The 82,182-nt window shown below is 67.4% G+C and carries 60 protein-coding genes (1 of these 60 running past the window's edge); 24 read left to right on the top strand and 36 right to left on the bottom strand.

The features are described from left to right. Positions 1–33: 33 nt before the first annotated feature. The 3 genes from DB354_RS21835 to DB354_RS21825 all read right to left on the bottom strand — a co-directional run bounded on the left by DB354_RS21835 (position 34) and on the right by DB354_RS21825 (position 4,564). Complete coding sequence (locus DB354_RS21835; protein WP_107837748.1) at positions 34–2,388, bottom strand: TonB-dependent receptor plug domain-containing protein; 2,355 nt, start codon at positions 2,386–2,388, stop codon at positions 34–36. An 89-nt stretch (positions 2,389–2,477) separates the two neighbouring features. After that, positions 2,478–3,266: a DeoR/GlpR family DNA-binding transcription regulator gene (locus DB354_RS21830; protein ID WP_158277661.1), complete on the bottom strand. Its 789-nt coding sequence runs from the start codon at positions 3,264–3,266 to the stop codon at positions 2,478–2,480. Between the two features lie 341 nt (positions 3,267–3,607). Then, positions 3,608–4,564 carry an alpha/beta hydrolase gene (locus DB354_RS21825; RefSeq protein ID WP_107837746.1) on the bottom strand — a complete coding sequence of 319 codons (957 nt, stop codon included), beginning with the start codon at positions 4,562–4,564 and terminating at the stop codon, positions 3,608–3,610. 258 nt (positions 4,565–4,822) lie between these two features. Here DB354_RS21825 and DB354_RS21820 point away from each other — a divergent pair, with 258 nt between their 5' ends. Both DB354_RS21820 and DB354_RS21815 read left to right on the top strand, forming a co-directional pair. Next, positions 4,823–5,104: a hypothetical protein gene (locus DB354_RS21820; RefSeq protein WP_107837745.1), complete on the top strand. Its 282-nt coding sequence runs from the start codon at positions 4,823–4,825 to the stop codon at positions 5,102–5,104. Between the two features lie 463 nt (positions 5,105–5,567). Next, complete coding sequence (locus DB354_RS21815) at positions 5,568–8,108, top strand: glycoside hydrolase family 3 C-terminal domain-containing protein (RefSeq protein WP_199226905.1); 2,541 nt, start codon at positions 5,568–5,570, stop codon at positions 8,106–8,108. 404 nt (positions 8,109–8,512) lie between these two features. On the opposite strand, the gene DB354_RS22135 is transcribed toward DB354_RS21815, so the two are convergent. From DB354_RS22135 to DB354_RS22790, 3 genes are all read right to left on the bottom strand, one after another. Next, positions 8,513–8,812 (bottom strand): hypothetical protein, encoded by a 300-nt coding sequence (locus tag DB354_RS22135; protein ID WP_146180370.1) that lies wholly within the window; start codon positions 8,810–8,812, stop codon positions 8,513–8,515. Between the two features lie 278 nt (positions 8,813–9,090). Beyond that, positions 9,091–10,224, bottom strand: a complete 1,134-nt coding sequence (locus DB354_RS21810) for a glycoside hydrolase family protein (RefSeq protein WP_107837744.1) — start codon at positions 10,222–10,224, stop codon at positions 9,091–9,093. 168 nt (positions 10,225–10,392) lie between these two features. Then, positions 10,393–11,271: a hypothetical protein gene (locus tag DB354_RS22790; protein ID WP_233256726.1), complete on the bottom strand. Its 879-nt coding sequence runs from the start codon at positions 11,269–11,271 to the stop codon at positions 10,393–10,395. A 137-nt stretch (positions 11,272–11,408) separates the two neighbouring features. On the opposite strand from DB354_RS22790, the gene DB354_RS21800 reads away from it, so the two are divergent. After that, the gene (locus DB354_RS21800; protein WP_107837742.1) at positions 11,409–11,942 is read left to right on the top strand and encodes a plasmid pRiA4b ORF-3 family protein; all 534 of its coding nucleotides are present in this window, start codon (positions 11,409–11,411) and stop codon (positions 11,940–11,942) included. Positions 11,943–12,060: 118 nt separating this feature from the next. On the opposite strand, the gene yjjJ is transcribed toward DB354_RS21800, so the two are convergent. The 6 genes from yjjJ to DB354_RS21765 form a co-directional block, all read right to left on the bottom strand. Then, entirely contained in the window at positions 12,061–13,437 is a 1,377-nt protein-coding gene (yjjJ, locus tag DB354_RS21795; protein WP_107837741.1) for a type II toxin-antitoxin system HipA family toxin YjjJ, read from the bottom strand. 283 nt (positions 13,438–13,720) lie between these two features. Beyond that, the gene (gene ligD / locus DB354_RS21790) at positions 13,721–14,815 is read right to left on the bottom strand and encodes a non-homologous end-joining DNA ligase (protein ID WP_233256725.1); all 1,095 of its coding nucleotides are present in this window, start codon (positions 14,813–14,815) and stop codon (positions 13,721–13,723) included. 177 nt (positions 14,816–14,992) lie between these two features. Next, a complete protein-coding gene (locus tag DB354_RS21785) occupies positions 14,993–16,159 on the bottom strand; it encodes an acyltransferase (RefSeq protein WP_107837739.1) in 1,167 nt (388 codons plus the stop codon). A gap of 585 nt (positions 16,160–16,744) precedes the next feature. Next, positions 16,745–19,297, bottom strand: a complete 2,553-nt coding sequence (locus DB354_RS21775; RefSeq protein ID WP_158277660.1) for a TonB-dependent receptor — start codon at positions 19,295–19,297, stop codon at positions 16,745–16,747. Between the two features lie 174 nt (positions 19,298–19,471). Then, positions 19,472–20,515 (bottom strand): FecR domain-containing protein, encoded by a 1,044-nt coding sequence (locus tag DB354_RS21770; protein ID WP_107837736.1) that lies wholly within the window; start codon positions 20,513–20,515, stop codon positions 19,472–19,474. Further along, on the bottom strand, positions 20,512–21,051 hold the full coding sequence (locus DB354_RS21765; RefSeq protein WP_107837735.1) for an RNA polymerase sigma factor: 540 nt from the start codon (positions 21,049–21,051) through the stop codon (positions 20,512–20,514). Before DB354_RS21765 ends, DB354_RS21770 begins: the two co-directional genes overlap by 4 nt. A gap of 437 nt (positions 21,052–21,488) precedes the next feature. On the opposite strand from DB354_RS21765, the gene DB354_RS21760 reads away from it, so the two are divergent. From DB354_RS21760 to DB354_RS21750, 3 genes are all read left to right on the top strand, one after another. Further along, positions 21,489–23,399 carry a glycosyltransferase family 9 protein gene (locus DB354_RS21760; protein ID WP_158277659.1) on the top strand — a complete coding sequence of 637 codons (1,911 nt, stop codon included), beginning with the start codon at positions 21,489–21,491 and terminating at the stop codon, positions 23,397–23,399. A gap of 88 nt (positions 23,400–23,487) precedes the next feature. Next, positions 23,488–24,462 (top strand): ABC transporter ATP-binding protein, encoded by a 975-nt coding sequence (locus tag DB354_RS21755; RefSeq protein ID WP_107837733.1) that lies wholly within the window; start codon positions 23,488–23,490, stop codon positions 24,460–24,462. A 24-nt stretch (positions 24,463–24,486) separates the two neighbouring features. Beyond that, positions 24,487–25,494, top strand: coding sequence for an oligopeptide/dipeptide ABC transporter ATP-binding protein (locus DB354_RS21750; protein ID WP_107837732.1), 1,008 nt, complete (start codon positions 24,487–24,489; stop codon positions 25,492–25,494). 43 nt (positions 25,495–25,537) lie between these two features. On the opposite strand, the gene DB354_RS21745 is transcribed toward DB354_RS21750, so the two are convergent. Further along, complete coding sequence (locus tag DB354_RS21745; protein ID WP_107837731.1) at positions 25,538–26,899, bottom strand: TonB family protein; 1,362 nt, start codon at positions 26,897–26,899, stop codon at positions 25,538–25,540. A gap of 194 nt (positions 26,900–27,093) precedes the next feature. Between DB354_RS21745 and DB354_RS21740 the strand changes: the two genes are divergently transcribed. Together DB354_RS21740 and DB354_RS21735 are read left to right on the top strand one after the other, a co-directional pair. Next, positions 27,094–27,915, top strand: coding sequence for a ParB/Srx family N-terminal domain-containing protein (locus DB354_RS21740; protein WP_107837730.1), 822 nt, complete (start codon positions 27,094–27,096; stop codon positions 27,913–27,915). A gap of 311 nt (positions 27,916–28,226) precedes the next feature. Further along, positions 28,227–28,814 (top strand): hypothetical protein, encoded by a 588-nt coding sequence (locus DB354_RS21735; protein ID WP_107837729.1) that lies wholly within the window; start codon positions 28,227–28,229, stop codon positions 28,812–28,814. A gap of 119 nt (positions 28,815–28,933) precedes the next feature. Here DB354_RS21735 and DB354_RS21730 read toward each other — a convergent pair whose 3' ends face one another. Next, entirely contained in the window at positions 28,934–29,887 is a 954-nt protein-coding gene (locus DB354_RS21730) for a hypothetical protein (protein ID WP_107837728.1), read from the bottom strand. Positions 29,888–30,050: 163 nt separating this feature from the next. Between DB354_RS21730 and DB354_RS21725 the strand changes: the two genes are divergently transcribed. After that, complete coding sequence (locus tag DB354_RS21725) at positions 30,051–30,392, top strand: GrlR family regulatory protein (protein WP_107837727.1); 342 nt, start codon at positions 30,051–30,053, stop codon at positions 30,390–30,392. 33 nt (positions 30,393–30,425) lie between these two features. Here the strand turns inward: DB354_RS21725 and DB354_RS21720 are convergent, their stop codons facing one another. Both DB354_RS21720 and menC read right to left on the bottom strand, forming a co-directional pair. Continuing rightward, entirely contained in the window at positions 30,426–31,577 is a 1,152-nt protein-coding gene (locus DB354_RS21720) for an AMP-binding protein (protein WP_107837726.1), read from the bottom strand. Continuing rightward, positions 31,559–32,650: an o-succinylbenzoate synthase gene (gene menC, locus DB354_RS21715; RefSeq protein WP_233256724.1), complete on the bottom strand. Its 1,092-nt coding sequence runs from the start codon at positions 32,648–32,650 to the stop codon at positions 31,559–31,561. The genes DB354_RS21720 and menC overlap by 19 nt, the downstream gene beginning before the upstream one ends. A 60-nt stretch (positions 32,651–32,710) precedes the next feature. On the opposite strand from menC, the gene DB354_RS21710 reads away from it, so the two are divergent. From DB354_RS21710 to lspA, 8 genes are all read left to right on the top strand, one after another. Next, a complete protein-coding gene (locus DB354_RS21710; protein ID WP_107837725.1) occupies positions 32,711–34,300 on the top strand; it encodes an IMP dehydrogenase in 1,590 nt (529 codons plus the stop codon). Positions 34,301–34,437: 137 nt separating this feature from the next. Beyond that, positions 34,438–35,160, top strand: a complete 723-nt coding sequence (locus DB354_RS21705) for a hypothetical protein (RefSeq protein WP_107837724.1) — start codon at positions 34,438–34,440, stop codon at positions 35,158–35,160. A 269-nt stretch (positions 35,161–35,429) separates the two neighbouring features. Beyond that, a complete protein-coding gene (gene hemF, locus DB354_RS21700) occupies positions 35,430–36,365 on the top strand; it encodes an oxygen-dependent coproporphyrinogen oxidase (protein ID WP_107837723.1) in 936 nt (311 codons plus the stop codon). Positions 36,366–36,625: 260 nt separating this feature from the next. Next, positions 36,626–37,666, top strand: a complete 1,041-nt coding sequence (gene hemE, locus DB354_RS21695; RefSeq protein WP_107837722.1) for a uroporphyrinogen decarboxylase — start codon at positions 36,626–36,628, stop codon at positions 37,664–37,666. 150 nt (positions 37,667–37,816) lie between these two features. Then, complete coding sequence (hemG, locus tag DB354_RS21690) at positions 37,817–39,223, top strand: protoporphyrinogen oxidase (protein WP_233256723.1); 1,407 nt, start codon at positions 37,817–37,819, stop codon at positions 39,221–39,223. A 230-nt stretch (positions 39,224–39,453) separates the two neighbouring features. Beyond that, positions 39,454–42,330 carry an isoleucine--tRNA ligase gene (ileS, locus tag DB354_RS21685; RefSeq protein ID WP_107837721.1) on the top strand — a complete coding sequence of 959 codons (2,877 nt, stop codon included), beginning with the start codon at positions 39,454–39,456 and terminating at the stop codon, positions 42,328–42,330. 158 nt (positions 42,331–42,488) lie between these two features. Next, positions 42,489–43,232, top strand: a complete 744-nt coding sequence (locus DB354_RS21680; protein WP_107837720.1) for a TraR/DksA C4-type zinc finger protein — start codon at positions 42,489–42,491, stop codon at positions 43,230–43,232. Positions 43,233–43,269: 37 nt separating this feature from the next. Continuing rightward, positions 43,270–43,857, top strand: coding sequence for a signal peptidase II (lspA, locus tag DB354_RS21675; protein ID WP_107837719.1), 588 nt, complete (start codon positions 43,270–43,272; stop codon positions 43,855–43,857). 63 nt (positions 43,858–43,920) lie between these two features. Here lspA and DB354_RS21670 read toward each other — a convergent pair whose 3' ends face one another. From DB354_RS21670 to DB354_RS21645, 6 genes are all read right to left on the bottom strand, one after another. Further along, complete coding sequence (locus DB354_RS21670; protein ID WP_107837718.1) at positions 43,921–44,793, bottom strand: YicC/YloC family endoribonuclease; 873 nt, start codon at positions 44,791–44,793, stop codon at positions 43,921–43,923. A gap of 84 nt (positions 44,794–44,877) precedes the next feature. After that, positions 44,878–46,104 carry a tryptophan synthase subunit beta gene (gene trpB / locus DB354_RS21665; protein WP_107837717.1) on the bottom strand — a complete coding sequence of 409 codons (1,227 nt, stop codon included), beginning with the start codon at positions 46,102–46,104 and terminating at the stop codon, positions 44,878–44,880. A gap of 38 nt (positions 46,105–46,142) precedes the next feature. Then, the gene (locus DB354_RS21660; RefSeq protein ID WP_107837716.1) at positions 46,143–47,588 is read right to left on the bottom strand and encodes a GAF domain-containing SpoIIE family protein phosphatase; all 1,446 of its coding nucleotides are present in this window, start codon (positions 47,586–47,588) and stop codon (positions 46,143–46,145) included. A gap of 225 nt (positions 47,589–47,813) precedes the next feature. After that, positions 47,814–48,323, bottom strand: coding sequence for an STAS domain-containing protein (locus tag DB354_RS21655; protein ID WP_107837715.1), 510 nt, complete (start codon positions 48,321–48,323; stop codon positions 47,814–47,816). Positions 48,324–48,458: 135 nt separating this feature from the next. Then, a complete protein-coding gene (locus tag DB354_RS21650; protein ID WP_107837714.1) occupies positions 48,459–51,311 on the bottom strand; it encodes an aconitate hydratase in 2,853 nt (950 codons plus the stop codon). A 96-nt stretch (positions 51,312–51,407) separates the two neighbouring features. Beyond that, positions 51,408–51,881 carry a redoxin domain-containing protein gene (locus DB354_RS21645; protein ID WP_107837713.1) on the bottom strand — a complete coding sequence of 158 codons (474 nt, stop codon included), beginning with the start codon at positions 51,879–51,881 and terminating at the stop codon, positions 51,408–51,410. A gap of 510 nt (positions 51,882–52,391) precedes the next feature. On the opposite strand from DB354_RS21645, the gene tyrS reads away from it, so the two are divergent. Beyond that, positions 52,392–53,675: a tyrosine--tRNA ligase gene (gene tyrS, locus DB354_RS21640; protein WP_107837712.1), complete on the top strand. Its 1,284-nt coding sequence runs from the start codon at positions 52,392–52,394 to the stop codon at positions 53,673–53,675. Here tyrS and DB354_RS21635 read toward each other — a convergent pair. The 6 genes from DB354_RS21635 to DB354_RS21610 all read right to left on the bottom strand — a co-directional run bounded on the left by DB354_RS21635 (position 53,672) and on the right by DB354_RS21610 (position 60,549). Next, complete coding sequence (locus tag DB354_RS21635) at positions 53,672–54,463, bottom strand: hypothetical protein (RefSeq protein WP_107837711.1); 792 nt, start codon at positions 54,461–54,463, stop codon at positions 53,672–53,674. The two genes, tyrS and DB354_RS21635, sit on opposite strands and share 4 nt — an antisense overlap. After that, positions 54,460–55,209 (bottom strand): hypothetical protein, encoded by a 750-nt coding sequence (locus tag DB354_RS21630; protein ID WP_146180367.1) that lies wholly within the window; start codon positions 55,207–55,209, stop codon positions 54,460–54,462. Before DB354_RS21630 ends, DB354_RS21635 begins: the two co-directional genes overlap by 4 nt. A gap of 360 nt (positions 55,210–55,569) precedes the next feature. Then, positions 55,570–57,198, bottom strand: a complete 1,629-nt coding sequence (locus DB354_RS21625; RefSeq protein ID WP_107837709.1) for a tetratricopeptide repeat protein — start codon at positions 57,196–57,198, stop codon at positions 55,570–55,572. A 260-nt stretch (positions 57,199–57,458) separates the two neighbouring features. Next, the gene (locus DB354_RS21620) at positions 57,459–58,448 is read right to left on the bottom strand and encodes a glucose-6-phosphate dehydrogenase assembly protein OpcA (protein ID WP_107837708.1); all 990 of its coding nucleotides are present in this window, start codon (positions 58,446–58,448) and stop codon (positions 57,459–57,461) included. Positions 58,449–58,457: 9 nt separating this feature from the next. After that, positions 58,458–59,999, bottom strand: a complete 1,542-nt coding sequence (gene zwf, locus DB354_RS21615) for a glucose-6-phosphate dehydrogenase (protein ID WP_107837707.1) — start codon at positions 59,997–59,999, stop codon at positions 58,458–58,460. Positions 60,000–60,102: 103 nt separating this feature from the next. Continuing rightward, positions 60,103–60,549 (bottom strand): YraN family protein, encoded by a 447-nt coding sequence (locus DB354_RS21610; protein WP_107837791.1) that lies wholly within the window; start codon positions 60,547–60,549, stop codon positions 60,103–60,105. A gap of 107 nt (positions 60,550–60,656) precedes the next feature. Here DB354_RS21610 and DB354_RS21605 point away from each other — a divergent pair, with 107 nt between their 5' ends. Beyond that, positions 60,657–62,840 carry an ATPase, T2SS/T4P/T4SS family gene (locus tag DB354_RS21605; RefSeq protein WP_107837706.1) on the top strand — a complete coding sequence of 728 codons (2,184 nt, stop codon included), beginning with the start codon at positions 60,657–60,659 and terminating at the stop codon, positions 62,838–62,840. 42 nt (positions 62,841–62,882) lie between these two features. On the opposite strand, the gene smc is transcribed toward DB354_RS21605, so the two are convergent. Next, positions 62,883–66,881: a chromosome segregation protein SMC gene (gene smc, locus DB354_RS21600; RefSeq protein WP_107837705.1), complete on the bottom strand. Its 3,999-nt coding sequence runs from the start codon at positions 66,879–66,881 to the stop codon at positions 62,883–62,885. Between the two features lie 493 nt (positions 66,882–67,374). Between smc and DB354_RS21595 the strand changes: the two genes are divergently transcribed. Together DB354_RS21595 and aceA are read left to right on the top strand one after the other, a co-directional pair. Further along, on the top strand, positions 67,375–69,057 hold the full coding sequence (locus DB354_RS21595; RefSeq protein ID WP_107837704.1) for a malate synthase: 1,683 nt from the start codon (positions 67,375–67,377) through the stop codon (positions 69,055–69,057). 302 nt (positions 69,058–69,359) lie between these two features. Next, entirely contained in the window at positions 69,360–70,631 is a 1,272-nt protein-coding gene (gene aceA, locus DB354_RS21590) for an isocitrate lyase (protein ID WP_107837703.1), read from the top strand. Positions 70,632–70,706: 75 nt separating this feature from the next. On the opposite strand, the gene DB354_RS21585 is transcribed toward aceA, so the two are convergent. Further along, positions 70,707–71,657, bottom strand: coding sequence for an alpha/beta fold hydrolase (locus tag DB354_RS21585; protein WP_199226903.1), 951 nt, complete (start codon positions 71,655–71,657; stop codon positions 70,707–70,709). Between the two features lie 217 nt (positions 71,658–71,874). On the opposite strand from DB354_RS21585, the gene DB354_RS22860 reads away from it, so the two are divergent. The 3 genes from DB354_RS22860 to DB354_RS21570 all read left to right on the top strand — a co-directional run bounded on the left by DB354_RS22860 (position 71,875) and on the right by DB354_RS21570 (position 75,735). Further along, on the top strand, positions 71,875–73,320 hold the full coding sequence (locus DB354_RS22860; protein ID WP_107837702.1) for a sigma-70 family RNA polymerase sigma factor: 1,446 nt from the start codon (positions 71,875–71,877) through the stop codon (positions 73,318–73,320). After that, positions 73,317–74,120, top strand: a complete 804-nt coding sequence (locus DB354_RS21575; RefSeq protein WP_107837701.1) for a hypothetical protein — start codon at positions 73,317–73,319, stop codon at positions 74,118–74,120. Before DB354_RS22860 ends, DB354_RS21575 begins: the two co-directional genes overlap by 4 nt. Positions 74,121–74,487: 367 nt before the next feature. Beyond that, positions 74,488–75,735, top strand: coding sequence for a hypothetical protein (locus DB354_RS21570; RefSeq protein WP_146180365.1), 1,248 nt, complete (start codon positions 74,488–74,490; stop codon positions 75,733–75,735). Positions 75,736–75,892: 157 nt separating this feature from the next. On the opposite strand, the gene DB354_RS21565 is transcribed toward DB354_RS21570, so the two are convergent. The 6 genes in view from DB354_RS21565 to DB354_RS21540 are tightly spaced (at most 2 nt apart) and all read right to left on the bottom strand, a layout consistent with a single transcriptional unit that may run on beyond the window. Further along, a complete protein-coding gene (locus tag DB354_RS21565; protein ID WP_107837699.1) occupies positions 75,893–76,777 on the bottom strand; it encodes an alpha/beta fold hydrolase in 885 nt (294 codons plus the stop codon). Next, on the bottom strand, positions 76,777–77,655 hold the full coding sequence (locus DB354_RS21560) for an SDR family oxidoreductase (RefSeq protein WP_107837698.1): 879 nt from the start codon (positions 77,653–77,655) through the stop codon (positions 76,777–76,779). Before DB354_RS21560 ends, DB354_RS21565 begins: the two co-directional genes overlap by 1 nt. Further along, positions 77,643–77,855 carry a hypothetical protein gene (locus DB354_RS21555; protein WP_107837697.1) on the bottom strand — a complete coding sequence of 71 codons (213 nt, stop codon included), beginning with the start codon at positions 77,853–77,855 and terminating at the stop codon, positions 77,643–77,645. The genes DB354_RS21560 and DB354_RS21555 overlap by 13 nt, the downstream gene beginning before the upstream one ends. Beyond that, positions 77,852–78,382, bottom strand: coding sequence for a DUF4442 domain-containing protein (locus DB354_RS21550; protein ID WP_107837696.1), 531 nt, complete (start codon positions 78,380–78,382; stop codon positions 77,852–77,854). Before DB354_RS21550 ends, DB354_RS21555 begins: the two co-directional genes overlap by 4 nt. Beyond that, on the bottom strand, positions 78,379–80,325 hold the full coding sequence (locus DB354_RS21545) for an acyl-CoA dehydrogenase (RefSeq protein WP_107837695.1): 1,947 nt from the start codon (positions 80,323–80,325) through the stop codon (positions 78,379–78,381). The genes DB354_RS21550 and DB354_RS21545 overlap by 4 nt, the downstream gene beginning before the upstream one ends. A gap of 2 nt (positions 80,326–80,327) precedes the next feature. Further along, positions 80,328–82,182, bottom strand: the 3' portion of a protein-coding gene (locus DB354_RS21540) for a 3-hydroxyacyl-CoA dehydrogenase NAD-binding domain-containing protein (protein ID WP_107837694.1). 320 nt of this gene lie beyond the right edge of the window; 1,855 of the gene's 2,175 nt are visible here — the last part of the coding sequence; its start codon lies off the right edge, out of view; it ends in the stop codon at positions 80,328–80,330.

Here is an 82,182-nt window from a genome sequence, read left to right as displayed (position 1 = left end):
CAATGCAGTAGAAGACCGACCCCAATTTGCCACCTAAACGAAGTTCCTACTGCATGGCTCCGGCTTATAGTCCCCGATGGCCCATTGCTCGTCCCACGACTTATCGTGCGTTTTTGCATCCGGCAGGAGGCGCGCGGCGACTCCCGCCTTCGTATACACTTCGTCCCGGCGCACGCCGAACGTCGTCACGAGCCTTCCGTCGAAGAAGTGGCTCTGCAACACCGCCCCCTGGGTCTTCTGGATTTTCAGCGAGTTCTGGGCGCCGCCGGTGCCATTCACGCTGGCCGCGAGACCGAGCTCCGTGGGTTCGTTAAAGGCCTGGCCGGCGGCGAAGTTGCCCCACGTGTAGTTGTACTTGCCTCCTAGCACGCCGGCGTAGGGGGCATAGTCCACGTTGCTGCCGTTGGCGTCACCCACGAGATAGAACCGGAAGCTGCGCGACCCGGTGGGTGAGGCCTGGTCCTGCGGCAGCGTATCCCCGGGCAGGGCGGTGGTGGTGGCGCGGGGAGTTCCGGCTGGCAGCCACGCGTGGTCGTCGAGCATGGCTAACTGGTAATAGAAGGATCGCGTGATGTTCCGCTTTCCCTCCCCGTAGCCATTGAGCTGGTGCAGGCCCAGCCAGCGCAGCCAGTTTTTCTCCTGCGTGAGATCCAGTTTGTAGGCCAATTGGGCACGGAAGGTGTTGTTAAGGAGCGGCTGGTCGATGACGTTCGTCTCCGTCATGCCAAAATAGGGCCGCAGGAAGTACGGATTGGGTGTACCGTCCAGCCGGCGCTGGTTGGGATCGACGTACAGGTAGGTGGAGCCGGACGAACCCGTGGGGAAATCGTGATAGTACTTGGGCGAGTCCTCCCGAAACCAGCCGATCTGCCCCGCCAGCATCTGCCGCGGCGTGTCGAAGAAGACCTGGTCCACCGTCACCAGCGAGGTGCGCACGTTCTCGTCGAGGTAGTTCATCGCCGCGGCGTTGATCGACGACCAGTCGTAGATGCCCTTGCTGTTAACCGCCGCATCCGAGGTCCACAACGGCTGGGTCCGGCGGATGGTGTTCGGCGAAAGCAGGGCATAGTTGAATCCCGCCTGGTTGTTGGTCGCGTTGGTGCGCAGCAGGGCATCGTCCGAGGTGGTGCCCCGGGGCGCCGTCCAAAAGCCGACGCCCGTCGGCTCGATGTAGAGAAGCGACGTACCCCGGCCCGTAGTTTGGAAGCCGCTGCTGAACACCGCCGCGCCGTTGATGGTCGGGATGCCGCCGCCGAGCGCGGAGGTGGGGGCGCCTGTCCGCGTCACCGGCGAGCCATTGATATAGGCGGTATTGGTCCGGGGATCCCACGTCGGCGCCCCGACCTCGACCCATGGCGTGATCGCATCGCGCGGCGTGATGCTGTTCGGGCGTACCCCGTATTGGTGGAAATACTGGAAGGTGGCATTGACCGTCGTGAACTTGAACGGCCGGTATTTGACCATGCCGTTGTAGCGCTCCGTCTGCACGCCCGCCGGCTGCCGGTTATACTCGGAATTCTGGAACACCTGACTCACCCGGAGTGCCAGCTTGTTCTTGATCAAGACGCGGTTCACATCGACCGATTCCCGCGTGCTGAGTGCGCTGTCGAGATCGCCGTACGTGTCGACGCGCAACTGCACCTGCGTCCGGTCGCGCGACAGGTTCGCCGTCGCCGGAACGGTGTTGGTCGTACCGGAGGCGTTGCCCAGGCCAAACAGGTTGGAGTTCGGGCCGCGGCTGATCTCGACGGCGTCCGAGCTGATTGGATCGACCGGCACGCGTCGGCTGGTCTCGAAACCGCCGTACGCAATATTGGCACTCGTGAGGCCGCGCACACGGTTAGCGGTATTCGGGCTTGCCTGCAGGTTGTCCTGCGGCTGCGAACTCTGGGTGAAGGCGAAATCCGTGAAGTTGCCGGAGCCCTCCGTGCTGGCCTCGTACGCAAAGATATCGTTGATATCGAGCATCGCGAAGTCGGCCATCTGTTCCTTCGTCACGACGGAAATGGAGGCGCCGAGATCATCAAGCTTCGAGTTGACTCGCGTGCCCGACATCGTGTTGGCGGCATAGTACCCGCGCCGGGCTTCCACGACCTGGAAGGGGTTGAGCTCGATCGGCTCGTCCTCGGCACCGTCCCGCGCCGGACTCGGCGGGGCCCGCACTGGCTCCACCGGGCGCCGGGCCGAACGTTCGGCCGCGTTGCCTGGGCCTGCGTCGGACGCGGCGTCATTCGCCCCGGTCGCGGGATCGGCCGGCGCCGGCTGTGCGTACACGCAGGAGACGAGGGTTGCGATCAACGTCAGCAAGGCCGCCCAGCGGGATCTGGGGTGGAGGGGGGCGCGCAGCCGAACCGGGGTCGCGGCGGGAACGAGTGTTTTCGGGATCATGGTGTGGGAAAGGCCCCGAACTCGGCATGGCAACGCCCAGGCGCAACGGAGGCATCGCGCCGGAATCAGGAGTCTGAACGGTGTGGGCCCTACGCGACCGGGAGTGGCACGGTCACTATCTTTGCCCCGAGACGGGAAAATCGCTTCAGCAACGCCGGCGGAGCCCCCGCGTCGGTGATCAGGAGATCGACGTCGGCCAGAGATCCGGAACGGCCGAGCGCCGTGTGGCCGAACTTTGTGTGGTCGGCCAGGATGCAACTCTGAGCGGCAACCCGCCGCATGGCCTTGTCCACCCGTGCCAGTCGCAGGTCGGAGTTGTAAATGGATCCATCCTCGCCGATCGCATCCGCCCCCTGGAAGGCGATGTCCACCGCGAACATTTCGAGACAGTGTTCCGTCACCGGGCCGGTGAGGTCAGGGCTCCCCTCGCGCAGGATGCCGCCCAGCAGCACCACCTCCACCCCTTGGGCATGCTGCAGCTCCGACGCAACCGCCAGGCTGGGCGTCACCACGGTCAGGCGCTCGCCATCCTTGAGCAGCGAGGCGAGTTCGAGCGAGGTGGTTCCGTTGTCCAGGATAAGCCGCTGGCCTGGGACAACGAGCTTACGCGCTTCCACGGCGATCGCGCACTTCTCGGCGCGGTTTCGTTCCCGACGTTCCCGGTAGTCAAACTCGAACATCATCCGCTCCGTCAGCACTGCCCCGCCATGCGTGCGCTGGATCTGGGCCTTGCGCTCCAGCGCGTCGAGATCCCGGCGGATGGTCATCTCGCTGACCGCAAACTCCGCCGCCAGCTCGGAGATTGACACTCCGAGCTGCTGCGAAAACCGATTGCGGATGAGCGCCTGCCTGGCCGCGGAGGGGAGCTTTTTCGCCATGTGGTTCATGTTTTCTGACATGTTATAAGTTGTCAAGTTTTGATCATTATTAACGTTAATTAACATCCAGGCTGGCAGCTGCGATGTCGCGACGCGACCGACAAATCACGCCTTGCCCGCTAGAAAAGGAATTGCGCACGCAATTTCAATGGGCCCATGGACGCGGGACTCCATTCGGCACCCCACATACCATGCCACTCGCCGCTGCTGGTCCTCCCGGGTTGCTATCACCGTGAACACCTGCCGGCCCGCTCCGTGTCGGGATGACGCATGCACCGACGAACACGGCAGCCGTTGCCTCAGTGACAGCCCCGGTCCTCCTCTGCCCACCGTGCGCCCGGCTACTTGGCCGGCTTCGGCACGAGGAATTTGTTCACGTCGAGCCAGTGGACGAACGTTCCGAACCAGCCGTTGCTGGTGCGGTCCGGGTAGCCGAGTCCGAAGCCGTGGCCACCGTTCTGGTACAGGTGAAACTCCACCGGACGCTTGGCTTCGTACCAGGACTTGATCAGTCCGAACTCCCCGCGGAACAGAAAATCATCGCTGGCGATGACCGCGAACAGCGGCGGCGCATCCTTGGGCACCTCGACGCTTCCCATGCCGCCATAGATCGGCCCGATGAAAGCCAGCTTCATCGTCGTCGAGTGGAGCGCGCAGTGCATCGTGAGGCCCGCGCCCGCCGAAAACCCAATCATGCCCAGCCGCTGCGGATCGACGTGCCATTCCCCGGCTCGTTTCAGGATGAGCGCGTACGCCGCCTCCGCGTCCGCGAGCTGACGGGACAGATCCAGGATGGGCGAACGCGGCCGTTCCTTGCTCGAGGTGGCGCCGGACGCGGCCGGCGGCGCGAAGAACCGGTCCATGCCGGCCCGGAACTCGTCGAGCGACTCCGGCGTCGGCACGAGCCGGTACTTGAGCACGAAGGCGGCGATGCCGCGGTCCGCCAGGGCGCGGGCCACTTTCCACCCTTCGTTGTTCATCGAGAGCCACCGGAAGCCTCCGCCAGGCGCCACGATCACGGCGGCGCCCGTCGCCTTCGCCGGATCCGGGAGGAAGGGCGTGAGCGTGGCGCTCGAGACATTGCGCGCCATCGGTTCGCCCCACTGGCGAAACCAGCTCTCCGCCGCGGGCTGGTTCTCGACCCCGCCAGTTTCGAGGGCAATGGCCGCGGGTTCGGCGGGGGCTTCCAGCGGATAGATCTTTCCGTCCTGCGCCACGGCGTCGGCAGCGGAGAAACCGAGCACGGAGGCGAGTCCGACAATCTGGGTAAGTTTCAGGAATGTATCACGCGTGGTCATGGCGATGGCTTCAAGGGAGGGGTGAGGGGCGGATTCTCCAAGGCCTCGGCTCGGCGGAGGGGTTCAAGCGCGTTGCCGATCAGCTCCATCATTCACCTAACGCCTCACGGCGCGCGTCCCTCCTTGCTCCAACTGTTGAACACCGGGAACAGGCAGATTGCGGCCTCGCCCCAGGGGCCCTGTCCACCGCTGCCAACCAGTGTGCCCTCGCCTTCGGATGAGCCGTGCGCCAGGATCGCGACCCCAGCCCCGCCGTTTATGCATGCGATCAAAGTTGGACTCCTCCTGGTTGCGCTCCTCGCGGTCATGCGAGTGGCGAGTTGGCTCGTGGGGTGGTTGATCGCCCGCCTCACCCGGCGCTCGGGCTTCGGCGTCGCCGGTGCGGCCAATGGCCTCTGCTTCTGCCTCTTCGTCGGCATTCTCGTCGTGAACCTCATGCCCGGCGAGCCCTTCGACTACGCCGCCACCGTCTTCGCCGCCGTCGTCTACGCCGCCTGTCTGGTCTCCGATCGCTACTGGACCCCCTGGGCGCGCCGGTAGCTCGGAGGTAGTCGATCGGAGCCGTCAACGCCGTGCGCGGCAAACACCCCGTCCGTCGGGAAGCCCTATACCCCTGTAGATTCCACAATCTTGACCGGGATTTCCTGAGGCTCGCCTCAGATCGCAGGCGCGGGAGGCGCTCCGGACGGTGCAGCCGGCAAGACTCACCCGCAGCTTACGGTTTATGTCCCTTCTCCACCTTCGGAGACACCGCGCGGCCTTCGGAGCCTTCGAGCCACACAGCACTGTATTCCTTGGAGAGTACGCTCTTCACAAGTTAGGTTTTCCCGGCTTCGAGCCTCACTGTAACGTCGCCCTCGACGTGATACATCGGGTCCACAAATAGAGCATCTTGGCACTTCCGTCTGAGCGAGTTCCGGCATTTCGTGGGCGGAACCCCATGAACGTGATGAAGCTGTCGACTACCCCTGGTCTTGTTGGCGTTGCTGCCGCTGTGCTCGTCATGGCTGCGTCGGCCTTCGGCGCTGAGCCGAAGCCGGCTTACCTCGACCCCGCCCAGCCCCTCGAGGCACGCGCCCGCGACCTCGTCGGCCGCATGACGCTCGAGGAAAAGGCCTCCATGATGGAGAACTCCACGCCTGGCGTCCCCCGGCTCGGCATCCCGAAGTATGACTGGTGGAGCGAGGCCCTCCACGGCGTCGCCAACGCCGACATCGCGACCGTGTTCCCCCAGGCCATCGGACTCGCCGCCATGTGGGATGAGCCGCTCCACCGCGAAATTGCCCACGTGATCGGGGTCGAGGGGCGCGCCAAGTTCAACAGCTACGTCGGCACCGACAAGGAGGGCGCCCTGTTCCGCGGGCTCACGTTCTGGTCGCCCAACATCAATATTTTCCGCGACCCGCGCTGGGGCCGCGGCCAGGAAACCTACGGCGAAGATCCGTTCCTCACCGCCCGACTCGGCGTCGCCTTCGTCCGGGGACTCCAGGGCGACCACCCAACCTATCTCCAGGCCGCAGCCTGCGCCAAACACTTCGCCGTTCACAGCGGCCCCGAGTCGCTCCGCCACATCATGGACGTCGCGCCCCCCGAGGCGGACCTCTACGAGACCTACTTCCCCGCGTTCGAGGCACTGGTGCGCGAAGCGCACGTCGAGGTCGTCATGACGGCCTACAACTCCCTCAACGGTACGCCGTGCTCCATCAACCCGCTGCTCTACTCCCAGCTCAACCAGTGGGGTTTCAACGGCCACGTGACTTCCGACTGCGGCTCCGTCGGCGATCTCATTCACTCCTTCCGCCGCGCCGCCAACGCCGCCGAGGCCGAGGCCCTCGTCCTCAAGGCCGGCATGAACGTCACCTGCGGTTCCGAGGCGCCGGGCATCGTCACCGCCGTCAAGTCCGGCCTCCTCGCCGAGGCCCAGGTCGACCGTCAGATCACGCCGCTCCTCCGCACGATGCTGCGACTCGGCTTCTTTGATCCCCGCGACCGCGTGCCGTTCCATGCGATCACGCCGTCGCAAAACGACACCCGCGAGCACGCCGCCCTCGCCCTCCGCGCCGCCCGTGAATCCATCGTCCTGCTCCAGAACGACGGCACGCTCCCGCTGCGCAAAGCCGCTCTCCGTCGCCTCGCCGTCATCGGCCCCAACGCCAGCTCCGTGCCCGTCCTCCTCGGCAACTACAACGGCACGCCCTCCGCCCCCGTCACCGTTCTCGCCGGCCTCAAGGCCGCGCTCGGCCCCACCGTCCAGGTCGACTACGCCCACGGCTGCGACTACGCCGCCATCCCACCCGCGCTCCGGCCCCTCGCCACCGGCTGGTACAAGGGCGAGTATTTCGCGAACCTCGACCTCGCCGGCCCACCCGCCGCCACGCGCACCGAGCGCCCCATCCGGCTCCACACCGCCGCCCCTGCCTCCGGCTCCGAGAAGCTCCCGAAGAAGCTCCCGCCCGGCGGCTTCTCCGCACGCTGGACCGGCGACATCCAGACCACCCTCGCCGGCGATTACGGTTTCGAGGTCGCCGGCACCGGCGGGTTCCGCCTGAAGGTCAACGGCGCCACGCTGATCGACGCCTGGACCCCGACGCCCGGGAACGGCACGCGCCGGCTCAATGTCCACGCCGCGCTGCCCGACAACACCGCGGTGCCGTTCACCCTCGAATATAATCTCGCGGACGGCCCCGCCGACCTCTCCTTCCAATGGAGTTCGCCGCCCGCCGACGCCGTCGTGGCCGAGGCCGTGGCGCTCGCCGCGAAGGCCGACGCGATCATCTTTGTCGGCGGCATCAGCGCGCAGCTCGAGGGCGAGGAGATGCAGGTGCCCTACGAGGGTTTCCTCGGCGGTGACCGCGAAGCGATCGAGCTCCCGGCCGTGCAGCAGCAGTTGCTCGAGAAGCTGCAGGCTCTCCACAAGCCGATTGTCCTGGTGAACATGTCCGGCAGCGCCGTCGCCCTCCCCTGGGCCGCGGATCACGTCAACGCGATCGTGCAGTCCTTCTACCCTGGCCAGGCCGGCGGCACCGCCATCGCCGAGGTCCTGCTGGGCGACACCAACCCGGCGGGCCGGCTGCCGGTCACATTCTACCGGTCGACGGAGGATCTGCCGCCGTTTGCCGAATACCGGATGGAGAACCGCACGTACCGCTACTTCCGCGGCACGCCGCTGTATCCGTTCGGCCATGGTCTGAGCTACACGAAGTTCAGCTACGCGAACCTCCGTTTCGTCCCCGCGCCCGACCATTCCCTAACCGTCACGGTCGATGTCACCAACTCTGGCCCCCGCGACGGCGACGAGGTTGTCCAACTCTACGCGACGCCGCCCACGGAGTCGCACCCGCGCGAGCGCCACGCCCTCTGCGGTTTCCGCCGCGTGCCTCTCGCCAAGGGCGAGACGCGCACCGTCTCGTTCACCGTGCCCGCCACCGCCCTCCGCCGCTGGAGCACCGAGCAGCACGCCTACGCCACGCCTTCCGGCAACTGGACCCTCCGCGTCGGCGCCTCCTCCGCCGACCTGCGCCAATCCGCCAGCGTGAAGCTGTAGCGGACATCGACGGTCGAGACTTGGCAGAGTTGCAGGTCGGACCCGGCTGAGTTGCGGGTTGGACCTGGCGGAGTTCCAGGTTGGAAGGTTGAAGGTTCGCAGGTTTTGGACCGCCGAAGGGGCGAAAGGGCGCGAGAGAATGGAGGATTGGGCGGCACATCTCGCGGAGGTCTTCGCCCCGCGGCGCCCTTTGTGGGCGCGCGATTTGTTCGCGGCGGTGCGCGAGTCGCGCCCCTTTTCCGCCCCTTCTTGTGACGGCGGTCGGCAGGATTTCGCCCCTTTGGGGCGCGGGAATCGCACGGCGATTTGCGAGCAGCGGCAAGATTTGGGCGTGGGTTTTGCGCACGGACGTCCACGGACCTGTCCCGGATGTGATCAGATGCGCCCCTTTCCCGCCCCTGATCCTACAACTCCCGGTGCGTTTCCGTCTTCGTGGCGGCGAAAACCCCGGACACATAGGGACCGAGGGCTGCAATTATTACTGCCTGTCGATCGGGCACTAACCGAATAATGTCCAGATACTCGAACATAATGTCCGGATACTTTCGCATCATGTCCGGATCTTTTGTTTTCGCCGGTGCGCGAAAACAAAAGCAGTGGGGCGGTTCTTCTGCGGGATGCGTGAAGGAGGAGGCGGCGAAAGTGAGCGGATGCGTGAAGGAACTTTCGGCGAGGACGCCGGGAATTTCGGCGGATATCTTCAAGATGTTCGATCCGCGTTGCTCGCGCGCGTCTTCTCGTTCGCGAGCGCCTCGAGTTCCTTGAGGACATTTTCGACCCGGCCGGTTGTCTTGGACATCGGGATACAATCACGTTTCCAGCCCCGGTTTTCCAATCGCCGCACAATATTTCCCGGTTCCACGCCACAGGGATCACATACCCAACCGCCGCCGAGCTCGGCTGTTTGCGTTCCCTTGCGCGGGGACCGTTCCATCCGCCCCGCGCGGCCAGGCGGCAACAGCGGTCGCGCGCCCCCCCCAACCTAAGACTTGGCCTCCGATGCCTTCGCAGGCGTCGCCATCGCCGCCGGCTCGGCGGGCAGTTCGGGAGCGTTCGCCAGATCGCGGTCGAGCGCCGCTCCGTCGAAGGGAATCACGATGATCTTGTTCCCATGCCGGTCATTTCCCATCTCCTGATCCTTCGGCACATCGAGCACCGCGAGCGTCACGGCCACCACGTGGCCGCCTTCGATCACGACCGCAGGACGCTCCAGTTTGTCCCAGCGGTTCACGGTCCCATCCGTGTAGCGCACGAAGTCGACGCGGGGATCGTACGCCACGCCGCGCAACGTCCAACCGGTGATGCCGTCCTTCGAGGTGAGATGAAACGCCCGCCGCTGGCTCCAGCTGTTCACCACGATGTGAAAGCGACCGCCGCTGTACCAAACACAGGGGTCTTCCAGATCGCGCTGCTCCAGACCCGCCACCTTGGGATAGATGCTCGGTCCCTGCGCCTCGTACGGGCCAAGAACGCCGGTCTCGCTGATCAGGATCTGTCCCGACCGCGGCACGATCTGAAAACGTCCATCGGGTCGCAGCATCACGCTGTAGTTCGAGGCCCGTTTCCGTACATCGCCGTGCGTCACAATCTGCCCGAGGTGCGTCCACGGACCGTCCAGCGAAGCCGACACAAACACATCCCCCTGACGCGTCTCGCTGACGACGACCGCATACCGGCCGTCGGGCAGCCTCAGCGCCGTCACGTTGTGTCCCTTGCCCCGCTGGTCAGTCGGCCACATCAGACCGCGGTCGACATACGGCCCGAGCAGACCGTCACTGATGGCGCTGATCCCGACCGAGTCCTTCCAGCCGTTGTGCCCGCGAGCTTCGTCCCAGCGTGATGCGAACAGCCGGTACTTGCCGTCCTCCCCGCGCAGGATCTGACCGTCCCAGTAGCAGTAGCGGTTGGCGGTGTCCTCCAAGCCATTGTGCGGATCACGCGGCAGCACGCCGGGCGCGCCCCAGAGTTCCGAGGTCAAAGGTCCCTGCATCGGAATCGGCCGGAAGTAGTCGATGAACGATTTGGTCTTTCCGGCCGGTGTCGCGGTCGCCGCGTGCACGCCCTGGGCAAGGCACACCCCAAGACCGATCACGCGTAGCGAGAGGCGGGGGTTCATGCCGCCGATCCAAGCACCGCCGCGCACCGGCGCAATCGGTTCCTCGCGTACCGATGCCAAGCCGTATGAGCGCCCAGACTCGGCCACGCGTACCCCGTTCGCGTCGTGAGGCATCTCACTGCTCTTGACCGGGCAATACGGGCAATATGAGCGAGCAGCTATTGCCAGCTAGCGATCCTGCCGCTCGCGGCGGTTCGCGCGGCGCGCACGCACCTCGTCAGCCACCGCCTCGAGCCGCCTGCTCTCCTCTGCGGGATGGGCTGCTTTCTCGCTCAATCGCTGCCGTATCCCAGTCGCGGCCAGCGCGGCCAGCAGACTCCCCTCACCCGACGCGAGAGCTATGAACCGGTAGGACCGTGCCAGCGTGGAGGCCAGTTCCACGGCACTCCGCTCCCCATGGGCCATTATCAAGAACGATTGCTCGATCCCGGTCCGTTTCTCGATGATTCGAACTTCGGTGAGGTGGGACCGCACAAAGATGATGGCGTCGACGCTGGCCCCCTCGCAGAACCGCACTTGTTTCGCCGCACTGGTATCGAGCCCCTTCAAAATGAGCAGAACCATATCGGTTCTGGTGCGCTTGATGCCGCGGAACGGAATTTCCCACACGGAAAACGGCTCGGTAAACAGTGCCTGCTTCCGCAGCTCCCATAACGGCGGAACCGGGCCGTCCAGCACCGCGGCAGCTTCGCGCCGGAACTGCACGGCATTGGGATCGTCGGCGACCACGGGCGGGCAGACAGTGAGTGCCGGTTCAATATCCGATACTCCTGTCACGGACACAAAGAGTGATTCGTCGTGGCGCACGAGTTCGCCCGAGTACTCCGCAGGAACATCGAAATTAGCGTATCCCACATTGATCGGCCTAACCTGATCGACTCGCGCCAGGGAAAACCTGCTTGGCCGCAACCGAACGCCCGGTGCCGTCATGATAGGGTCGAGGCGGTGCTGCCAGACAAGTCCTGCCCCGAGCGCGCAAACAGCAGCAAAGATGCACGTGATGACGGCGATTCGCACTCCGCCCGTGTACCCAAACGTGAGCGACATTCAACCCCGGCCTTCCGCCCGCGCCACGGCGTTTCCGGCCAAGAGTTGACGCCCCGCGCGTCTCGCCCTCACGTGTGCGACCGTTTACTCCCCCCGCGATGGCAACTCCGCGCTCCGCCTAGACTCACTCGGACTTCCTGCTCCAGATTCGCCTCCGCGACACCGACGTTGCGCGGACGGTCCTCGTCCCCGGCGCGATTAAGCTGCCCAAGCTTCATCGCGTGATTCAGGCCGCCATGGGCTGGCGCAACTGTCACCTGCACATGTTTCGGTCCAAACTCGGCAACTTCGCACCGCCTGCCCCCGAGGGGGAAGAGGCTTCCGGTTGCCTCGATGAGACCCGCATGCCGCTCGACGCCCTCATCGAGGGCGAGGGTGACCAACTGACATACGTCTACGACTTCGGCGAGTACTGGGTGCATGAACTACGCGTGGACCGGATCACCGCGCCCCCGGACCGCCGGCAACGCGCCGAATGCGTGGACGGCAAGATGGCGTGTCCACCCGAGGACGTCGGCGGCATACCGGGCTACCAGACGCTTTGTGCGGCCATGACCAAGTCGAATTCCGCAGAGTATCGCCAATTCGTCGAATGGCTCGGCGGACCGTTCGCCCCCGAGGCGTTCGACCTCGAACGGGCAAGAGCTCAGCTCGCCCGGATTGCCGTCTAGCGCCTAAGCTCGCCCGAGTCTGACGGAGGCATGGCGCGACGATTGGGCCTGCTCGTCTGTGCCAATATCGTCAGCGGACGACCGCGACCGTCATCCGATGGCCCGCACCAACACCCGGTCACACCGCCCATTCCGCGCGCAGCTTCGCGACCGTCTCGGCGGCTCGTTGGGCGATCTCGGCAAACTCACGCGAGATCCGCGCATCGCCCGCGACTTCCTGCCAGAACGTCCCGGCCCAACCCGCCGCCACACTCCAGTCCCCGACTTGGCGCGCCACCGGAGGCAACGGCGCAAAATCGCGCGCCACAATCTCACCACCGGCCACCGGTGCCCAGAGCATGGGCAACATGTCGTACGCCGGCGCCAGCCGCAGCGGCAGCGTGTCGTCCAGGTAGAACCCCAGGTTACCGGGGTGCATGTCGCTGTTTCCGATCAGCTCACCAAACGCCCGGCGCCGCCGCACCGCGGTCGCCGCGTCCGCCGTCACCACGTCCTCCGCGCGAAAGTGCTCCGTGGCCGCAACCCAGTCCGTCGTGTCGATCGCTCCCTCTGTTCCTTGGAGCGCCGCCAACGAAATGACGCCGCGACGCCCCGCCGCGCCGATCCGATCGAACCGCGGCACCTCCAGATAGCGGCGGCCCTCGAGGTCGACACACATGACGCCTGGAACCGATTCGCCATGCTCCGCCAGCACCCGCGCCGCAATCGCCTCGGCCGCCAGGAGGTCGGCCCACCGGCGCCCCGCCGGCGTATCCATCGGCGGCGAAAATTTCACGAGCACCGCCCGCGCCCCGGCGTCGTCCGCCACCCAGGTGAGAAACTTCGGCCGTTCACCCGCCGCCGACGATCCCGGTATCCCGCCAGTCAACGCCGCCATGACCAGCGCCGGATATTCGCTGCGCGCCGTCACCGAGGGCGGGTTCATTCGCCGTGCGAGCGTCCGACGCGTCGGTTGATCTCCCACGACAAGATTCCCCGTTAGGTCGTCGCCCTCCGACTGGAGGTACACGAGCACCTCGTCATCGCTCCAACGGGTCGGGTCCTCGGGCAACGAGAGCACCGCAGACACCCGCCGCGCGATCGCCCGTCCGACAAAGCCCTGCGGACGTAAATCACTCAGAAAAAACGGGAATCCCTCCGCCCAGCCGTCCGCATCCGCAACGATCCGAGACCACCCCGGTGCGAATCGCGTCCAACGAATCCGCCAGCCACCGTAGAAGGACTCCAACACGCCAAGCTCCCGAGCCGCCCCGTCTGCGCCCACCTCATGGAGAGGCCACGAATCGCCCGTTGCCCTGATCGTCCGGCGCACCGCGTAGCGCGCGCGCCTCGCGCCTCCCAATTGCTCGATCGTTCGTCCTGCCCGTGTGATCAGCCGCGAGATCTGGGAACGATCAACGCCCAACGCCACCGCCAGCTCGGCAGCCGTTTGCGGCCCCTGCGCCTGCAAACGCAAGGTCAGCAACTCAATTGTAGCGGTAGGCGTACGAGCCATCAAAAGCCGGTATTAACTCACAGATTAAGACGAGCGCAATATATTTATATCATATTATTCGTTAATGACTTACAAATCATCATATGGCAATAACTCAAAGATTATTCACAGATACTAAGCAGACACACTGTGCTATGGCTCGCCCCGGGCCGGAGCTCGGTTCGCTCCACACCGCCCCCGGTGTCTCAGGCAAAACCTCCGCAAGCACCCCACTCCGCCTTGCGCCTTCTGAACCGCCTTCTTGCAGCAGGACACCCTTTCACTCCTCCGGCATTCGCCCTCGTCACCCCTGCCTCCCTCCCCCGACCTTTGAACCCGACCGCACGGCCGGCGTATCCGATCGTCTGGCACGGATCCGGGGCCCCCGAGTCGGCGCTATTGCCGGCCCGCCGGATTTGGCCCTTCGCCCACGCGCCGGCCGGCGCGTCAAGCGGCGCCGGGACGGCGGACGTTGCGTCACCGCCACGTTCGGCTCGGCGCCCGACGGCGGCAGGTTCTGACGCAGCGTCAGCACCGGCGCGAACAGGTCGCCGCGCTTCCGCACGCGCTGGAGGACGTCCGCCGGCGCGAAGAACAGCGCGTCCGTCTTTCCGGCCGTCGCCGCGCGCTTCAGTTCCTCCCAGGTCACCGGCGCGGACACGAAGGGTTCGTCGCGTTTCCCGCGCACCGAGTACGGGCCGACCGTGGTCTTCTTCTCGTGGTTCTGACTCCAATCGATGAGCACCTTCCGCACCCGCAGCGCCTTGGACATGTTGCTCACGACGAGGTCGGGGTGGGCCGCCGCCAACCGTTCCGCCAGCGCCTTCGCGAAGGGCGTCGCCCTCGCGTAGGTCACGGGCGTATTCAGCGGCACGTACAGTTGCAGGCCCTTCGAGCCGGTCACCTTCGGGAACGCCTGCAGTCCAAACGTCGCCAACGCCTCGCGTACGTGCCAGCCGACTTCGATGCAGGTCAGCAGGTCCGCGCCCTCGCCCGGATCGAGGTCGAACGCAAGGTGCGTCGGCCGCGTGATGCCCTGCGCCCGGTGGAGAAAGGGATGGAGTTCGATCGCGGCGTCGTTCGCCACCCACGCGAGCGCCTCGGCATCCTGGATCATGAGGTAGTTCACCACCCCACCCTCGGTGCGCGGCACCTGCGTGCGCTCGATCCAGCCGGGGGTGTAGCCCGCCGCGTTCTTCTCGTAGAATCGCTCCCCATGCACGCCGTCCGGCATCCGGATCCGCGTCACGGGCCGGTCTCGGAAATGCGGGAGCAGCGCCGGGGCGATCTCGAGGTAGTACTTCACCAAGTCGCCCTTGGTGAAGTCGTTCCCCGGGAAGAACACCTTCTCCAGGTTCTTGAAATTCACCCGCGCGCCGTTGGTCGTTTGCTTTGCCATGCGCCTCATGGACCCACCCCGCCCTCATTCGTTCTCGGCTCGTCCGGCGCCGCCAATCAGATGTCAGATGTCGGATGTCAGATGTCGGAAGCCGACGGTGCGGTCACGATCCGGCCTCCGGCCGGCATTCTTTCAGCACTTTCTTGGACGCGTTCAGCCCTTCAGCCGTTCAGTCCTTCAGCCTTTTCTTCCTTCAGCCTTGGCGCGGCGCGCGCCGCCGCGCGCCGCGAGCCAGGCGCGCACCGGCAGGTCGTAGAGTCGCAGGCAGACGTGGGCGATGACGATGCTCGCTGCCAGCACCAGCAGGCACAGCGGCCAGGCTTCACTGAGCGTCAGCTTCGCCTCCACCACCCACGCGGTGAAAACGTAGATCAGCGGGTAGTGCGTGATGTAGAGCGGATACGAAAGATCGCCGAGGAACCGGCACGCCCGGCCCGCGATCCCTTCGGTCCTGTCCCCGCACGCACCGAGGTAGACGATCAGCGGAAACACCCCGATGATCACGAAGGAGTCGTACACCCCATTCAGCCAAAGGTATTCCTTACCGCCCACCCGCGGCCATGAGAGCACCACGACCAGCAACAGGCTCGCGGTCAGGAACGCGTGCGGGATGCGGCCAGGACGCGCCACCCGGGACAACAACAGCCCACCCAGGAACGGGAACAGCAGCCGCGTAAAGCCGATCCGCAGCTGGTGGGGCGACAATGCCCAGCCGCCGATCACGTCGCCATGCCGGCTCGTCACCGCCAGGTGCACGAGTGCCACGCCGGCGAGCACAGTCAGGATCGACAGAACCATTTTCGACGCCCGGCGCAGGAACAGCGCGTACAACACGTTGGCGATGTACTCGAAGAACAGCGACCACGCCGGCCCGTCCAGCGGATGCATTTCCTGCCAGCCGCGAATGTCCCACGCACGCGGCACCGGGAGGAGCGTGCAGCCAATGAGCATCACAAGCAGCAACTGCCAGACCGGCACCTGGTCGATCTTCGGGAAGAGCGGGCCGGCCGAGAAATAGAACGCAATCGCGCCGATGATCATGCCCATGATGATCATCGGGTGCAGCCGGATCAGCCGCCGCCGGGCGAAATCACCGAGCGTCATCCGCGACCACCGGTCGTCGTACGCGTACCCGATCACGAAACCGGACAGCATGAAGAAGAAGTCCACCGCCAGATAGCCGTGGTTCATCAACTGCTTCAGATGACTCCCACCCGCGAACGCCTCGAAGATATGGAAACCGACCACCATCAGCGCCCCCACTCCGCGCAGGCCGTCGAGCACCTCGTAGTGGCGTTTCGAATCAGAGAACACGGAAGCAGCAGGGACGGCAGCTGGGCGCATCAGCAAAGTGAAAGATGGAGCGAACGCTAAAGGGAGAGCTGAAGTAAAAGTGAGACGGAAATGGCTGCCACCGGCGAAAGAAGCTGCGCCGCGCGGTGCGAGTAGCTGGCGTGTGCCTACGCGGGAAAGCTCGCCGCACGGCACGCCGTTTCGCGCGATCGCCGGAGTTCCGCCACGCCATCGTCAATGCAGGCCCGGTGCGCGAGCGTCTTCAGGTCAGCGATACCCCGGCTTCGCCGCTCCCCGGCCACCACGAGTCCGCGTTCCCGCAGGAGCGGCGCCCAAAGAAGACAGGCCGCGAGGGCGAGACCGGTGAGGCCGAAGCCTCCCCGTCCCGCGCCCTCGCGGCCACCCAACTACCAACTGCTGACTTGCTACTATAACCCAAATCGGGTCGCGCCTTCAGGGCGCCTCCAACTTCGCCTCGGCTACGGCGGAAAGGACGGCGCGACAGGCAGCCCGATGTTGGCCTCCAACTCCCGGGCTCCCCGCCAGCCGCTTCCGACCACTGACGTCTGACATCTGGCCTCTGACGTCTGGTCTCGGGCTTCAGCCTTTCAGCCCTTCAGTCCTTCAGCCTTTTCTTCACCACGTGTACGTTGCGGAGAAGCGAACGTTGCGGCCGGCGCCGAGGAAGACGCGCTGCGGCAGGTATCCGCCGGCGATGTACTTCTTGTCCGTGAGATTGTTCACGTTCACCTGGAAGCGGTACTTCTTCCACGTGTAGAACAACCCGGCGTCCATCAACGTGCGCGGCGCGACGGTGTAGAGGATCGAGCCGTTCGCCATCACGTATTCATTCTGATAGTTCGCATCGACGCTCACCCCCAGCCCGCGGAACAGGCCCTTCTTGAAGTCGTAGCGAACCAACCCGCTCAATGTGGTCGGGGCCACGGTCTCGATCTGCTTGCCGGCGCCGTCCACCGCATCGGTGTACGAGTACGTCGCGATCAAGCTGAGGTTGTCGGTCGGGCGCCAGAACAGGTCCGACTCCCAGCCCTGATATTTGCCCCCGGAGAGCAGCTCCTGGTAGCTCGTGCCGACGATCGAGCGCGTGCGGTTCGTCAACTCCGTGTCGAAATGCGCGATTGACCAAGAGAGCCGGCCGTCGGGCAGGCTGAACTTCACGCCGTATTCGTCCGAAACCGACATCCGCGGTGGGGCGGCGCCGCCGTCGACGTACGACCCGTCGGGCTGCAGCGCGCCGAGGCGCACGAACTGGGCGTCAAAGTTCTCGTTGTAGCCGTAGTAGAGCGACGCCCAGGTCACGGGCTTCACCACGACGCCGTACTGCTTTGTGTCCTTGATCGAACTCTGTTTCGTCCACGTGCCGGTGGCCGCGGCGTAGTTGTCGATGTTGACCCAGTTGCGGGTGATCCCGCCCGTGGCGATGAGCCGGTCGCTAAACGCCTTCAGCGTGTGCATCGCATACGCCTGCGCGCTGCGCTGCATCGAGCGTGGCACCCACGGCAGCGCCACGACGGGCGTCGGCACGATGGGGGTCTGCGCGCGGTACAGGTTGGCGGGCGCGACCTGGACGTTCGCGCTGCTGGCCTCCTGCCCCGGCCCCTCCTGAAGCAGGTCAAAGCCGAAGATCGTGGTGTTGGCCGTGGGGCCGACGCCGTACTGCAGCACGTTGTCGCTGTAGAGCCGGTACCGGTAGTCCTGCTGCGCGTTGGCCGCCCAGCGCCGCGGGATCGTGCCGTCGGACTGCACCAGCGGCGAGCCGTTCGGCCGGGTGACGGTCCGCAGGTAGTCGGTATACATGTACTGCGCGTTGAGCGAGGTGCGCAGGATCGGGCTCAGCTTCACCCCCGAACGGAAATCCAGCCGGTTGCGCCGCGTGAACTGGTACTCGTTCGGATCGCTCGTCGTGCGCTCCGTCGGCACGTTGAAGAGCTTGTGCTCGAGCCGCAGCTCCGCGGGATTCGAGAGATCGATCGGCACGCCGACGTACTGCGTCTGCTTGTTCCAGTAGTACCCGTACTTCAGCGTCGCATACGCGTCCTCGCTGAACTTGTAGGTGACCGCCGGCGAGAACACATAGCGCTTGGTGGACACGTTTTCGAAAAACGCATCGTCGTCCTGGACGGCGATCACGGCGCGGTAGAGCAACTGCTTGTTCGTCCCCGGCACTGGACCGGTGGAATCCACCTCGACACGATTCGCATCGAACAGCCCTGTCTGCACGCGCACGTAACCGTGCGCCACGGGACGCGGATCCTTCGTCACCCGGTTGACAGTGCCGCCGGCGGAGCCGCCGCGGGCAAAAAGAATCGCGGAGGGGCCTTTCAGCACCTCGATCCGCTCGATCTCGGCGAGGTCCTGGGTGCCCTCGCCCGTCACCCGGAAGCCGTCGGTCGACACCGTCGGACCCGTGCCGCGGATCTTGAACGCCCCCGAGTCCTGCCCAGGCATCGCGGCATCGCTGACGCCACTCACGAAGCGCAGGGCGTCGGACAGGTCGAACGCGCCCACGTCATCGAGAAGCTGGCGGGTGATGACGACCACGGAGCTGGGAATATCGGTGATGCTCAGCGCCGCGCGGCTCGCGCTCAACGAGTTCGAGCCGATGTAGCCGGTGTCCTTGCTGGCATCCACGGTGAACGTGGGCAGGACCACTCTTTCCTCTTCGGCGGGGCGCCCGTCCGGCGCGGTTTGGGCCTGCATGGCCGAGGAGAAGCCGGCGGCGATCAGGCCGGCGGCAAATCTGACGAGGTTGGACGACTTCATTCCTGTAGGTTTCCTGGGTTTAGCGGTCGGGGTGGAACCGCCGTCCGGGCCTCCGGTGGCCGGAGCCACGAGCACTGCGATCGCCCCGGTGGTGGGCTCCTCCCGCGCGATGAGTCGCGTTTGCGCGAGCATCTGCTGGAGGGCCGCCAGGGGCGCGTAGGTGCCGTTCACCGCGTGCGTCCGTACGCCGCGGATGTCCTCGGAGGAGACGAGCAGTTGCACGCCCGCCTGGGCCGAGAATTCCCGCAACGTCACCGCGGCCTCGCCGGCGGCCACGTGGAAGCGGCGGCCGGCACCCTCCCCCGCGTGGACGCGCTCCGGGACCAGCGCGAGCAGCAGCGCCATCAGACAGCCGATGGCGCGCGAACGCAGGGACCTGAGGAGCGGGTGCAGGAGGGAAGACATGCCTGGGAACGAGCGGAAGCTCGGTGGCCCGGGAAGGCGCACGCCCAGAACAACGAGCAGCGCGCGCAGAACTACTAACCACGTCCAAAAGAATCGCCCCGGCCGCGTATTCGCCGCGCCAGCACCACCGGCCTCGTTCGGGCGCGAAGTCATGCGCACACGCCGTTTCCCCCGTCAGCGCGGGGCGAGCTGGATGGCGTCGCCCTGGCGCACGACCGTCACCCCGAAACTGTGCTGCAGCAGCGCGACGAGCGCCTCGTAGCCGTCGGTGCGGAACGTGCCGCTGAACGGGCGCGCCGCGAGCTGCGCGTCGGTGACCACCAGCTTCACGCGGTTGTAGCGGTTGAACTCCGCCACGACCTCGCCCAGCGGCGTGTCGTCAAATTCGAGGCGGCGCTCCTGCCACGCGAGCGCCCGGCGGAGCTGTTCGCCGGAAACCCGCTGCACCTGCACCGCCACGGGCTCCGCGGCGGCCGGCGGTGGCGCGGAGATGACCGCCCGGTCGCCCACCGCGAGATACGCCGGCTCGCCCGTGCCCGCCGCGGGCGGAAGCAGCGGCTGCCGTTTCACCGCGTCGCACACCTGCACCAGCCCCTCGCTCACCAGGACCTCCACCCGAGCATCGCGCGCCCGCACGTTGAAGGCGGTGCCGACGGCACGGACTTCGACGCGACCGGCGGAGACGATGAACGGATGCGCGCGGTCCTTGCGGACCGCGAAGTCGATCTCGCCGCGGACGATCCGCACGCGCCGCTCGTTTCCACGCATGTCGACGTCGATCGCCGAGTCGGTGTTGAGCTGCGCCACCGAACCGTCGGGCAGGTCGATCTTCTGAAACGCCCCCACCGGGGTTTCGGCGAAGTGCTGCGGACCGCGCCACTCCCAGATTCCCAGCGCCAGGAGCGCCAAACCGGCGGCCGCGGCCAGGGAGACCAGCGGGAGCCGCGCGAACCGCCGGCGCCGCCGCGGGGCGAGCGTGTCCGGATCCGGCGCTGCGCCCGGGCGCAGCAGCGTCGCGAGCTGATCGAAATCGCGCCAGGTCTGCTGCAGTTCCTCGAACACCGCGGCATGCTCCGGGCTCTCCTGCAGCCAGCGGACGAAGGCCTCCGTCTCCGCCGCGGTCATGCCCCGGTCGCGGAGGCTGAGCCACACCGCGGCGGTGGCCTCCACCGCCTCGCGCCCCGTCAGGCCATGCTGATCGTCGTTGGCGGGGTTCATGGCTGGGGAGCGCCGACCCCGCGTTGCCGCAGGTGGTCACGCAGGCGCACGACGCCAATGGCGATCTGCGCGTTGACGGTGTTCTCCGAAAGCCCGAGCGAGGTCGCGATCTCGCGATGCGAGAGTCCGTGCAGCTTGCGGAGGGTGAGAATCTGGCGGCAGCGCGTGGGCAGCGCCTGGATGGCCTCGGCCAAGAGCGCCAGCTCCTGGTTGCGCGCGGCGGCCTCGGCGACGTCGGGGCGGTCCTCGAGCACCGGCAGGACCTCGATCTCGGCGACGCAGTCGATCACGGCGATCCGCCGCCGGCGGAAGAAGTCGATCGCGGCATTGCGCGCGGTCGCGAAGACGTACGCCTTGCTGATCTCGGCCGCCGAGTGCTCGCGCGCCTGCAGCAGACGCGCATAGGTTTCCTGCACCAGGTCCTCGATGTCAGGATACGCGGAGAACTTGGACCGCAGGTAGGCGCGGAGCGCAGGCTCGTGAGGTTGGATTTCCTCGGCGAACCATTGGGAAGTCTGTGCGTCGACCGGGGGCACGAAAGGGGGAAAAGCCGGAACGAAAGGGGTGACCTTGGCGGAGCCTGCCGTCCGGCTTCGATGAGTCGAGCCACATAACCGCCAAAAATCGTCGGCGGTCCACTAGTAGTTTTCCCACGGTCGCCCGTTTAGCGGCGATTGGCACGGCGGCGCGCGGGTCTGACGCAGGCGTGATCGCGGATAGCGAGGGGAGAACGAGAAAGCGGATGAGAAAGAGAACGACGACAGGCGGACAGACAGACGGGAGAACGAGAACGAGAAAGATTCGTCCACCTGCGAACCTGCAACTCTCCAACGTGCAACCGGCGCTCCAACGCCGCCTACCCACCTGCAACTCTCCAACCTTAACGGGCGCACCAGCGCCGCCTTACTCCCCGGCTGAGAATGGGATTGTCTCCCCCCGGGGCCGGCGAATCGAATCCCCCGCTTCCTCCAAGGTGCTTCTGCTTATCCTCAAAGTCCTGGGCTGGCTCATCGCGCGCGCGCCGGAGTTTCTTCTCCGCGCGACGGCCGTCGTGCTTGGCGACGTCATTTTCTTCGCGCTTCGACACCGGCTCATCCTCTCCAATCTCCACCACGCGTTCCCCGAGAAGCCCGCGACCTGGCACACGCGCATCGGCCGCGAGAGCTGCCGCCGCATGGTCGAAACCGGACTCCTCTCGCTCGCGACGCCCTTCATTTCCGAAGCCCGCATGCGGCACATCCTACTGGCCTCGCCGACACTCGAGACCGCCATGCGCGCCCGCCTCGCCAACCCCGCCGGGATCGTTTTCGCCGCGCCGCACATCGCGTACTGGGAGACGGAGACCGCGCTCGCCCTCCTCATCCCGCCCGAGTGCTTCCCCGAGTTCGGCATCATCTACCGGCCCCTCGACAACGCCGCCGCCGACGCCTTCGTGAAGCGCTCCCGCGAGCAGTACGGCATGCGCCTGCTTTCGCGCCGCGAGGGTTTCGCCGAGGCCCTCAAGATTCTGCGCCGCCAGGGCGCCGTCGGCGTGCTCTTCGACCAGAACGCCGGCATGCAGGGCGCGCTCACCCTCCTCTTCGACCGCGTCTGCTCCACCAGCGAGCTGTCCGGCCTGATGACCGAGAAGTTCAACGCGCGGCTCTACGGCATCTTCCCGCGGCGCGTCGGCTTCTGGCAGATCCAGATCTGCGTCGATCCGATCCCCCACGCCGGCACGAGCGCCGCCGTCACACTCGCCACCAATCGCTGGCTCGAGCAGTTGCTGCGCGGCGACGAGAACGTCTGCGCTTCCTGGCTCTGGGCCCACGCGCGCTGGCGCAACCAGGACATCCCCACGCGCCGGCTCCGCCTGGAGGCCAAACGCAACCTGCTGGCCGACGACCTGGCCGCCCGCGGCCTCACCCAGCCTCCGCGCCGCACCCGCATCTGGATCCGGCTGCCCAACTGGCTCGGCGACGTGGTCATGGCCCTCCCGCTGCTGCGCGCCCTGCGCGCGTCGCGGCCCGATGCCGAGATCACGCTGGTCGCCCGCGCGCAATTTCTCCCGCTGCTCCAGACCTGGGGTGTCGCGGACCGGCTCCACGCGGTCCCGCCCGAGGGCGGGCTGCGCTACTGGCGCCACTTCTGGCAACTCCGTCGCGAGTACATCGACGTCTGGATCCTCTTCACCAACTCGTTTCGCGGTGACCTCGAGGCGAAGCTCAGCGGCACGCGCCAGCGGTTCGGCATCCTGCGGTCCGGCAAGCGACGCCCGTTTCTCAGCCACGCCTACCGTGTGCCACCGGATTTCGACGAGAGCCGTCGCCACCAGCTCGAGCTCTGGGAAGATTTTCTCGGCCACTTTGGCCTCGCCGTCCCCGCCGACCGCACCCCTCTGGCCGCGGCGGCCACCACGTCCGTGGCTCCGCGCGGCCCGATCGGGCTCCTCCCGGGCTCGGAGAACAACCCCGAGAAGCGCTGGCCCGTCGCCCACTGGCGCGCCGTGATCGAGGCCCTGCCGCAGGAGAACTTCGTCATCTTCGGCACGCCCAAGGACGCCCCGATCGCCGAGGCCGTCGCCGCCGGTTTTGCCCCCGACCGCGTGCGCAACCGCGCCGGCAAGACCGACCTGACCACCTTCGCCGCTGGACTCGCGGGCTGCCGGCTCCTCATCACCAACGACAGCGGCGGCATGCACCTCGCCAATGCCCTCGGCGTTCCCCTCCTCGGGCTCTTCGGCCCGACCAATCCGGTGCGCACCGGCCCGGTCTTTGCAGGTCAGGCATGCATCCTGCAACCGCCCGGTTGCCCCGCCACCGGCGGCGGCCGGCTCGCCGACCTCGCTCCGGCGCGCGTTCTCGAGGCGCTCGCCCAAGCCACGCCGGCACCAAGTTCACAGTGACAAACGCCCGCTGACCCGATCCTCTCACGCGCCCTCCGTATCGCCCGCCACGCCAACGCCTCCGCCTCTCGCTCCCGCCCCGGCCACCATGCCGCTCCTCGCCGTCAACGACCTCCGCACCTACTTTCACACGCGCAGTGGGCTCTACCGCGCGGTGGACGGCGTGAGCTTCTCGATCGAACGCGGCGAAACCCTCGGCATCGTCGGCGAATCAGGCTCCGGCAAATCGGTTACCTGCTACTCGGTCATGGGCCTGGTGCCGCAGCCCCCCGGCCGCATCGAAAGCGGCACCGCGATGTTTGACGGCGTGGATCTCCTGCACTGCACACCGGCGCAATCGCGCGCGATCCGGGGCAAGCGCGTGGCCATGATCTTCCAGGACCCGATGACCTCCCTGAACCCGTACCTGCGGGTCTCCGAGCAGCTCATCGAGCCGTTACTCATCCACGAAAAGGTCTCCCGTCGCGAGGCGCTCGCGCGCGGACTGGAGGCGCTGGAAGCGGTCGGGATCAACGACGCCGCCAGCCGGATTCACCTTTACCCGCACGAGTTCTCCGGCGGCATGCGCCAGCGCGTGATGATTGCGATGGCGCTGATCACCCGCCCCGAGTTGCTCATCGCCGACGAGCCCACCACGGCGCTCGATGTGACGGTGCAGGCCCAGATCCTCGAGCTCATCAAGAAGCTGCAGCACGACTTCGGCATGGCGGTGATTTTCATCACCCACGACCTCGGCGTCGTCTCCGGGCTCTGCGATCGCGTGCAGGTGATGTACGCCGGCCGGATCGTCGAATCCGCCGACGTGCGCCCGCTCTTCTATTCGCCGCGCCATCCGTACACGCGCGCCCTCCAGCGCTCGATCCCCTCGCTCCAGCCCAAGGGCGCGGAGCTTTACACCATCCGCGGCATGCCGCCCGACATCTCCAAACCACTCCCCGGCTGCCCTTTCGCCCCGCGTTGCGAGTTTGCCGCAGAGAAGTGCACCACCACCGCGGTGCAACTGCGCGACTGCGCCCCGGGCCATGCGCACGCCTGCCTCCGCGCTCAACTGGGCGAAATCTGAATCTGACCGCGCCGCCCCGCCGCCATGGCTGAACCGATCCTCGAGCTCATCGACCTGAAGACGCACTTTCCCGTCACCCAGGGCTTTCTGTTCAAGCGCCAGCTGGGGACCGTGAAGGCCGTCGACGGCGTCACACTCTCCCTGCAGCGCGGCGAAGTGCTGGGCCTCGTCGGCGAATCCGGCTGCGGCAAGTCCACGCTCGCCCGCACCATCGTGCAGCTGATCCCGCCCACCAGCGGCACGGTCATCCTCGAGGGGCGCAACCTGTCCGCCGCGACGGACCCGCTGGAGGTGCGCCGCCTGCGTCGCGACTTCCAGATGGTGTTCCAGGACCCGTACGCGTCGCTCAACCCACGCATGACGGTGTTCGACACCCTCTCGGAACCGCTGCGCGTGCACCGCGTCGTCCCCGCGGCGCGCATCGCCGACCGCGTCGCCGAGTTGATGGAACTCGTCGGGCTCGCGCCGCGTTTCGCGCAGAAGTATCCGCACGAGTTTTCCGGCGGCCAGCGCCAGCGCATCGCGATCGCCCGCGCCCTCGCGCTCGAGCCCAGGATCATCATCGCCGACGAACCGGTCTCGGCCCTCGACGTCTCCATCCAGGCCCAGATCCTCAACCTGCTCTCGCAGCTCTGCCGGAAGATGAACCTGTCGCTCATCTTCATCGCGCACGACCTCTCGGTGGTGAAACACATCTCCGACCGCGTCGCCGTCATGTACCTCGGCAAGGTCGTGGAACTCGGGCCGGCCGTGGACGTCATCGAGCGGCCGCTCCATCCGTACACCCGCGCGCTCATCAGCGCGATTCCGCGCCCCGACCCCGACGGCGAGCGCGCCCGCCGCCGGCTCGTGCTGCCCGGCGACCCGCCGTCGCCCATCAATCCGCCCATCGGTTGTCCGTTTCACCCGCGTTGTCCCTACGCGCAGGAGAAATGCCAGGCCGTGCTGCCGCCGCTGATACCGGTGGACGTCGCCCGCACCGCCGCCTGCATCCGGATCGGCGAGATCCCGCCGCCGACCGCCGCGGAGTGAGGCGCGGTGGTGACGGCAGGGCGCGGTGACGCGTCGGACGCCGCTAGAAACGCATCGGCACCTGCACCTTGACCTCGGTCGGCTGTCCGCCACGCCGCGGCGCCTTGAAGACCCACTGGCTCAGCGCGGTTGCGGCCGCCCAGCCGTACTCCTCCTGCGAGGCGGAAATGATGCGCGGCATCCGGCCGCGTCCGTCGCGGTCGATGACGAACTCGACCACCGCCTCCCCCTTTTCCGATTCGGGCCGCGTAGACGGCGCCTGCGGCGGCACGCGATAGATCGGCGTCAGCGGCTCATCGAGGCCGCGACCGCCTTTGAGACTGTTGGCACGCTCGAGCTGCACCAGCCGCGTGAGCCACTCAGGACCCTCGGGCGTGCCCGTCGCGGCGACGGCCTTGAACGTGTGCGTCGCGAGCAGCGGCGCATCCACGCGCCGACCGCGCACGGCTGCCGGCTCGAAAACCCACGTCTCGACCGCCGCCATCAGGGCCGCGCCAAACGCGGGATCGGTCGCCTCGCGCACCTTCACGTTGGTCACGGCGCCTGACGCCAGGACGGTGAACTCGACTTTGGCCGAGCCGCCTTCGCCCTTGATCAGCAGCGCATGCGGCCAGACCGGATCGGCCATCGCGAGGAGGGCCGGCGCCGCCGGCGGCTCGGCGCCATCGGGCGCCGTGATGCCGTTCACCGCGAGCGTCTTCTCCCGATTGGGCGCCGCCGGATCGATGTAGGCAACGTCGCCCACCAGTTCGGTCGCCGGCGTCACATCGCCCTGCCGCGCCGGTGAAAAGGTCCACTTCGCCGACGACTCCAGCGCTGGCAGGATGAAATCAGCGTGTGACGCGCGGAGGACGCGCAGCCCCTGCGGCTTGCCCTCAGGCGTGACGATGCAGCCGAAGATCACTGTGCCCGGGAGGCCACGGCCCACGAGCGCCTTCGGGTACTCGCCAAGCGGGCCATCCTCGAGCTTCGCCGCCGTGCGTTTCACCAGCTCGGGCTGCAGGTTGCTCGGCGGCAGCAGCCCAGGCTTCGGGTTCTTCCCCCGCACGTGCTCGAACGGCACGTCGAGGCACATCGCCGCATACTGTCCGTTGTCCACGCCCGGCGTGTAGGTCCATTGCTTTGCCGCCGCCAGCGCTGCCTCGCCAAACGCGGGCACCGAGGCCTTGAGCACGCGGGCCGACGTGATTGCGCCAGAGGCGTCCACGACCACGCGGATGACGGCGTTCGCCTTCTCCACGGAGGTATCGGCAAATGTCGCCGGCACCCAGGTTTTCACCAGCGGGATCGATTCGGCCAGCGGGGCCGCCGGAGCAGCCGCCGCAGGGGCCGGGGCGTCGGCGGCGAGCAGCCGCGACGCGAACAGTAAAGCAGAACAGCACAACAGACGTGGTAGCGCGTGCATGGAGAGGAGACGTGCAAGCTGCCTGCACCAATCCGGCGCGTCACGCCGAATTCCCTCCTGTACGCAAAACGGGTTTGCCGGCGTCCAGCGTGCGGGAAGCAGGTGGCGCGAACGGTTTCCGTCACGCGACGCAGCGCGCGCATTTTGCGCTTTGCGGCGCCGCAATTTTGCGCGCAGAAACGCCGGCTCTTTTCATGCCGATACAGCCGACCGAACTTTCACTCGAATCCATCAACATCCAAGGGGGCACGCAGGCCCGGGTTCGTACCAACGACGACGCCATCGAGAGCTACGCCGACGAAATGAGCCAGGGGACGGTGTTCCCGCCGATCACCGTGTACTTTGACGGCGCCACCCACTGGCTGGCCGACGGATTTCACCGTTATCTCGCCGCCAAGCGCATCGGCCGCGATACGATCCTCGCCGAGGTAAACGCGGGGGGCCGCACCGACGCGCTGCGGCACGCATTGGGCGCGAACGCCACGAACGGCGTCTATCGCACCAACGACGACAAGCGGAACGCCGTGGAAATCGCCCTCGAGGAGTGGCCCGACCTGGCCAATCCCGTGCTCGCCGAGATCTGCCGCGTCTCGCCGGAACTCGTCCGCCGCCGGCGCACCGAACTCACCCAGTCGGGCAGGTTGCAGCGCGCGGAGCGCGTCACTGGCCGCGACGGCAAGGAATACCCGGCGCAGATCGAGCGTCAGCCGCGCGGCAAGACGGAGGAATCCTCGCGTGATCGCGATGGCGGTGGTGGCGGCGGCGGTTTCAGCAAGGGCAAGGGCGATGGTGGCGCGCTCGGCGGCACGTCCATCGAGCTCGAGCAGGAAGCCCGCGCGATGATCCGCAAAGGCGAGATCAACCCCTTTGAACTGCGCGGCATGGCCACGGCCAACGCCCTCGATTACGCCGACGCGGTGATCACGTTGCTGCAGACGATGAAGCCCGACGATCCCCGTCGGAAGGAAGGTCTGTCGAAGATCCGCAACTGGATCGACAAGGCCCTCGCCGGCTGAGCCCCGCGCGAGCGACCGGCCCCCCCGGCGGGGCATCGCTCGCCAGCGGGTTCTCGTTCTCGTTCTCGTTCTCGTTCTCATGAGGTCGCACCACCCGGCCGAGCGCGCGCCGGCACCTGGTCGGCGAGAACGTGCATGATTTCGAGGTGAGAACGGTTTCAGCCGGCGGCGATCGCGGCGAGATTGCCGCCGATCGCCCCGCCCTCTCCGCCGCCGCTGCCCCGCGGTAAATTTCAGCGTGGCGGCGGCCCGGCATTTGCGGCAAGGTCGCCGGCCGTTCCCCCTAACCCTGCCGCCACGCCGTCCCTCCCATGAAGCCGCTTTCCCTCCTGGCTGCATTCCTCCTGCTCCGCGCCGTGTCCACCGCCGAAGTCGCCCCGTTTGCGATGCCGCCCACGCGCCCGACGCCGAACGTTGCGACGCCGGCCCCCGGCGCGGTCTCGCCTGAAGCGGTTGCGGACAATCCGGAGCTCGCGCGACTTTTCCGCGAAGATCAGGACGACCGGCAGGCGGGGCAGGTCATTGATTGGTCAAAGGTGATCCCGCGGGATGCCGCGCGCGTGAAGCGAGCGAAAGAACTCTACAACCGCGGCCTGCTCCGCACCGGCGGCGACTACTTCCATGCTGCGATGGTCCTCCAGCGCGCCGACGCCGCGGACGACTTTCTCCTCGCGCACGAGCTGTGCATCGTCGCCCTGCTGAAGGGCGAAAAGCGCGCGCGCTGGCTCGCCGCCGCGAGCGAGGACCGCTTCCTCCTCAAGATCGGCCGCCCCCAGCGCTTCGGCACGCAATACCGCGGTCGCGGTGACGCCGCCGCCGAACCGGCCACCGGGCCCGCTGCCGTCAGCGACGCCCTCCGGCGCGAGTTCAACGTCACGCCGGCACCGGCAGGAAAGTAGGTCAGGTCGCCGGGCGTGACCGGCTACTCTCTTTCTCGCGCCGGGCGTCAGCGGCGCCCGGCCGGGGTTTGAGAGTACGAGAACGAGAAAGAGAACGAGAACGACTCAAGGCTGCCCCCTCACTCCGGCCGTGTATCCGTCGTCCCACTCTCACTCTCACTTTCACTCTCACTTTTCTTGGCCTTCATCCGGGCCCACACCTCCGCCTGCAGCAGGAGGCATTCGTTTTCGATCTCGCGGCGATCCTGCTCGGTGAGGTTCGCCAGCACCGCCGGTGAAAAGGCGGGCAGTTGCTTCGGCTCGTCGTAGATCCACCACTGATTCTTCAGGCTCACGGCAATGACCACATGTCCCGTGGTCGCGGCCTCCACCCGGCGGCGTTCAAACTCGGCGCGGTCTTCGCCAGTCAGGCTTGCGCCGTCGGGGTCGAGCCGCACCGGCCACGCCCCGTATTGCAGCTGGGCGACGGCGCGGCGACGCTCGATCATTCCGCCAATCTCCTCGCGGGCGCGTTCGCGCGATACTGGCGTCGCTGCCGTCCCCAGGTCGCGCTCCGGTGGCCGCGCGTACTGCAGCGTCTTCGGTAGCTGCGGCTCCAGCCGGAGCAGCTGCCGCTCGGTCTCGGCAATCTGCGCGTCAAATTCCTGTAGTTGACGCTCCTGCCGCGCCCGCACGCTGGCCAGATGAGCGGCCCCGGCCGCGTCGCCCTCCTTCGTCACGAGCCACGCGTTGCCATCGATCGTCTTCTTCAGCTCGTCCCGCAGCGGCACGAGCCGGTGGCGTTTGGCGCCATACCCAATTGCCAGTACTTCCGCGAACGAGCGGCCATTGATCTTCTGCCGCACCACCGCGTCGATGGCCTCCGAACCGGTCGCCTCCCGATCGACCATCACGCCCAGCCGGATCTCCTGCAGCATCGCGTCGAACTCCCGCCACTCATCCGCCGTGTGCCGGCCGGAGTTGACCCGGCGCCACTCGGCCAGGCCCCGGCTGGTCTGGGCTTGGACCGGCGGCGGGGGCGCGGCTGCGCGTTTGCAGGCGGTTGGCGCGAGCACCACCAGACCCGCGATCAAGACTGTGGATACACGTGATCGCACCCCCGAAGCGTAGCGGCCGTCTCATGTCGCGCAACCCCGCATCCGAAGCCGGTTCCACGTCAAATCGGCATTGCCGCCGGCCTCATGACTCCCTTTGTTGACCCAACCCCAAACTCCGCCGGCTCCAGCTCCGTCGCTCATGAATCCTGGTATTTACCACGTCAAATTCACCTCCTCCCGTCACACGTACGGCGAAGGCCTCGCGGTCTTCCGGAACGGCACGATCAATGGCGGTGACCTTGGGTACTACTATCTCGGCCGCTTCGAAGTGACGCCGGCCGGCGTCACGGCGCAGCTCAAGATTCGAAAGTGGAATCCCCCGATCGATTCCGTGTTCGGGAACCTCGCCGAGTTTGATCTCGAATTGAAGGGCACCATGGCCGCGGACCACACCACCTTCTCCGTCACCGGCAGCACGCCGCAGCGCCCGGGCGCCTCGATCACCGTCACCGGCCAGCGGCTCTCCGACACGCTGGACTAGCCGAGTCGTGCCGTCGGCCGGTCGCGCCGGCGCTCACGTTTCACCGCCGCGCATCTGCTGCGTGGCCGCCGCCGCGAGCGCGGCTCGATTCACCTTCCCCTGCGCGTTGCGCGGCCAATCCGCGAGCGCGACGAAGTCCTTCGGGCGCTGGTACGGCGCCAGTTCCTGGGCCGCCCGCGCGAGGTCCGGTGCGGCGTCCGCCGCCGGGTAGCACGCGACCACCCGCTCACCCCACTCCGGGTCCGGCAACCCAATCACCGCCACGTCGGAGAACTGCCCGCTCGCCCGCAGCGCCGCCTCGACGATCGAGGGCTGCACTTTCTTGCCGCCGGTGATGATCACCGCGTCGCTGCGGCCCAGCAGGTGGAGGCGCCCCTGCTCGTCCAACCGCCCGAGATCCTGGGTGACGAACTCCGCTTCACGCCGCCAGGAGGGAAAATAGCCGTGAAAGAGCGACTCGCCGCCGAGCACCACGTGGCCGTCCCCATCGATGCGCACGGAGGCATGCGGCATCACCGTGCCGACGCTGCGGTCGCCCGCGAGAAACTCCTTGGGCCGCTGCGCCACCACCATCGCGGCCGTTTCGGTCATCCCATAACTCTGCGCCATGGGCACCCCGGCCCGCGCCGCCGCGTCCGCGAGCGCCGGCCACACCGGTCCGCCGCCGAGCAGCACGAGGTTGAAGCGCCGAAGCCAGGCCGTCGCTGACTCCGAAAGCAGGAGGCGCTGCAGCTGCGTGGGCACGAGCGAGATCACCCACGGACCCGCCGCGACCGGCCGGGGAAACTCACCGGCCTCGAGCGCCTTCCATTCCCAGGGCAGATATTCGCCGTCGGTCATGCCGCAGCGCACCCGCGCCATCAGCCCGCTCACGTGCCACGGGGGCAGCACGCCAACGGTGTTCACCTGCTCGAGGTCGAAGTGATCGCAGAAACCGCGCACGGCCGCGCCGAGCGTCTGCTCGTCGTGGCGCGCCAGCTTCATCCCGCCGCCTGACCCGCCGGTGCGCACGCAGAGCCAGCCTTCGTCCTCGCGGGCCGTCCTCGCCTCCGCCTCAGCCATCAACGCCTCGGCCGCGGTCCGCTCCGCCGGGCTCCAGGTGGGATCGCGCAGGAACACGAAGCTGCCGTGCCGTTCGGCACAGCCCGTGGCGCGCAGCAATGCGTTCAGCGCAGCACGTTCCATGACGCCTCCGGATCAAGCCGCGCCACGTCCTGCTCCCGGATAAACGGAGCCGCGACCGGCCCGTCGAAGCGCGCGTCCGCAAAGAGCGGCCACACGCCGAACCCGAGCGCCTTCCGCTCGCCGCTCCACGCGAACGCCACGCGCAGCGCGCCGCGCGCGCCCACCGCCGTTTCGAGCGCGGACGAAAACACGACCGTCGCGCCCGCCGCGCGCAATCGCGCGAGCGCCGGCTCCACTTCGCCGAGCAGCGTTGGCTTCACCACAAACCAGCCCGGCCAGCCGAGCGCGAGCCAACGCTCGACGTCGCCCGCGCCCACGACCGACTCATCCAGCGCGATCGGCGTGGGGAAGTCATGCGCCAGGCCGAGCAGCAGATCGTCGCCGCGGCGTAACGCCGCCTCGCCCGCCGACGCCGGCACATGATGCGGCTGTTCGACAAACTCGATCGGCCGCTCCGCGCAGCGCTCGAGCCACCGCTCGGCCAGCCGTCGCTCCCACGCGCCATTCGCGTCGAGCCGCAGCTTCGCGCCCGCCGGCAACGCGGCACAGAGTTCATCGAGCACGCCGAGTTCCTCGCCCGCATCGCCGACGCCGACCTTCCATTTGAAGACGCGAAAGCCGCCTTCGATCCGCGCGCGCAGCGCGTCCACTGCGGGGCGCCCGGCCGGCAGCAGCGCCGCAACACTCCGATAGGCGTTCTCACCCGCTGCGTTCGCCGCCGGCGTCGCCGCGCCCGAGGTCGCGAGCTCCGCCCGCGCCATGGCCAGCGCCGCCCGCGTGCAGCCCAGCGCCACCGGCACCGCCTCCAGCTGCGCCAGCGTCGGCCACTCGCCGAGCGCGCGCAGCGTCTCCTCCGCCACCTCCATCGTCTCCGTGCCGAATGCCGGGATCGGCGCCACTTCCCCCCACCCCACCCGGCCGTCCTCGGCTGTCAGCCGCAGCACGAGGCCGGCGCGTTCCGTCCACACCGCATGCGCCGTGCGCACGCGCACGCGGAGCGGCAGCCGGTAGCGGCGATACTCGAGGTGAATCGGCATCACGTTGATCAGCACGCGTCCCGCGAGCCGCAGCAAGTTCCAAAAAGTTTCCCGTTGCAGTTGGCCGCCCCCCACGTACTTCGTTCATGGCAACCTATGATCAAGGTTGCATCGACTCCCTCCACCAGTCCGGCCGCCACCGACGCGGATTTTTATCTGCCGGCCGACGAGTTCTTCCCCGCCAACCGCCCGATGGCGTTGACGTTCGATGACGTCTCCCTGGCGACGTTGTACTCGGAGATCCTGCCGAAGGATGCGGACACCGCCACCTCGCTGAGCGCGGCGGTGCGGCTGCAGATTCCGATCATCTCCGCGGACATGGACACCGTGACCGAGTCGCGCATGGCCATCGCGATGGCCCTGAATGGCGGCCTCGGCCTGATCCATTACAACATGGCGCCCAAGGACCAGGTAAAGGAGGTCGCCCGCGTGAAACGCCACATCCACGGGCTGATCCAGGACCCGATCACCGCGCAGCCGGACCAGCTCATCGGGGCGGTGCTCGACAAGATCGAGAGCAAGCGCTTCGCGTTCTCGACCTTCCCGGTCGTCGATGCCAACGGCCTCCTCGTGGGCCTGCTCTCGGGCAATGTCGTCAAGGAGCGCTACAAGACCAAGAAGGTCGCCGAGATCATGACGCCCCGCGCGCACCTGATCACTGCCGACGCCGAGGCGGTCGCGCAGGATCCAATCAAGGTCGCGGACGCCTTCTTCAATGAACACGTCGGCATCAACAAGATGCTCGTGGTCGACGCAACGGGCCGGCTGCGCGGGCTGATCACCGCCTCCGACGTCGAACGCATCACCTCCGAATCCAAGTCCCGCCGGAAGCCCTCGCGCGACGCGCAATTCCGCCTGCTGGTCGGCGCGGCGCTCTCGCCTGTCCGCAAACCCGATGGCTCGCTTGATCGCGACAAGATCATTGAGCACGTCGGTCATCTGGTCGCCGAGCACGTCGACTGCGTCGCGGTCTCGACCGCCCACGGCCACTCGAAAGGGGTCGGCGAAGTTGTCCGTGTGGTCCGTGAGGCCTTCAAGGACCTCACGATCATCGCCGGCAATGTCACCACCGCGTCCGGCGTCGCGTACCTTGCCGAAGCCGGCGCGAACGCGATCAAGATTGGCCAGGGACCGGGCTCGATCTGCACCACCCGCATCGTGGCAGGCGTAGGTATCCCTCAGCTCACGGCGCTGTACGTCGCCAGCCGCGCGGCCCAGGCCGCCGGCGTGAAGATCATTGCCGACGGCGGCATCACCAAGTCGGGCGACATCGTGAAGGCGCTGACGCTCGCCGATGCCGTGATGTGTGGCGGCCTGCTCGCCGGTTGCCGCGAGGCCCCGGGCGAGATCCTCGAGATCAACGGCAAGGTCTATAAGCAGTACCGCGGCATGGGCACGCTGGCGGCGATGAAGGCCGGCAGCGCCGCCCGTTACGGCCACGACAAGAACGACACCACGCGCAAGATCGCAGCCGAAGGCATTGAGGCGCTCAAGGAAGTCAGCGGCTCGATCGACGACGTCCTGGCCAACCTCATCGGCGGCATCCAGAGCGGCATGGGCTACCTCGGCGCCGCCACGCTGCCCGACCTGCGGGAAAAGGCGCGCTACACGCGCGTCAGCCCCGCCGGCCAGAAGGAGGCCGCGCCGCACGACGTGATCGAGGTTTCCACGCGCGCCAACGCGTAAGTCACCGGGAGCCGACGGCCGGTGCTCTTGCCGGTCGTTGGCGCCGCCCCGCCCGGGTCCGGCCGGGGCCTTGACGACTTTGATAGCGTTCACGTTGGACAGCGGGAAAGCCGACTGATGCCCTCGCTGTCCGCCTGATGCACGAATCGACCACCCTTACCACCATAGCCGCGCTGGGTTTCACCGTGGCGTTCTTCCACGCCGCGATCCCGACGCACTGGCTGCCGTTCGTGCTGGTGGGGCGCGCACGGCGGTGGGGCCGAGGCAAGACGATCCTGGTGACCGTGGCGGCGGGCCTGGGCCACGTGGCGCTGACGAGCCTCATCGGTCTCGGGATCGCGTGGCTCGGTTTCGAACTCAGCGCGACGCTCGGCGAAGTGTTTCACTACATCGCGGCCGGCGTGCTCGCCGTGATGGGCGGATTCTATCTGTGGCGGCAATGGCGCGGCATGGGCATCTGCCATCATCATCCGCCGGGAAGCCAGCACCGCCCCGACCCGCACTGCGGCGAGGAACATGACGACCACACGCACTGGGATGAGGAGCTGAAGGACAGCCACCTGGTTTCGCAACGCGCGGGCGACACCGCGGCGGTGGGCGGATTGTTCCTGATGCTGACGGTTTCCCCCTGCGAGGCGTTCCTCCCGGTCTACCTCTCGGGCGTCCAGTTCGGGTGGCGCGGCTTCGTGGTGCTGAGCGTCATTCTCGCGCTGGCGGCGCTCGCCGGCATGACGCTGTTCACCTGGCTGGCGCTGTTCGGCTTCGACCGCATTCGCATCCAGCGCTTCGAGCGCCACGAAGCCGGCCTGCTCGGCATCCTCTTCCTCGCGCTCGCCGTCCTGGTCGTCGCCTTGGAGTGAGGCGCCCCCCGCTCTCTTGCTCATTCTCTTCCTCTTGCTCTTGCTCTCCTCCGTTCCGCCGCGGCTGCTCTCCGTCTGCGCGAAGCGGTCGGAGGTAGTGCCTCAGTACGCGCGCCAGCAAGAGAAAGAGTAGGAGTAAGAGTAAGGCGTCGGAGCAAGATGCCCGACTGACTCACGGATTGGTGAGAACGAGAAAGAGAACGAGAGGGATATTCAGTGCAGCGACTTGCCTTCCACTTTCACTCTCACTCTCACTTTCACTCCCACCGATGACTGGCCAACCCACACCCCACGATGTGCGCGGCTACCTGCTCGCGCTCCAGGACTCGATTTGCGCGGCCCTCGAGGCCGAGGACGGCGACGGCCGTTTTGCGACGGACGACTGGACGCGCGACGCAAGCGCCGCCGGAGCGCTCGGCGGCGGCGGGCGCACGAGGATTCTCACCGAGGGGGGCGTGTTCGAGAAGGCGGGCATCGGCTTCTCCCATGTGCGCGGCGCGGCGTTGCCGCCCTCGGCCACAGGGCACCGGCCGGAACTCGCCGGCCAACCCTGGGAGGCGATGGGCGTTTCGTTGGTGATCCACCCCCGCAACCCGTATGTGCCCACGAGCCACGCCAACGTGCGCTTCTTCTGCGCGGGCGCACCGGGCGAGGAGGCCACGTGGTGGTTCGGCGGCGGATTCGACCTGACGCCGTACTACGGCTTCGAGGAGGACTGCGTCCACTGGCACCGCACGGCGCAGGCGGCGGTCGCGCCGTTCGGCGACACGCTCTACCCGCGCTTCAAGGCGTGGTGCGACCGGTACTTCTTTCTCAAGCATCGCCAGGAGCCGCGGGGGATCGGCGGGCTCTTCTTCGACGACTTCAACGAGCTCGGCTTCGCCCAGTCCTTCGCGCTCCTCCGCGCGGTGGGCGACGCCTACGTGCGCGCGTACCAGCCGATCGTCGCACGCCGCAAGGGCCTCGCCTTTGGCGACCGCGAACGCCGATTCCAGCTGTACCGGCGCGGACGCTACGTGGAATTCAACCTGGTCTGGGACCGTGGCACGCTCTTCGGCCTGCAGAGCGGCGGCCGGGCGGAGTCGATCCTCATGTCACTTCCCCCACTCGTGCGCTGGGACTACGACTGGCATCCCGAGGCAGGTTCGCCCGAGACCCGGCTGTACGACGTCTTCCTCAAGCCTCGCGACTGGGCCGCGGGCTGAGACTCGCCCGGCTCGGGCCTCGAGCCGACTTCGAGGTTCGAAAGTCGCAGGTTGGAATGTTGCATGTTCGGTTTGCATGGGCGGAGTGGCGGAGTCGTGACGTGACAGGGGTAACATGGCGTTCGCCGACTCTGACCGACTTGTCCTCGCCTTGGTGGCGCGGGCGCCCGATCGCGCCTTGCGCTGCGCGGGAGGATGCATGAACTCGCTGCGTCTCGCCTGCGCCCGCCGCCGGTGGGACGTCACCGCTCCCACCCACCATGAATTCCCGTGATCGTTTCCTTGCCGCCTGCGCCTGCCAGCCGCTCGATCGCCCGCCGATCTGGGTGATGCGCCAGGCCGGCCGCTATCTGCCGGAGTACCGGCAGTTGAAGGCGAAGTCGTCGTTCCTGGAAATGGTCCGCACGCCGGCGCTCGCGACGGAAGTCACGCTGCAGCCGCTCCGCCGGTTCGCCCTCGATGCGGCGATCCTGTTCTCGGACATTCTCGTGATCCCCGAAGCGCTCGGGCAGCCCTATCGGTTTCGCGACGAAGGCGGCATCGCGATGGACTACCGCCTGGAGACGCGGGCCCAGATCGACGCGCTGGCGCCCGCGGACGCGGTGCCGGGACGGCTCCGCTACGTCGCCGACGCGCTCACGCTCATCAAGAAGGAACTGGCGGGCTCGCGCGCACTGCTCGGATTCGGCGGTTCGCCGTGGACGCTCGCGACCTACATGGTCGAAGGCGGGAGCTCCGACGAGTTCGAGCGGATCAAACTCCTTTTCTACACCGACCGCGGCACGTTCGACGCCCTGCTCGAGCGCATCACGAGCGCGCTGATTGCCTACTTCAAGATGCAGATCGAGGCCGGGGCCGACGCCATCCAGATCTTCGACTCGTGGGGCGGGATCATCGCCGGTGCGGATTACGAGGCTGCCTCGCTCCGCTGGATCCGCCACATCGTCAGCGCGCTGCCGAAGGACTTCCCGGTGATCCTCTACGCGAAAGGTACGGCCCCGCAGATCAGCGACCAGGCGTTCACCGGCATCCGCGTGCTGAGCGTCGACTGGACCAACGACCTCGCGATGGTGCGCCGCGTGCTCCCCGCCAATGTCGCCCTCCAGGGCAATCTCGATCCTGTGCTGCTCAACACCACACCGGAAATCGTGCGGCACGAGGCCGGCCGGCTGCTCGAATCGATGGATGGGACCGTCGGGCACATCTTCAATCTCGGCCACGGCATCATGCCGCAGGCCAAGATCGAATGCATGCAGGCGCTGCTCGACACCGTGACCGGCTGGAAACCCCGCGCGGCCTGAGCAGACCCGGGACGGCAGGATCTCTTGGGCCAGCGCGACCGGGCGTGCCCGCGCTGGCGGACGCCACGCTTTCCACCCGCGCAATCCCCGAGCAAGGCGTCGCAAGGGTTGCGCAGCCGGGAGCGATCGGCCACGGTACCCTCTCCCATCGTGAGCGCCTCCCCCTCTTCCACGTCCCCGGCCGCCAAGTCTGTCGCCATCCTCGGCGCCGGCATTACCGGGCTTGCTGCGGCGCACCGGCTGGCGACGCGCGGCTACCGCATCCGGGTGTTTGAAGCGTCGGACCACGTCGGCGGCTCGATCCGCACCGAGCGCTCCGACGGCTGGCTCGTTGAAGGCGGCCCCAACACGCTGCTGGGCGGCGATCCCGCGCTGAACGAACTCATCGCCGAGGCCGGTCTCGCGGACGAGCGGGTGGAAGCCAACGCCACGGCGCGCAACCGGTTCATCGTGCGCGGCGGTCGTCCCCTCGCCGCCCCGCTGTCCCCCCCGGCCGCCATCACCACGCCCCTCCTTTCGTTCGCGGGCAAGATGCGGATCTTCGGCGACCTGTTCGCGCGGCGCCGCGTGCGCACGTCCGACATCAGCCTCGAGGAGTTTATCGCCGCCCATTTTGGCCAGGAGCTCGTCGACTACGCGCTCAACCCCTTCGTGAGTGGCGTGTACGCGGGCACGCCGAAGAAACTCTCCGCCCGCCACTCGTTCCCGCAGCTCTGGGAACTCGAGCAGCAGCACGGCTCGATCATCCGCGGCCAGATGGCGGCGGCAAAGGCGCGCAAGGCTAGCGGCCAGCCCCGCCCGAAGCGCGGAATCTTTTCGTTCCGGCAGGGCCTCGCCGCGCTGCCCCAAGCGCTCGCCGCCAGCCTGCCGGTCGGCACCCTCACGCTGAACGCGCGCGTCGAAGCCCTCGTGCCCGGCCCGGCCTGGAGCGTCGTGTGGCGCGGCACCGAGCCTGGCGCCCCGACGCAAACCGACACCTTCGACCTCGTCCTCTCCGCCCTGCCGGCCGCCGGCCTCGCGCAGCTCCGGTTCGGTACGCTCGGCGAACGCCCGCTGGCGTCGCTCGACGCGATCGATCATCCGCCCGTCTCCTCGTTGTTCCTCGGCTACCGCCGCGATCAGGTCACGCACGCGCTCGACGGCTTCGGCGTGCTGGTGCCGGAGATCGAGCACCGTTCCGTGCTCGGCATTCTCTTCTCCTCGAGCTTGTTCCCGGGCCGCGCGCCGGACGGACACGTGGCGCTCACCGTCATGGCCGGCGGCATGCGCCAGCCCGAGATCGCCCGGCTGCCGGAGGAGAAGCTGCTCGCCACCGTCGACCGCGATCTGCGGGAACTGCTTGGCGTCAAAGGCGAGCCGGTGTTCCGGCGGCACAACTTCTGGCCACGGGCGATCCCGCAATATAATCTCGGATACGAGCGCCACCTGGAAACCATGGCTGCCGCCGAGCGCAATCATCCGGGCTTTTTCATCGGCGGCCAGGTACGCGACGGCATCGCCGTTCCCGCCTGCATCGCCGCCGGCGAGAAGCTCGCCCAGCGCGTCCTCCGGGCCTGATCCCGGCCCCGCCCGACACCGTTTGGCTCGCGCGTCTTTTGGGCCCACGATCGCCCCTCCGGACGACCGACGCCGGCCCCCGCTTCGGACGCAAAATCGGCCCCGGTTCCGGGCTGCGGCGGGTCGTTGCAGGAGCGTGGGTTGTGCAATCCAAACCCAGGGAAAATTCCGCCTGCCTCTCCCCTTGACTCTCCTCGGTGCGGACCTAGCCTCGCGCACTTTTCGTTGGCATGGCCCAAGACCTGAAAGACACGCTGCAGCTGCCAAGAACTGACTTCCCCATGCGCGCCGGGCTGGCCCAACGCGAGCCGGGGCGAGTCGCTCATTGGGAGAAAACCGGACTCTATAACGCAATCCAGCGGAAGAACTCCGCCGGCCCCGTCTTCGTGCTTCACGACGGACCGCCGTTCACCAATGGCGACGTCCACATTGGCACCGCGCTGAACAAGGTGCTGAAGGACACGGTGATGCGGTACAAGTCGATGCGCGGCTTCCGCACGCCCTACGTCCCCGGTTGGGACTGCCATGGCCTGCCGATCGAGCAGAAGGTTTCCCGCGAGATCCAGGAAAAGAAGCTCCAGCTCACCACGGCCGAGATGCGCGCGCGTTGCGACGCCTTCTCCGAAGGCTGGATTGCCAAGCAGACCGGCCAGTTCAAGCGGTTGGGCGTGCTCGGCGAGTGGGACGCGTCTTACAAGACCAAGGCGCCCGCCTACGAGGCCGACATCATCCGCACGTTCGCCGCCTTCATCGAGCGCGGGTTGGTCTACCGGAGCAAGAAGCCGGTGTACTGGAGCATCCCGTTCGAGACCGCGCTCGCCGAGGCGGAGATCGAGTACAAGGACCACGTTTCCCCGTCCATCTGGGTCCGGTTCGCGGTGCCCGCCGCCGAGGCCACCAAGTTCGGCCTGCCCGCCGACAAGCCACTGGCCGTCGTGATCTGGACGACCACGCCCTGGACGATTCCCGCCAATCTCGCGATCGCGGTGCATCCGGATGTTGAGTACGTCGTCGCCGACCTCGGCGGCGAACGCCTCCTCGTCGCCGAGCCGCTGCTCGGTTCCGTGCTTCAGGCGGCCAAGTTCGCCGGCACCCCCGCAATCGTGCATCGCGCCCGCGGCGCCACCCTCGAGCACCTCGCCCCGCGCCACCCCTTCATCGACCGCGCGTCGCCGGTCGTCCTGGCCGATTACGTCACGACCGACAGCGGCACCGGCTGCGTGCACACCGCGCCCGGCCACGGTGCGGAAGACTATCTCACCGGCCTCAAGTACAAGCTGGAGGTCTACTGCCCCGTCGGTGACGACGGCCGGTACGTGGACGACGGCCGCGTGCCCGCCGACCTCGTCGGTCTCAGCACGCTGGAGAGCGTCGAGGACCTCGCCGCCAAGCGCACCTCGCCCGCCAACATCGCGGTGCTGAAGAAGCTCGCGGCCGCCGGCGCGCTGCTCGCCAAGGAGCGGTTCCCGCACAGCTACCCGCATTGCTGGCGCTCGAAGACCCCGATCATTTTCCGCGCCGTCGACCAGTGGTTCGTCTCGCTGGACAAGGATCGCATCCGCACCAAGGCCCTCGCCGAGGTCGAGCAGATCGCGGCCAATCACGGCTGGATTCCCGCCTGGGGCGAAGCCCGCATCCGCGGCGCCGTTGAGTCGCGTCCCGACTGGTGCATCAGCCGTCAGCGCTCCTGGGGCGTGCCGATCCCGGCGTTCTACGACGCCCGGAAGCAGGCTTACCTCGATGCCGGGGTCGCCCGCGCCGTGGCCGACAAGATCGCCACCGCCGGCACCAACCTCTGGTACAATTCCACCGCCGCCCAGCTTCTCGAGGGCGTGACGCTTCCGGCCGGCTGGCCCGCCGCCAGCGAGCTCACCTGCGGGCGCGACACGCTCGACGTGTGGATCGACTCCGGCTCGTCCCACGCCGCGGTGCTGCGCCGCGCGCACGGCGGCACGCACTGGCCCGCCGACCTCTACCTGGAGGGTTCCGACCAGCATCGCGGGTGGTTCCAATCCTCGCTCTGGACGAGCGTCATTGCCTTCAACTCCGCTCCGTACAAGGCGGTGCTCACCCACGGCTTCATCGTCGGCAAGGACGGCAAGAAGATCTCCAAGTCCGGCCAGTACGAGAAGCCGCCGACCTCCGACAACTACGTCAACCAGTACGGCGCCGACGTGATCCGGCTCTGGATTGCCTCGCAGGATTTTCGCGAGGACATCCGCGTGTCGGATCTCGACAAGGATCTGAAGAATCCGAGCAGCATCCTGAACGTGGTCGCCGAGAGCTACCGGCTTTTCCGCAACACGTTCCGGTACCAGCTCTCGACCCTGTTCGATTTCGACCCGGCGCAGGACCTCGTGCCCGTCGCACAAATGGACACGCTGGACCGTTGGGCGCTGCACCAGACCGCGCAGTTGATCCGCGAGTGCACCGCGGCCTACGAAGCCTACGAGTTCCACCGCGTCTACCAGCTCTGCAACCAGTTCTGCTCGGTGACGCTGTCGGCGACCTACCACGACGTCCTGAAGGACCGGTTGTACACGCTGGGCACGCGCGCCCCGCTCCGGCGGTCTTCGCAGACCGCGATCTACCATATCTTCCGTTCGCTCGCGCGGCTGCTCGCGCCGGTGCTCACCTTCACCTGCGACGAGGCCTGGAGCTACGCGACCGCCAAGGTCGAGTACACCAACGACTCCATCCACCTGCAGTCCTGGCCGGAGGCGCCGGCGGAGTGGACCGATGCGGCGCTCGAGGCCGAGATGGCCGCCCTGCTCCGCATCCGCACGCAGGTGAACGAGGCGATCGAGCCCCAGCGCGCCGCTGGCAAGCTGGGCAAGTCCCTCGACGCCGCGGTGGAGATCACGCCCCCCGCCGGCGATCCCACCACCGCCGCCCTCGAGCGCCATCGCGCATTTCTCCCCGAACTTTTCATCGTGTCGCATGTCGGGCTGGGTTCGGCTTCGGGAGCCCAGTTCAACGTTTCGGTTCGTCCATGCGCCGAGCATGGCTTCGTTCGCTGCCCACGCTGCTGGCGCTGGGTGCCAACGGTCGAAACCACGCCCCACGGGGCGATCTGCCCACGTTGCGCCGAAGCGCTTAAGTCGTAGATTGCACCGTCCCAAAACTCCCCATGGCCACCAAAACCAAGGCTCACGCCAAGAAACCCGTCCCGAAACCCGCCCCTCACAAACCCAGCCATAAACCGGCGAAGGTTGAGGTGAAGCATCCGGTTCCGGCGGCCCAACCCGCAACCCGTTCCCAGACCATGGAAAAACCTTCAAAGAAATCCGCCCTGCGCGACAGCATCCTCAAGCGGAAAACCGCTTCGAAGCCGATCGCCTTCAGCCTCGACGAAGCCCGCGCCATCGCCCAGACGGTCTCCACCAAGACCGAATCGCCCTTCCCCAAAACCGCCAAGAACGCGCCGGCCAAACCGGCGGCGAATCTCGAAAAGGCGGCCAAGCCGCAGCACATCAAGGCCGCGTCGCTCGCCGATATCCTCGGCTTCAATCCCAAGAAGGGAAAGCCCACCGAGACGCTCGACGAGAAGGACGTGCCCGAGAAGTTCCGCCGGTACTACCGCCTCCTCCTCGACCTGCGCTCCAGCCTCACCGAGGGCATCGAACGCCACTCGGAGGAAACCCTGAAGCGCTCCTCCAAGGACGACGCGGGTGACCTTTCCGCCTACGGCCAGCACATGGCCGACGCCGGCACCGACACCTTCGACCGCGACTTCGCCCTCAGCATGGTCGCCAGCGAGCAGGAGGCCCTCTCCGAGATCGATGCGGCCATCAAGCGCATCCGCGAAGGCACCTACGGGATCTGCGAAATCACCGCCAAGCCCATCTCCAAGGAACGCCTCCTGGCCGTGCCTTTCACCCGCTACTCCGCCGAGGCCCAGAAGGAGATCGAGCGCAACCGTCACCGCACCCGCACCCAGCCCGGTCTGTTTGCCGAAATGGGCGAGGAAGGCGGCAAGATGGCGGACGACGAGGGCGGCGAGGACTGATCCGGTTCCAGCCATGCTCCACGGCTGACGGCCGCGCATGTCCGACACACCTCCCAGCCCACCGCCGGTCACGGCGGCCACCCCGCCGGTTGCGCCCGCGCGCCGGCCCCTGCCGCAACGGCTGCTGCGCTACCGGCAGCTTTGGCTGCTCGCGCTCACGGTATACGCGCTCGACCAGCTCACGAAGCTCTGGATCGTCGCCCGGCTCCCGTTCCCCACCTACGGCGAGGCCTCCGGCGCAATCCCGGTGATCCCCGGCTTCTTCAACCTCGTCCACGTCGGCAACACCGGCGCGGCTTGGAGCATGTTCTCCGGCCGCAGCGTGATGCTGGCGACCCTCGCGGTCGGGACCCTCGCCGCAATCTTCCTCTGGCGCCGCGCGCTCGGACTCCACCAGCGCGCCGCGCAGATCGCCTTCGGCCTCCTCTGCGGCGGCATCGCCGGCAACCTCACCGACCGGCTGGTCTATCGCCACGTGATCGATTTCATCGATCTGCACTTCGGCGACTACGTTTACCCGACGTTCAACGTCGCGGACTCCGGCATTTGCATCGGCGTGATCGTTTACCTGTGGATCTCGCTGCGTACCCCGCAGCCCGCCGCACCGACCCCGCCGACGCCGTAGGGCGCCGCGCTCGCCTCCCGCGGCCAGCTGCACTCCGCGCGCCGGACCGGCGGACCTCCTCGCCTACTCCACGTTGGCCATCTGCTCGCGGATCCGCTCGAGCTCGTTCTTCAGCTCAATGACGGACCGCGCGATCGTCAGATCGTTGGCCTTGCTGCCGATCGTGTTCACCTCCCGGCCAATCTCCTGCAGGAGAAACTCGGCCTTGCGGCCGATCTCGCCATCGGACTTCAGCAGCGCCGTGAACTGTTCAAAATGGCTCCGCAGGCGCGTGATCTCCTCGCTGACGTCACAGCGGTCGGCGAACAGCGCGATCTCCCGCAGCACGCGCTCGTCATTCAGGTCGAGCTCCAGCCCGGCCTCGCGCAGCCGCTTCATCAGCTGTTCGCGGTAGTGCGAGGGCACCTGGGGCGCCCGCGCGGCGATCGCCTCGACATATCGGTGCAGCGTCTGCGCCCGCTTGATGAAATCGACGAACAGCGACTCGCCCTCCTTCGCGCGCATCGCGGCAAACGCCCGTAGCGCGGCCGTGACCGTGGCACTCACCACAGCCTGCGCCCGCTCCGCCGGAGGCAACAGGTCCTCGCGCTTTTGCGCATTGGCTACCTCCCAGAGGAGCTCCGCAGTCGGCTCGAATTTCACGCCTGACTGCGCTGCAAAACGTTCCAGCCGCTCCAGGGCTTCCGCGGCCGCATCCTCGTCCCACGCGGTCGCAGCCGCCGACTTCTCACCCGTCATCTCGATGCTGACGTGGACCTTGCCGCGCGCGGCAAATTTGCGCACGAGTTCGGCGACCACCGGCTCCAACGCCTCCCACTCCTCGGGAGCCGCGATGGTAAGGTCGAGGGTCTTGCGGTTAACGGAGCTGACTTGGACCGTCAGCGTGTGCTCCTCTAGTGCGGCCGTGGCCCGGCCGTAGCCTGTCATGCTGCGCATGAGAGGGATGTAACAGGTATCAACCAACCCGTGGCAAGGCTGCCGACCGATTTGGTCGTCGCACCACCCGCGCAGCTTGGGGAATCACAGCGTCACGCCCAGAATCTTGGCGACCTGGTTCACGTCCTTGTCCCCGCGTCCGGAGAGGTTGATCACGATGATCTGGTCCTTCCGCATCTCTTTCGCGCGCTTGAGGCCGTGGACCAGGGCATGGGTGCTCTCGAGCGCCGGGATGATGCCTTCGAGGCGTGAACAAAGCTGGAACGTCTCGATCACCTCGTCGTCGCAGGCGTACGCGTACTGCACGCGGTTCCGATCGCGGTAATAGGCGTGCTCGGGGCCGATCGCCGCGTAGTCCAGGCCCGCGCTCACCGAATGCGTCAGCTCGATCTGCCCATCGGGGTTCTGGAGAATGTAGGTTTTGCTGCCCTGGAGCACGCCGAGTTTGCCGCCCTCGAAGCGGGCCGCGTGTTCGCCGCGCTTGATGCCGCGGCCTCCCGCCTCGACTCCGACCAGGCGGACCGAGGGTTCGTCGAGGAACTCGAAGAAGAAGCCGATCGCATTCGAGCCACCGCCCACGCAGGCCACCATCTCGTCGGGCAGGCGCTGCTCCCGCGCCAGGATCTGCTCGCGCACCTCCTGGCCGATCACCCGGTGAAAATCGCGGACCATCATCGGGTACGGGTGCGCGCCGAGCGCCGAACCGAGGATGTAGTGGGTGCTGCGGACGTTGGTCACCCAGTCGCGCATCGCCTCGTTGATCGCCTCCTTGAGCGTCTTCTGGCCGGCCTCCACCCCGCGCACCTCGGCGCCCATCAGCCGCATGCGGAAGACGTTCAGGGCCTGGCGTTCCATGTCCACCGCGCCCATGTACACGACACACTCGAGACCAAACTTGGCGCACACCGCCGCCGTCGCGACGCCGTGCTGGCCGGCCCCGGTCTCGGCGATGATCCGCTTCTTGCCCATGCGGCGCGCCAGCAGGGCCTGGGCGAGCGCGTTGTTGATCTTGTGCGCCCCCGTGTGCAGCAGGTCCTCGCGCTTGAGGTAAATCTTCGCCCCGCCCGCATACTCGGTCAGCCGCTCCGCGAAATAGAGCTCGGTGGGGCGTCCCGCGAACTCCTTCAGGTGGTGCCGCAACTCCCGCTGGAACTCCGGATCCTGCCGCGCCGCCGCGTACACGTCCCCGAGTTCCTGCAGCGCCGTCATCAGGGTCTCCGGCACAAACACGCCGCCATAGCGGCCAAAGTGACCGCCCGCGTCAGGCAGGCTGAAACGATCGGAGGGGGAGGACGAGGAAACGGCGGACATGCGAGCGCACGGTAAGGCCTGCGATCGATGGCGCCACTTCAAACTCTTCGAACTGTGACGAGCGTAAAATCGTCCCGCTGTGGCGTGCCGCCGGTGAAGCGTTCGGCCGCCGCCAGGACCGCGTCGTTGACCGCCCGCGGGGGCAGCGCAAAGGCCGCCACGACCATGTCGGCCAACCGCGCGCCCGAGAACTCCTTGCCGTCCTCATTGGGCGCTTCCGTCAGCCCGTCGGTGTAGAGCACGCACACGCTCCCCGGCTCAAAACGCTCGGTGTGGTCGGCCATCGTCTCGGCGAACATCGCGTCCGGCACCATGCCCACCGCCATGCCCTCGCCCGCCCCGAACTCCGCCCGCACGCGACCGGCCGCCGGATCGCGCCGCACGAGCAGCGGGCACTCGTGGCCCGCCCGCGCATACGTCAGCTCGTTGCGGCGCACATCGATGATCGCGTACAGCAGCGTGATGTAGAGCTGGCCGTGGCAGTCGCCGCCCATGGTGCGGTTCAACTCCACCAGCGCGGCACCGGGCGACGTGTGGCGCGGCGCGATCTGGCGCAGGTGCGTCCGGCAAATCGCCATCAGCAGCGAGGCCGGTATCCCTTTCCCGGAGACGTCACCCACGACCACGCCGAGCCGCTCCGGTGAGAGCGCGAAGACGTCGTAGAAGTCGCCGCCCACCTTCTGGGCCGACTTGTACCGGGCGTTGAGCTCCACGCCGTCGAAGCGCAGCTCCTCCCGCGGCAGCAGCATCTGCTGGATGCTGCTCGCGAGCGAAAGATCGAGGTCGAGCTGCCGCCGCTCCATCTGCAGGTGGAGGAACTCGGCGTTGTGCAGCGCGAGCGCCGCCTGCTCCGCGAGCGACTCCATCAGGTGAAACTCCGCCGGCGTGAACCGGCGGCCGCCCGCCGGGTTGGTCACGGCGAGGACGCCGAAGAACTGCCGGCGAAACACCAGCGGCACCACGATCACCGAACGTACCCGCAGCGCCGGGTCGTCGTGCTTGACCATGCGCGCATCGGCCTCGGCGTCGGCGAGCAGCTCGCCGCGCCGGTTCCGGGCGACGCGCCCGACGATCCCCTCCTCCACCGGGAACTCCTCCGCCTTCAACACGTGCTCGAGAAACTTGGCGCGCGTCGTCAACGCCGCCTTCACCTCGTCGGTCAGCGGCCGGTGCGGCGGAAACAGGCCCTCCACTGCCACGCTGCGCATGGTGTTCCGCGACGTGCGCACGAAGAAGCAGCCGCTCAGCGCGCCGGTGCAGATGATCGCCGCGTGGACGATCCGCTGCTGCAGCTCCTGCCGCGACAGCCCTGCGCCCAGCGCCTGCGTCATGAAATGCATGAAGTCCAGCAACCGCTGGCGGTCCTCGCGCAGCCGGCGCGCCGCCACCGCTGCGGCGTCGGCGGACCGCCGCGCCCGTCGCAGGCTAAGCGCGACCGCGAGCAGCAATGCCAGCAGGATGACGGTGAGGACGGGATGGGACATGGCGAAGCGGGCGCGGAACCGGCCTCGGCGCCAGCGCTCGAAAGCTTACGAGGCCAAGGAGGTACCGCAGCCGGCACGTTGGGGCGGATCGCCTACAGGGCAAAGCCAAATGCCGCGCGGACCCAGCGGCCGGAGATCGGAAGCCAGAAGCCTGAACTCAGAGGTCAGAGGCCTGAAGCCAGAAGCCGGATTTTAGAAATCAGAGGCCGGCCGCCGTTCGCGCCGTCACTGCTGTGCGACGCGCGAGCGCAGGAACGTCAGCACATCCTGAAACTTGGAGCGGTTTTCCTCATCGACGCTGATGAGATGCTCGTGCGCCTCGAGGACCTGGCGCGCCGTTTCAATCTCGCTGCGGGTCTTGCAGGCGAGCGGCGTGTTGCAGTTCTCCAGCGGCGGGACCGCCTCGCCGGAGTCCAGCGTGAGCAGGCGGTGCAGGCCAAGATTCCGAATCAGCTCGAGGTTGCGCGGGCCGGGCCGCGCCACGACCAGACTGCCCGCCGGCGACGTCTTGCGCAGCTCGATGGCGGCGCCCGCCAGCATGCCGAGAAACGTGCTGTCCATGCTCGCGCACGCCCGGAAATCGATCACGAAGCGGTTCTTTCCCCGCTGCAGCATCTCCAGGATAAAATCCCGCAGGCATCCGCTGTTCTGGAAGCTCGCGCGCCCGTCGATGCGCACGACCACCGGGTCGGAGTACGCATCCACCAGATACACGGGTTTGCCAGCGTCGGTCATGGGAAAATTTCCGGTTCTACGTCTGGAATGTTGCTGTTTCAGGAGGCGGGGCAAGTGCGCTCATTACTCAATCGCCCCGCCCGCCGGCCCGCTTTAATGTCAACCGGATGCGGAAACTGCCTATCCCCCTGGCCGTCAGGCGCGACCCAGGATCTGGCGCAAGACGTACGGCAGGATACCGCCGTGCTGGAAGTACTCGATTTCAATGGGCGTATCGATGCGGCACCGGACCGCGACCATGTCAATCCGCCCATCCTTCCGCGTGATGCGGAGCGTCAGATCCTGCTGCGGCTTCAACGCGGGGCTGAGGCCCAGCACATCGTAGGTCTCCGCGCCGTCGAGCCCGAGGGTCTGCGCCGTGGTGCCCTCCTTGAACTGCAGCGGCAGCACGCCCATGCCGACAAGGTTGGAACGGTGGATACGCTCGAAGCTCTGCGCGACGACCACCTTCACGCCGAGGAGGTTCGTGCCCTTCGCGGCCCAGTCCCGGGACGAACCCGTGCCGTATTCCTGCCCCGCGACCACGATCAGCGGCGTGCGATTGGCCAGGTGCCGCGCCGAGGCGTCGAAGATCGCCATCTTCTCGCCCGTCGGCTGGAAGACGGTGTTCCCGCCCTCCTCGCCCCCGAGCATGAGATTCTTGATGCGCACATTGGCGAACGTGCCGCGCACCATCACGCGATCGTTGCCACGCCGGGAACCGTACGAGTTGAACTCCTCGAACGGCACGCCGTGCTCCGTGAGGTAGCGGCCGGCCGGCGAGCTCTTCTTGATCGCTCCCGCCGGTGAGATGTGGTCGGTCGTCACCGAGTCGCCGAAAATGCCGAGCGCCCGCGCGCCCTTGATTTCCTCGATGACGCCGGGGCTCATCGAGAAATGGGTGAAGAACGGCGGCTCCTGGATGTACGTCGAGTTCGGGTCGAAGGCGTACACATCGCCCACCGACGCCGGGATCTCGTTCCACTTCGGATTCTGCGCCGCGAAATCGGTGTACAGCCGGCGGAACACCTCCGGCTTCAGCGCCGCCTGCAATTGATCGCGCACCTCCTGCAGGGTCGGCCAGATTTCCTTGAGGTAGACGTCACGGCCATCGCGGCCGCGGCCGATCGGCTCCTGGCTCAGGTCGATGTCGACCCGGCCGGCCAGCGCGAACGCCACCACGAGCGGCGGCGACATCAGGAAGTTCGCCTTGATGTTCTGGTGCACGCGGGCCTCGAAGTTGCGGTTGCCCGACAGCACCGACGCCGCGACCAGGTCGTTCTTCGTCACCGCCTCCTCGATCGCGGGGTGCAACGGACCGGAGTTGCCGATGCAGGTCGTGCAACCGTAGCCGACGGTCTGGAAACCCAGCTGGTCGAGGTACGGCTGCAGCCCGGTCTTGTTGAGATAGTCGGTCACCACGCGCGAGCCCGGGGCCAGCGACGATTTTACGACCGGATTCACGCGCAGGCCGCGCTCCACCGCCTTCTTTGCCAACAGCCCGGCCGCCAGCATCACGCTCGGATTCGAGGTGTTGGTGCAACTGGTGATGGCCGCGATCAGCACGCTGCCGTGGCCGACCTCGCCGTCGATGCGCGCCGATTTCAGCGACACCGGATCGGGCGTTGGACGGTTGTTCGCCATCTCGCGCTCGGTCGTCACGCTGGTGTTCTTCACCTCGGCCGCCGCGCCCGGGACGCTTTCCTGGCTGCCGCCGCCCGAGGACGGACGCGTCCAGCCGGCGCCTTCCACGTGAATGCTGCGCTCCAGCTCGGTGGACTGCTTGCCGAAACCGTTCTCGGCGATGGGACGTGAAAACGCGCTGCGGAACTCCTGCCCGAGCTTCGGCAGCTCGATGCGATCCTGCGGGCGCTTGGGACCGGCCACGCTCGGCACGACGCTGCCAAGGTCCAGCTCGAGCTCGACCGAGTAGTCGATCGCGCCGCGGGGCGGCACGCCCCACAGGCCCTGGGCGCGATAGTACGCCTCATAAAGGGCGACCTGCTTCTCATCACGGCCCGTGGCGCGGAGATAGTTGCTGCACTCGGCATCGATCGGGAAGAACCCCATCGTCGCGCCGTACTCGGGCGCCATGTTGGCGATCGTGGCCCGATCCACCACCGGCAGCGCCTGCGCGCCGGGCCCGAAAAATTCGACGAATTTCCCGACGACCTTCGCCTTGCGCAGCATCTGCGTGACGGTGAGCGCGAGGTCGGTCGCGGTGACGCCTTCGCGCAACGCCCCGGTGAGGTGCACGCCGACGACGTCCGGCGTCAGGAAATACACCGGCTGTCCGAGCATGCCGGCCTCCGCCTCGATGCCGCCAACGCCCCAGCCCACGATGCCGAGGCCGTTGATCATCGTCGTGTGCGAGTCGGTGCCGACGAGGGTATCGGGATAGCAGACCCCCGCCGCGTCCTTGAGCACGCCCTGCGCGAGGTACTCGAGGTTGACCTGGTGCACGATGCCGATGCCGGGCGGGACGACCTTGAAGGTGTCGAACGCCTGCATGCCCCATTTGAGGAACTGGTAGCGCTCGCGGTTGCGCGCGAACTCCAGCTCGAGGTTCTTCTTCAGCGCCTCAGCCGAGCCGGCGAAGTCCACCTGCACCGAGTGATCGACGACGAGATCCACCGGCACGAGCGGCTCGATGATCTTGGGATTCTTGCCCATCCGCGCGACCGCCGCGCGCATGGCCGCGAGGTCCACCAGCAGCGGCACCCCCGTGAAGTCCTGCAGCACGATGCGCGCGACCACGAAGGGGATCTCCTCCGTGCGCTCCGCTTTCGGCTGCCAGCTCGCCAGCGCGCGGATCGCGCCTTCCTGCACTCGCGTGCCGTCGCAGTTGCGCAACAGCGACTCGAGCACGAGTCGGATGGAGACGGGCAGGCGGGAAACCTTGAAACCGGTCCGCTCCAGCGCCGGGAGGGAATAAAAGCGGAAGCTCTCACCGCCAGCGGCGAACGTCTGGAGGGTGTTGAACGGATTGGGGATGCTCGGGTGGCTCATGGGGAGTAGGGACAGTGAGGGTGCGGCAACAGGGGACGTGACAACGCCGGGCGGCGGAGGTCCGCCGCCGGTCATGTCGCCGTCGTCGTGCTGGCCTTATTTGGCCAGGGCGGCCTTGATCGCCACGAAATTGGGCAGGTCTTTCGGCGTCGGCGTTTGCTCGGCGTACTTCACGATGCCGTCCTTGCCGATGACGAAGGCCGCGCGCGCAGCCGTGTCACCCACGCCCGCCAGCATCGGGAACACCACGTCGTAAGCCTTGATCGTGGTCTTGTTCAGGTCCGAGAGCAGCGTGAGGCCGATCCGGTTCGCCTTGGCCCAAGCCTCCTGCGCGAACGGGCTGTCGACGCTGATGGCATACACCGTCGCGCCGAGCTTCTCATAGTCGGCCAAGCCGCCCGACTGGTCGCACATCTCCTGCGTGCACACTCCGGTGAACGCGAGGGGGAAGAACAACAGGACCGTGGAGCGCTGCCCGAAATTCTCGCTCAACTTCACATCCTTGAGACCATCGGCGGTCTTCGTCTTGAGCGTGAAATCAGGTGCGTGGGTACCAACTGGAATAGCCATGGGAGTCGTGTGGTTAGGAATCGCCGGACAGCAATGGGCCGCCGGGAAACGGAACGTTGTGTCGCCCTCTGAGCCGTCGCAAATCGAAATTCCACGTAACAGGAGGGTTACTGTTTTCACCCCATCGGCCATAAGCCGCGCTGCCAGCACGCGCTCAAACCCGCCGCAGGGGCGGAAAGGGACGCGACCTTGAATCCATCGCGGCGACTCCGGGGTGCAAAAGGGGTGCCGCCCGGGCGGATTTCTGTCCCGCGAGGGGCGCAATGCGTCACGCGTCCGACGGGTGGCTCAGCCTATCGCCCCAGTTTCCACGCAATCCGCGCGCAGAATCCCGCGCCCCTTTCGCAAATCGCGGTGCTCGGATGGACTCAGGCCCGCCCCCCACCCCCGCTCTCACTCGCGCTCCCTCTCACGTTCACCCTCACTCTCACTTTCACTCTCACTTTTACTTTCACTCTCGTGCCCCTTGACGGTCCCGCCCTGCGCCGGGTTAACTCCCCCGCTTCTGCCATGACATTCATCGAAGACCTCCAGTGGCGCGGCCTCCTGGCCGACTGCACCGACCTCGACGCGCTCACCAAGCGCCTCAGCGAAGGGCCGGTCACGCTCTATTGCGGCTTCGATCCCACGGGCGACTCGCTGCACGTCGGCCACCTCATGGGCCAGCTCACCCTGCGCCGCTTCCAGCTCGCCGGCCACCACCCGCTTGCGCTCGCCGGCGGCGCGACCGGCATGATCGGCGACCCGTCGGGCAAATCCGCCGAGCGCAACCTGCTCACCCGCGAACAGCTCGCCCACAACGTCAGCTGCATCAAGGACCAGCTCGGCCGGCTCCTCGATTTCAACGTCGCCGGCAATCCCGCCCGCCTCGTCGACAATGCCGACTGGACCGCGCCACTCAGCTACCTCGATTTCCTGCGCGACGTCGGAAAGTACTTTTCGCTGAACGTCATGCTCGCGAAGGACTCCGTGAAGTCCCGCATGGAGGGCGACAACGGGATCAGCTACACCGAGTTCAGCTACCAGTTGCTGCAGGCCCACGATTTCTACCACCTCCGCAAGACCTACGGCTGCGAGCTGCAGATCGGCGGCTCCGACCAGTGGGGCAACATCACCGCCGGCACGGACTTCATCCGCCGCAAGCTCGGCGTGCCCGCCTGGGGCTGGACGTTCCCGCTCATCACCAAGGCCGATGGCACCAAGTTCGGCAAAACCGAGGGTGGCGCCGTGTGGCTCGATCCCAAGAAGACGAGCCCCTACAAGCTGTACCAGTTCTTCGTGAACACAGAGGACGCCAAGGTCTCCGAGTACCTGCGCAAGTTCACCTTCCTCACGCGCGAGGAGATCGAGGCCCTCGAGGCCCGGCACGCCGCCAATCCCGGCGCCCGCGAAGCCCACAAGGCCCTCGCCCGCGAGGTCACCCGGCTCGTGCACGGCCAGGCCGCCCTCGAGGGCGCGCTCAAGGCCAGCGAGATCCTCTTCGGCGCCGAGATCGGCGACACCTCCGAGGAGACGTTCCGCGATGTGGTCGGCGAAGTGCCCACCCGTGACTTCGAGCGCGCCAAGCTCGAGGCCGCAGCGGCGCCGGTCACGATCATTGACCTCCTCCTCGCCTGCGGGCTCGCCCCTTCAAAGGGTCAGGCGCGCAAGGACGTCGAGGGCGGTGGTATCTACCTGAACAACGTCCGGTTCGCCGAGCTCGGCCGCACCGTCGCGACGTCGGACCTGCTCTTCGGCAAGTACCTGCTTCTCCGCAAGGGCAAGCGCAGCTACGCCGTCCTGCACGTGCGCTAACCGGCATCGGTCGTCGGGTGCGCGAGGCCCTGCGCCAGGTATAGCAACTGGGCCCGCCCCCGGGCCGAGAGGTCGGGCATCCGAAACAGGATGCGCTGCACGATCGGCCCCAGCACCGCCCGGTGCACCGCGCCGGTCCGGGATAGCGCCCGGACCGAGGACCAGTCCGCCCGCCGGACCAGTGATTCCATGACGCAGGTGATCCCGCCTTCCGACGCGCCGCCGTCCACCAATCGTTCGATCAGATCAGGCAGGATCTCCGGCGAGTAGCCCACGGGAGTGATGCCGGCAAACTCGGCGCTCAGCGGCCGCCCGTCGGCCAGGCCTTCCACCTCCCCCACCAGCCGCGCCAGCCGGTCGAAACCTCCGATCAGCAGCGACTCGTGCTCGAGGGTACGCGCCCGAACCGACACCGCTGCGGCAGTGTGCGCATGCGCCTCACCGACGTGCCCCCGGGCCGCATGCTGCGCCGCCCAATGCAGGTGCCCGAGCGAGAGCAGGACGAGGCCGCGAGTCCGGCTCGAATCGACGGCCAGTTCCTCGCCCGGTCGCAGCCAGTCCGTGACCGCCCGCCGCGCCCGCTCGATATCGGTCGCCGGCGCCCGCATCGCGAAGGTCTGCAGCGCCTCCGACAGGTCCAGGTTCTGCGTCACCATTGCAAACGTGAGCGGCGCCGCCGCCAGGAGCGCCTCGCCGGCCTCGCGCCACATCAGCTCGGCGCACCCTCCGACAAACCGCGCCTCCTCCACCCGAAGCTCACGTCCGGCGTACTTGATCGCGAGCCTCATGGGAGGTTCGCCCCCTTGGCGCCACCCTCCACCGGCGCCGCCGGCGCAGGAAACTGCCGCAGCCACTCGCGGGCCGGCGCACTGATCCGCGCCCGCGGGTCGAGCGCCAGCGCGCAGAAGTGACTCCACAACACCCCGGCCACCGGCAGCCGCGCCAGCAACGCATCATCGGCGTGCCACATCAGCTCGCCCACGAGGTGATCGCACAGGGTTGGGTACTGGTCCGTCTTCGCCGCCACTTCCAGCAGGCGCACGGTCACCGCGAGCGCCTCGGCCAACTCTCCCGGCTCGCGCCCCCCCGCATCCCTCGGGCGAGGGGCAAGCGCCTTCCGCCGGACCAGCATCGCCGCAACCAAGGTATCCTCGATCACGATCTCGATCACCGCCTGCCGCAATTTGCAGCCACCCGGGATGGCCATCGCCGCATAGCCATACTCCTCCATCCCCGACCAGTGCCGCTCGTCCAGCGCCCGCGTGTACCCCGCGATCGCCAACCGGAAAAGCCGGTCGCACACCGCCCATGGCAATGCCTCGGGTTCACCCCGCACTCCGAGAATCCGCGCCAGCTCCCCCACGATCGGGTGCGGCGCCGACGCCGCGAGCATGCCCGCAAGTTGCAGGGTTTGCGCCGGCAGCGGCTTGTCCGCCCACACCGGCATGTCGCGCAGCGCGCCCAGCGGACACCGCCAGTCGCCGACCAGCGCCACTTCGCAGCACGTATTCAGAATCCGGTTCCAGTTGATCACGGCAACGCGCCCCTTTCGCGCTTACGCAGTGATCCGCCACCTTCGCTCTTGAGCGTGTGCCTTACCCTAGGCCGCGAGCGCTTCTCGCCGCCGGCCGCTGAGTGACGATCACCGCGTTTCATTGGCCGACGACATGGCCATACGTTGATTATCAGCGCCATACCAACTTTCCATCTGAGGTATCTCAGAATGCCTTCTGGGCCCGGCCAACGCCCTTGCCCCAGTGTTTCCCCTAGCCCGCGACGGACGATGCCCGCAGTCGGCGCAGCAAATGGCCTACGCCGATCGGAACGCGTCGCTTCTCCCCAACGGGCGCAGCCCGTTGCTTAGCAGCCTGCGGACATCTTCCGCAGGGTGCTGCTAGTGCGAGAAAGCCCGGAGCTGCGCGAGGCTCTCCTCGAGCGCACGCTGGCGCAGCTTGAGTTGTTGCCGGTGCGCGCTGCTCTCCGGCTCGCACAGCGGGGACGCAAACGCGCCGACCAGGGCGCCGGCGAGCGCGAGCGCCACGACCCACACGATGAATTCGACGACGGCCGCGCCGGTCAGCGACGTCCCCGTCCCGGCGCCCACGATGCAGCCGCTGGGACACACGCCGATGAGCACCGCCACGAGCGAACAGGTTTTGATCTCGTCGCCCCGCGGCCGCGACCGCGCCGGTTGCGCGAGCGTGCGTGCGACATCCGCACTCTCCGCCGACACCCGGGCCAGCGCCCGCACGCGAAACCGATCCATCGCGGCGTTCAGCGTCGCGCGCGCGCGCGCGGCCTGCGACTCCGCCAGCGCGAACGCGTTGAGGCTCTGCTTGGCGCAGTTGGCCTGGGCCTCGTTCAGGAGCGACGTTGCCGTCGCAATCTCCGAGGAGGCGAAGTCGACCAGGCGGTAACCGCCGACCTGCAGTTGCTGCACCCGCTCACATTCGCGCCGGGTTGAATCGATCATGTCGGCCGCGGTCAGCCGCGATTTTTGGAAACGACTGATGAGCGCCGCAATCAGGCCCGCCGCCTCGTCCGCGTTGGCCTCGGCCCGGCGGTAACCATGCACCGTATCGTCCGCGAACGTCTGGTTCGCGAGTTCGGCCAGCGCAGCCGACTGCGCGATCGCGTTGGCGACCGACTCCTCCAGGTCCGGGCTTTCGCGGTCGAGCCCGAGCGCGGCATTCTGATCCGCCACCCGCTGCAACGCCGTCTTGGCCCGCCGCCGCGCGTGCAACTTCACCGACTCGGTGCATTCCACCAGGACCTCCTGGTACGCGGTGAAGTCTCCGTCGGCCGACGCCTTCATGGCGTACGCAGGATCGATCTCAATCGCACGCTCCACCACGGGTCGCGCTTCGTCGATGCGTTCCAGGTGACACAGGATCTTCGCCATCTGGAAATGTCCTTCCGCCATCGTCGGCTGCAGGGCCAGCGCGGCGCGCGTGTGTACCTGCGCGGCTTCGAACCGGCCCGCCGCGTAGCAGCTCCAGCCCGCGGCCAGCCACGCGAGCGCCGCCTCGAAGGTGTTCTCGCGCGTGGCACGTCGCGCCGCCTGCATGAACGCGTCCTCGGCTTTCGCCAGGTCCACGAGTTCGGGATCCCGATTGAAGAAGCTGCCCAGCCGCAGCACCCCGGCCAGGAAGAAGGGGCGGAAGTCCGCCTCGCCCGACTCCACCCCGGCATCGACCGGCTGGAGAATGCCCTGCACCTGTTGAAACGCCTGGGCGTATCGCTGCTGCTTCACCGCATCGCGCGCGACGTCGAAACGGGTTGCCGCCGTGAGTTTCGCCGTGACCGGCTGCGCCGCCGCCTTCAACCGGTCGAGCGGATCCGCCAGCGCGCCACAATCGAGCAGTTCCTCACTGCGACCCCACTCGAAGCTGACATCGAGCTGCCGCGGGCGCTCGGGCTGGGCGGTGGCGGATTTTCCCGCTACGGGCACGGCCGCCAGCGCCTCTGGGCGCGCCACGGTCGGCAGTCCGCCCAACAGGTCCTGAATCTGGCGGTTCGGCATTGGGGCAACGCCCCGCCCGCCTGCCTGCAAGTATGCCAGGTAGGAAAGATCGGGGCGGTGTACGTAGCCAGCCATGGGACCTTGCCGAAGTTATGGGCCGCGACGGCGCGAAGGTAGGCGCCGCACAGCGAAAGAGATTGTCTTTACGCTGTTTATATCGGCCGCCGCCGGGCTCACCGTAGTCGGTGATTCCCCTAAATTTCTGCGCCTTTTCTCCCAGCCGAGGTGGGTAGTTCTCCCCCGGCGTAGGCTGCCGTCACTCAGAAGAACATCGCTTCGCTTAACGCCGCTTCCGGCTCGAGCAGGCTCACCATGGCCGGCAGGACGGTTTTTCCGCCTCCGAAGCTCGCCTCGAATTTTGCATGCCGCGTCGTCAGGTCCCCCTGCCAGGCAAACGCCTGCGCGGGGTCGTCATACGCGAAGCGAACCGCCAGCCGCGGGCCGTCGTCGGCGTCGTCCGAAAGCGTGAACGTCGCCGCCTCTCCGCGGCAGCCATCCGCCAGACGTTCGCGAAGCCAGCGGCTCAGAGCGCGCGCTTCCGCCACCAAGCCCGCGCTGTGCGTCACTGCCACCTGACGCAGTCCCTTGCCCAGCAGCGCCGGCGGATATGAGGCCAGGAACTGGCCGAGCGATTGCCGCACGGGCAAAATTCGCGCCAACGCCAGGTCGCGCAGCGCCTCGGGGCGAGGCCAGGGATACGTCAGCGCGTCTTCCGGCGCCGTGGCGCTGTCGATCATCACGCGCCGCGCCCGCCGCAGCAGGTACTGGTAATCCGCCAGCTTTCCGCTCTGCGAGAACCGGTGCGCCCAGTAATAGAGCGGCAGGTCCACCGAGAGGCAGATCGAGACCTGATCCTCCAGATACTGCCGGGCCGTCCGGGGGTAGCTCAGCAACACGAATTCCACGCACCGCTTGTCGCTCTTCGAGCGGCCCAGGAAGCACTCGCCATAGATCTTGGCCCGCATCTCCAGGCGGTCCGGCGTCTCGTTCACCAGCGGGCAAAGCACCACGATCCGGCTCGGGTAGCGCTGCGCAAACCGCACCACGGTCTGGAACTGCCGCACGGCGTCCTCGGGCGTGGTCTGAAAGCCGAGGTGCAGCACGAAGTTCACCTGCGTGGCCTTGGCATCGTCCGCCGTCGGGGCCGCTTCGCCCCGCGCCGCCGTGTCGACCCACATTGCATCGAGGCGGCGGTTGATCTCGCCGACCGGTACCTCGATTCCAGGCAAGGCATCAAAGATCGCAGACATGGCGCGCGTTCAGGGTTGTCTCCAGGCGTCGCCCTGCGCGGCGAGCATCTCGTCGGCGCACTTCGGCCCCCAGGAGCCGGCGGCATACGTGCCCATGCCTTCGCGTCCCGCCTTGGCCCAGGCCTCGAGGACCGGCGTGTAGAGCCGCCAGGACGCCAGCGCCTCGTCGCCGCGAATGAACAGCGTGCCGTCCCCGATCATCGCATCGAGCACCAGCCGCTCGTACGCCTCCGGCGTATTCGAGCCGAAGGTCGTGGCGTACCGGAAATTCATCTTCACCGGCTGCGTCCGCGTCTCCAACCCCGGGATCTTCGTGTTGAGCACGAGGCTCATGCCTTCATCCGGCTGGATCTGGAACGAGAGCGTGTTCGCGGCGAGGTCGAACCGGCCGTCGTCGTCGTTGAACAACGTGCCGGGCGGGCGCTTGAAGTTGATCGCGATCTCGCTCACGCGACGCGCCATGCGCTTGCCCGACCGCAGGTAGAACGGCACGCCCTGCCAGCGCCAGTTGTTGATGCTGAGCCGGATCGCCGCGTACGTCTCCGTCTTCGAGTCCGCCGCGATGCCGTGCTCCTCGAGATAGCCCGGCACCGGCCGGCCCCCAATCATCCCGGTCGCGTACTGCGCCCGGGCCACGTCGCCGCCCGGCCCCAGCTCCAGCGGCTGGATGGCGCGGAGGAGCTTTACCTTCTCGTCGCGGATCGCCTCGGCCTCGAGCGACACCGGCGGCTCCATCGCGGTGAGCGCGACGAGCTGCATCGTGTGATTCTGGATCATATCGCGCAGCGCGCCCGCCTGCTCGTAGTAGCCGCCGCGCGTGCCCACGCCGACCTCCTCGGCCACAGTGATCTGCACGCTGCGGATGAAATTGCGGTTCCAGAGCGGCTCAAAGATCGCGTTGGCGAAGCGCTGGACGAGGAGGTCCTGCACCGTCTCCTTCCCGAGATAGTGGTCGATCCGGTACACCTGCCGCTCGGAAAAGACCGATTGCACCGTCTGGTTCAGCGCCTCCGCGGAGGCGAGGTCCCGGCCAAAGGGTTTCTCGATGATCACCTTCGAGTGCAGGGGATCGTTGGCGTGCCGCGCGGCGAGCCCGCTGGCGCCGAGTCCGCGCACGATCGGGGCAAAGACCGAGGGCGGCGTGGACACGTAGAACAGCGCCTGCATGCCCCGGCCGAGCTGCTTCTCGAGGTCGTCGATGTGCGTCGCCAGCCGGCCAAACGCCTCCGGGTCGTCGTAGCCACCCGCCACGTAGCTGGTATGCCGCGCGACGCGCTCCCACTCCGCGTCATCCAGTTCGCGGCGCGAGAACTCGCGAATCGCGTCGGCCGCGAGCTTGCGAAAGGCGTCGTGCGGCATCGGCGTGCGGCCGTAGCCCACCAGGAAGAAGTCCGCCGGCAGCAGGTTGTCGCACGCCAGGTTGTACACGGCCGGAATCAGCTTGCGCGCCGTCAGATCGCCCGACGCGCCGAAAATCACCACCACCGTCGGCGGGGCGCCGCGGTGATTGCTCAGCCCTTGGAGGAACGGATGTCGGTCGGAGTCGGCCATGGCGGGTATGACGTTTTGACGGAAAGACGGAGGTGCAAGGGAAATGCCGTTCCCGTGCGCTGCAACCTCATGACGCCGATCACCCTGCCCTGCGTCATCGCGGCTACCACCAGCGGTAGTCCTTTCCAAACAGCGGCACGCGGTCGAAATGCCGGATCTCCGGCTCGCCCCGCGTGCCGTCCGCCGCCGGCACCGGGATCGTGACCTCCACGACGTCGAAGCGGAAGAACGGCGGCGCCGGCCGCAACCGGCGCAGGTACGACTTCGCCGCCCGGGCCAGCACCCGCTTCTTGCGCGCGTTGACCGCGTAGTAGCCGGAAACGCGCGCCCGCTCGGAGCGCGCCTTGACCTCGACGAAAACCAGCACGTCCCCGTCGCGACAGACGAGGTCCAGCTCCTCCCGGCGATCGCGCGGGTTCCGCCAGTTGCGCGCCACGATCGCAAAACCGCGTTCGCGCTGCAGCCAGTCCGCCGCGAGACGCTCCGCCCACGCGCCCGTATTCGGACGCGCAAGCCACTGGCGCAGGCGTTGCCAAAGTTCTCGCAGCATGAGGCGGCCGCGCCCGCCGCGTATCCAGCCGGTGCGCGCCGCTTTCGGCATTGCGGCACCCTTCCGGCTCCGTGACAATCCCGCAGGTACCCCGAACGGCCTCGCTCATGGCTTCATCCAACATCGCCGGAACGCTGCGGCGCTCCCTGCTCATCAAGGTCATCTCCAAGCCAGCTCCCAGCCGGGAGGACGTGGCATCGGTCATCGAGCTCACGGCCTCGAAAGTCGTCGAAGCCCTTCAGGCGCAGTCGATGACGTTCTACCTCGTCGAGGGGAATGACATCGTCTTCAAGCAGGTCTACTACTCGCCCACCCTGTGGGCCAAGGACGCCGCGCTCGAGAAACGCTTTCAGGAGACCGCCGCCAAGCTCCTCACGCTCAAGGTCCCCATCGGCAAGGGCATCGTCGGCCGCGTCATCCAGTCGGGCGAGCCGCTCTTCTTCCGCCGCTCCGACAGCCAGGAGCTCATGTCCTCCATGGCGCGCACCACCGGGTTCGAGGTGCGTTCGATGCTCACGGTCCCGCTCAAGACCAACATCACCCTCGGCGCGATCCAGGTGCTCAACAAGGAGCTCTCCGCCGGCACCGACGGCGACTTCACCGAGAAGGACCTCGCCCTGCTCCAGGAGGTCGCCGAGTACTCCTCCGCCCTCATCCACCGCATGGTGGACCCAAAGTTCGTCCCCAACGCCGAGGACACCGCCCGCTTTGTCGCCAAGCTCACCGAGCTTCCGCTTGTCACCAAGGCCGAGCAGGTCGAGTTCGATGATAAGTTGATCGAGGTCGTCGGCGACGCCGTCATCCGCCGCGAGGGCATCCTGCCCCACAAGCGCCTCTCGCCCAACACGGTCGCCGTGCTGATGACCAACCCGCTCGATTACGCGAAGCGCGAGTCGTTCAGCCAGGCCACCGAGCTCGCCATCGACGAGGTCAGCGTCGTCTCCGCCACGTTCTTCGAGACGCTGCTCAAGAAATTCTTCAAGGACGCCAAGGGCCCGGCCGCCGCCGGCGGCGACGAGGTCGACATCGGCTCGGTCGCCGAGGTGATCAGCAACGCCTACAACGCCGACCACACTGAGGTCTCCGCCGCCGACCTCGAAAACGAGGAGTCAGCCCCGATCGTCCAGCTCGCCAACCGTATCATCGAGGACGCCTACATCTCCGGCGCATCCGACATTCACATCGAGCCGATGGAGAAGGAGCTGCTCGTGCGGTACCGCATCGACGGCCTCTGCCAGGAGAAGATCCGGCTGCCGAAGCAGGTGACAAACTCGCTCACCACCCGGCTCAAGATCATGTGCAACCTGGACATCTCCGAGCGCCGGTTGCCGCAGGACGGCCGTATCGTTTTCAAGAAGTACACGAAGAAAAACATCGATATCGACCTCCGCGTCGCCACCGGCCCGATGAGCCACGGCGAGAAGGTCGTGATGCGCATCCTCGACAAGCAGAAGAGCACGCTGCCGCTCCCCGCCCTCGGCTTTTCCGAGGAGAACCTCGCCAAGTACCGCGAATGCATCCGCCAGCCGTATGGCATGATCCTGCACTGCGGCCCCACCGGCTCGGGCAAGTCGATGACCCTCTACTCGGCGTTGGGGGAAGTGAACACGCCCGACGTCAACATCCAGACCGCTGAGGACCCGATCGAGTACACGCTCGGGGGCATCAACCAGATGCAGATGAACCGGCAGATCGGGCTCACGTTCGCCCGCGCCCTGCGGTGCTACCTGCGCATGGACCCCGACATCATCCTCGTTGGCGAAATCCGCGATGAGGAGACCGCCGGCATCGCCGTCGAGGCCGCCCTCACCGGCCACCTGCTCGTCTCCACGCTCCATACCAACGACGCGCCGTCCACCGTCACGCGCCTCGTCGAGATGGGCATCGAGCCTTTCAACATTTCCGCGTCGCTGGTCTGCGTCTGCGCCCAGCGCCTCCTCCGCCGCGTCTGCAAGAACTGCAAGATGCCCTACGAACCCGAGGGCCGCGAAAAGGAAATCCTGCAGAAGGCGATCGGCTGGAGCGGACAGGTCTTCAAGGCCAACCCCCAGGGCTGCCCCACCTGCGGCGGCACCGGGTACAAGGGCCGCGTCGGCATCCATGAGTTGATGACCAACAGCGAGCAGCTCACCGAGGGCATCAACAAGGAGATCGAGGTCGCCGAGTTGAAGCGCATCGCCATGCGCAACGGCATGAAGACGCTCCACCAGGACTCCATGCTCAAGGTGAAGATGGGCATCACCACGATGGAAGAGGCCCTGGCCAACGTGCCGCCGGACCTGATCCTCTGAACTGCGGTCGTCGCGGCGCGACGATCGCAGAAGGCGTCGGCCTTACTCGGCCGGCGCGGAGGAAGCGGCGTCGGGCGCGCTAACGGCCGCCTCGGCCGGGGCCGGCGCGGCGGGCTCGGTGATCGTGACCAGCGGTTCGCTGGGCTTCGCGGGCGCCGCGATGGTCGTGTTGGTCATGGCCTTGGGCAGCTTCGCACCGCGCACGGACTCGGCGATGTTCACCGGCTGCGCCTCGGCTTCGCCGTGCTCGGCGTTGAACTTCATCGAGACGGTCTTCGACACGCCGCGCTCCTCCATCGTCACGCCGTAGATCGCCTTCGCGGCCGAGACCGTGCGCTTGTTGTGCGTGATGATGATGAACTGCGACTCGTTCACGAACTTCTTCAACAGGTCCGTGAACCGGCCGATGTTCGACTCGTCGAGCGGCGCGTCCAGTTCGTCGAGTAAGCAGAACGGCGACGGCTTCACCATGTAGAGCGCGAACAGCAGCGCGACCGCGGTGAGGGTCTTCTGACCGCCCGACAGCAGCGTGATGCTCTTCAGCTTCGTTCCCGGCGGCTGCGCCACGATCTCGATGCCGCTCTCCAGGATGTCCTCGGTCTGGATCAGCTCCAGCCGCGCGACGCCACCGCCGAACAGCGTGTTGAACGTGTATTCGAAGTTCTTCCGGATCTGCTCGAATGTGAGCTCGAACTGCTTCTGCGACGACTGGTTGATCTCGTCGATCGCCTTCACCAGCTCGGCCTTCGCCGTCGTGAGGTCGTTCACCTGGTTCTGCAGGAAGTCGTGGCGCTGCTTCAGCTCGGCGTACTCCTCGATGGCCACGAGGTTCACCGCGCCCATGCTGTTCAGGCGCTGGCGCAGGGCGTCGATCTCGCCCTTCACCGTCGCCCAGTCGGTCTGCTCGAGTGCGGCCAGATCGGCCTCCGTCGGCTCTCCGCGGGCTTCCTTCTTCTTCTTCCGGCGCTTCGCCGGCGCCGCCGCCTGCGTCACGGTTTCACCATTGGCCGCATCCGCCGCGACCGCGTCCGGCGTGGCCTCCGGCTTGGACTCGACCGGCTCGGGCTGCTTCGCCGCGGGCTCGGCATCGTCGTCGTCCTCGTCGAGATCGAGCGGCTTCATGCCCTCGGGCTCGTCCTCGGAACGCCAGATCTGCTGCTTCCAGTCGATCGTCGCGATATCCAGCTGGAACTCGCGGGTGACCTCCTCGGCGATGAACTGCGCGCGCTGGCGGTTCTCCGCCAGCTTCACCTCGTGGGTGCTCAACACGTCGTGCGCGGCATCCGCCTCGTCGCGGACCGCCACCTGGGCCGACTCCAGCCCGTTGATCTCGCGCTCCACCTCGACGAGCTCGGCACGGATCTTCTCCACTTGCTCCTGGGAAACGACGAGCGTCTCGGCCAGTTGCGCGGCGCGCGAACGTTGGCCTTCGGTCTCCTGCTCGAGCCCGGTGATCTGCTCGGTCCATGTCTCGATCTCGTGCTGCCGCTGGACGAGCAGTTCGCTCAACTGCTGCCGGCGCCGCTCCATCTCGCCGAGGCCGCGGTCGAGCACTTCGACCTTCTGGCGACGTTCCGCGAGTTCCAGGCGCGCCTGCCCGAGGGTGTCGCGCTTCACGTCCCGGTCAGTGCGGATCTCGTTCAGTCGGATCTCGAGGGCGTGAATCTTTTCGCGCTGCGCGGTCGCGGTGGCGTCGGCTTCATTCAGCCCCGTCTGCGCCTTCTGCCAGCGCGCCTGGGCCTCGTTGCGGGCCTGCTCCGCGCCGACGATTTCGTTTTCCATCCGGCGCAGCCGGTTGCCGGCATCTTCGACGTTCTTCTGGGCGTTGCGCTGCTCGCTCTGCACCGAGGCGAGGGTCTGCGTGGCCGCCAGCACGTCAGCGCGGCGCTGCTCGACTGCCTGCTCCGCCTCGTTGAGCCGGGCCGAAAGGGCATCGATAACCAGCTTCTGGTCGTCGTGCTGCTTCTGCTCGTCGGCCAGCGCCTTTGCCGTTTCGCGGAGGTCGATCTCACGCTGGAGAATGCTGTTCGCCGAGCGCTTGCTGCTGTGAAAGCCGCCGTAGATCAGACCGCGGCGGTCGACGAGGTCGCCGCGCCGGGTGACCACCGCCAGGAACGGGAACGCCGGGTTGGCCTTCCAAAACTCCAGAAAAGCGTTGAGGTCGTCCGCGATGTAGCACTCGGACAACACGCCCATCGCCGGATGCGGCAGCGTCGGATCCGCCAGCGCCTGCCCCGCGGGCACGAGTCCCGCCGGCAGTTCCGCCGGCGCCATGCCGTGGCCGCCGAGATCGCCCACGCGCAGCACGGCCGAGCCGATCTGCTCGTTCTCCAGCTGGGCCAGGATCCGGCGCGCGGTATCCAGGTCGCTGACACTGATCGCTTCGGCCGCGGCGCCGAGGATCGCCTCGACCGCCTTGCCGAACTCCGGCTTCACCGCGAGGCCCTGCGTAATCGGAGCCACGGGCGTGCCCGCCAGCGCCGCATCGAGCCGGCCCTGCAGCACCGCCTTGGCGCCTTCGCCGAAGCCTTCCCACTTCTCCTGCAATTGCTGCAGCAGCCGCAGCCGCGCCGTGCGCTGGGCCAGCGCGCGGTCGATCTCGGACAGCTTCCGCTGCCCTTCGCGAAACTCCTTCGTGAGGTCCGTGATCGTCTGCTGCGCCACGATCACCTCATTGTTCGCCCGGGACTTCTCGGCCAGCGCCGCTTCGGCGCGCGCGTCGGTCTCCGCGGACAGCTGCTCGGCGGCCGACAGCTGCTGGCGGAGGCCTTCCAACTCCTGCGCGAGCGACTCGTGCCGGTGCGCGCTGGTCTTCTGGTCAACTTCGTAGCTCGAGCAATCCGTGCGCAGGCGCGCCACCGTGCTCTCCAACTGGAGCAGCTGGAACTTCGACTGGTTGAGCTCCTGTTCGAGCTTCGTGAGTTCGCCCTCGACGATCGCCAGCTCGCGGTTGCGCTGCTGGAAGACCGCGTCGCTGCCGCCGAGCAGCTCAAGCTGCAGCTGCTTGTCCTGCGCGCCCGTGTCCACCTGCGCGGTGACTTCGCGAAGCTGCATCTCCAGCTCGCCAAGGTTCGCCCGCGACGAGGCGAGTCGATCCTCGAGGCCCGCGCGCCGGATGTGCGCAAGGTTGCCGGCGTTCTCCGCGGCTTCCTTCTGCGAGCGGACGTCAAACACCGCCTGCTGTGCATCCTGCACCCGCTGATTCAGCCGGCTGCGATGCGCCTTCTTCTCATCCAGCGAGGACTGCTGGTTCTCAAAATTCGAGCGCCGCGCATCGGCATCGGCCCGCAGCGTCGCCACCTTCGCCTCGAGTTCACCGAGGGTCGCCGTCAGCTGCGCGTGATGATAACCGCTCCACCCCAGCGCCAGGTGACGCAGGCGGTGGTTGAGGCGCTTGTAGCGCATCGCTTTCGCGGCCTGACGCCGCAACGAGCCGATCTGACGCGAGACCTCGCCGATCACATCCGCCACGCGCGCCAGATTCTGGTCGGTGAGCGCCAGCTTCTGCAGCGCCTCGCGGCGCTGCGCCTTGTACTTGGTGATGCCGGCAGCTTCTTCGAACACCGCACGGCGTTCCTCCGGCTTTGAGGAAAGAATCTGGTCGATTTGGCCCTGCGCCATGATCGAGTAACTGGTCCGGCCGATGCCGGTATCCATGAACAGCTTCTGAATGTCCTTCAGGCGGCAGGCCTGGCCGTTGAAGAAATACTCGCTCTGGCCGTCGCGGTGGACCCGGCGCGTGATCTCAATCTCGTGAAACTCGCTTCCCAGCTGCTTCTCGCACTCGGTCAGCAACAGCGAAACCTCGCACATTTGCGCCGGCTTGCGCGTGTCGGCGCCCTCGAAGATGACGTCCTGCATCTTACCACCGCGCAACGCTTTGGCACTCTGTTCGCCCAGCACCCAACGGATAGAATCAGCGATGTTGGATTTGCCGCACCCGTTCGGGCCGACGATGGCTGTTACACCTGGCTCAAAGCGCAGCGTCGAGGGGTCCGCGAACGATTTAAAACCATGAAGCTTGAGCGCCTTTAGATACATGCAGCGAGAAAGAGGGGCCATTGAAGGGCGTCGCCCCCACCCCGCAATGGAAAAACCGGAAACGTTGTTCACAGGGCATTCACCGTCCGGCGCGTCATGAAAACCCCGACACCCATCCCGCTTCAGCTCGGCCGGTTGGGCGAATCGACCGTCCGGAAAATTCGGCAATACGCATACGTAGACTTCCTACAGGCACGCAGTCGGCTCTTCGAACGCGACTTACACCATTCAGCTATTTTTCGCTGCTGGCGAATTTGCGATGTCGTGTTGACTATTCGCTACAACTCGGTCTGTTCCCCGCGCCGTGATGCCACCCCCGTCACCCTTTGTCGCGCGCGCCCCCTCCGACGCTCCCCAGCCCACCGGACGTGCTTCGCTTTTCCCGTTCGTTTCCTCCGTCCGCTAATTCTCCCTGTCGCCGGCGGTATTTCGCGACCTGGCGGACAGCCCCGCCCCCCGCCCGCCCCGGCGCTCAGTTTCCCCACCCACACCCATGAACACACCCACCGCCGTTCAGACTCCAGACCGGATCGAGCCGGCCCTGTCGCCTCGCCCCCCTTTGCGCGAACTCGCCCCCGGCGTCTCCGTCCCAGTCGCCGCCTGGAACGACACCTCCACCGCCGTTCTTACCCCGCCGGTCATCGAACTGATCGCGTCTCTCCACCGGCGCTTCAATGAGCGCCGCCGCGAACTCCTCGCCGCCCGTGTCCCCCGCCAGGCCGCCGTGGACGCCGGCGCCTTGCCCGACTTCGAAAACCACAACTCCGAGGCCGCCCACGGCGATTGGGACGTCGCGCCCATCCCCGCCGACCTGCGCGTCCGCCGTGTCGAGATCACCGGCCCGGTCAGCAGCGCCAAGATGGTGATCAATATGCTCAGCCGGAACGCCGACGGCGTCCGCGCCGACACCGCCATGCTCGACTTCGAGGACTCGATGAAGCCGAGCTGGCGCAATGTCATCAACGGCATCCACAACGTCATCGGCGCCGTCGACGGCACGCTCACCTTCTCCACCCCGGAAAAGACCTACCGGCTCACGCCCGACGACATGCCCGTCGTCATGGTCCGCACCCGCGGCCTGCACCTCGATGAGTCCAACGTGATCATCGATGGCCAGCCCGTCTCCGGCGGCTTGTTCGACCTCGCCACCACGTTCTTCCACACCGCCCAGACCCTCGTCCGCCAGGGCAAGACTCCCACTTACTACATCCCCAAGACCGAGCACGCCCTCGAGGCCCGTTGGTGGAACGACCTCTTCGTGGCCGTCCAGGAAGCCGTCGGCCTCCCGCGCGGCACGCTGCGCGCCACGTTCCTTATCGAGACGCTCCCCGCCGCCTTTCAGATTGAGGAGATCCTCTTCGAATTCCGCGAACACGCCGCCGCGCTCAACGTCGGCCGCTGGGACAAGATTTTCTCCGACATCAAGGTGCTCAAGAACCACCCCGACCGCATCATGGCCGACCGCGCGACCATCACCATGCAGAAGCCCTGGATGGACGCCTACGCCAAGCGGCTGATCAAGATCTGCCACGAGCGCGGCGCCTATGCCATCGGCGGCATGTCGGCCTTCACCCCCGGCAAGACGCCCGAGTTGCGCCAGCGCCAGACCGCCAAGGTCACCGCCGACAAGGGCCACGAGTTCTCCATCGGCCACGACGGCTGCTGGGTCTCGCACCCGTACTTCATCACGTACGCCCTCGCGGAGTTCAAAGCCGAGCACCAGCTCGACCGCATGCTCCCGGAGGTCAGTCGCTACCCCGACATCCTCCCGCGCGGCGAAGAGCCCCGCAGCATCGACGGCCTCCGCACCAACGTCCGCGTCGGCATCGCCTACCAGCAGGGCTGGAACAACGACATCGCCTGCGTCTCGTGGGATGGCCTCATGGAAGACCTCGCCACCTACGAGATCTCTCGCGCCCAGACGTGGCAGTGGCTGCATCACGGCGTCACCCTCGCCGACGGCCGCAAGGTCACGCCCGCGCTCGTCGAGCAGGTCTTCGACGAGGAACTCGCCCGCATCGTCGAGGAAATCACCGCCGACATCGGCGGCGGCCAACCCGCGCTGCTCGCGTCGACCCTCGCCTCGTTCCGCCAGGCCGCCGCCGACGCCAGGGCGACCTTCCTCGAGCCGAAGCTCCGCGACTATTTCCGCCAAGCGTCGGACCCGGTGGAGTGATCCCGCCGGCGGCGCCCCACCGCCAGCCCTCTTTCTCTTACTCTTCCTCTTTCTCTTACTCCCCCGATCCGCATCCGCCGTCGCCGCCCAGCGGCGGCGTCCGCGGCGAGGAATGAGAGTAAGAGAAAGATTAAGAGTAAGAGAAAGACTCCCGAGCCGGGAGTCGCAGCCCACACGCCGCCGATCTCGAGAACGAGAACGATTCCGCCCCCAACCTTCCCACCTGGAACCTTCGAACCTGTAACTTTCCACCTACAACCGGCGCGCCAGCGCCGCCCCCACCCCCTCACTCCCCCACACCCATGGACAATGCATCAGACCTCCTCCTTCAGTGGAGCACCAACCCGCGATGGGCCGGTATTCGCCGGACCTATACGCCCCGTGACGTCGTTCGCCTGCGCGGCACGGTCGACATCCGCCACAGCCTCGCCGAACACGGCGCCGCTCGCCTCTGGCAACTCCTGCACACCGAGCCGTTCGTCAACGCCCTCGGCGCGCTCACCGGCAACCAGGCCATGCAGCAGGTCAAGGCCGGCCTGAAGGCCATCTACCTCTCCGGCTGGCAGGTCGCCGCCGACGCCAACCTCGCGGGAAGCATGTACCCCGACCAGAGTCTCTACCCCGCCAACAGCGTCCCCAACGTCGTCCAGCGCATCAACCAGGCGCTCCTGCGCGCCGACCAGATCTGCCACTCCGAAGGCAGCGACAAGACCCACTGGCTCGCGCCCATCGTGGCCGACGCCGAGGCCGGCTTCGGCGGCCCGCTCAACGCCTTCGAAATCATGAAGGCCATGATCGCCGCCGGTGCCGCCGGCGTGCATTTCGAGGACCAGCTGTCGTCCGAGAAGAAGTGCGGCCACATGGGCGGCAAGGTGCTCATCCCGACCGCGCACTTCATCCGCACGCTCAACGCCGCCCGCCTCGCGGCCGATATCTGCAACGTGCCGACGATCCTCGTCGCCCGCACCGACGCGCTCGGCGCGAAACTGCTCACCAGCGACGTCGACCCGCGCGACCAGCCGTTCCTCACCGGCGAGCGCACGCCCGAGGGCTTCTTCCGGATGCGCGAGGGCATCGACCTCGCGATCGCCCGCGCCCTCGCGTACGCGCCGTACGCCGACATGCTCTGGTGCGAGACCTCCACCCCCGATCTCGACGAAGCCCGCCGCTTCGCCGAGGGCGTGCACGCCGAGTTCCCGGGCAAGCTTCTGGCGTACAATTGCTCGCCGTCGTTCAACTGGCGGAAGCACCTCGACGACGCGACGATCGCCAAGTTCCAGCGCGAACTCGGCGCGATGGGCTACAAGTTCCAGTTCATCACCCTCGCGGGCTTCCACGCGCTGAACTACTCGATGTTCGACCTGGCCCATGGCTACGCGTCGTCGCACATGAGCGCGTTCGTCGACCTCCAGCAGCGCGAGTTCGCCGCCGTCTCCCGCGGTTTCACCGCCGTGAAGCACCAGCGCGAGGTCGGCACCGGCTACTTCGACGAAATCAGCACCGTCGTCTCCGGCGGCGAGTCGTCGACCCTCGCCCTCGTCGGCTCCACCGAGGAAGCCCAGTTCCACGTTTGATCCGTCACTCCGCCCTGGCGCTGCCCGCCAGGGCGGAGCCCGCCGTATTCGCGGACGCGAAAACCGCCGCCTGCCTCAGGGCAATGTATTAAAACTGTGGCGACAGTTCCGGCGTCCGCGAGTGTCACGTAATACGTGACATTGGGCAGGTCCTGTTCCCGCGTGGCGGCTCATCTCGCATGGCGCCGCACGAACTCGCCGATGAGATCGGCCGCGAGGGTCGCGTGGGTCTCCAGCAGGAAGTGCCCGGCATCGAACACGTGCGCCTCCATTCTCGGCAGGTCCCGCATCCACGATCTCCGCCAGCTCGAAGAACGCATCATGTCTGCCCCAGAGCAGCAACCCCGGCGGCCGTATCCGCGCGAGGTAGTCGCGGACCGCGTCGAAGCGCGCGACGTAGCGTCCGTAATCACCCACGAGCGCCCGCTGCGTCTGCATCTGGCCCGGCAGGTTCATGACGCGCCAATCCTCGTTCCAATTTGCCGGCGAGATCCGCGCTGCCACCTCCCCCGGCAATCCCGCGACGTACTGGTCGCGCGTGCCTTCGTAGGTGAGATGCGCTGTCGCCGCGGCCTCATGCTCCGGCGTCGGCTCCGCCCAGAACCGCTGCGTCGCCGCCCATTGCGGCCCGAGCCCTTCGCGGTGGGCGTTGGCATTCTGGATAATCAGACCTCGCACCAACTCCGGCGCCTGCATCGCAACGTAAAGGCCCACCGGCGCGCCAAAATCGTGCAGGTAAATGAAGCGCGGTCCCACGTCCAGTCGGTCCAGCAACTCCAGCACCGCGCGCCCATACGCCGGGAACGAAACCTCCGGCGCCACCTCCGACGCGCCAAATCCGGGCAGATCCGGCGCAATCACGAATGCGGTCTCCGCCAATCGCGGGATCACGTCACGAAACGTGCGCGCGGAACTCGGAAACCCATGCAACAAGAGCACGGCCGGATGGGCCGAGTCACCCGCCGCGACGCAAGCCATCTCGTTCCCGCCCGAAAGGCGATGGCGTTGAACTTCTGGTGTGTGCATACCCGCTGCCTCCTGCCTCTCCGACGATCACGCGACACCGATTCACCTCTTTCCCTCAGTTCGCAACTGGCCTATTCCTCCCCCCGCGGTTGCCTTCGGTGCCACAATCGACATCACCAACCGGGCATCGCCGAGGCGCCCCATTCGCTACGCCCTGCTCCTGCAGGGTTGGCTTGTGCGGTTTCGGCGCCGGCGGTGCTTGGGATAGTGTCACCGCATGCGCGACGATACCGAACTCCTCCGCTGTTACGCCGAGCAACACTCCGAGCCCGCCTTCGCGGAGTTTGTTTCGCGTCACGTCGGCCTCGTGTATGCCGCTGCCCGTCGTCGCACCGGCGATGACACCCTCGCGCAAGACGCCGCCCAGCAGGTCTTCACGTCCGTCGCCCGCCAAGCCGCCACCCTCGCCCGCCACCCGTCGCTGGCCGGCTGGCTGTACACCGCCACCAAGCACGCCTCGCTCAACCTCCTGCGCACGGAACGTCGCCGGCTCCGGCGCGAAACGATCGCCTACCAGATGCATGCGTCCGAACCGCCGGGGCTTCCCGCCGTCGCCTGGGAACAGCTACGGCCCGCCCTCGACGCGGCCATGGACGCCCTAAACGCCGCCGACCGCGAAGCCGTGCTGCTCCGCTATTTCGAAAACCGCCCGCTCGCCGTCGTCGCCGCACAGCTCGGCACGTCGGAAAACGCCGCCCGCATGCGCGTCAACCGCGCGCTCGACCGGCTGCACGTCGCTCTCAGTCGTCGCGGGGTCACGTCCACCACCTCCGCCCTCGCCGCCGTGCTCACACTCGAAGCCACGGCCGCGCCCGCCGGCCTCGCCACCACCATGACGCAGGCCGCCCTCGCCGCCGCCGCCACCACCGCGGGCGGCACGCTCGGCGGCAGCCTGCTCGGACTCTTCGCCATGAACAAACTCACCCTCGCCGCGACTGCCCTGGTGATCGCCGGCGCCCTCGCGCCCACCCTCTGGGAGTGGCACAAATTCCGCGGGGCCTCCGCCGAGTTGGCCGACCGCGAGCAGCTCTCCGCCAGCGTGCGCCACGAGGCTGCCGCGCTCTCCGAGCAGGTGACGAAACTCACCTCACCGGATCAGACGCGCGTCGCCGAGCTGCGCCAACTGCAAGCCCGCGCCGCCACCTTGCAGGCCCGGCCCGCCGGCGTGCTGGACTCCGCCATGCGTCCGCCCACCAACGCCGGCACCGCCACCGCCGAAGCCACTTTCGAGACGATGCTCTGGGCGGTCACCACCGGCGACTGGGAGCTGTTCGCCCAGAACTTCGTGCTCGAGGGCGACGCCCTCGCCCAAGCCCAGGCGCTCTTCGACTCCGCCCCACCCGAGATTCGCACCCGCTTCAAATCGCCGCAGGGCCTCGTCGCCCACGTCTGGGTCGACGGCTCGCGGCCCAAGCACGTTGCGTGGGCCGAGCGGATCCAGGTCCTGGACTCGGTGCTCGCCGACGGCCCGGCCACCCGACGCGTCCGCATCTGGCAGCGCACCGGCGACGGGAAGGAAATGGCCAACATCGCCGAGTTCGAGCGCCGCGGGGAACGCTGGATCATCTCGCCGACCGCGACCGCGAAGGCCCTGCAGGTCATCCTCCCGCGCATCGATCCCACCACCGGCGGACTCAAGCCCCGGAAGCCGGGTGATTCATGAAAGCGGCCCTCCTCCTCACCCTCGTGGTCGTCGCCGGCTGTGCCTTTGCCCACTTGCACCTACAGCGCGCGAACGCGCGGCTCACGCACGCGTTGGCCGAGCGGCGGGCAACGGATGCGGCGACGGCCAGCGTGAGCGTCGACAACGCGCACTGGAAACAATACCTGGCCACCGCGGCGATCGACCGCCGCCGCGCCGACGCAGAACTCGAGCACGAGATCACGTCCGCCCGACTGCAGGTAGCCAGGCTTGAGGCGGACGCCGAGACCCAGGCGGCCGCGAAGCGCGAGCACGACCAGGCGCGCACGCTGCGGCTGCGGGCCAACCGTGACTTCACCGCCGGCCCGGTGCTCGTCGCGAACTGCGGCAACGTGGGCCTCTCCACTCCGCTCAACGCGCTGGAGACGTTGGTGTGGTCAGGCCAGCACGCCGACACCTCGCTCGAACGGATGATCTCGGTTTCCGGGCCCGCCCGGGAACGCCTGGAAAACCTGATTGCCACCCTGCCCGCCGCGACGCGCGAGCAGTACCCCACCCCGGAGTCGCTCGCCGCGCTCTTCGTTGCCGACGCCGTGACCAACATCGCCGCGGTCCAGGTCCTCACCCAGATTACGGTCGGTCCCAAGAACGTGGTGCTGGAAATCAGCCACCTTGGGGGCAAGAGCTTCGACCTTCCACTGGTGCAGACCGCGGACGGCTGGAAGGTCTGGGTGGAGCACGCCTCCGCCGCCAAGAAGATCGCCCAACGCCTCCTCGGCCCCACTCGCCCCGCGACCCCGCCTGCAAGTTCGAAACCGTAGGTGGCCAGAAGATCAGTCTCGGGCAGTGCGCACCAACGGGCCCGTTACCCCGCGGCACTTGTCCCGTGCGCCAAGACCGTGGGGCGCCGAGATGCCGTATCAACGATCCGGCGACAACAGCCGCGCGCGTGAGTGTCACGTATTACGTGACACTGCCGCCGCGTCGCACGAGCGATGGCGCCGAAAAGTGTCACGCAATACGTGACACTTTCTGCACCGTCGCCGGCGTCTCGTTGCCCCGGGCCGGTGGAGGTTGAGCGGCTTGGCGCTCTGTCCGTGTCGCCCTCACGTTCACAGCCGCCGCGGCGTGGCCGCATCGACGATAGCGGGTTCGACGCTCTGCGTGGTCATTGCCAGTGCGACCGCGATGTCCTCTGCGCCCACGCTCCCCATCGACTCGCCGCCTCGTCCGCGGCCTACTCCCGCCGCCTGGTGCTTCGCGCTGGGTGCCGTGCTCCTCACCTTCGCGTTTTGCGCAGTGCAACTGCATTGGCGGAGCTATTTCGCCGTCCCGCTTCCCTGGAGCGACTCCGCCCGGTCCATCGCCCGCTGCGCCCTCGCGCTCTCCGTCCCGGCGGTGGCGATGGGCGTGCTGCGCGGGTTGAAGGATCGCTGGTCGGTCCTGGGCGTCACCGTCGCCGCGAGTCTCTTCTGCGCGGCCTATGCGGAGGTGCTCCACACCTGGATCGTCGACCGCGCCAACTTCGACCCCAACTTCCACACCAACGCCGAATGGCAGTGGAATCTCCACAACGCCATCATGGGACTCGAGCGCTGGTGCGCACCGCACGTCTTCCGCTTCCTTCCCGACTGCATCGTTTCGTTCAACTTCTGGCTCACCGGCGACCGCGAGTGGAGCATCCATGTGTTCCGGTTCGGCGCCAATACCGCCTTGTTCGCGATGATCCTCCGGTATGCGCGAGTGTATTTGTCCGTCGTCTGGTCCTTCGGGCCGATGCTCGTCGTCGCGATGCTCTATCCGGTCACCATCTTGAGATACAATGGCCAGTTCACCGATCCCCTCGCCCACTTCAGCCTCGTCGCCGGGCTGTTCTTCCTCGCCAGACGCCACGAGCCCGGTTTCTTCGCCGCCTTCTTCGCCGGCATCCTGGCCAAGGAATCGATCAACCTCCTGGCGCCCTGCCGGTGCTTCCACGGCAATTGGCGACGGTCGTTCCTGCTCGGGTTCATCTACCTGGCCGCCGGCCTCGCACTCACCGTCGCCGTTCGGCGTTACATTCAGGGCCCGATTCCCGTCGCGTATACCTCGATCAGCGGCACTGGCGCCCGTCAGGTCTTCGGCAACTGGGGTGCCCGCGGCATCTGGTGGCCCATGTACGCCGTCACGATCGGCGCCCTGCTCCCTGGCGCCGTCGCGGGCTGGCGGCACATCGACGCCGCCTTCCGCGCGACCTGCGTGACCGTCGTCCTCGGCACCATCGCCTCAAATCTCTTCATCAGCCTCATGTGGGAGGTCCGCAACGTCGTACCTGCCTTCATCCCGCTCGCGATTCTCAACTTCAGATATCTCGAAACGGTCCTGGCGCGGGGGACTGCCACTCCCCGCCTCAACCGGAGCGGAGCATCGCAGGTCACCGCTCCATCGCGCGTCTGATCCGCCAAATACGGTGAACCGCGAACGTCGCGAATGAGCGCGAAGACGCAGGGATCACGCCGGCGGGCGTCGAAAGCCCAGGCTGCGCCGATCGCCTCGGGCTTTCGCGTCGATTTCGCGTCGTTCGCGGTCTTCCCAATCCGCCGTCCCCCCTCCGTCACACGCTGACTCGCGATTTCACCGCGGCGTCCCGCCCGAGGAGCGGCAGCAACTCGTGCCGCCACAGCGTCTCGCGGTGCTGCTCGCGGAAGAAACCGAAGTGGCCGATCCGCTTCAGCCCAAATTCGCGCGGATCCAGCCGGCGGCGCGTCACGCGCGCGTTGACATAAAAGCCGTGCAGCGACGCCACGTTCCGCTCCGACATGAATTCATCATCCGTGAACGACAGCGCGTGCACAGGCGCCCGCATCGCCGCGAAACGGTGCCGCGCGCCGGGCTCGACGCCGACCGCGTACTCAGGATGCAAACACCACCGCCGCCATTGCCGCGCCACGCCGCGCGGGAGGTCGCCCACCATCCGCAGCACGCGCCCGGGATAGTAGCCGCACAACGCGACCGACACCGGCATCGCCAGATACCACAACGCCCACACGTAGTGCCGCAGCGGCTTCGCATTCTCGCGCCAATAGCCGCTGCCCGAGCCGATCGTGATCACCCGGTCCAGCGTCTCCGCCCCCGGCACGAACGGCACGATCTGACCGCTGAGGCTGTGCCCGATCCACGTGACAGGCGCGCCCGCATGCCGGCGCCGCACCGCCGCCAACACCGCGCCAGCGTCGAGATTCGCCCAGTCGAGCACGTTCGTGCGCAGCTTCCGCAAGGAGCCGCGACGCGAGCGTCCGACTCCACGGTAATCAAAGGTCACGACCGCCCACCCGCGCTCCGCCAGCCAGGTCGCCAGCGGCGCGTAGAAGCGCTGCGGCACCGCCATCGCCGGCGCGAGCACGATCGCCCCCCGTCCCCCGCCGCGCGGCTGGAAGAGCGTCGTCGGCACCGGATAGCCATCCGGCGCCACCACCTCGGATTCGCGCGTGAGGACCATCAGGTGGACTTCGCCTTCCGCGTCACACGCTCGATCTCGTCCCAGAGTTCGTCCGGCACCGCCGAGAACGCGTTGAACTCACCTGCGCCTTGCAGCCACTCGCCGCCGTCGATGGTGACGACCTCGCCGTTCACGTACGCCGAGTAGTCGGAGACCAGATACGCCGCGAGATTCGCCAGCTCCTGGTGCTCCCCCACCCGCCGCAACGGGATCCGCGCAAGGGGATTGAGCGTCCGCCGGATGTTCTCCGGGAACAGCCGGTCCCACGCGCCCGAGGTCGGGAACGGCCCAGGCGCGATCGCGTTCGATCGGATCCCGTACTTTGCCCACTCGACCGCCAGCGAGCGCGTCAGTGCCAGCACGCCCGCCTTCGCGCACGCCGAGGGCACTACGTACGCGGAGCCCGTCCAGGCGTACGTCGTCACGATATTCAGAAACACGCCGGGCTGCTTCGCCGCGATCCAGCGCTTGCCCGCCGCCAGCGTCACGTGCGTCGTGCCGTGCAGCACGATGCCGATCACGGCGTTGAACGCGCGCGCCGAGAGCCGCTCGGTCGGACTCACGAAATTGCCCGCGGCATTGTTCACCACGGCATCGATCCGGCCGCAGCGCGCGATCGCGTCGTCGAACAGCCGCTCCACCGCGTCGGCATCGCGGATGTCGCAGGCCAGCGGCACGACCTCGGGGCCGGGCGTCGCCTGGAGGTCCTTCGCCGCCGCGTCGAGCACCTCCTGCTTGCGACTGGCAATGATGAGGCGGGCGCCCAGTTGGCGAAAGTACGCGGCCATCGCCTTGCCGAGGCCGGTGCCGCCGCCGGTGATGAGGATGGTGCGGCCGTCGAGCGCGCCATCGCGCAGCATGGGGTCTAGATGGGACATGGGGGGATAAAGTCGTCGTCCGCCTCGGCCTCTCCGAGGCCGGCAACGCGGCCGCGGTGGTGATCTTCGACGCGAGCGCGCTCGCGCTCCTTTTCCCGGTCGGCATGCCAGGAACGCGGCACGGTCTGCCAGCCCACCACCTTGCCTCCGGTCGGCGGCGGGTTGTGCCAGGTGCCACCGGCGAGATCCGCGGGGCTCATGACTGCACCTCCGCGAGCGGGGCCATCGCGCGGGGCTGCCGCGGCCGAAATGACCAGGTGATGGTGAACAGCGCCACGATCTCGCCCGCGGCGTTCCGGCCCACCGAGCGCACCGGCACCGTGCAGCCTTCGCCGCTGCGCACCGACTCTTCGATCGCGCTCCGCAGCAGGTCGCCATCGGCGCACGTGAACACCGCGACGTCGGTTGCCTTCTTCACAAACTCCGCCTCGCAATGCGTCACCAGCATCGAGACCGACGGCTGCAGCCGATGAAGATGCGCCATGGCCAGCAGCCCCGCCGCCAGCTCACCGCCCATCGCCAGACACGCGAAATAGATCGAGCGAAAGGGATTCTGGGAAAACCACCGGAACGGCACGCTCACCGCACACTCGGTCGGGCTGATCGCGCGCACGCGCAGTCCGGCAAAGAACGCGCTCGGCAACATCCGCAGGAGGTAGAGGCGGAAGCGCCAGCTCTGCGCGAACGCGATGAACTCCGAGGTGGCAGGGCGAACCGCGGTGCTCATTGGACCACGAGGTGCGACAGCGTCCGCGCCCCCTCCTCGTCGTGCGCCTCGTCGGCCGTGCTCTCGAGCGCGATTGCCGCGCCGATCATCTCCGGGGTGAGTCCGAACGCGTCGACCAGTCCCACCGCCTCGCGGCGGATCGACCGGTAGAGCCGCAGGGTCTCGCGCTGCATCGCCGCCAGCTGGCTCGCGCCCACAAAGCCGCGCGCCGTCAGCCACGCGCCCGCCGCCTGGATCCGATCCAACGCGAACAGCACGCAGAGATCGGTCAGCACCGCACGCGCCTTCGCGTCGGGACACGCTCGAACCCCCGCGACAAAGCGCTCGTGCAGGAACGCCTCGGTCCAGGCGTCCACCGCCTGCACGGCCTGAATCTGACAATCCAGGAAGGCAGCCGCGGTGTCCTGCCCGCGCTTGCGGCCGGCGCGGATCGCCTGCCCCAGCTCGAGCAGGCTGAGCCGCGCCCGCTGCGCGAGAATCGAACGCTGCCACTCCAGCGCTGTGACGCTGCCACGCCGGAACCAGCGTGCCGGCAGCGAGCGCCATCCCAGCCAGCTTTTCGCCTGCTCCCGCGCGATGCGGCCCGCGCCGCCCGGCCGCCTCAGCTCCTGCTGCAGTTCGCCCAGGAGGTTTCGCGCGGCGAGCTGACGCAGCACGGTGTTGTCGCCTTCGAAGGTCGTGAAGATGTCGGAGTCGGACTTCAGGCCGGGCAACCGGCTCGACGCCATGAAGCCCTCCGCGCCGCACGCCTCGCGGCACCGCTGCAGCGTCGTCGTCGCGTGATCCGTTGCCCATGCCTTGAAGGCCGCCGCCATCGTCTCGACGGTCCTGCCGTCGCCCTCACCGCGCGCATAACGCTGCACGAGGTCGGCGCGGGCAAACCAGAGCGCGTAACTCGCCGCCAGGTGCGGCAGCAGCCGCGCCTGGTGCGTGGGATAATCGAGCAGCAGGATCTCCGGCTCGCCCGGACGACCAAACTGCCGGCGCCGCGCCGCGTAACGCACCGCGATCGTGAGGCCGGTCTTCGCCGCCGCCATCGCCGCGCTACCCACGGCGATGCGTCCGCCGACGAGCGTCGCGACCATGGCGAAGAACCGCGCGCCAGCGTTCTCGATCGCGCTGGTGTACGTGCCGTCGGGCGCGACCTGGGCAAAGCGGTCGAGCATGTCGCTGCGCGGAATCCGCACCTGGTCGAACCACAGCTTGCCGTTGTCCACGCCGTTGAGCCCCATCTTGAGCCCGTTGTCCTCGATCGTGATCCCAGGCAGCGGCCGGCCCGAGGCATCACGGATCGGCACGACAAACGCGTGCACACCCAGGCGCTCGCCGTGGATGATCAGCTGGGCGAACACGGTGGCGATCCGGCCATGCCGCGCCGCGTTGCCGATGTAGCTCTTCCCCGACGCGTAGTTCGGACTGTGAATCGTGAAGGTCTGGGTCGCCGCATCGTACGTGGCGGTCGTCTCCACCTCGCGCACGTTCGAGCCGTGTCCCAGTTCGGTCATCGCGAAGCACCCGGGCAGTTCCAGCGCGATCGTCGGCGGCAGGTACTTGGCGTGGTGCGCCGCGGTGCCGAGGTGCAGGATCGATCCGCCCCACAGCCCAACCTGTACGCCGAACTTCGTGAACAGGCTGAGGTCGTGCGACGCCATGATTTCCCCCGCGGCGAAGAAGCCCTCGGGGTCGCCCTTGCCTCCCGCCGCCGGCGGGAAGAACAGGCCGCTGTAGCCGGCGCGGGCGAGGGTGCGACACCAGCGCAGCGTCCGCTCGCGCGCGTCCGCCACCGACTCTTCGGTGGTCACCGGTGCGAACTCCGGCTGCGAGAGCAGTTGCCGCAGCTGGTCGCGCATCTCCGCCCGGTTGCCGTCGAGGTAGCGGCGCAGGACGTCAGGGGCGAAGGAGCTGATTTCTGCCAGGGGTGGATACTCGGGGGAACGGGACATGGTCAGGAGGCGGTTGAGACTGCGACGTCCGCGGTACGCGCCGCCGGAGCGGCGGCCACGGGCCGACGGGGAGATGTGGGTTCGGAATAGAAGGCGCCCTGCCGGCGGCCCATTTCGACGAGCAGCTGACAGGGGGCAAAGTACGGCGCGACGGTGGCGGCGAGGTGCTCGAGCCGCCGCACGACCTCAGCGATGCCGAGCGAGTCGGCATAGCGGAGCGGCCCGCCGCGGAACGGCGCCCAGCCGGCGCCAAAGATCAGGCCGAAGTCCACATCCGCCGACTCGGCCACGACGCCCTCCTCGAGGCAGCGGGCGCCTTCGTTCACCATCAGCAGCGTCATCCGATCGAGCCGCGTGGCATCGTCCTGACGGGCGGCGGCGCCGGGGGCGTGACCCGGCACCACTTCGGCGTTCGGCTGTTCGCGGGCGCCCTTCTTCTCGGGGAAAACGTAGAACCCGCGGCCGGTCTTACGGCCGAGCCAGTTCTTTGCGATGAGACGCTGCAGGAGATCGGTGTCCACCGGCACTGGGTGCGGCAGCCGCCGCGCGAGGTCGGTGGCGACGTGCTGCGCGATATCGAGCCCGACTTCGTCCACGAGCCGCAGCGGGCCCATCGGCATGCCGAAATCCAGCATGATCGCGTCGATCCGCTCGATCGAAACGCCCTCGAGGAACAGCCGCACCGCCTCGGTCATGTAGGGCGTCAGCACCCGGTTCACCAGGAACCCGGGACGATCGGCCACGAGGACCGGCAGCTTGCCGATGCGCTTCACGTAGCCGAGCGCGGTCGCCACCGCGGCATCGGAGGTGCGCTCGCCGCGGACGACCTCGACGAGCTGCATGCGGGCCACCGGATTGAAGAAATGGATACCGACCACGCGCGAGGGATCGCGCAGCCCCTCCGCAATCGCGTCGATCGAAAGCGCGGACGTGTTGGTCGCCAGGACGGCGTGCGGAGCAGCCCGACGCTCGAGGTCCTGGAAGAGGCTGCGTTTCGCCTCGAGCTTCTCGACCGCGGCCTCGACCACGACGTCCACCGGCAGCGGCACGCCGCCAGTCGTGGGCACCACGCGATCCATGCCCGCCATCGCCTCAGCCTCGGTGATTGAGCGCCGCTTCGCCGCGCCGCGGAACAGGTCCCGGATCGTCGCCAGCCCGCGGGCGAGCGGCTCGTTGCCGATGTCCTGAAGCAGCACCCGCAATCCGCGCGCGCTCGACCAGTGCGCGATCCCCGCACCCATCACGCCGGCGCCGACGACCGCGATCCGTTCGACGTCCCGCGGCCCCGCGCCCCCGGGGGCCGCAAGCTTCTTGGCCCGCTCCTGCAGGAAGAAGATCCGCATCAACTGCTGGCACTCCGGCGTCTGCGTCAGGCGAACGAACGCCGCGCGTTCCAAATCGAGCGCCGCGTCGAGCGGCAGCCCCAGGCTGCGCGTGGCGACATCAATCGCCGCCAGCGGCGCGGGATACAGCCCGCGCGTCTTGGCGAGGAGCTGTTTGCGGGCCTGACGTGCCACGATTGCGCGCAACACGGGGCGATTTTCCCATGGCGTCGCGGCCGGCCGCCGCTTGCCGCGCGCGAGCAGCCGGCGCGCGGCGTCGAGCAACTGCTCGCGCGCGACAACCTCGTCGACGAGCCCGAGCTTCCGCGCCTTGGTGCCGACGACCTGCTTGCCCGGGAGGATCAGCCCGAGCGCGGCCGGCAAGCCGATCAGCCGAGGCAGCCGCACGGAGCCGCCCCAGCCGGGCAGGATGCCGAGCATCGTTTCCGGGAGGCCAAGCTTCGTGCCGCTGTCGTTCGAGGCGACGCGCCAGTCACAGGCGAGTGACACCTCCAAACCGCCGCCGAGCGCAAGA

Source organism: Opitutus sp. ER46 (assembly GCF_003054705.1).
In the GTDB taxonomy this organism is placed as follows: Bacteria; Verrucomicrobiota; Verrucomicrobiia; order Opitutales; family Opitutaceae; genus ER46.
This window is presented reverse-complemented; position numbering and strand designations above follow the sequence as displayed.

Coding starts and splice junctions, on each gene's coding strand:
- hemF (WP_107837723.1), top strand. CDS start 35,430: ATGACTGGCCAACCCACACCCCACGATGTGCGCGGCTACCTGCTCGCG.
- DB354_RS21655 (WP_107837715.1), bottom strand. CDS start 48,323: ATGACCGACGCTGGCAAACCCGTGTATCTGGTGGATGCGTACTCCGAC.
- DB354_RS21565 (WP_107837699.1), bottom strand. CDS start 76,777: ATGGTCCTCACGCGCGAATCCGAGGTGGTGGCGCCGGATGGCTATCCG.
- yjjJ (WP_107837741.1), bottom strand. CDS start 13,437: ATGGCTCGTACGCCTACCGCTACAATTGAGTTGCTGACCTTGCGTTTG.
- DB354_RS21605 (WP_107837706.1), top strand. CDS start 60,657: ATGGCTTCATCCAACATCGCCGGAACGCTGCGGCGCTCCCTGCTCATC.
- DB354_RS21635 (WP_107837711.1), bottom strand. CDS start 54,463: ATGAGGCTCGCGATCAAGTACGCCGGACGTGAGCTTCGGGTGGAGGAG.
- DB354_RS21670 (WP_107837718.1), bottom strand. CDS start 44,793: ATGCGCAGCATGACAGGCTACGGCCGGGCCACGGCCGCACTAGAGGAG.
- DB354_RS21570 (WP_146180365.1), top strand. CDS start 74,488: ATGTCCTCTGCGCCCACGCTCCCCATCGACTCGCCGCCTCGTCCGCGG.
- DB354_RS21775 (WP_158277660.1), bottom strand. CDS start 19,297: ATGTCTTCCCTCCTGCACCCGCTCCTCAGGTCCCTGCGTTCGCGCGCC.
- hemE (WP_107837722.1), top strand. CDS start 36,626: ATGAATTCCCGTGATCGTTTCCTTGCCGCCTGCGCCTGCCAGCCGCTC.
- DB354_RS21560 (WP_107837698.1), bottom strand. CDS start 77,655: ATGTCCCATCTAGACCCCATGCTGCGCGATGGCGCGCTCGACGGCCGC.
- DB354_RS21750 (WP_107837732.1), top strand. CDS start 24,487: ATGGCTGAACCGATCCTCGAGCTCATCGACCTGAAGACGCACTTTCCC.
- DB354_RS22790 (WP_233256726.1), bottom strand. CDS start 11,271: ATGTCGCTCACGTTTGGGTACACGGGCGGAGTGCGAATCGCCGTCATC.
- DB354_RS21575 (WP_107837701.1), top strand. CDS start 73,317: ATGAAAGCGGCCCTCCTCCTCACCCTCGTGGTCGTCGCCGGCTGTGCC.
- DB354_RS21550 (WP_107837696.1), bottom strand. CDS start 78,382: ATGAGCACCGCGGTTCGCCCTGCCACCTCGGAGTTCATCGCGTTCGCG.
- DB354_RS21650 (WP_107837714.1), bottom strand. CDS start 51,311: ATGAGCCACCCGAGCATCCCCAATCCGTTCAACACCCTCCAGACGTTC.
- DB354_RS21620 (WP_107837708.1), bottom strand. CDS start 58,448: ATGTCTGCGATCTTTGATGCCTTGCCTGGAATCGAGGTACCGGTCGGC.
- DB354_RS21595 (WP_107837704.1), top strand. CDS start 67,375: ATGAACACACCCACCGCCGTTCAGACTCCAGACCGGATCGAGCCGGCC.
- DB354_RS21835 (WP_107837748.1), bottom strand. CDS start 2,388: ATGATCCCGAAAACACTCGTTCCCGCCGCGACCCCGGTTCGGCTGCGC.
- DB354_RS21585 (WP_199226903.1), bottom strand. CDS start 71,657: ATGCACACACCAGAAGTTCAACGCCATCGCCTTTCGGGCGGGAACGAG.
- DB354_RS21755 (WP_107837733.1), top strand. CDS start 23,488: ATGCCGCTCCTCGCCGTCAACGACCTCCGCACCTACTTTCACACGCGC.
- DB354_RS21725 (WP_107837727.1), top strand. CDS start 30,051: ATGAATCCTGGTATTTACCACGTCAAATTCACCTCCTCCCGTCACACG.
- DB354_RS21815 (WP_199226905.1), top strand. CDS start 5,568: ATGGCTGCGTCGGCCTTCGGCGCTGAGCCGAAGCCGGCTTACCTCGAC.
- DB354_RS21770 (WP_107837736.1), bottom strand. CDS start 20,515: ATGAACCCCGCCAACGACGATCAGCATGGCCTGACGGGGCGCGAGGCG.
- aceA (WP_107837703.1), top strand. CDS start 69,360: ATGGACAATGCATCAGACCTCCTCCTTCAGTGGAGCACCAACCCGCGA.
- DB354_RS21610 (WP_107837791.1), bottom strand. CDS start 60,549: ATGCTGCGAGAACTTTGGCAACGCCTGCGCCAGTGGCTTGCGCGTCCG.
- ligD (WP_233256725.1), bottom strand. CDS start 14,815: ATGGCAAAGCAAACGACCAACGGCGCGCGGGTGAATTTCAAGAACCTG.
- smc (WP_107837705.1), bottom strand. CDS start 66,881: ATGTATCTAAAGGCGCTCAAGCTTCATGGTTTTAAATCGTTCGCGGAC.
- DB354_RS21785 (WP_107837739.1), bottom strand. CDS start 16,159: ATGCGCCCAGCTGCCGTCCCTGCTGCTTCCGTGTTCTCTGATTCGAAA.
- DB354_RS21720 (WP_107837726.1), bottom strand. CDS start 31,577: ATGGAACGTGCTGCGCTGAACGCATTGCTGCGCGCCACGGGCTGTGCC.
- DB354_RS21660 (WP_107837716.1), bottom strand. CDS start 47,588: ATGTCCCATCCCGTCCTCACCGTCATCCTGCTGGCATTGCTGCTCGCG.
- DB354_RS22860 (WP_107837702.1), top strand. CDS start 71,875: ATGCGCGACGATACCGAACTCCTCCGCTGTTACGCCGAGCAACACTCC.
- DB354_RS21820 (WP_107837745.1), top strand. CDS start 4,823: ATGCATGCGATCAAAGTTGGACTCCTCCTGGTTGCGCTCCTCGCGGTC.
- DB354_RS21710 (WP_107837725.1), top strand. CDS start 32,711: ATGATCAAGGTTGCATCGACTCCCTCCACCAGTCCGGCCGCCACCGAC.
- DB354_RS21740 (WP_107837730.1), top strand. CDS start 27,094: ATGCCGATACAGCCGACCGAACTTTCACTCGAATCCATCAACATCCAA.
- DB354_RS21825 (WP_107837746.1), bottom strand. CDS start 4,564: ATGACCACGCGTGATACATTCCTGAAACTTACCCAGATTGTCGGACTC.
- trpB (WP_107837717.1), bottom strand. CDS start 46,104: ATGTCCGCCGTTTCCTCGTCCTCCCCCTCCGATCGTTTCAGCCTGCCT.
- zwf (WP_107837707.1), bottom strand. CDS start 59,999: ATGGCCGACTCCGACCGACATCCGTTCCTCCAAGGGCTGAGCAATCAC.
- tyrS (WP_107837712.1), top strand. CDS start 52,392: ATGACATTCATCGAAGACCTCCAGTGGCGCGGCCTCCTGGCCGACTGC.
- DB354_RS21810 (WP_107837744.1), bottom strand. CDS start 10,224: ATGAACCCCCGCCTCTCGCTACGCGTGATCGGTCTTGGGGTGTGCCTT.
- DB354_RS21555 (WP_107837697.1), bottom strand. CDS start 77,855: ATGAGCCCCGCGGATCTCGCCGGTGGCACCTGGCACAACCCGCCGCCG.
- DB354_RS21745 (WP_107837731.1), bottom strand. CDS start 26,899: ATGCACGCGCTACCACGTCTGTTGTGCTGTTCTGCTTTACTGTTCGCG.
- DB354_RS21625 (WP_107837709.1), bottom strand. CDS start 57,198: ATGCCGAACCGCCAGATTCAGGACCTGTTGGGCGGACTGCCGACCGTG.
- DB354_RS21545 (WP_107837695.1), bottom strand. CDS start 80,325: ATGTCCCGTTCCCCCGAGTATCCACCCCTGGCAGAAATCAGCTCCTTC.
- DB354_RS21705 (WP_107837724.1), top strand. CDS start 34,438: ATGCACGAATCGACCACCCTTACCACCATAGCCGCGCTGGGTTTCACC.
- lspA (WP_107837719.1), top strand. CDS start 43,270: ATGTCCGACACACCTCCCAGCCCACCGCCGGTCACGGCGGCCACCCCG.
- DB354_RS21735 (WP_107837729.1), top strand. CDS start 28,227: ATGAAGCCGCTTTCCCTCCTGGCTGCATTCCTCCTGCTCCGCGCCGTG.
- DB354_RS21645 (WP_107837713.1), bottom strand. CDS start 51,881: ATGGCTATTCCAGTTGGTACCCACGCACCTGATTTCACGCTCAAGACG.
- DB354_RS21680 (WP_107837720.1), top strand. CDS start 42,489: ATGGAAAAACCTTCAAAGAAATCCGCCCTGCGCGACAGCATCCTCAAG.
- DB354_RS21830 (WP_158277661.1), bottom strand. CDS start 3,266: ATGGCGAAAAAGCTCCCCTCCGCGGCCAGGCAGGCGCTCATCCGCAAT.
- ileS (WP_107837721.1), top strand. CDS start 39,454: ATGGCCCAAGACCTGAAAGACACGCTGCAGCTGCCAAGAACTGACTTC.